The organism is Bradyrhizobium sp. USDA 4341, from assembly GCF_054063755.1.
The window spans coordinates 8,149,459-8,264,801 of sequence record NZ_JBSSGO010000002.1 but is presented as its reverse complement, the minus strand read 5'-3'; the positions used below and the strand labels follow the sequence as shown (position 1 = coordinate 8,264,801).

The 115,343-nt window shown below is 59.1% G+C and carries 100 protein-coding genes and 8 pseudogenes (2 of these 108 only partly in view); 37 read left to right on the top strand and 71 right to left on the bottom strand.

The features are described from left to right. A protein-coding gene (locus tag ACVIGB_RS44730) for a class II aldolase/adducin family protein (protein WP_456724492.1) crosses the window boundary here: on the bottom strand, positions 1-375 show its beginning. Its footprint begins 447 nt before the window's first position; the window shows 375 of its 822 coding nt (coding positions 1-375); it begins with the start codon at positions 373-375; its stop codon lies off the left edge, out of view. A gap of 267 nt (positions 376-642) precedes the next feature. Between ACVIGB_RS44730 and ACVIGB_RS44725 the strand changes: the two genes are divergently transcribed. After that, positions 643-1,572, top strand: coding sequence for a LysR substrate-binding domain-containing protein (locus tag ACVIGB_RS44725; RefSeq protein WP_456724493.1), 930 nt, complete (start codon positions 643-645; stop codon positions 1,570-1,572). Positions 1,573-2,190: 618 nt separating this feature from the next. On the opposite strand, the gene ACVIGB_RS44720 is transcribed toward ACVIGB_RS44725, so the two are convergent. Beyond that, positions 2,191-2,595, bottom strand: coding sequence for a winged helix-turn-helix transcriptional regulator (locus ACVIGB_RS44720; protein WP_456724494.1), 405 nt, complete (start codon positions 2,593-2,595; stop codon positions 2,191-2,193). 592 nt (positions 2,596-3,187) lie between these two features. Between ACVIGB_RS44720 and acuI the strand changes: the two genes are divergently transcribed. After that, positions 3,188-4,171, top strand: a complete 984-nt coding sequence (gene acuI, locus ACVIGB_RS44715) for an acrylyl-CoA reductase (NADPH) (RefSeq protein ID WP_456724495.1) — start codon at positions 3,188-3,190, stop codon at positions 4,169-4,171. 201 nt (positions 4,172-4,372) lie between these two features. Here acuI and ACVIGB_RS44710 read toward each other — a convergent pair whose 3' ends face one another. The 7 genes from ACVIGB_RS44710 to ACVIGB_RS44680 all read right to left on the bottom strand — a co-directional run bounded on the left by ACVIGB_RS44710 (position 4,373) and on the right by ACVIGB_RS44680 (position 11,641). Beyond that, positions 4,373-4,981: a glutathione S-transferase family protein gene (locus ACVIGB_RS44710; RefSeq protein WP_456724496.1), complete on the bottom strand. Its 609-nt coding sequence runs from the start codon at positions 4,979-4,981 to the stop codon at positions 4,373-4,375. Positions 4,982-5,286: 305 nt separating this feature from the next. Next, positions 5,287-6,933: a long-chain-fatty-acid--CoA ligase gene (locus tag ACVIGB_RS44705; protein ID WP_456724497.1), complete on the bottom strand. Its 1,647-nt coding sequence runs from the start codon at positions 6,931-6,933 to the stop codon at positions 5,287-5,289. A gap of 439 nt (positions 6,934-7,372) precedes the next feature. After that, complete coding sequence (merB, locus tag ACVIGB_RS44700) at positions 7,373-8,062, bottom strand: organomercurial lyase (RefSeq protein ID WP_456724498.1); 690 nt, start codon at positions 8,060-8,062, stop codon at positions 7,373-7,375. A gap of 223 nt (positions 8,063-8,285) precedes the next feature. Then, positions 8,286-9,068 carry an SDR family oxidoreductase gene (locus ACVIGB_RS44695; RefSeq protein ID WP_456724499.1) on the bottom strand — a complete coding sequence of 261 codons (783 nt, stop codon included), beginning with the start codon at positions 9,066-9,068 and terminating at the stop codon, positions 8,286-8,288. A gap of 134 nt (positions 9,069-9,202) precedes the next feature. Further along, positions 9,203-9,952, bottom strand: coding sequence for an SDR family oxidoreductase (locus ACVIGB_RS44690; RefSeq protein WP_456724500.1), 750 nt, complete (start codon positions 9,950-9,952; stop codon positions 9,203-9,205). A gap of 156 nt (positions 9,953-10,108) precedes the next feature. Next, on the bottom strand, positions 10,109-10,543 hold the full coding sequence (locus tag ACVIGB_RS44685) for a hypothetical protein (RefSeq protein WP_456724501.1): 435 nt from the start codon (positions 10,541-10,543) through the stop codon (positions 10,109-10,111). A 309-nt stretch (positions 10,544-10,852) separates the two neighbouring features. Then, a complete protein-coding gene (locus ACVIGB_RS44680; protein WP_456724502.1) occupies positions 10,853-11,641 on the bottom strand; it encodes an enoyl-CoA hydratase/isomerase family protein in 789 nt (262 codons plus the stop codon). A gap of 341 nt (positions 11,642-11,982) precedes the next feature. Here ACVIGB_RS44680 and ACVIGB_RS44675 point away from each other — a divergent pair, with 341 nt between their 5' ends. After that, complete coding sequence (locus ACVIGB_RS44675; protein ID WP_456724503.1) at positions 11,983-12,321, top strand: DUF1330 domain-containing protein; 339 nt, start codon at positions 11,983-11,985, stop codon at positions 12,319-12,321. A gap of 215 nt (positions 12,322-12,536) precedes the next feature. Here ACVIGB_RS44675 and ACVIGB_RS44670 read toward each other — a convergent pair whose 3' ends face one another. Beyond that, on the bottom strand, positions 12,537-13,178 hold the full coding sequence (locus ACVIGB_RS44670; protein WP_456724504.1) for a glutathione S-transferase family protein: 642 nt from the start codon (positions 13,176-13,178) through the stop codon (positions 12,537-12,539). Positions 13,179-13,725: 547 nt separating this feature from the next. Between ACVIGB_RS44670 and ACVIGB_RS44665 the strand changes: the two genes are divergently transcribed. After that, a complete protein-coding gene (locus ACVIGB_RS44665) occupies positions 13,726-14,181 on the top strand; it encodes a MarR family winged helix-turn-helix transcriptional regulator (RefSeq protein WP_456724505.1) in 456 nt (151 codons plus the stop codon). A gap of 44 nt (positions 14,182-14,225) precedes the next feature. Here ACVIGB_RS44665 and ACVIGB_RS44660 read toward each other — a convergent pair whose 3' ends face one another. Further along, positions 14,226-15,107, bottom strand: coding sequence for a haloalkane dehalogenase (locus tag ACVIGB_RS44660; RefSeq protein WP_456749335.1), 882 nt, complete (start codon positions 15,105-15,107; stop codon positions 14,226-14,228). Positions 15,108-15,924: 817 nt separating this feature from the next. Here ACVIGB_RS44660 and ACVIGB_RS44655 point away from each other — a divergent pair. Both ACVIGB_RS44655 and ACVIGB_RS44650 read left to right on the top strand, forming a co-directional pair. Beyond that, positions 15,925-16,449: a DUF1993 domain-containing protein gene (locus ACVIGB_RS44655; protein WP_456724507.1), complete on the top strand. Its 525-nt coding sequence runs from the start codon at positions 15,925-15,927 to the stop codon at positions 16,447-16,449. A 109-nt stretch (positions 16,450-16,558) separates the two neighbouring features. Then, the gene (locus tag ACVIGB_RS44650; protein WP_456724508.1) at positions 16,559-17,539 is read left to right on the top strand and encodes a quinone oxidoreductase family protein; all 981 of its coding nucleotides are present in this window, start codon (positions 16,559-16,561) and stop codon (positions 17,537-17,539) included. Positions 17,540-18,325: 786 nt separating this feature from the next. Here ACVIGB_RS44650 and ACVIGB_RS44645 read toward each other — a convergent pair. Further along, positions 18,326-19,348, bottom strand: coding sequence for an MBL fold metallo-hydrolase (locus tag ACVIGB_RS44645; RefSeq protein ID WP_456724509.1), 1,023 nt, complete (start codon positions 19,346-19,348; stop codon positions 18,326-18,328). Between the two features lie 483 nt (positions 19,349-19,831). Here ACVIGB_RS44645 and ACVIGB_RS44640 point away from each other — a divergent pair, with 483 nt between their 5' ends. Then, the gene (locus ACVIGB_RS44640) at positions 19,832-20,821 is read left to right on the top strand and encodes an MBL fold metallo-hydrolase (RefSeq protein WP_456724510.1); all 990 of its coding nucleotides are present in this window, start codon (positions 19,832-19,834) and stop codon (positions 20,819-20,821) included. A 65-nt stretch (positions 20,822-20,886) separates the two neighbouring features. Next, positions 20,887-21,665 (top strand): annotated as a pseudogene (locus ACVIGB_RS44635) (transposase); the annotation flags it as partial. 322 nt (positions 21,666-21,987) lie between these two features. Here the strand turns inward: ACVIGB_RS44635 and ACVIGB_RS44630 are convergent. Further along, positions 21,988-22,923 carry a TetR/AcrR family transcriptional regulator gene (locus ACVIGB_RS44630; RefSeq protein WP_456724511.1) on the bottom strand — a complete coding sequence of 312 codons (936 nt, stop codon included), beginning with the start codon at positions 22,921-22,923 and terminating at the stop codon, positions 21,988-21,990. A 162-nt stretch (positions 22,924-23,085) separates the two neighbouring features. On the opposite strand from ACVIGB_RS44630, the gene ACVIGB_RS44625 reads away from it, so the two are divergent. Together ACVIGB_RS44625 and ACVIGB_RS44620 are read left to right on the top strand one after the other, a co-directional pair. Beyond that, positions 23,086-23,715: an isochorismatase family cysteine hydrolase gene (locus ACVIGB_RS44625; RefSeq protein WP_456724512.1), complete on the top strand. Its 630-nt coding sequence runs from the start codon at positions 23,086-23,088 to the stop codon at positions 23,713-23,715. Between the two features lie 265 nt (positions 23,716-23,980). Beyond that, positions 23,981-24,400, top strand: a pseudogene (locus tag ACVIGB_RS44620) (acetyl-CoA C-acetyltransferase); the annotation flags it as partial. A gap of 162 nt (positions 24,401-24,562) precedes the next feature. Here the strand turns inward: ACVIGB_RS44620 and ACVIGB_RS44615 are convergent. Next, positions 24,563-25,213, bottom strand: coding sequence for a TetR/AcrR family transcriptional regulator (locus ACVIGB_RS44615; RefSeq protein WP_456724513.1), 651 nt, complete (start codon positions 25,211-25,213; stop codon positions 24,563-24,565). A 638-nt stretch (positions 25,214-25,851) separates the two neighbouring features. Here ACVIGB_RS44615 and ACVIGB_RS44610 point away from each other — a divergent pair. Then, the gene (locus ACVIGB_RS44610; RefSeq protein WP_456724514.1) at positions 25,852-26,640 is read left to right on the top strand and encodes an enoyl-CoA hydratase/isomerase family protein; all 789 of its coding nucleotides are present in this window, start codon (positions 25,852-25,854) and stop codon (positions 26,638-26,640) included. Positions 26,641-26,761: 121 nt separating this feature from the next. Here ACVIGB_RS44610 and ACVIGB_RS44605 read toward each other — a convergent pair whose 3' ends face one another. From ACVIGB_RS44605 to ACVIGB_RS44565, 9 genes are all read right to left on the bottom strand, one after another. Next, positions 26,762-27,871: an alkene reductase gene (locus ACVIGB_RS44605; protein ID WP_456725272.1), complete on the bottom strand. Its 1,110-nt coding sequence runs from the start codon at positions 27,869-27,871 to the stop codon at positions 26,762-26,764. Between the two features lie 190 nt (positions 27,872-28,061). Further along, positions 28,062-28,853, bottom strand: coding sequence for an enoyl-CoA hydratase/isomerase family protein (locus ACVIGB_RS44600; protein ID WP_456724515.1), 792 nt, complete (start codon positions 28,851-28,853; stop codon positions 28,062-28,064). Continuing rightward, the gene (locus ACVIGB_RS44595; protein ID WP_456724516.1) at positions 28,850-29,767 is read right to left on the bottom strand and encodes an alpha/beta fold hydrolase; all 918 of its coding nucleotides are present in this window, start codon (positions 29,765-29,767) and stop codon (positions 28,850-28,852) included. The genes ACVIGB_RS44600 and ACVIGB_RS44595 overlap by 4 nt, the downstream gene beginning before the upstream one ends. Positions 29,768-30,095: 328 nt before the next feature. Next, positions 30,096-30,884: an SDR family oxidoreductase gene (locus ACVIGB_RS44590; RefSeq protein ID WP_456724517.1), complete on the bottom strand. Its 789-nt coding sequence runs from the start codon at positions 30,882-30,884 to the stop codon at positions 30,096-30,098. Positions 30,885-30,933: 49 nt separating this feature from the next. Next, positions 30,934-31,725, bottom strand: coding sequence for a crotonase/enoyl-CoA hydratase family protein (locus ACVIGB_RS44585; protein WP_456724518.1), 792 nt, complete (start codon positions 31,723-31,725; stop codon positions 30,934-30,936). 176 nt (positions 31,726-31,901) lie between these two features. Continuing rightward, complete coding sequence (locus ACVIGB_RS44580) at positions 31,902-33,137, bottom strand: acyl-CoA dehydrogenase family protein (protein WP_456724519.1); 1,236 nt, start codon at positions 33,135-33,137, stop codon at positions 31,902-31,904. Positions 33,138-33,266: 129 nt separating this feature from the next. After that, entirely contained in the window at positions 33,267-34,286 is a 1,020-nt protein-coding gene (locus ACVIGB_RS44575; protein WP_456724520.1) for an NADP-dependent oxidoreductase, read from the bottom strand. A 275-nt stretch (positions 34,287-34,561) separates the two neighbouring features. Next, positions 34,562-36,268 carry a long-chain-fatty-acid--CoA ligase gene (locus tag ACVIGB_RS44570; protein WP_456724521.1) on the bottom strand — a complete coding sequence of 569 codons (1,707 nt, stop codon included), beginning with the start codon at positions 36,266-36,268 and terminating at the stop codon, positions 34,562-34,564. Between the two features lie 335 nt (positions 36,269-36,603). Then, positions 36,604-37,002: a nuclear transport factor 2 family protein gene (locus ACVIGB_RS44565; protein ID WP_456724522.1), complete on the bottom strand. Its 399-nt coding sequence runs from the start codon at positions 37,000-37,002 to the stop codon at positions 36,604-36,606. 298 nt (positions 37,003-37,300) lie between these two features. On the opposite strand from ACVIGB_RS44565, the gene ACVIGB_RS44560 reads away from it, so the two are divergent. Further along, positions 37,301-37,432, top strand: a complete 132-nt coding sequence (locus ACVIGB_RS44560) for a helix-turn-helix domain-containing protein (RefSeq protein WP_456749409.1) — start codon at positions 37,301-37,303, stop codon at positions 37,430-37,432. 13 nt (positions 37,433-37,445) lie between these two features. Here ACVIGB_RS44560 and ACVIGB_RS44555 read toward each other — a convergent pair whose 3' ends face one another. From ACVIGB_RS44555 to ACVIGB_RS44505, 11 genes and pseudogenes are all read right to left on the bottom strand, one after another. Further along, complete coding sequence (locus tag ACVIGB_RS44555) at positions 37,446-38,234, bottom strand: cyclase family protein (protein WP_456725274.1); 789 nt, start codon at positions 38,232-38,234, stop codon at positions 37,446-37,448. 13 nt (positions 38,235-38,247) lie between these two features. Beyond that, positions 38,248-39,561, bottom strand: coding sequence for a fumarylacetoacetase (gene fahA, locus ACVIGB_RS44550; RefSeq protein WP_456724523.1), 1,314 nt, complete (start codon positions 39,559-39,561; stop codon positions 38,248-38,250). Between the two features lie 16 nt (positions 39,562-39,577). Next, a complete protein-coding gene (locus tag ACVIGB_RS44545; protein ID WP_456724524.1) occupies positions 39,578-40,909 on the bottom strand; it encodes an MFS transporter in 1,332 nt (443 codons plus the stop codon). A 5-nt stretch (positions 40,910-40,914) separates the two neighbouring features. Then, positions 40,915-41,421, bottom strand: coding sequence for a (2Fe-2S)-binding protein (locus ACVIGB_RS44540; RefSeq protein WP_456724525.1), 507 nt, complete (start codon positions 41,419-41,421; stop codon positions 40,915-40,917). After that, the gene (locus ACVIGB_RS44535) at positions 41,418-42,257 is read right to left on the bottom strand and encodes an FAD binding domain-containing protein (RefSeq protein WP_456724526.1); all 840 of its coding nucleotides are present in this window, start codon (positions 42,255-42,257) and stop codon (positions 41,418-41,420) included. Before ACVIGB_RS44535 ends, ACVIGB_RS44540 begins: the two co-directional genes overlap by 4 nt. Continuing rightward, positions 42,254-44,587 carry a xanthine dehydrogenase family protein molybdopterin-binding subunit gene (locus tag ACVIGB_RS44530; RefSeq protein WP_456749334.1) on the bottom strand — a complete coding sequence of 778 codons (2,334 nt, stop codon included), beginning with the start codon at positions 44,585-44,587 and terminating at the stop codon, positions 42,254-42,256. Before ACVIGB_RS44530 ends, ACVIGB_RS44535 begins: the two co-directional genes overlap by 4 nt. 200 nt (positions 44,588-44,787) lie before the next feature. Then, entirely contained in the window at positions 44,788-45,525 is a 738-nt protein-coding gene (locus ACVIGB_RS44525; protein ID WP_456724529.1) for a TetR/AcrR family transcriptional regulator, read from the bottom strand. Between the two features lie 105 nt (positions 45,526-45,630). Next, on the bottom strand, positions 45,631-46,395 hold the full coding sequence (locus tag ACVIGB_RS44520) for an SDR family NAD(P)-dependent oxidoreductase (RefSeq protein WP_456724530.1): 765 nt from the start codon (positions 46,393-46,395) through the stop codon (positions 45,631-45,633). A 79-nt stretch (positions 46,396-46,474) separates the two neighbouring features. Then, the gene (locus tag ACVIGB_RS44515; protein ID WP_456724531.1) at positions 46,475-47,230 is read right to left on the bottom strand and encodes an SDR family NAD(P)-dependent oxidoreductase; all 756 of its coding nucleotides are present in this window, start codon (positions 47,228-47,230) and stop codon (positions 46,475-46,477) included. A gap of 124 nt (positions 47,231-47,354) precedes the next feature. Continuing rightward, positions 47,355-48,358: pseudogene (locus ACVIGB_RS44510) on the bottom strand (zinc-dependent alcohol dehydrogenase family protein). 670 nt (positions 48,359-49,028) lie between these two features. Further along, a pseudogene (locus ACVIGB_RS44505) lies at positions 49,029-49,970 on the bottom strand (GlxA family transcriptional regulator); the annotation flags it as partial. A 617-nt stretch (positions 49,971-50,587) separates the two neighbouring features. Here ACVIGB_RS44505 and ACVIGB_RS44500 point away from each other — a divergent pair. From ACVIGB_RS44500 to ACVIGB_RS44485, 4 genes are all read left to right on the top strand, one after another. Further along, on the top strand, positions 50,588-51,991 hold the full coding sequence (locus ACVIGB_RS44500) for a hypothetical protein (protein WP_456724533.1): 1,404 nt from the start codon (positions 50,588-50,590) through the stop codon (positions 51,989-51,991). Positions 51,992-52,050: 59 nt separating this feature from the next. Continuing rightward, positions 52,051-52,650, top strand: coding sequence for a TetR/AcrR family transcriptional regulator (locus ACVIGB_RS44495; RefSeq protein ID WP_456724534.1), 600 nt, complete (start codon positions 52,051-52,053; stop codon positions 52,648-52,650). Positions 52,651-52,733: 83 nt separating this feature from the next. Next, positions 52,734-54,962: a molybdopterin-containing oxidoreductase family protein gene (locus ACVIGB_RS44490; protein WP_456749333.1), complete on the top strand. Its 2,229-nt coding sequence runs from the start codon at positions 52,734-52,736 to the stop codon at positions 54,960-54,962. Positions 54,963-55,447: 485 nt separating this feature from the next. Further along, complete coding sequence (locus ACVIGB_RS44485) at positions 55,448-57,037, top strand: MFS transporter (protein ID WP_456725276.1); 1,590 nt, start codon at positions 55,448-55,450, stop codon at positions 57,035-57,037. Between the two features lie 582 nt (positions 57,038-57,619). On the opposite strand, the gene ACVIGB_RS44480 is transcribed toward ACVIGB_RS44485, so the two are convergent. From ACVIGB_RS44480 to ACVIGB_RS44465, 4 genes are all read right to left on the bottom strand, one after another. Next, entirely contained in the window at positions 57,620-57,802 is a 183-nt protein-coding gene (locus ACVIGB_RS44480) for a hypothetical protein (protein ID WP_456724535.1), read from the bottom strand. A gap of 305 nt (positions 57,803-58,107) precedes the next feature. Beyond that, a complete protein-coding gene (locus tag ACVIGB_RS44475) occupies positions 58,108-58,614 on the bottom strand; it encodes a PaaI family thioesterase (RefSeq protein WP_456724536.1) in 507 nt (168 codons plus the stop codon). Then, positions 58,601-59,503 carry an alpha/beta fold hydrolase gene (locus tag ACVIGB_RS44470; protein WP_456724537.1) on the bottom strand — a complete coding sequence of 301 codons (903 nt, stop codon included), beginning with the start codon at positions 59,501-59,503 and terminating at the stop codon, positions 58,601-58,603. Before ACVIGB_RS44470 ends, ACVIGB_RS44475 begins: the two co-directional genes overlap by 14 nt. Before the next feature lie 690 nt (positions 59,504-60,193). Continuing rightward, positions 60,194-60,748 (bottom strand): gamma-glutamylcyclotransferase family protein, encoded by a 555-nt coding sequence (locus ACVIGB_RS44465; protein WP_456749332.1) that lies wholly within the window; start codon positions 60,746-60,748, stop codon positions 60,194-60,196. A 459-nt stretch (positions 60,749-61,207) separates the two neighbouring features. Between ACVIGB_RS44465 and ACVIGB_RS44460 the strand changes: the two genes are divergently transcribed. Then, positions 61,208-62,104 (top strand): LysR family transcriptional regulator, encoded by an 897-nt coding sequence (locus ACVIGB_RS44460; protein ID WP_456724539.1) that lies wholly within the window; start codon positions 61,208-61,210, stop codon positions 62,102-62,104. 108 nt (positions 62,105-62,212) lie between these two features. Here the strand turns inward: ACVIGB_RS44460 and ACVIGB_RS44455 are convergent, their stop codons facing one another. From ACVIGB_RS44455 to ACVIGB_RS44440, 4 genes are read right to left on the bottom strand one after another with little or no spacing between them, the layout of a single operon-like run. Beyond that, a complete protein-coding gene (locus ACVIGB_RS44455; RefSeq protein ID WP_456749408.1) occupies positions 62,213-63,643 on the bottom strand; it encodes an efflux transporter outer membrane subunit in 1,431 nt (476 codons plus the stop codon). Positions 63,644-63,687: 44 nt separating this feature from the next. Continuing rightward, positions 63,688-64,686, bottom strand: coding sequence for an efflux RND transporter periplasmic adaptor subunit (locus tag ACVIGB_RS44450; RefSeq protein ID WP_456724541.1), 999 nt, complete (start codon positions 64,684-64,686; stop codon positions 63,688-63,690). Next, positions 64,686-64,910, bottom strand: a complete 225-nt coding sequence (locus ACVIGB_RS44445; RefSeq protein WP_456724542.1) for a DUF1656 domain-containing protein — start codon at positions 64,908-64,910, stop codon at positions 64,686-64,688. Before ACVIGB_RS44445 ends, ACVIGB_RS44450 begins: the two co-directional genes overlap by 1 nt. Then, a complete protein-coding gene (locus tag ACVIGB_RS44440) occupies positions 64,907-66,937 on the bottom strand; it encodes an FUSC family protein (protein ID WP_456724543.1) in 2,031 nt (676 codons plus the stop codon). The genes ACVIGB_RS44445 and ACVIGB_RS44440 overlap by 4 nt, the downstream gene beginning before the upstream one ends. A gap of 512 nt (positions 66,938-67,449) precedes the next feature. On the opposite strand from ACVIGB_RS44440, the gene ACVIGB_RS44435 reads away from it, so the two are divergent. Next, on the top strand, positions 67,450-67,920 hold the full coding sequence (locus ACVIGB_RS44435) for a MarR family winged helix-turn-helix transcriptional regulator (RefSeq protein WP_456724544.1): 471 nt from the start codon (positions 67,450-67,452) through the stop codon (positions 67,918-67,920). A gap of 265 nt (positions 67,921-68,185) precedes the next feature. Here ACVIGB_RS44435 and ACVIGB_RS44430 read toward each other — a convergent pair whose 3' ends face one another. The 3 genes from ACVIGB_RS44430 to ACVIGB_RS44420 form a co-directional block, all read right to left on the bottom strand. After that, a complete protein-coding gene (locus ACVIGB_RS44430; protein WP_456725277.1) occupies positions 68,186-68,824 on the bottom strand; it encodes a flavin reductase family protein in 639 nt (212 codons plus the stop codon). Positions 68,825-68,969: 145 nt separating this feature from the next. Further along, on the bottom strand, positions 68,970-70,148 hold the full coding sequence (locus ACVIGB_RS44425) for an ABC transporter substrate-binding protein (RefSeq protein WP_456725278.1): 1,179 nt from the start codon (positions 70,146-70,148) through the stop codon (positions 68,970-68,972). A 554-nt stretch (positions 70,149-70,702) separates the two neighbouring features. Continuing rightward, positions 70,703-71,530, bottom strand: a complete 828-nt coding sequence (locus ACVIGB_RS44420; RefSeq protein ID WP_456749407.1) for an enoyl-CoA hydratase/isomerase family protein — start codon at positions 71,528-71,530, stop codon at positions 70,703-70,705. Between the two features lie 889 nt (positions 71,531-72,419). Here ACVIGB_RS44420 and ACVIGB_RS44415 point away from each other — a divergent pair. After that, complete coding sequence (locus ACVIGB_RS44415) at positions 72,420-73,298, top strand: alpha/beta fold hydrolase (protein WP_456724546.1); 879 nt, start codon at positions 72,420-72,422, stop codon at positions 73,296-73,298. 1 nt (position 73,299) lies between these two features. Here the strand turns inward: ACVIGB_RS44415 and ACVIGB_RS44410 are convergent, their stop codons facing one another. The 4 genes from ACVIGB_RS44410 to ACVIGB_RS44395 form a co-directional block, all read right to left on the bottom strand. Further along, positions 73,300-74,274 (bottom strand): alpha/beta hydrolase, encoded by a 975-nt coding sequence (locus ACVIGB_RS44410; protein ID WP_456724547.1) that lies wholly within the window; start codon positions 74,272-74,274, stop codon positions 73,300-73,302. 452 nt (positions 74,275-74,726) lie between these two features. After that, a complete protein-coding gene (locus tag ACVIGB_RS44405; RefSeq protein WP_456724548.1) occupies positions 74,727-75,683 on the bottom strand; it encodes a LysR family transcriptional regulator in 957 nt (318 codons plus the stop codon). A gap of 167 nt (positions 75,684-75,850) precedes the next feature. Next, positions 75,851-76,714, bottom strand: a complete 864-nt coding sequence (locus ACVIGB_RS44400) for an MBL fold metallo-hydrolase (RefSeq protein ID WP_456724549.1) — start codon at positions 76,712-76,714, stop codon at positions 75,851-75,853. A gap of 139 nt (positions 76,715-76,853) precedes the next feature. Beyond that, complete coding sequence (locus ACVIGB_RS44395; RefSeq protein WP_456724550.1) at positions 76,854-77,786, bottom strand: D-2-hydroxyacid dehydrogenase family protein; 933 nt, start codon at positions 77,784-77,786, stop codon at positions 76,854-76,856. A gap of 745 nt (positions 77,787-78,531) precedes the next feature. Between ACVIGB_RS44395 and ACVIGB_RS44390 the strand changes: the two genes are divergently transcribed. Beyond that, positions 78,532-79,527 (top strand): NADP-dependent oxidoreductase, encoded by a 996-nt coding sequence (locus tag ACVIGB_RS44390; protein WP_456724551.1) that lies wholly within the window; start codon positions 78,532-78,534, stop codon positions 79,525-79,527. Positions 79,528-79,974: 447 nt separating this feature from the next. Continuing rightward, entirely contained in the window at positions 79,975-80,826 is an 852-nt protein-coding gene (locus ACVIGB_RS44385) for an MBL fold metallo-hydrolase (protein ID WP_456724552.1), read from the top strand. Positions 80,827-81,153: 327 nt separating this feature from the next. Here ACVIGB_RS44385 and ACVIGB_RS44380 read toward each other — a convergent pair. Then, a pseudogene (locus ACVIGB_RS44380) lies at positions 81,154-82,113 on the bottom strand (IS481 family transposase); the annotation flags it as partial. Between the two features lie 325 nt (positions 82,114-82,438). On the opposite strand from ACVIGB_RS44380, the gene ACVIGB_RS44375 reads away from it, so the two are divergent. After that, positions 82,439-82,699: a hypothetical protein gene (locus tag ACVIGB_RS44375; protein ID WP_456724553.1), complete on the top strand. Its 261-nt coding sequence runs from the start codon at positions 82,439-82,441 to the stop codon at positions 82,697-82,699. 589 nt (positions 82,700-83,288) lie between these two features. On the opposite strand, the gene ACVIGB_RS44370 is transcribed toward ACVIGB_RS44375, so the two are convergent. Beyond that, positions 83,289-83,690 (bottom strand): hypothetical protein, encoded by a 402-nt coding sequence (locus tag ACVIGB_RS44370; protein WP_456749331.1) that lies wholly within the window; start codon positions 83,688-83,690, stop codon positions 83,289-83,291. A 161-nt stretch (positions 83,691-83,851) separates the two neighbouring features. Continuing rightward, on the bottom strand, positions 83,852-84,838 hold the full coding sequence (locus tag ACVIGB_RS44365) for an aldo/keto reductase (RefSeq protein WP_456724555.1): 987 nt from the start codon (positions 84,836-84,838) through the stop codon (positions 83,852-83,854). Between the two features lie 14 nt (positions 84,839-84,852). Here ACVIGB_RS44365 and ACVIGB_RS44360 point away from each other — a divergent pair, with 14 nt between their 5' ends. Both ACVIGB_RS44360 and ACVIGB_RS44355 read left to right on the top strand, forming a co-directional pair. Next, complete coding sequence (locus tag ACVIGB_RS44360; RefSeq protein WP_456724556.1) at positions 84,853-85,503, top strand: TetR/AcrR family transcriptional regulator; 651 nt, start codon at positions 84,853-84,855, stop codon at positions 85,501-85,503. A gap of 70 nt (positions 85,504-85,573) precedes the next feature. Further along, positions 85,574-85,801 (top strand): hypothetical protein, encoded by a 228-nt coding sequence (locus ACVIGB_RS44355; protein ID WP_456724557.1) that lies wholly within the window; start codon positions 85,574-85,576, stop codon positions 85,799-85,801. Between the two features lie 42 nt (positions 85,802-85,843). Here the strand turns inward: ACVIGB_RS44355 and ACVIGB_RS44350 are convergent, their stop codons facing one another. Continuing rightward, complete coding sequence (locus tag ACVIGB_RS44350) at positions 85,844-86,122, bottom strand: hypothetical protein (protein ID WP_456725322.1); 279 nt, start codon at positions 86,120-86,122, stop codon at positions 85,844-85,846. Between ACVIGB_RS44350 and ACVIGB_RS44345 the strand changes: the two are divergent. Further along, positions 86,040-86,302: pseudogene (locus ACVIGB_RS44345) on the top strand (hypothetical protein). The gene ACVIGB_RS44350 and the pseudogene ACVIGB_RS44345 sit on opposite strands and share 83 nt — an antisense overlap. A gap of 27 nt (positions 86,303-86,329) precedes the next feature. Here ACVIGB_RS44345 and ACVIGB_RS44340 read toward each other — a convergent pair. Continuing rightward, positions 86,330-86,527 (bottom strand): hypothetical protein, encoded by a 198-nt coding sequence (locus tag ACVIGB_RS44340; RefSeq protein ID WP_456724558.1) that lies wholly within the window; start codon positions 86,525-86,527, stop codon positions 86,330-86,332. A 546-nt stretch (positions 86,528-87,073) separates the two neighbouring features. On the opposite strand from ACVIGB_RS44340, the pseudogene ACVIGB_RS44335 reads away from it, so the two are divergent. Together ACVIGB_RS44335 and ACVIGB_RS44330 are read left to right on the top strand one after the other, a co-directional pair. After that, positions 87,074-87,667: pseudogene (locus tag ACVIGB_RS44335) on the top strand (GAF domain-containing protein); the annotation flags it as partial. Between the two features lie 531 nt (positions 87,668-88,198). Then, a pseudogene (locus ACVIGB_RS44330) lies at positions 88,199-89,056 on the top strand (sigma 54-interacting transcriptional regulator); the annotation flags it as partial. Positions 89,057-89,152: 96 nt separating this feature from the next. Here the strand turns inward: ACVIGB_RS44330 and groEL are convergent. From groEL to ACVIGB_RS44295, 7 genes are all read right to left on the bottom strand, one after another. Beyond that, a complete protein-coding gene (gene groEL / locus ACVIGB_RS44325) occupies positions 89,153-90,781 on the bottom strand; it encodes a molecular chaperone GroEL (RefSeq protein ID WP_092124754.1) in 1,629 nt (542 codons plus the stop codon). Positions 90,782-90,847: 66 nt separating this feature from the next. After that, positions 90,848-91,648 carry a metal-sulfur cluster assembly factor gene (locus ACVIGB_RS44320; protein ID WP_456749330.1) on the bottom strand — a complete coding sequence of 267 codons (801 nt, stop codon included), beginning with the start codon at positions 91,646-91,648 and terminating at the stop codon, positions 90,848-90,850. Positions 91,649-91,653: 5 nt separating this feature from the next. Further along, positions 91,654-92,697: an amidohydrolase family protein gene (locus ACVIGB_RS44315; protein WP_092124752.1), complete on the bottom strand. Its 1,044-nt coding sequence runs from the start codon at positions 92,695-92,697 to the stop codon at positions 91,654-91,656. A 111-nt stretch (positions 92,698-92,808) separates the two neighbouring features. After that, positions 92,809-93,165, bottom strand: a complete 357-nt coding sequence (locus ACVIGB_RS44310; RefSeq protein WP_029085595.1) for an MmoB/DmpM family protein — start codon at positions 93,163-93,165, stop codon at positions 92,809-92,811. A 45-nt stretch (positions 93,166-93,210) separates the two neighbouring features. Beyond that, entirely contained in the window at positions 93,211-94,314 is a 1,104-nt protein-coding gene (locus tag ACVIGB_RS44305) for an aromatic/alkene monooxygenase hydroxylase subunit beta (RefSeq protein WP_456724560.1), read from the bottom strand. A 49-nt stretch (positions 94,315-94,363) separates the two neighbouring features. Then, entirely contained in the window at positions 94,364-95,407 is a 1,044-nt protein-coding gene (locus tag ACVIGB_RS44300) for a 2Fe-2S iron-sulfur cluster-binding protein (protein WP_456725280.1), read from the bottom strand. A gap of 95 nt (positions 95,408-95,502) precedes the next feature. Continuing rightward, on the bottom strand, positions 95,503-97,173 hold the full coding sequence (locus tag ACVIGB_RS44295) for an aromatic/alkene/methane monooxygenase hydroxylase/oxygenase subunit alpha (protein ID WP_092126941.1): 1,671 nt from the start codon (positions 97,171-97,173) through the stop codon (positions 95,503-95,505). A gap of 23 nt (positions 97,174-97,196) precedes the next feature. Here ACVIGB_RS44295 and ACVIGB_RS44290 point away from each other — a divergent pair, with 23 nt between their 5' ends. Then, complete coding sequence (locus ACVIGB_RS44290) at positions 97,197-97,562, top strand: hypothetical protein (RefSeq protein WP_456724561.1); 366 nt, start codon at positions 97,197-97,199, stop codon at positions 97,560-97,562. Positions 97,563-97,591: 29 nt separating this feature from the next. Here ACVIGB_RS44290 and ACVIGB_RS44285 read toward each other — a convergent pair whose 3' ends face one another. Both ACVIGB_RS44285 and ACVIGB_RS44280 read right to left on the bottom strand, forming a co-directional pair. After that, positions 97,592-97,963 carry a hypothetical protein gene (locus ACVIGB_RS44285; protein ID WP_092124750.1) on the bottom strand — a complete coding sequence of 124 codons (372 nt, stop codon included), beginning with the start codon at positions 97,961-97,963 and terminating at the stop codon, positions 97,592-97,594. A gap of 57 nt (positions 97,964-98,020) precedes the next feature. After that, the gene (locus ACVIGB_RS44280; RefSeq protein ID WP_456749329.1) at positions 98,021-99,070 is read right to left on the bottom strand and encodes an NAD(P)-dependent alcohol dehydrogenase; all 1,050 of its coding nucleotides are present in this window, start codon (positions 99,068-99,070) and stop codon (positions 98,021-98,023) included. On the opposite strand from ACVIGB_RS44280, the gene ACVIGB_RS44275 reads away from it, so the two are divergent. The 3 genes from ACVIGB_RS44275 to ACVIGB_RS44265 all read left to right on the top strand — a co-directional run bounded on the left by ACVIGB_RS44275 (position 99,070) and on the right by ACVIGB_RS44265 (position 101,803). Next, positions 99,070-99,411: a hypothetical protein gene (locus ACVIGB_RS44275; protein WP_456724563.1), complete on the top strand. Its 342-nt coding sequence runs from the start codon at positions 99,070-99,072 to the stop codon at positions 99,409-99,411. The genes ACVIGB_RS44280 and ACVIGB_RS44275 overlap by 1 nt on opposite strands. Further along, positions 99,411-101,285 (top strand): sigma-54-dependent Fis family transcriptional regulator, encoded by a 1,875-nt coding sequence (locus ACVIGB_RS44270; protein ID WP_456724564.1) that lies wholly within the window; start codon positions 99,411-99,413, stop codon positions 101,283-101,285. The genes ACVIGB_RS44275 and ACVIGB_RS44270 overlap by 1 nt, the downstream gene beginning before the upstream one ends. 95 nt (positions 101,286-101,380) lie before the next feature. Further along, a complete protein-coding gene (locus tag ACVIGB_RS44265; protein WP_092124747.1) occupies positions 101,381-101,803 on the top strand; it encodes an SseB family protein in 423 nt (140 codons plus the stop codon). Between the two features lie 937 nt (positions 101,804-102,740). Here the strand turns inward: ACVIGB_RS44265 and ACVIGB_RS44260 are convergent. The 6 genes from ACVIGB_RS44260 to ACVIGB_RS44235 all read right to left on the bottom strand — a co-directional run bounded on the left by ACVIGB_RS44260 (position 102,741) and on the right by ACVIGB_RS44235 (position 108,852). After that, positions 102,741-104,618, bottom strand: a complete 1,878-nt coding sequence (locus ACVIGB_RS44260; RefSeq protein ID WP_456724565.1) for a TIR domain-containing protein — start codon at positions 104,616-104,618, stop codon at positions 102,741-102,743. A gap of 340 nt (positions 104,619-104,958) precedes the next feature. Continuing rightward, a complete protein-coding gene (locus ACVIGB_RS44255; RefSeq protein WP_456724566.1) occupies positions 104,959-105,321 on the bottom strand; it encodes a hypothetical protein in 363 nt (120 codons plus the stop codon). 217 nt (positions 105,322-105,538) lie between these two features. After that, positions 105,539-106,093 (bottom strand): winged helix-turn-helix transcriptional regulator, encoded by a 555-nt coding sequence (locus tag ACVIGB_RS44250; protein ID WP_456724567.1) that lies wholly within the window; start codon positions 106,091-106,093, stop codon positions 105,539-105,541. An 83-nt stretch (positions 106,094-106,176) separates the two neighbouring features. After that, complete coding sequence (locus tag ACVIGB_RS44245; RefSeq protein ID WP_456724568.1) at positions 106,177-107,442, bottom strand: CaiB/BaiF CoA transferase family protein; 1,266 nt, start codon at positions 107,440-107,442, stop codon at positions 106,177-106,179. A gap of 2 nt (positions 107,443-107,444) precedes the next feature. After that, positions 107,445-108,242: an enoyl-CoA hydratase/isomerase family protein gene (locus ACVIGB_RS44240; protein WP_456724569.1), complete on the bottom strand. Its 798-nt coding sequence runs from the start codon at positions 108,240-108,242 to the stop codon at positions 107,445-107,447. A gap of 166 nt (positions 108,243-108,408) precedes the next feature. After that, positions 108,409-108,852 (bottom strand): winged helix-turn-helix transcriptional regulator, encoded by a 444-nt coding sequence (locus ACVIGB_RS44235; protein WP_456724570.1) that lies wholly within the window; start codon positions 108,850-108,852, stop codon positions 108,409-108,411. Between the two features lie 162 nt (positions 108,853-109,014). Here ACVIGB_RS44235 and ACVIGB_RS44230 point away from each other — a divergent pair, with 162 nt between their 5' ends. From ACVIGB_RS44230 to ACVIGB_RS44215, 4 genes are read left to right on the top strand one after another with little or no spacing between them, the layout of a single operon-like run. After that, the gene (locus ACVIGB_RS44230; RefSeq protein ID WP_456724571.1) at positions 109,015-109,740 is read left to right on the top strand and encodes a hypothetical protein; all 726 of its coding nucleotides are present in this window, start codon (positions 109,015-109,017) and stop codon (positions 109,738-109,740) included. A gap of 20 nt (positions 109,741-109,760) precedes the next feature. After that, positions 109,761-110,258 (top strand): (2Fe-2S)-binding protein, encoded by a 498-nt coding sequence (locus ACVIGB_RS44225; protein ID WP_456724572.1) that lies wholly within the window; start codon positions 109,761-109,763, stop codon positions 110,256-110,258. Further along, positions 110,251-112,623 carry a xanthine dehydrogenase family protein molybdopterin-binding subunit gene (locus ACVIGB_RS44220; protein WP_456724573.1) on the top strand — a complete coding sequence of 791 codons (2,373 nt, stop codon included), beginning with the start codon at positions 110,251-110,253 and terminating at the stop codon, positions 112,621-112,623. Before ACVIGB_RS44225 ends, ACVIGB_RS44220 begins: the two co-directional genes overlap by 8 nt. Beyond that, a complete protein-coding gene (locus tag ACVIGB_RS44215; RefSeq protein ID WP_456724574.1) occupies positions 112,620-113,474 on the top strand; it encodes an FAD binding domain-containing protein in 855 nt (284 codons plus the stop codon). The genes ACVIGB_RS44220 and ACVIGB_RS44215 overlap by 4 nt, the downstream gene beginning before the upstream one ends. 127 nt (positions 113,475-113,601) lie before the next feature. Here ACVIGB_RS44215 and ACVIGB_RS44210 read toward each other — a convergent pair whose 3' ends face one another. Continuing rightward, on the bottom strand, positions 113,602-113,697 hold the full coding sequence (locus tag ACVIGB_RS44210) for a DUF6966 domain-containing protein (protein WP_456725281.1): 96 nt from the start codon (positions 113,695-113,697) through the stop codon (positions 113,602-113,604). A gap of 436 nt (positions 113,698-114,133) precedes the next feature. On the opposite strand from ACVIGB_RS44210, the gene ACVIGB_RS44205 reads away from it, so the two are divergent. Together ACVIGB_RS44205 and ACVIGB_RS44200 are read left to right on the top strand one after the other, a co-directional pair. Next, the gene (locus tag ACVIGB_RS44205; protein WP_456724575.1) at positions 114,134-114,259 is read left to right on the top strand and encodes a hypothetical protein; all 126 of its coding nucleotides are present in this window, start codon (positions 114,134-114,136) and stop codon (positions 114,257-114,259) included. A 32-nt stretch (positions 114,260-114,291) separates the two neighbouring features. Then, on the top strand, positions 114,292-114,690 hold the full coding sequence (locus ACVIGB_RS44200; protein WP_456724576.1) for a DNA resolvase: 399 nt from the start codon (positions 114,292-114,294) through the stop codon (positions 114,688-114,690). 19 nt (positions 114,691-114,709) lie between these two features. On the opposite strand, the gene tenA is transcribed toward ACVIGB_RS44200, so the two are convergent. Then, positions 114,710-115,343: the 3' portion of a thiaminase II gene (tenA, locus tag ACVIGB_RS44195; protein ID WP_456724577.1), read on the bottom strand. The gene runs 35 nt beyond the window's last position; 634 of the gene's 669 nt are visible here — the last part of the coding sequence; its start codon lies off the right edge, out of view; it ends in the stop codon at positions 114,710-114,712.

Genomic DNA, 115,343 nt, shown 5'->3' with positions numbered 1-115,343 from the left:
ACCGACGGAGTCCGGCCTCGCGGCATGGATTCTCGAGTGGATCGCAAAAGCCGCAGCATTGATGGCACGGCCGCCCTCCACGACCTTGCCGATATGATCGACCCTCACCAGATCGGATACCCTGATCAGGCTGAAATGCAGGCCGAACGGATTGACCCAGAACGTATCGGTGAACTCCGGATCGCGCGCCGTAATGTGCCCGACCACGCCCTCGTCGAAGCCAAATTTCGAGAACAGGCGGAACGCCGCGGCGAGCCGCTGTTTCCGATGCACGCGCTCTTCCTTGACGTTGGCGAAGACCGGAGGCTGCGGCAAGCCCGTATACATCCGCTTCGCTTCTGCAGTCAGGGTCTCGACGTTCTGGACGACGTTCATCGATGGCTCCTCGGTTGTGGCGTGACAGCGGCTGGCCCGACCAGCCGCTGAATATGCTGTGGTTACGGCAATGGTGCGGAAAATGATTTGCCGGTGCGAAGACCGTGCACGGCATGGCTCTGCGACAGGCCCGTCAAATCCTCCCGACGCCGACTTTTTGCTGCTGGCAGATCGCCGCGTTGCTTGTATCGATCGTTAGTGCCAGCATGGTGAGCCGCCCTCGGCACCGCAAATGAATTCCCTTGCGACCATATGAGCCCGATTCACATGCAGCGTTCCAGATCTTCCCTCCCCCCACTTGCCACGCTTCGCGCCTTCGAAGCTGCAGTGAGGCTTGGCAGCTTCAAAGCGGCCGCTGAGGATCTGAGGCTGTCGCAATCAGCGATCAGCCATCAGGTTCATTCGCTCGAAACACATTTCCGCAGAAAGCTTTTCGTGCGCGTCGGTAACAAGCTGGCCTTGACCAAGCAGGGCGAATCTTACGGCGTGTCAATCCTGAAAGCGTTCGCCGAGATGAGCCGGGCCGGCGAGAGCCTGATGGGACCGACTAGCGGCCAGATCGTGCGGGTAAGCGCTTCGCCGAGCTTTGCTGCCTTCGCCGCGCTTCCTCATATCGAAAGACTGAAGGCGATTAATACATCTCTTGAAGTGCGGATCGAGGCGCGCAACACCAGTGTCGATTTCGATACCGAAAGTATCGACGCTGCAATTCAAGTGGGAGTTCCGGCCGAAGGCGGCCTGAACGCGCATCGCATCTTCCGCTCTAGACTAGCTCCGCTGGCGCGCCAGGACCTTTGCGCGAGATACGCGCCCATCCGAACGGAGCGCGACGTCGCGAAGCTCCCGCTGATCGAGCTCAACAATATCCCGGGTCTTTGGGAGCACTGGTTCGCGCAGGCCGACCCAGCGATCAAACTGCCCGATCTGCAGCTGTCGAGCGACAGTCTGCTGGCGGCACTGCAAATGGCTGAGGCTGGGGTCGGCGCCGTCCTCGGTCCATTGCCGTTGGTGGCACCGCTGGTATCGTCGAACCGACTAACCGTGTTGCTGCCGCCTCGTATACTTCCGGAAGCGCCCGATTTTCATCTCGTCTACCGGAAGGAAGACGCGAGCACGTCGCGTATCAGATCGATCCGGCGGTGGCTCAAGGAAATTGTCGCGGCACTGGAGGATCAAGCAGCCGCATGCAAGGTCTGACACGAACTCGCGTTGCATTAGTACGACTAGCTCGGTCGGGACTGCGCGGGCCGCCCGTTTGGCACATTTCGGATCGATCGCCATGCACTCAACTGTCTTTGTCAGCAGCGCGGCGTCCGCACAATGGCAGATGCGCGTGGACAAGAGGGCTGCCATCGCCGTAACTCCGTACCTCAATTGCAGTTTTTCTTCTCAATCGCGGTGCCGATTATGCGGTCAGCGACTAAAACTTAGGTCGGAATTCAAATTGCTTTTTGAATTAGGCGCGCCGTCAATACGCCCGCACTTCAAGCAGAAGGTGGCGACACCATTTTGCCTTTCTAGGTGTGCGCGGCAGCACATCGCCTCAATCGATATAGCGTGCGAGGCGGGGCGCTGGCGACGCGAACCCGCGGGCGCCGAGACCGGTTAAAGAGCCCCCGCGGAAGAGGCCGTACGACGCCGGCATACCCATGTCGGCGCGACCCGGGACCGCGTGCTCCGGGCGAGGCCTTCCTTGGTTTCTTGCGCGAAGGATCGTCACCCGATGGGCCGAGACCGGCTTCCGGCGTAGGGATTGTAGGGGGACCCAGGGACGTACTTTGCCGTCGCTGCAACGCCCGTGAGCACCATTCGATCTCAACTTATCAGGCACGGATTTGACTGCGAGCCTTCAGACGCGTAGTGCGGCTCAAGGACGCCTTCAATTGACCCCCCATATTGCTTGCCCCAACTCCGAAGCGAAAGCAGCACAGGCCCGAGACTCTGACCGAAGGGAGAGATTTCGTATTCCACCTTTGGAGGAATCTGCGGATAGGCATGGCGCAGGATCACGCCGTCGGCCTCTAGTTCGCGCAGCTGACGGGTCAGGATCCTCTGCGTGGCGTTAGGGATAGCTCGGGACAGTTCCATGAACCGCTTCTTGCCAGCGAAGAGATGAAACAGGATCAGCGGCTTCCACAATCCGCCGATGACGGACAAAGTCACTCCGACCGCACATCCGCTTTTCGCGTCAAACCTTTTAGGACGCATGAACGCCTCCATTACTGATCGCTTCTTCCAGACTTATGCGTTCTGGTGAGACGACGGCATGCCTCTGCGTTGGTGGAGGAGCAAGAAGCTCCATCGCGCCGAAATCTCAGCTTCTCCGCGCCTTTGGCCTCTTTGGATGCGGCCACCATTGCCGTCGAACGGCTGTTTAGGTTCATCCATTCTTATCACATGACGCTGATAATACAATAGAATCATGCGATCTGCGGCAACTACGCTGGCGATAGCGCGGGGCTTGAGCAAATAATAGGTTGGTCCGCGCCGGAAGGGCTCGTGTCCTGGTGTTGCAGGAAGCCATTCGAAAGAGCATGAAGCCGATACTCTTGCGGGCGGCCGGGATCTCGGCAGAGAGCAGCCCATAGCAGACCGAGCACACGAACAAGCCTCGGCACAGCCAGGCAACTCGGTGCGCTCGAAGACTGCGTGATCAGGTCGAACTGCTGTATCGGCCGCCGCCCGGCTTCACGTCCTGGAATCCGGCGAGACATCCATAAATGATAGTACCCGCTTTAAATGTGCCTTCTTGCGGTAATGACGGCGCCGCCCTAGGTCGTTGCACAGCGAAACGCCAATCTAGGACGCGACGATGTTCAAAGCACTGCTGGCACAAAAGACAGGTGAGAAGATCTCGGCCAACGTGGTCGAAATGGATGAGCAACAGCTCATGCCTGGCGACGTTTCCGTCGCGGTGGATTATTCAACCGTGAACTACAAGGACGCCTTGGCGATTAGCGGGCGCGCCGAAATCATTCGTCAGTTTCCCTTGATCCCAGGTATCGATTTCGCCGGCACGGTCGAGGCATCCTCCCATGCAGGCATCGCGGTGGGAGATCGCGTGGTCGCCAACAGCTGGGGATTGAGTCAGACCCACCATGGTGGTTACGCTCAGAAAGCGCGAGTGAGCGGCGATTGGCTCGTGAAAATCCCGGCGCCGCTTTCGACCAAGGACGCCATGGCAATCGGCACGGCGGGCTACACGGCAATGCTGAGCGTCCTCGCCCTCGAACATGGCGGCCTCACACCGCAGCGTGGCGACGTCTTGGTCACCGGCGCCAATGGCGGCGTCGGTTCGATCGCGATCGCGATCCTTTCCAATCTAGGTTATCGCGTCGTTGCGTCGACGGGACGTCCTGATGAAGCCGACTATTTGCGGAGCCTCGGAGCCGCCGAGGTCATCGATCGCCGAACCCTTTCGGAGCCGGGAGCTCCGATCGCGCGCGAACGTTGGGCCGGCGCCGTCGACTCCGTCGGCAGCCGTACGTTGGTAAACGTGCTATCGCAGATGCAATATCGCGGGGTGGTGACGGCCTGCGGCATGGCTCAGGGCGTCGATCTACCCGGAACGGTTCTACCGTTCATCCTGCGCAACGTCACCCTTGCCGGCATCGACTCGGTCAATGCCCCACGCCAGGCTCGAACCGAGGCGTGGTCGCGTCTGGCTCGCGATCTCAACCTGAACAAGCTCGCCCGAACGGTGCGGGTGGTCGGGCTCGCGGAGGTTCCCGATGTAGTAGGCCAATTGTTCGCAGGAAAGGTGCAGGGCCGAACGGTCGTCGACGTGAATGCGTAACTATATTCTGTTCGACGGCCCGCTATCTGGGATCATCCGTCTTGAGATCGCCTGACAACAGCCATCGGGACATTTCCGTTGGCAGGCGACAAAGTTCACATCTTCACCACACACCAATACCACGCCGCTCGCGATCGCCGTAGCGATGCGTTATGACCCCGGTGGACGCTCGACTGTTTTCGAGGGATCACACTTACGTCGTCAAGCGCGGGCGGTTGGTCGCTTCGATACCTCACTGAACCATCGCGCAAGATGTGGTGAATCAGCGGGAATTGGCGTTCCGGTATTCTTGCCCAGGACAAGAGCGCACTGGGCCGTGATGTCGGCAATCGTGTATCGATCTCCTGCGATAAAGGGCCGCTCGGCCAATTCGCCGTCGAGCCAGTGCATCCGGTCTTGTGCGCGCATGTGCCCGCGGCGCGCAACGTCCGCCATCTGCGTGAGGCGCTCTTTATAGAACGCCGAGGAATGCACGAAGTGATCCATTATCGGGATCAACAGTTCCAACTCCATTCGCCGATTCCACATCTCGACCAGAGCCCGCTCGACCGGGGTTGTCCCGAACAGCGGCGGCTCCGGGTGAAGCTCTTCGACATACCGGCAGATCGCCACAGACTCGGCGAGTTGCGTTCCATCGTCGAGCTCAAGGAGCGGCATCGTTCCCATGGGATTTTTAGCCAGATAATCTGGATCCTTGTTCTCGCCCTTCAGCATGTCCACCTCGACGGTCGGCAGCTTTACCCCCTTCTCGGCCAAGAAAATCCGTACACGCCTCGTGCTGGTGCCGGTCTTTAGGTCGTAGAGTTTCATTTTTCTTCCTCCGAACGTGAATGGTTGAGAAATCGTGCCGGTCCGCTGCCCGCGGCGCGAAACCCCGCGAGCGGGAACGGTTCAAATTTCCTGCAAAGTCACGGGCTCGGACATGACCAGATATTCCGGCGGCGCACCCGCTATGTGCTCGAGAAGATTCCAAGAGATCTGACGGCTTCGAACCGCTTTTGCGCGGATAGCCGTTTGAGCGACCGCAGATCGTGCAAACAGCGCACCGACCGACGGGAAGCGCCGTCTGAATCCTAGACTTGCCGCGGGACCTGATCAGATCGACAGCGCGCATCTCAGGTCTCGGCAGTCGCAGGTTCTGCGAACCGCTTTCGAAGTTCGGCCTTCATCACCTTGCCTGTCCCGGTCTTGGGAAGCTCCGGCACGAAAATGATGCGATCGGGCAGCCACCATTTTGAAACTCGCTCGCTCAAGAACGCCATGAGGTGTTTCGTGTCGATATCGGCATTGTCTGCGCGCACGACGAGCAACACCGGACGCTCGCCCCAGCGCTCATGAGGTACGGCAATCACCGCCGCCTCTTTCACGCCCGGACATGAGCCCGCGGCGTTCTCAACCTCGATCGAGGAGATCCATTCGCCGCCCGACTTCACGAGATCTTTTTCGCGATCGACAATCTTGAGGTAGCCGTCGGCATCAATCGAGGCGATATCGCCCGTGTCGAGCCATCCATCGGCATCCACGGCGCCCTTGCCTTCTTGTTTAAAATAGCCCGAAATGATGTAGGGACCGCGGACTTGAAGGGCGCCAACATGCTCTTCGCCCCACGGGCAATGAGAGTGATCCTTGTTGCTGATCCGCATTTGGACGCCGAAAAGCCCGTGTCCCTGTTTGAGCTTCTTCTGCATGGGAGTTGAAGCAAAACGCGGAAGCACCGCGGCGGACGTGGCGCAAGGACCGGTTTCGGTCATCCCCCAAATGTGACCGACCTCGACACCGTGGTCTTCCTCAAGGGCCTGCACCAAAGCCGACGAGGGAGCCGAGCCAGCAACCATGATCCGCTTCAGGGTCGGAACGGCCTGCTTGGCAGATGCGAGATGCCTTACCAGATCGTTCCAGATTGTGGGGACGCCATTTGCGAAGGTGACGCGATGTAAGTTGATGGTCTCTGCCAAGGAAACGGCGTCCAAGCGCAGGCCTGGCAGAACAAGACCCGCTCCCGCCATCGCGGCGGCGAACGGCAACCCCCATGACGCGTGCACATGATAGATCGGCACGATCGCACAGGCGATTGAGGTGGGCCTGAGGTCGAACACATCGGACGTTCGCGCCGTCATCGCGTGCAGCATCATCGCTCGATGATTGGTCAGCACGCCCTTCGGATTACCGGTCGTTCCCGAGGTGTAGCAGAGAGAGGCTGCCGTACGCTCGTCAAAGGCGGCATAGACCGTGGGATCTTCGTGACCGGAATCGATAAATGGCTCGTAGGCAACGACGCCATCGGGAAGATCGGATCGAAGTTCGTCTGGCGTGCACATCGCGATGTTGAACCGAAGCGCATGTTGCCCTGCAATGATACGGGAGAGCGGCTCATATTCGAGGTCGTAGAACAGCCCAACATCTTCGGCGTGTTTAGCAATATAGACGACTTGTTCGGGGAAAAGCCGCGGGTTGATGGGATGACAGACCGCTCCGATGGCGGTGATGGCGAAGTACGCCTCGAGATGGCGATGGTTATTCCAGGCAAGGGTCGCCACACGATCGCCGCGCTCGACGCCGGCAGCCAACAACGCGCTCGCAAGTCGCCGCACGCGGCGTTCCAGTCCGGCCCAGTTGCTATGAAAGAACGATCCGTCGCGGCGCCGCGAAATCACCGGCGCGTCGGCGTGATAAATCGAGGCGTGGATGAGGGCATCCGAAACAAGGAGCGGCCGCTCCTGGATCAGCCCCATCAAGGGAGCATTTTCGACAATTCCATACATGGCTAACCGCGATCTCCTGGGGAACGGAACGCCGCTCGATGAGCGAACTCGGCTTTTGCGAGCGACCCAAACGTCTACGCGTCGGTGGGGACAAAGCCCGAGCCCGTCATGCTTCCTCCCGTGAATAGTTCGGCTGCGGGGAGCGCATACTAGGTGGTCAGCACCTAGTGCCAAACGTCGTTTTACCCACGTTTTGGGACATCGCATGCCCTGGCAAAGCGGTGATCGATCGTCGATCCTTACAGCCGCACAACGTCCCTTCCCTGCCCCTGAGGCAGCTGGCAGGCGGGTTGGAGCCGGATCCCACACCCCCGAAAACGTCTCGCGGCGCTCAAACGCACCGGCGTCGTGTTCGTCGATGGCGAGCCGACCGGCGCGCGCGTCCGAGCCAAGCCGGACACGGCACCGCAGTTGTCACCAACTCCCGAGCATGCGCCGCTTAAAAGCTACCGTCGCGGCTTTCCAAGCTCCAAAACGCTCCGACCAGGCCAACCCTTTCGAATATCTCGATTGCCTCGCCTACCGACCACTTGCGCCAGTTTCGATCGCAATGATGGGCATACCATTCCCTCCCAAGATCCTGAACCTGGGTGATCGGGACCGCGGATCCGACCGGAATTCCATGTCGTTCGCTCCACAGCTGTACGTCGGACTCGTGCCGGAAAGGCAGAACGGTGGCGCAGAAATGGTGAACGTTGTCCCATGCCGCTCGTGGAGGCAGGGCAAAATGCACCCAGAGATCTTTCTCCTGGACTTCGCCCTTTACGATGTGGATATCGATATCTTCCATCTCGCCGCCAAGTCTGGCGTGGATCACCGCGTCCCCGCCGACCAAGGTGGCAATTCCGCAACCACACCAGATACAGGGAGCCCACCAACCCCGATCGCCTTTCTGGACCCATGTCGCCGTCGGGGAGAAGGAGAACGGGTGGATCACCCAGGGCTCGCAAACATGCGGGTGCAATACGACGCCGTGGCATTCGGCCAGCCGCGACAGGGCCTTTTCGATTTCCTCGACTGGCTTTGCCAGGGCGGCCGAGACCTCATGTCGGCTGGGGGCTCGGCCTGTTTGGCGCAGTCGGTCGATGAAAGCATGATGGACTTCCGCATCCAAGGACGCAGTGTGCATCGGACAGTCTCCTAAGTCTTGAATTTCCAAAACCGCCCCCGTCAATTCTCCGCGTCGCCCGGCGCCGCTCACTCGTCTGCGGCGATTTATGTCCTCGAGTGGGTGGCTGTTCGCAGCCCAGCCGAACGGCGACATCGCGCGGCTACCCCTGCGACCTGCCCGGCCTCTTCGAGCGACCGCTTCAGCTGGGCCCTGTTATCGTCTCAACCTGGCCTACCCCGCATCAGCCGAAAGTCCCGGCATAGGAACCGCCGTCGAGTAGCAAGTTCTGGCCGGTGATATAGCCAGACGATGCCGCGCAAAGGAACGCGCAGGTCAATCCGAATTCCTCGGAGGATCCAAACCGACCTGCCGGAATTTGTTCAAGCATCACGCGCGTCGCGGCTTCAACATCGCCTCCGTATTGGCGGGCTAGGTAATTTTGGGCGGCCGGAAGACGGTCGGTCGCATGAGGGCCAGGCAGTAGACTATTGATCGTCACATTATGACGGACGACTTGCCGCGCGAGACCCGCGACGAACCCGGTAAGCCCGGTGCGGGCGCCATTCGACAGCCCCAAGAAAGGGATCGGCGCCTTGACCGCGCTTGACGTGATATTGACGATGCGCCCGAAGTTCCGCTCGATCATCCCGTCGATGACGCGGCGTATCAGCTCGATCGGGGCCAGCATGTTGGCGTTCAACCCGGCGATCCAATCCTCGCGCGACCAATCTCGGAAGTCGCCCGGCGGCGGGCCGCCTGCATTGGTCACGAGAATGTCGACTGCCGGGAGGTTCGCCAGGACGGCATCCTGTCCCTCGGGAGAAGTGATATCGCAAGCAACCGTGTTCACCGGAATGCCAGCCGCCTGTTGGATCTCGGCCGCGGCGGCCTCGAGCGCCTTCTGGTTTCTCGCGTTAATTGTGACATTGACGCCTTCGAGCGCTAGCGCCATCGCACAGGCTTTGCCCAATCCCTTGCTCGCCGCACACACAAGAGCATGCCGACCCGATATCTTCAGGTTCATTTTGCGATAGCCTCCTTTGCGCGAAAACTCGTCTTCTTGTGGTCCGGATTTATTGAAGACGGTCGCGACCCTAACCGTTGCGGTTAGCCATGGAACTGCCACCTCACACGCATCATGGTGCCGAGGACCTCACATTACGTCATGCCCAAGAACAAGCGGTTCCAAGTCGGGCTGATCAGGATTTCGTTGACGCAAACATGAGGCGGCATGTTCGCCACGAACGCTATCGTTCTTCCGATATCCTCCGGCCGCAACATCTTAGCCGTGACTTCCTCACTCGGGGGAACGGGCCGCTTCTTCATGATGGGCGTCGCGACCTCGGCTGGACAAAGGCAGCATGCGCGAAGGCCATTTTGGCATTCGTCCATGTTGAAGGAGTGCGTGAGCGCAAGAACTGCGTGTTTAGTCGCGTTGTAGGCAGGCCCGGTCGCTTTTGAGACGATGCGGCCGGCCCATGAGGCTACATTGATGATGCAGCCGTCCTTCTGCGCGCGCATGACAGGGAGGACAGCATGCATGCAGTACAAAAGCCCATTCAGATTGACGTCGACGATCTCGTCCCATCCTTGCAGTTCCATATCCTCCCAGCTGCGTTTGGGGACGTTCAAGCCGGCGCTGTTAACGAGAAGATCGATTCGTCCATACTTTGCGAGAATAGCGTTCGTGACAGTGGCGATCTCGTCGGCATTGGTCACATCGAGCGGAAACACATCAATCGTCCCCCCGCTCGCGCGAATCTTCTCTGCGGTGTTGGCCAAAGCGTCCAGACGCCGGCCCGAGATGACCACTGTCCATCCATCAGCAGCCAGGCTGTCGGCTCCGGCTTGGCCGATTCCGCTGGCACCTCCTGTCACCCATGCAATTCGCTTCGTTCCGCCACTCATGCTTTCCGCATCCTTTGACTAACACCTAGAAGGTCAAATCGCCCGCGCTCTTCCGGCGGGAGAGATTTTCAGAACAGACGAACGCGGGACGCATCTAAATTTGGCTGAACGAACCTGAAATCGAAATCTCGATGGTCAATGCCGGCGAAGCCGGATCTATATTGCCGCGGCACCACGAAGGGATGGATCGAGCCTGCCGCTCAGGCGGCTTTCGATCTCTGCAGAGAAACGCGTGAGGACATCCCGGGGAGAATGGTATAGCTGGATATTTTCAATCAATCCCGCAGGGTTGCGCGTCAAGATCGTGGCACCTCGAACATCGAGCCCGAAGACTCTTCCTTCCCATTCGAGATAAGTCTTGCCTTGATCGACGGTCTCGTTCGTAAACGTGATCGTCTCGTACATCTCGCTCGCCACACCAAAGAAGGCGCCGATTGCCTGAGCTCCAACACAAGGATGGCGCAAAACCGATGCCTTGAGCACCGGCCGCTCCACAAAGGCGGCAGCGAATTCGGGCGATGCGTGCTTGCGAACGATCGCAATCCAATCCGCACCCGGCAAACGGTGGAGCGTCTTCAATCCGTCCGCCATGCGGTTCTCCAAAAGCAACGGCGCAATCACAGGAACTTCGTCGGCACGATCAATTTAACTTCGCCGCCTTGCGGATCCAACGTCACAATTGCAACCATTTCGGCCATGAGGCCAGCCCAGTACCGTCAACCTCGAGACCCAGAAAGATGGCTTCCCCGGGGCAATGATGAAACCCCCATCTCTGCAAGCCTTGGCGCTTCGACAATGGCATACGCCTCCGCGGTCTCGATCGAATGCTTGATCTGCGGCGAGAGAGGGGCGCGCCAGGCACAAATCCAATCCAGCCACGCTACGCCGATAAACTCCGGCCTATCGGCCTTCGAACTTAAAGCGTGGGCGCGGCCGACCTGCCTTGAATGCCTCTACCGCGGCTGGCAGCGCCAACCTCACATCTTCGGTCTCGAACAGTGGCAAAGCGAGGTCCAGCATCGCCGCATCAGCCGCTGCCAGGCCTCCCGCGGTCCATATGCGCAGAAGAGCCTTGTGAGCAAGATGAGCCCGCGTCGGGCCGTCCGCCAGGTTGCGCGCAAAGGCGCCCGCTTCTTCGAGCAAGGATTCGTCCGGAACGACTCGATTCACGACGCCGCGTTCGAGCATCGTTTTCGCTGGCACTTGCTCCGAGGTGAGCGCCCACTCTAGGGCGAACGCTCTGCCGACGCGCGCGGCAACGCGCTGTATGCCACCGAGCATCGTCACAATTCCGAGTGATTGCTCGGGATGTCCGAAGCGGGCGCTCGTGCCAGCGAAGATGATGTCCGATCTGACCGCCAGCTCGAAACCACCCCCGAAGCAAAGACCCCGCACTGCCGCGACTGTCGGAACTGGAAGCTGCTCCCACTGATTCACTGTAGCGAGACGCCTTTCGAACGCTGCGCGCAGTTGCTTCGCGGTCAAGGTGGGCCAAGGAACGATATCTCCTCCATAGCTGAAGTCCGGTCCTTCCGCTGACAGAAGCGCGGCCCGCGCTCCGCTACCGGCGATCTGAGATATGGCATCGCTCAGTTCATCGAAAAACTCCTGCGTCAGCCGGTTTTGCGGAGGATTGCTCAGCACGAGCCTTGCCAAGCTATTCTCTATGGTGACGTTGATGTGCGACATCTACCCTCCTCGGCCGGAACAGCGCTCAAATGTCTTGAGGCGACTGCTCACTTGGCAACCATCTGGGACTCGCAAGAGCGGTTCGGCCAAAGCTCCGTCTGCCGCACGCCTTCGCGATCAAGCCCATCGACGGCCCTCTCGTGCCGAGCCGACAGTCGCAAAAGTAACGCGGCTCCGCCAAACTAAAAAGGTCGTAGATCGCACCCTTTGAGACTCGCCGGCGTGCGGCCGACCATAACTTACAAGCCCATCGGGGCGATGGCGGGAGAGAGACGCCCCGGTCGAAAGCGCCTGGAACGGAGCTTGAACAGCTAGCGACCGCCGAGCACGCAGGTCAGAACATGGAAAGTCCGATCGCTTCCCTCACACCATCCTGGCGTGTCTTGACCAGGGTTGGAGCGCGCATCAATCTCCTCAGAGATGCGGCACCGTGGATGCAAAGGCATCGAGTTTCATTGCGCGCTCGCTTAATGCCGCCAGGCGCGAAAGCTTTTCGCGTTGACGTGATCGGGAAGAACGAATCCCGCAGACGCCTGATAGCAGACCACGGCGATGATATCGGCTTGGCCGAGGGTAAAGACAAGGATAGCGCCCTCGCCTGGTACAATTCGCCTGCCTATCAGGCTCTTCTGGATTTCCGCGACGCCGCCCTTGACTGCCGCTTCCGGCTGATCGGCTAGCAAAGACCAACGGAGACTACCGTCTGGTAACCGATCGATAGGCTGGAATTGGGCTTGTCGGGAGGATAGGCTGCGAAGGAAGGCGGCGCGACCATAGCGAGCGGGCAGATTAGCGAACGTGGAAGTTGGGGCCGTCAGGCCGAACGAATTGATGACGCCTGCCTCCTCGATCAACTTGGTGCGCGGAATAAAGGGAGCCGCGAGCCACAAACTGGCTACGGTTGCCTGGAGACGTCCCCACCGTTTGGCTTTCCCGTTGCATCCGCTTTTTTGAATGCCGGGCGCTCGCGGAGACGATCAAGGTAAGCAACCAGGTCGGGCATGCTCGAAAAATCCGCACCAACCTTGGCGGCAGCCATACATGCCTGACCCAGCATGATATCGGCCGCACTGAACTGTCCCGCCAGGAATTCCTTCCCGCGGACTCCGGCGTCAATGGAGGCCAACATTCTTGAGAGAAGTTTCGTAGCACGATCCACATTGACCTGGTTCCGACGCTCGGGCGAAAGGAGGACCGTTTCCACGACAATCGTATTTATCGGGGGCATGATCATTCCTTCAGCGTAGTGGAACCATTGTAGGTAGATCGGAAACGCTGGAGAACCGACGTCGGGGGTCAGCCGGCCGTTGCCGTACTTCGCTAACACGTATTGTACGATTGCTCCCGACTCGAAGATCGTGACCTTGTCGTCGACGAGAGTTGGTACGCGACCCAGCGGATGAATCTCAAGGTAGGCAGGCGACCGCATGCTTGCATCCCCGAGTTTGAAGAACTCCAGTTCATAGGGCAGCCCCAGTTCTTCGAACAGCCACACGATGCGAACGGCTCGCGTGTTAGGAGCAAAGTAAATCTTCATGCATCCCCCCGTCGCATTTACACACAATCTGCATATGCCTGCTTCTAAGATGCCGCGCGGAGCATTGTCAATCAAGCCTAACACCGGGAAGCGAATTGGCAGGCGCCTCGGTTCAAATGCTTATCAATGCATTGTCGGCACCGCGCGGCCGCACAGACACATCAAATCGCAGCCCGGATATGCGCACTCCCCCGCTGGAAATTCAGCGACATAGGGTGAAGAGCCGCTGCCTTCACCGCCTGAGTGCAAAATCCGGTTGCAAGTAGCATCGCCCTACACGAGCCGTGTGGTCCCCTGCCGGCTTACCTTGCTCGAGCGAGGGACGCCGAAGCGGAGACTGCTGCTGTGATGCGTTGGCACCCTCCGGAACGCAGCAGCGAGGCGAGGATATTGCCTCCAGGTGCAGATCGAGGCTATACGGCGTACTCCGGCGTCACAACGGCCGGTGCGTCATACGGGTATGGTATTCACGGATAAACGAGCTCGTTTGGGCTCGCTTTCTTTTGGTATCGGCGTAAGCCCATTTTTTAAGAGGAGCTTTTCCTGAATGCAGGTCGGAAGACACAGCGCTGAACCTGCATGCACCGCGGCGGCGCTTCGCAAGGCATCACGTCGTATAACTCAGTTATACGACAGAGCTCTTGCACCGGCGGGACTGACGGTCACGCAGTATTGCATACTCTCTGAATTAGCGAGACGCGGAAAGCATGTGCCAACCGTGACTGAACTTGCCGGCGCCATGGTAATGGATCGGTCCGGTCTAGGTCACACACTCGTTCCTCTCGAAAGGGACGGCCTCATCACGCTTGCCGTTCACAGCGAGGACGCACGAGCCCGAAACGTGGTCTTGACCGCGAAGGGTAAAGCGCGGCAAAGGCTAGCCACCATCTTCTGGGCGCGCGCGCAAAAGCAGTTCTCCGACATCTTTGGAACGCGCCAAGCTGCCCGGCTTCATTCAGCGTTACTTGCGATCGCCCACGATGAGCGACTGAGTTCGCCCTAAGTAAGTTAGCTTGCCTCGGACGGCGACGGTTCCTGCTCTGCCATCTACCCCAGCGCGGCACTCATCCACTTAGCAATGGCGGATCCGATCTTCTCTCCGGAGTCCTCCTGGATGAAGTGCGTGCCAGCGACCGTGACTTCCGTTTGATTCCTCCAGCTGCGACAAAATTCCCGCGTCACCCCGGTTAGAATTGCCCCAGGCTCCGCATTCACGAACAACTTCGGGATCTCGTTCTCCGCCATCCATTTAGCGTAAGTTTCGACAATAGCGACAACGTCGGCGGGATTTCCATCGATGGGGATCTGGCGGGGCCAAGTAAGCATCGGCCACCGATCTTCGCGTTTCAGGAACGGCCGGCGATATTCTGTCATTTCTGCATTTGAAAGCTTCCGGATCACCGAACCCGGCAAGACCTTCTCGATAAAAAGATTGCGATCGAGAATGAGCTCTTCGCCCTTTTCCGAGCGGAAGCCCTGAAAGATTGGAACAGCGGCCCTATTCCAGTCGCTCCAATCTTTGATCGGACGCACGATCGCTTCCATATAAGCGATTCCCCGGACGCGATCGGGATGATGGCGGGCCCAGTCAAAGCCGAGCGCGGATCCCCAATCATGAATAACGAGGACCACCTTTTCCTCGGGTGGAATGATCTTGTTGATCAGGGCCCAAAGATACTTTCGATGCGTCAAAAAACTGTAGGTCGACGGCCCAGCGTCGGGCAGTTTATCCGAGTCTCCCATTCCGATCAGATCCGGCGCGACGACCCGACCGGATGATCGAAGACTTGGTACGACGTCTCTCCACAAATAAGAAGAGGTTGGATTGCCGTGGAGAAGGAGAATCGGTTGACCCTGGCCCGATTGGTGGCACGCCATTCTGAGCCCAAATGCATCGACGCTTGTCTTCGTTAGCGCTGTCTCACTCATATCGCATACCTCAAAACTTAACCGCTGCCTTCGGCCTTCGCGACCCCGGGCATATGATGTGATCAACCGAGCTGCCCCGTACATCGACAGGTGCCGGCCTTGGTCGCGATCCGACCCGTCAATCAATGCAGGGCGAACGATACGTCTCCGCAAAACATACGAGGATCGAGCCTCTTAAGGAAATCGCGAGCCTATCTTTGCCGCTTGGTCGCAAGCTTAGTGAGTCCAATCCGCGTTGGACCAATCGCGACGGCGATCCGAAACCAATTTCCGACGCCTCGCCCTACGGAACGAACCTCGCGCAAGAGGCATCCCAACATATGCGTATATACCGATATCTGTCGAGTCGGCGATACACGAGATCACGTTCAAGCTCAGCCTGACTCGACGATGATCGCTTGAGCGATTCGTCTTTCGGGCCGAGGGCTTACGAGAACTCTCCGCGCTCCGACACGCGCCCGCTCGCCTGACGTGTCCTAAAACGTTGCAAAAAAGACGTATCCTGTGGTCAAGGCAGGATCTAATTGAAGCGGGTAGAAAGATAGCGAACTGTTGGCGCGAAGGCGATCTTCCAATCGTCGAAGTGCGGCATCCGTCATCAAGAACGTTTTCGCGGACGACGGGTAGCGTGAGCGCGGTTTCACTGCGCACAGCCCATCGGCAGCGAGACAAGCGAGGCGTAACCGAGCCCATGCTTGCTACGGCATTCGTCCTGACGCTCCATAATGGGCAAGACTACGGCAGCCTACCTTGCCATCTTCCTGCGACCAGCTGGCGGATGTAGTCGCCGGCTTCGCAAGTGATATGAGATTGCAAAATGAGAAATGCCGTCTTCGAATTCTCGGTCCCTGTATTCGAGCGGCATCTGAAGCTTCTTTCCAAGTTGCTGGAAACCGCGGAGACCTACGCTAACGAGCGGGAAATCGAGCCGACGCTCTTGGTCTTTTCTCGGCTCTATTCCGATATGTTTACGTTAGCCGAGCAAGTACGGGCGGCTTGCAATACCGCGAAGCGCTCGACGGCACGTCTGGCCGGCTTGCGATTGCCTGAATCTCAGAATACGGGCCAGTCATTCGCCGACCTGCAACGGCGAATAGACGATGCCTTGGCGTACCTCAAAACGCTTCCAGAAAGCAGCTTTGCGAAATCGGAGGGAAGAAAGATCGAGTTTCCGTTCGGTTCCGGCGTTGTGACGGTCACGCCCCAGCAATATCTCGTCCGATTCGCGCTGCCAAACTTCTATTTCCACGTCACGACGGCATACGACATTCTTCGGCATATAGGCGTGCCAATCGGCAAGCGCGATTTCCTTGGACCGATGGCGGACGGTGCCGATCTGTAAGCACAACGACGGTTTCGGTTGTTGCTTTGCTTCCGCGCAGTTTGGTCATTGACAAAGTTACAGACCTGTCAGTACACATGTATGCAGCTTGTTACGCAAGGAGGATCCGGTGCGCGCAATAGTGGCGGAGAGCTTTTCGGACTATGGCGGACTGCGGCAGGTCGAACTGCCCAAGCCGGCACCGGAGAAGGGCAAGGTGTTGATCCGGCTTAAAGCGGCTGGCGTCACCCCTCTCGACCACACGATCCTGTCGGGTGGACACCCTCGTGCAAAGGCACCGCTAGTGCTCGGCAATGAAGGGATGGGCATCGTCGAGGAGTCCGGCGACACCGGTACGGCAGTGGGCAGCCGCGTCATGTTCACGGGACCCTACGGCGTTCGCGAGAGTGGCACTTGGCAGGAGTGGCTGCTGGTTAGGCCCGAGCATCTGGCCGTGGTACCCGAGACCATCAGCGATGTGCTCGCAGCCAGCCTTCCGGTGGCCTATCTGACCGCGCAAATTACACTGGAGCTCGCCGGGTTCGCGGCTGGAAAAACGGTGCTGGCTCCCGGCATCGGAGGGTCGGTCGGCAATGCAACCTTTCAGCTCGCGCGGGCACAAGGCGCGGGCAAAGTCATTTCAACAGCTGGCAGCACCGCCAAGGCCGAGCAGGCCCGCGCGCTTGGCTTTCTGGATGTCATCGATCTCACGAAAGAAGGCCTCGCCGACGGTGTTCGCCGGATCACGGGCGGTGCCGGCGCCGACGTTGTGATCGAGAGTATCGGTGGCTCCGTGACTGGCGAGGCCTTGAGCGCCATCGGTCTGGGCGGTGCCTTGATCACTTTGGGCTATTCCGCCGGACGCAAAACCGCGATCGACGTGACGGACTTGATCTGGAAAGGCTCGCGGATGGCCGGCTTCTCTTTGTTCGCGCAGTCGCCGTCAGCCGTTGCCGCCGCTTGGCAGAAGATCATTCCGCTGATCGCGAACGGATCGGTCAAGCCTCTCGTCGAGCGGGTTTATCCTCTCGGCGAGGCCAGCGAAGCTCTTCGCCATTTGATTGAGCAACGTCCGTTTGGAAAAATCGTTTTGACAGCGTCATCTGCTTGATGCCGCAGATTTCACGGAAGCGCATCATTCCGTGTCTTCTCGGTTCCCCTCTGCGGGACCAAGACCGGTGAGTAGTGGGAATGGAATCGATGCCATACCTCGAGGCGAAAGTTCCGCTTCCACCGGCATGGCCTTCGGACGCAGTGAAGGCCAAGTCGGGACACCCCTGCAGTAGCCAATCCAAACAGTTCGGGGCCTGCTGATTTTTCGGTTAAGGCATGATCCGGAAAAGTAGCGATCGGCTTTCCGAAGAGACCGTGCTCAAACAGCGAGGTCGAACGGGATCAGGATTCAAAGACGATTCGTCGCGCGCCAAGCGATGTGGCTTCCGGCTCAGCCGGGGTCAAGCTAGTAGGACATTCTCGCGAAACGCGACCATGCCCTCGGAGGGGCCTCCAGACCATCGAGCTTCGTGCCGTTCGCGGCCGCAACGAAACGTTGCTCCAATGACGCCAACCGGATTTAGTCGTCCCTAGCCCCGCAGACCGCGGCGTGTCACGGATTGTGAACGCCATCCGCGGCGGGCTCCGCTCTGCTCGAGCCAGCCGCGCCAAGCCTAACTTGCAGCGTCTCGCCGAAGCGCCACTCCTCCGCGCGAACCAAACTCGTGCCTGGGCGACGATATTATTCCAATCCGTCGTTCGAGTTCTCCTGCACCGCATCGAACGCGAACCACCTTCCGGACAGCCGATTGCTGCCCGGCCCAACAGTTTGTGCTAAGTCAGTGCGGTCGGCAAAAGGGCCGGCAGCCGATCGCTTCGGATTCGAAGCGATCCATTCCCGTGGTCACCAGACCCACTGGGTAGCTTCCCAACGGTAGGCCTTGTCTTGTCGAACAACATGCCCGAGCCCCGGGAACGGAAAATGATAGCCCATCACCATCGTCCGCTCGGTCGCGACGCGATCCAAGATGGCCTTGCGCGACTTGATCGCCTGCGCGGGATCGTAGTCGAAGATCGGTGACCAGTTCGGTTGTTGCAAGCTCGTCACCGGATGATGGGCAATATCGCCCATATGCATGAATTGCTCATTGCCGGAGACGAATAGAATGGTGGCGTGCGAAGGCGAATGTCCCGGTGCCGCGATATAATGTACGCCGGTAGCGATTTCGCCACCTTGTTTGACGAATCGCGAGTGGCTCGCCAACGGCGGCAGGTTTTCTCGAGCTGCCGAAATCGTGCCCTTCTTGAATCCGTCGGGCATCGGAGAACTATTGACCTCACTTTCGAAACGACTGCCGGTCCAGTAGTTCCATTCGGTATCAACGAACACAAACTGAGCCTTGGGAAACGCGAGGGCACCCGCCTTCGTCACCAAACCTCCGATATGGTCAAGGTGACCGTGCGACATCACGACCAGATCGATGCTTTCTGGGGTGATTCCGGCCCGGACAAGGTTGGCCTCAAGGCCGGGAAAGCTTCCGAAGGCCGGACCGAGCTTCTCACCGAAGCCAGAATCGACAAGGATGCGCTCCCGTCCCGTGTCGACCACCAAGACGTTGTTCGTGACCTGGACCACCGGCTGCAGGAAGTTCGCCTTCAGCACGGGAGCAATTTCTGCATCAGACGCGTTCATTACGAAGACCGGCTTGATGGGTATCTGCCCGTAGCCATCGGAAATCACGGTCGCTTTGAGATCGCCTATTTTGAATCGATAGAAGCCACTGCCGTTTAGGGATTCCGGGCCGGATTGAGCCTCTGCTCGGGCCGGCTTTGGGGTGAAAAATGGGGTTGCCGTTCCAGCAACGGCCAGACCGGCGCCGGCACGAAAAACACTGCGACGGGTTAGAGTTGTCGGGGACTTGATCATTTCCATCTCTCCTGTTTGCGAGAACGCGCCGCGTTATTGGCGCCAAAATACAATGTCGATCACAATTGACATTGTGCGCGGTCTTTCAATTTTCTGTCAAGGCTGAATGTGATGCCAGCTAGCAAGCTTGACCAAAATCCGTAGCGATACAGCTCATTTCCTTGAATATACTCGGCAGAGTCACACTTTCTTGATCGAAAATGGAAGGTACCGCAATCAATTGTCAATTGTAATCAACATTGTAACTGGCTAGGTTAAGCTGAGGAAAGGACCGAGCGCCGCGTGATGATCAGCTCGGACAAAGTGAGGGTTCGGACCATCGACGCGGTTCGCATCAGCTGGTGATGGCGGCCAGGGGACGCACGACTGACGTGGTGGCTGGGTCCGTTATCTGACGGTAGCGGCGCGCTCGCCTTCCGTGACGCACGGAAGCGCCATGCCGATCCGTCCCTTCTATAAATCTTGGCAAAGGATGAAGAGAAAATGCTGTCAGGTAACTCTGGCTTTAAGCGCCTCTCGCGAGCTCCCCTGTCCCGATCTCAGTTTCTCAAACTAGCTGCGGGCACGCTGCTCCCGTTGGCTGGCTTGCGACCGTCCGCCGCCGCGGCGAATGGCGATACGGCAGAAAGGAAGGAAGCAGCGGCGCCGGCACGCATGGGGTCGATACTCGTCAACCAATTCGGTCCCGTCAAAATTCATTCCTACCTCAGTCCCACCGATGGCTTTCACGTCAACACGCAGATGATCGAGGGGAAAGAGGCTGTTGTCATATTCGATGGTCAGCTCTTGCTGCCATATGCCGACGAAGTCGCGTCATATGTGCAAACGCTCGGCAAGCCTGTTGACCGAATTGTTCTTTCGCATGGGCACACCGACCACTGGGCCGGCCTTCAAGTTCTGACCGAGCGCTTCCCGGCCGCCCGCGTATTCGCCCTGGACGGAGTTGCTGCCCCGATGCGGGCCAGAGGCAAGATGAGACTCGATAGCTTCCGCACGATTCACGGTGACAAGATCGCGACGAAGGTCACCGTGCCGACAGAGACGATCACCGAAGGTGTCCAGGTGATCGACGGCGTCACCTATGACTTCAAGAGATTCACCGATGCCGAAGCAGACTTGCAGCTCGCTGCGCTCCTGCCCGATCAGAAAGTACTGATGGCGTTCGACCTGGTGTTTTCACCGAATGAGCACGCTTTTACCGTCGTTGACCATTTCGATCACTGGATGGTCGTGCTCGAGTCGCTCAAGGCGTTGGAAGGTTACGACCTGATGACCATTGGGCATGACACGCCCGTCCTCCGTTCCGCGATCGACAGCACAATTACCTACGTTAAGCGCGCCAAGGAGATCCACGCGGCTTCCCCCGACGCGAAAACCTACAGTATCGGCCTGAAGGCCGCCTTCCCCGAACGGCAGCAGGCCGCTTGGGTTGCCGACTTCTCCGCCAGCATCCTCTACCCGCCACCCAACTGAAAAGGGCGTTGGGGAAGTAGAGGCGTTCACATATCGGGTGTCGTGGGCCTGGGGGCCGTGCTTTCGACGATGCCGCCTTCGGCGCAGCGACCGAGGTCACGCCGAAGTTCGTGTCACCCTCCGACCCGTCGACGCGCTGGACAGGGGCGCACGGCGGTCAAGCCTTCTTCGCCTACTCGACAAACTACCTGGTCGACGTCGAGAACGCGGTCATCGTCGATCTCGAGGCGACCACGGCCATCCGGCAGGCGGAAATGCTGGCGGCCAAGCGCATGATTGAGCGCTCGCTGGAACGGTTCGATCTCTATCCGAGCCGTCTTCTCGGCGACAGCGGCTATGGCTCGGCCGAGATGCTCGGCTGGTTAGTCACGAGCATTCGATTGAGCCGCACATTGCACTGTTCGATAGGTCGGCCCGCACGGTTGGGACCTTCCCGCGCCACGACTTCACCTATGACCACTCAGGTGACGTCTACCGCTGTCCCGACGGCAAGGTTCTCACCACGACTGGAGCGCTGGTAAAGGATGGCGCCACGATGCTTTGCGTCGCCAGCCAGCGCGATTGCGACCGGTGCGCCCTCAAGTCCCGATGCTGCCCCAAGCAGACGTCGCGGAAAGTGCCGCACTGGATCTATGAGGGCGCTCGTGACATGGCGCGCCAGATCGCAAGCTCGTGGGAGGGCCGCACTTCGCGTCGGCTCCGCAAGATCGAGATGCTGTTCGCGCACCTCAAGCGCATTCTCAAACTCGGCCGTTTGCGGTTACGAGGCCCAAACGGTACGCGCGACGAGTTCACTCTAGCCACCACAGCCCAGAAACTTCGCAAGATGGCCAAGCTGATCCCGATGCAAACCCTCAAGCTCGCACAAAAAGGCCGATACAGCCGTTCGGCGGCATCGGCGCTGGCGCCAATACATCGGATTACTGCCACCTTTTCAACGGAACCGGCCAATAGCGGACGTTACTGTCGCAAGAGAGGCTAAGGCAGAACGCCTGGTCTTTCGCTCCGTCGAAACACGCGCACTTCGAGAGCTCGGCCTCCGAGCGCGGGTGTTCGCTGCTACCTGCCAAGCTTTCGTAATCACGGGCCACAAGCTCGCGATCAAGCCCGCTGTATGACTTTGGCCTATCGCGCTCCATCGAGTTTTGGTTGTGTCTCGGCCGATGTTAGATCGCGCGAATTCCTTTGTTGCGAAAACTCGGTCTGGCCTTAGGCGACTTACCATCGCCAATCTCCGACAACTTCACGGCGGCGTCGATAAGGTCGACCTTCGCATCGGCCGGCTCATCGATCAGCGCAGATACGTACGCTCCGTTGATGAGTAACGCGATCTGCGTCGCCTTACGCTGCGGATCACTCACACCGAGTTTATTGAGTATCGTTGCCAGCCGAGCCCGCATCTCCTCCTTGTTGCTCCGCGCAACCTTGCGGCCAGGATGGTTGCCGTCGGCCGGAAATTCCGTCGCGAGGTTGAGAAACGGACAACCGCGATAGGTAGGCTGCCGGATCCGTTTTGCGATCCCGGATAAAAGCCCCTCCAGCAAAGCGCGAGGATCAGCGGCGTACCGCTCCTCGATGCGATCCCACCACACCCAAAACGCTCGGTTCTGTCGGTCAGCTACGGCGGTAATCAAAGCGTCCTTGGAATCGAACACACGATAGAGGCTCGTCTTGGACACGCCCGATTGCTCAACTATCGTATCGACGCCGACGACGCGGATGCCATCGCGGTAGAACAATTGGACCGCCGTATCGAGGATGCGCTCGCGCGCGCTCGCTTCGCCCTTAGGCGGAGCCCCCCGGCGAGGTCGCGTCCCTTTCTGCATTTCCCTTATCTCCCGCTGATTTCTCATTTGACAAAGTAACAGACCTTTCTCTACGATGAAAGTAACGTACGGGTCGGTAACTTTCCAGAGGCGGCCCGTCCCAGAGCGGCTGGTTGTCGAAGCGATATGGTACTCGCGGGCGCGGTGGAAATCGAAAACGCGGCAGCGAATACCACCGGGATGCCGCATGCGTCGCTCGGCAACATCACTTAGTGCGGTGAAACTTGAGCATGGTACGTCGCCTTCTCCGGCGGGCCGACCCTCGTATCGCTTCAACAGCCCCTCCAAACGGCGGTCAATAGCCCCGGAGACACTCTACGCCGGCCGAACCACGGCGAGCTTGCTTGGGGAAGGTCGCAACGGAGGTTCGGGCGATTTTATTCCAGGCAGACCAATCGCCTCGAACTCATTTCGCCTTGGCCAATCCGGAGACCACTGATGACCGTCCCTTCTTACCGCGCTCAATCCACCGCAGTTCTTTTGGTGGATCCCTATAACGACTTCTTGAGTAAGGGTGGAAAGCTATGGGAGCGCACCAAAGATATCGCGGAAAAAGTGAACTTGCTGGACAATTTGCGTAACATCATCGCGGACGCTCGAAAAGCGAACGTGAGGATCTATTTCGTGCCGCATCACCGATGGTCGGCGGGTGACTACGTACACTGGAAGCATGCGACTCCGTATCAGATGGCATCGAATGGACGAAAGACCTTCGAGAAGCACACCTGGGGTGGCACCTTTCACGACGATTTCCAAGTGCAGAAAAACGACATTCTTATCGCCGAGCATTGGGGTTCAAGCGGATTTGCGAACACTGACCTGGACCATCAGCTCAAACAATATGGCATCGAGCGAATCATCTGCATCGGCTTGCTGGCCAACACTTGCATTGAGGCCACGGCCCGTTTCGGGATGGAGCTTGGCTATCATGTAACGCTGGTAAAGGACGCGACCGCGGCTTTCAGCGAGGAAGCAATGCACGCAGCGCACTACATCGACGGACCCACCTATGCCCATGAAATCCTGACTACAGCTGAATTGCGTGCGGCGCTTGCATGTGCGACATAAGATCCGAATTGCGATTTCTCGGCGCCGGGGCCTTGACGCAGGTACGACCGAGGACCTAGCGGCGCATCGATCAAGGCCATGTCCCACTTTGGCCGCCCGACGACATCAGTGGCCTCACGCGCCCCCGCCCACCGATCGCCACGGCCATCGAATTCGGTCACTTTTTTGGCTCTCCTTTCAGCATGCCCGAGGCAATCGTGGACGACGGGAGCCGAATTGGGCGTGGCGACGTCAGCGGCTATTGCTGTCACGCGCCATTCCGCGTGCGTCGGCGCTGATCCTGGCGCGCCGCTCGCTGACCGAGCGCGATGGCCTGCCGGCGCTCGCCGAGATCAGGGGTCACGCCACCTATAGCCAAGAACCACAATGGTTCACGACCGCGCCGATCCCAGCGATCCGCAAGCCGCTCGACCAGGTCGGCTGGCGCGTCGGCGACATCGATCTGTTCGAGATCAATGAGGCCTTCGCGGTGGTACCGATGGCGGCGGCGCGCGATCTCGGCATCCCGCGCGAAAACCAACATAAATGGCGGCGCCTATGCCCTCGGCCGCCCCATCGGCGCTACCGGCGCGCGCCTCATCGTGACCTTACTGCACGCCCTCGAGGCGCAAGGGTCTGAAACGGGGTGTCGCCTCGCTTTTGCATCGGCGGCGGTGAAGCCACCGCCATCGCGATCGAGCGCGTCGTTCGAATGGACAAGCCGACGGCGCCGGAGTGCATCGGCCAATTAGCGGGCGAGCCATACGGCACTCCCGCAGCGGCATCAATAAGTTCGCCGGTGCGCGATATGTTTTGTGTATTCCGGCGTAGCCGGTCTGCCGATGCAGCGAAGAGCACCGCGGTGCAGTTAACTGCGCCTTCGTGAAGCGGGAGCTTGGCTGGAAAACTCATCGAGAGATTGGATTATGTCTCGCTGAGCGTTCTCCAGAATCTCATTCGAAAACGCCGGCGCGGTGGCCGCAACCGATCGCGAAAGGACCAACGCCCCCACCATTTTACAATGCAGGCTGATTGCCCAATCGCGCAATGTCCTGCGATGGCCGACTGTAGCTAGTGATCCACTTTCGGCGATCAGGCCGGCGAGGATGGTGATCTGATTGTCCAAGCCGCTGGCGAAATGTGATTGCGCTTCGGCCCCAAGGCGGGGAGCATCGCCGGCGAATCCAGCTACCGGGCAGCCGTTGTCGATATCATCGCGGTGAGATTGCGACAGATACCAGCCAATATAGCGATGAAGAGCCGTGGTCGACTGGTCGACCGGCGCTCTCGCGTTTTTTACAAGTTCGGCGGTGCCCTCTGTCATGGATTGAGCAAGCACCTCGGCAACCAAAGCAGCCTTCGATTCAAAGTGGTTATAGAAACCCCCTTGGGTGAAGCCGGCATGCTTCATCAATTCGCTTAGCCCGACGGCGTCCGTTCCACGTTCCCGGAATAGCTGCGTGGCCGCCGAAACGATCGCGCGACGATTTTCCGCAGCCTGTTCTCTCGAGACTCCCACGTGATAACTCCCAAATTTATTCGTCGCACGAATACCACATTACAATTATATTCACAATCGACCTTGGCGCACCGTTCCGGCCGTCATAGCGGGACAAACCTGCAGCGATATTTTGCGGCTGTTCACAAGCGCGCGCATGATACTGCCGAAATATAGAGATTTTAGCCCTAGATCGCGCCAAAACTGATCGAATGAGCCAAATTGATACCCGACAAAGCCTTGACATTGCCATTCGCGCACGACAGAATACGATTGTGATCGAAATCGTCTTTCACGAAATTGTTGATTGGTTCCATCATCCAAGCCGAGCGGCCTTTTTGGTCGTTGCGTAACCGGATCTGTCGCCGCCGGCTCGGAGCGACGTTCGGGTCACCGGCTTTTCTGATTGGCCGGAGCAATCAAATGCAACGGCCCACAACCTCGCGATACCCCTCGAGAGCCATCCGCGAATGCTGCCGTTCGTCGCCCAGAAAGCATCTGCCAGCACCTCGAACACTCATATGTCGCATCGGCCGAGTTTCAGAACGACCTCGACGTGAGACCGCAGACGCAACATGGTGCGAAGGTGCGACAAGTCGCGCCATCGACACGCACTATCCACGAAACGCTCTTCGCAAAAGATTAGCTCGGAGAACAAAATGGCCAGCGTGAAACTTGAGATCCAGGATGCCCTCGCCGTCGTCACTATTTCAAACTCGCCCCTTAATCTATTCACATGGGAAATGCTGGACCAGCTAAGCGACATAATCGACCAAGTCGCGGCGGCTCCGATCCGCGCGCTATTGTTGAAGGCAAACGGACAACACTTCAGCGCCGGCGCCGACGTTCCGGCGATGTTTGACGGGCTGTCCGCGCACGCGGCCGAGGCTCACCTCGTCAGGCACATTCCCCTGATGGCACGCCTGCAGGAGCTTCCAATTCCGACGATCGCGGCCGTCCGAGGATTGTGCCTGACTGCCGGCCTCGAAATCGTACTCCGCTGTGACGTTCTGTGGGCCAGCGAAACGGCCCAGTTTGCCCAATTGGAAGCCATGATAGGCGCGACGACGTTGCTCGGAGGCGCACAGATCCTATGCGAGCGTGCCGGTCCCGCCCGGGCGCTGGAGATTTGCTATTCGACATCCATTTATGGCGTTGCTGATTTCGAAAAATGGGGCATCGTGACGAGAATTCTTCCGGACGCGGAACTAGACGCCGATGCCGCGAAATTTGCCAAGCAGCTCTCCAAAGGGCCTACGCGAGCGTTTCAAGCGACCAAACGCCTGATCAGGGCGGCCGCGCAAGACGGGGCCTGCGCCGCCGACCGCCTTGTTGGCGCTGTCGGCGCTTCCCTTCTGGAAACGCACGACATGCGGGCTGGCGTGAAAGCTGTCGCAGAACACGGCGCACGCAACTTCAAAGGCAAGTTCGCGTTTCAGGGAAGCTAAGCGGCGGACGTCGAACTGCGCACGCGTTCATGATGGCGCCGACGACATTGCGCGGGGCGAGCTGCACAGAGCGAGCAACTCCATCGCTTCCGAGATGTTTTGGGGTCGAGCGTAAGAGCAGTCAGGTATCATAACGAGAATAGTCCGTATATCCGGCAGCGCCGCCGCCGTAGAAAGTCGCGCGATTGTACGGATTGAGCGGAATGTTAAGTTTCAGGCGCTTCGGAAGATCGGGGTTTGCAATGAATGCTCGGCCGAACGCGATCGCGTCCGCCCTGCCCGACGCGATAGCAGCCTCCGCGGAGGCTCCGGCGAAACCACCTGCGCCGATCAGCACGCCCGACCAATCGGATCTGAATAGTTCAAGTGCCGAGGGAACATTCTGGTGATTTACGTCGGCGCGCCCCGCCCCGCTGCTTCTTGGCTCTATGAAATGCAGATAACTTAAGCCTAACGGACTAAGCTGTCTCAGCACATGACGATACAGTGATACCGGATCGTCCTCTCCACTCTCATTCGCTACGCCGTAGGGTGATAACCGCACCGCAACTCGATCGCTGCCCCATACATCGATTAGAGCATCGACCGCTTCCTTGAGAAATCGGCAGCGGTTCTCCATGGACCCCCCGTAGCGATCGCTACGCTGGTTCGTACGAGACTGCAGAAACTGCTCCACGAGATAGCCATTGGCTCCATGAAGCTCGACGCCGTCGAAGCCCGCCAACTTTGCGTTTTTCGCTCCTTGTCGAAAGCTTTCGACGACCTCCGTGATCTCTTCGGTTTCAAGAGCCCGGGGCGTCTCGAAGGGAGCCGACTTCCAAGACGCCGTCAAAGTTTCGCCGTTGATCCGGATCGCTGACGGAGCTACCGGCAACGCACCGTTGGGTTGGAGTGAAGAATGTGAGACGCGCCCAACATGCCAAAGCTGTAGGAATATTCGGCCGCCTTTCAAATGAACAGCGTCCGTAACATCGCGCCATCCTTCAATTTGCCGCTCGGAATGAATTCCCGGCGTTGCCGGGTATCCTTGCCCCGCCAGTGAAACCTGGGATGCTTCTGCGATGATCAGTCCGCCTTCCGACGCCCGTTGCTTATAATGCTGGACGTTCAGCGCGTGCGCCGCGACCGTCCCTTCCTGGGCGCGCATGCGCGTGAGAGGAGCCATAATCACTCGATGGCTCAGTCGATATTGCCCCACGGTCAGTGGCGAAAACAGCCTTGAAAAATTCATGAGTTCTCCGTGAATGGACTTCTGGTGTACGCGGTCAACTCGCATCTGCACCGATGCGTGTTTATCGTCAGCAACACGCATATGCCTCCATCTCCATAGCGATCGAGATTGCGCACAACGATCCGAGCTGTCCGGATGTAAACGATACTGGCGTCCTCGCATGGCGATGCGAGAACCGTATTCGGGGTACCTATCTCCCGACGAAGCTCGGTTCCACTTTGTCCTTAAAAGCCTTCACGCCCGCGAGGCCGTCTCGTGACCGGGACATTTGGACGATGGAGGCTGATTCATGCTTCATCTGCTGCTCGAGGCTTTCACCGCCGGCTAGCAGCAGAAGCCGCTTGATGGACGCAAAGGCTTGCGTTGGACCGGCGGCGAGCTGTTCGGCAACTTGAGCAACGGTAGCCGACAGGTCCGCGGCAGCCACCACGCGATTGACCAATCCCCAAGCCATTGCCTCTTCCGCAGACAACGACCGGTTCAGAAGAAACAGCTCCTTCGCGCGGCGGAGGCCGATGAGGCGTGGTAGAAACCACGTCGTGCTCCCGTCGGGAGTCAACCCGATCTTGGTGTAGGCACTGGTGAATCTTGCTTTTTCGGACGCGATCGCAAAATCAGCCGATGCCACCAAGCCGAGACCGGCGCCGGCTACCGCGCCGTTTACTTCAGCGATGACGGGTGCCCGCATGCGTGCGAATACTGAGATCGCCTCCTCGAGATATTCTGTCATTTCCTCGATCAGAGTATCGACCTGTGTCGGATCCGAAGCAAAGCCGGCCACATCACCACCCGAACAGAACGCGCGATCGCCGGCACCGGTCAGCACAACACATCGTACCGCCGGATCAGCGCTGCACTGCCTCGCCGCAATCGAGAGCTCCCTTGCCGTCAGCACGTTGATCGCGTTCAAATGCGCCGGCCGATTGATCGTGATGCGGACGACGTCTTTCGCCGCGCCGTAGATGAGAGTTTCGTAGGTCACCGCATTTCTCCTACGTGTAACGTGCTCTGGATGAAGAGCTGAATCAAAGCGACGATCGTGTCCGGAGCGTCTTCCTGGCTGAAATGACCCGCTCCGGGGAGCTCGATAACTGGACGACCGGGCCAAATGCCCCGGAAATCTGCGATCTGAGCATCGGGCGCAATACCCTTATCCTTCATGCCCACCACGAGCATGGCGGGCTTTGCTTTCAAACCGTCGATGAAGGGAAACCCTTCGCGAACATAGGGCACCATGCGGCCAAGAAGCGCGTCCAATGGAAATTCGATAGCACCCAGACAATCGGCTTTGCTCGGGAACGGCGCGCTATAGGCCGCAACCCAATTGGCGTCAACGGCGGCCATATTCTCGAAGCCTATGGCTTTCATGATGCCAAGAACGTTCACATTGAGATGCCCGAGCACTTCATGCAAGGTTCCTGCTTCGTGATGCTCCTTGACGAACTGAAACCACGGCGTGAGCCCGCTGGATTTTGCTCGCCCGTAACCCGTCAAAGTGTTGAGCAAAAATAGCCGTTTGACCCGGTCCGGATGACGCAACGCGTAAGCGGCTCCGATCGGGCCGCCCCAGTCCTGGATCACGAAAGTAATATCCTTGAGGTCAAGCTCGTCGACCAAATGCGCTAGGTTCTCGACATGGGTCTTGAGTGAGTACTCGCGATCGCGAGGTGTCTCGCTCTTCCCGAAACCCATGTGGTCCGGTACGATCACGCGGTTCGTCTTGGCAAGAGGGGGAATGAAGCGTCGATAAAGATAGCCCCATGTTGGCTCTCCGTGGAGGCAGACGATGGGTTCACCTTCCCCTTCGTCGACGTAATGCATCCGAAAGCCGTTGCCTTCAAAATAACGTGGCGCGAACGGCCAGGTCCCACCAAACGTCTCGTGTTCCGCAATCATGGTAAGTCTTCGCTCCTATCAGTTCGGCGCTCGACGCGAAGTAGTCGTCGCACGAGGGTGGTCATATTCGAGCTACGGCCCCTCTCGTCCGCACGAGCACCTTCTTGGCCGCCAGCCTTGATCATTCGCGCCTCCCGATTCGATCGCAAGGCATCTGATGCCGGTACTCCAACCCCTCTGCACGAAACGATCTTGGGAGACTACGGCTGTTGCCCGGCCGCACGAACCCATATGCGTCGCGCGAGTGAATCGGGCTCATCGCTCTCCGATTCAGCCCTGTCGCCGCGGCGCACTGAAAGCCCGGGGAGTCCATGGCCTCGGCGAATGGCTAGGCCGGCAAAACGGCCGTCAAACCGCCGTCGACGGCAAGTATCTGTCCGGTGATGTGTTTGCCAGCATCGCTTGCGAACAAGATCGCGGCGCCTTTGAGGTCATCTTGGTCACCGATGCGGCGCAAGGGGGCGCCCGCGGCAAGCTTATCCACGCCGACGGCTTCGAGCGTGCCCTTTGTCATCTTCGACGGGAAGAATCCCGGTGCGAGCGCGTTGACGGTAATCCCGTGGCGGCCCCAATCGCCAGCCAACGCCCGAGTGAAATTGACCACCGCACCCTTGCTCGTATGGTAGCCGATCATTTGCATGTCGCCTATGCCACCTCGAAGGCCGGCAACGGAAGCGATATTAATGATCCGGCCGTACTTGTTCGGAATCATCGACAATTTGCCAATCCGCTGGCTGAGCAGAAACACGGACCGGATGTTGAGATTCATCAGTTTGTCCCAGGCCTCGATCGGATGATCTTCCGTCGATGCGCCCCATGTCGCGCCGGCGTTATTGACCAGAATATCCACTTTACCCAACTTGGCGACGGCTTCGTCGGCAAGCCGCTTGATTTCCTCGTCCTTACCGTTGTCAGCCGCGATCCAATGACATTTGATGCCGAGACTCGCGAGGTGTTCCTGTGCTTGCGTCAGATCGGCAGCCTTGCGCGACGACAGGACGATCTTGGCTCCCTGCTCGCCGAGCGCCTCGGCGATCTGCAATCCAAGTCCACGCGATCCACCGGTGACAAGTGCGGTCTTTCCCTCGAGGTCAAACGCCTTTTTCACGCTGCCCATGTTTGGTTCTCCTCAGTTCTTGAACAATTCAGCTCTGCCACATTAGGCCCTACCGGCCGCGGAACACCGCGGCACGCCGCTCGACAAATGACTGGATTCCCTCTTTGAAGTCTTCACTGTTGAATACGCGGTCCTTGATCTTCGGAATATAGTCGACGGCAGCGCGCTCGCCGTCCTCGATAAACTTCAACGCCGCCTCCTTCGTCACCTGAATTCCGATCGGCGCATTCTTCGCAATTGTTGCCGCGACCTGCATGGCCCGCTCGATCTGCTGGCCCGCCGGAACCACCTCCTGCACGAGGCCGATTTTGTAGGCCCGCTCGGAGGTAAACTCGTCGCATAGAAAGAGATGGTACATGGCGTCGCCCCACCCCGCCCTTGTCAGGAAACGAAAGTGCGCTCCTCCGAACGGCGCAATGCCCCGCTTGGATTCCATTTGGCAAAATCTGCAGTCATCGGCGGCAATGACGATATCGCCCGCCAGCATCATCTCGATGCCAATTGTATAGACGATGCCCTGTACGGCGGTAACGATCGGCTTGCGACATCTATTGGCGAGAGCGAAGACGTCGATCGTTCCGTCCCTCAAGTCCCAATTCTCGGCTTTGGGACCGAAAAACTTTGGCATGTCCAACCCAGCCGTGAAGTCGTTCCCGTCTGCACAAACGACACCAACCCAATATTCGGGGGTCTTGTCGAGAAGCGTGAGGGCGTCTGACATCTGAAACATCATCTGCGGGCTGAAGGAGTTCTTCTTAGCCGGGTTGTCGATAATGATTTTCAGCACGTGTCCGTGCACCTCAGTTCGCACTTGCCCCACTGAACTCGTTGCCGTGCTCATGTCGCTCTTTTCTCCGTGACGAATTGGAAATAAGTCATGGCGGCGTTTGTAACATCCCAGTCGCCGCCCAACGGCTCCGCAACCGTTCGACGCTCCCAGAGCGTTCATCCTAGATTGCGCCAGCCTTTTGGGCGTAGCTCCACGACACGCCCTTTGCCCCGCTGCCGTCCGTTCGACTATGCGATCGGCGCGTTGGCGTATCTGCGCAATTCCTGGCGCGCGATCGCACGATTGTGGACTTCATCGGGGCCATCCGCGATGCGCAACGCGCGGATATGAGAGTACGTCTTGGCTAGGCCCGCATCGTCTGATACACCGGCCCCTCCGAACGCCTGGATCGCATCGTCGATGATCTTGAGCGCGGTTTTTGGGGCCGCCACCTTGATCATCGCGATTTCAAGCTGCGCGGCCCTATTGCCGAGCTTATCCATCATATCAGCAGCCTTCAGGCAAAGTAGCCGTGTCATCTCCAGTTCGGTGCGCGCCGTAGCGATTCGCTCTTCCCAGATCGAAAATTCGACGATCCTTTGGCCAAACGCCGTGCGCGACGATAGTCGCTTCACCATCTTCTCCAACGCTGCTTCCGCCGCACCTATGGTCCGCATGCAATGGTGAATACGGCCCGGACCGAGCCGGCCTTGAGCGATCTCGAAACCCCTGCCTTCCCCGAGCACTATGTTGCTTGCGGGCACGCGGACGTTTTCGAGCAAGATCTGCGCGTGACCGTGCGGCGCATCGTCGAATCCGAATACCGGAAGCATCTTCTCGATCTTGAGGCCGGGAGTGTCGAGTGGCACGATGATCTGGGACTGCTGCTGATGCCTCGGCGCGCTGACGTCGGTCTTTCCCATGACAATAGCAACCTTGCAATGTGGGTCGCCCGCACCCGACGACCACCATTTCCGGCCATTTATGACGTACTGATCCCCGTCGCGCCTGATGCTCGTCTCGATATTGGTGGCATCGGACGATGCGACGTCGGGCTCGGTCATCAGAAATGCGGAGCGGATCTCGCCGTCCATCAAGGGACGTAGCCAGGTTCGTTTCTGCTCCAGGCTGCCATAGCGTATCAGCACTTCCATATTGCCGGTGTCCGGCGCGGAGCAATTGAAGACCTCCGAGGCCCAGGAAACACGTCCCATCTCCTCGGCAAGTAGGGCGTATTCGAGATTTGAAAGACCGGCACCTCGAAACTCATCGTCCTCGTGTGCGGACGGCGGCATGAACAGATTCCAGAGACCCTCGGCCCGAGCCTTCCTTTTTATGTCCTCGACGACTTGGATGACCTTCCAGCGCCCGCCGGCAGCGTCCTGCGCCCTATAGGTCTCTTCGGCAGGATACACATGTTTGTGCATAAAGGACGAGAGACGGTTCAACCAGTCACGCTGGCTATCGGACATTGAAAAGTTCATGAGACACTCATCACTTCTGGCCGTTGCCCACGCGTTGCTAACTTTCGGCCCCCACGGGTACGGTCAACGACGCCCCTTCGACGATCGACGTGCTAGGACCGCCGCTCGCTGTGAGACCGCTTGATCGAATTAATCCGCCACACGGATAAGAAGTTTGCCAAAGTTGCGTCCCTCAAGCATGCCCATGAACGCAACCGGCGCGTTCTCAAGACCATCAACGATGTCCTCGCGCTGAAGAATGGTCCCGTCCTTCAAGCCGGCGCCGATTTCCCGCTCAAAATCCGGGAACAGCTCAGGGTAGTTATCAACGATGAACCCGCGAATGGTAAGGCTCTTGGAGAGAACCTGACGGATCGTTGCCGGCACTCGATCCGGCCCCGGCGGAACAGGCGCTCCGAACTGCGAGACAAGTCCACACACCGGGACGCGCGCAAATTGATTTAGCAGCGGAAACACCGCTGTCCACACCGCGCCGCCAACATTTTCGAAGTAGACATCGACGCCGTTCGGACATGCCGCCGCGAGCCGCTGCTCGAAGTCAGCGCCACGATGGTCGACGGCCTCATCGAAACCGAGTTTCTCCTTGACGAACGCACATTTTTCCGCGCCTCCTACGATCCCCACGGCGCGAGCCCCTGCTCTGCGCGCCAGTTGCCCGACAAGCGAGCCAACCGGCCCACTCGCCGCAGCTACGACGACCGTCTCGCCGGGCTTGGGCTGACCAATCACTCTCATTCCAATATAAGCGGCAGAGCCGGGTATCCCCAGCGCTCCCACAAATGCGGTGGGAGGAGCAATCTTAGGATCCAGCTTCCGAAGGTCTTCACCGTCTGAAAGGCTCAGTGTTTGCCACCCGGCCTTAGCGAGCACGATGTCGCCGGCACGATAATCCGGATGGTTGGAGGCCACGACTTCTGAGATGGTTCGGCCGAACATGACTTCGCCGATCGCCGTAGAGCGTGCGTAGGACTTTGCCTCGTCCATGCGCGCACGTATGTAAGGTTCAAGCGAGAGAAACTTTGTCCGCAACAGCAGCTCTTTGTCACCGGGTTCGGCGACAGAACCGGTCTCAGATCTGAAATCACTCGCCTTGGGCTTACCGACAGGGCGCGCCGCCAAGACCCATTTGCGTGTACTCCACTTGCTCACTTGATTACTCCTCCCGCCGCGAACCGACCCATGAAAATCGACGTCAAATCGTTTGGCGCCAAGTGCACGTGCTATGACGGCGGCTCTCGCATTTCGCGCAAAGCATACGGTCGCTCAACTTCGACGGAAACGTCATATTCGCCACCTTTTAGGACGTCGCCGGGTGACCTTCACGATTCGAAATGAACGCCGGCGACACCCCTGCATTCCCAGTCCCACACATCAAACGCTCAGTGGGCCTCTGCATTTCATTTCAACGCTTTCGCGCGAGATCTCTACCTGTCCGCTGGTGACGAAGCGGATCGCGATAGCTCGGCTTCCTGAAGTTGGCGCCACATGACCTTGCCGGACGCATTTTTTGGTAGCGCTTCCACAAATTCAACAATACGGGGCGCCTTGTACGCGCTGACCTGCGTTCGCGTCCAATCGATGATGCTTTGTTCGGTCAACTCGTCGAATGCGCTCTTACGCACGACCACGGCCTTGACAGTTTCGCCGCGATACGAATCGCTGACACCGATGACACAAACCTCCTGTATTCCAGGATGATGGAACATCACGGCCTCGAGCTCGGCAGGCCAGACCTTGTAACCGGAAGCGTTAATCATCCGCTTCAACCGATCCATGATGAAGAAATATCCGTCCTCATCTCGATATCCCAAATCGCCGGTTCGCAGGAACCGTTTGCCGTCGATCGTCACGAATGCTTTTTCGGTTGCGTCCTCATGCCCCCAATATCCGACAAATAGTTGCGGACCATGAATGACGATTTCCCCTGTCTCCCCGGCCGCCAGCACAGCGCTGGACTCGACGTCGATCACGCGCGCGTCGACACTGATGAACGGCACGCCGAGACATTGCAGCTTCGGGGAATCGCAAGGATTGAAGATCGTGACTGCCGCAGATTCCGTGAGGCCATAACCCTCGACGAAGCGGATCCTGAACCGTTCGAACAATTGTTCGGCGACAGCTTGAGGCATGGCTGATCCTCCGCCGCCGAGATAGACTAGGCTGGAGAAATCGTACTGGTCGAGTTTCGGACTGCCCATCAGATCTACGATCATCGTTGGTATACAGGTCCAATGGCTCACATTGTGCTGCGCAACGAGTTGGCTCGCCGACTCGCGATCCCAACGGGGCATGATCACGATCGTGCTCCCGGCGTAGATGCTCGCATGCAAGACGCACACGAGACCTGTGATGTGAAACAGCGGCAGAACTGCTAATGCAACGCATTCTGATGTCATGTCGAGCCAGAGGCTTGTCGCGATCGCGTTATGCATCAGGTTCGCGTGCGTCAGCATGCAACCTTTAGGCGATCCCGTCGTACCGCTTGTGTAAGGCAACAAAGCCAGATCATCCCGGCCAGCGAGCAAGGAAGGCGGCTCGCTTTTCGATCGCATGACGTCTTGCCAATCATGCAGATCGCCCTCCAGCAAGCCGGGCAGTGGATGGCGTTCATTCAACCACTTACGCCATTGCGAGGGTATGACGGACCTGTCCGTTCCTTCCAACACATCATCAAACTGGCTCACGATGAGATGACGAAGCCGGTCGCGGCCCAGCCCATTACTCGCCAGGGCTACCTCGTCCGCAAGGTCACCGGTCGTGATGGCGACATAGGCCCTCGCGTCGGTGACATAGTGGCGCAACTCTTGCGCGCGGTTCATCGGGTTGACCGGTACGACTACGGCATTGGCGCGCGCTATCGCATAGTGCGCAACAATGAGTTGCGGGCAATTTTGCATAACGACGAGTACACGATCCCCGCTTCCAACGCCGAGCGAAGTGAGGTGTGCGGCGAGACGTTCGGCGGAGAATAGGAGCTCGGCATAGCTGATCTGGCGGCCAAAGAAGATCAGCGCAGATCTGTCGGGGTACCGCCTGGCGCTAACGGCCAAGCAATCCCACACCGATCCCTCAGGCGGCTCCATCACTAGCGGTAACCGCGCGGGCCACGCATTCAATCGATGTTGCCCCATCTTCACTTTTCCCCAGGTTTGTGAAAGCGTTCCGCATGCTCTCACGGCAGGTCTTCAATCCGTGCTCTACGAGTTCGACCTCCGCTGCGTCGATGCCCGGCGGCCGCCTCGAAGCGCCGTCGCGGTTGCCTTAGAACGTCGTGATAGCGATCGCATCATCCAGCGCGAGATCTCCTCCGCAGTGTGACCTTCGGCACGATGGCGCAGGCCGTGTCGTTCGCGCTAGCACGGAACGCACGGCTCTTCCGCGGTGTTTCGACGCCTTAAGATGAATATTGCGGGCTGCATTGACACTTCATCGAGTTTTGCAAGCGCCGGACATGACGCTCTGATTTCTATGACGGTGGCGTACTCTTGAGCAATTCCTGCATCATGAGTTGATGCACAAGCTGAATGGCTTTGAGGGGACGTATCATGACCTTGAAGTTCGTTATTTTATCGTCGTCGTTCCAGGAAATGATATCCACCGCGTTTATCGAAACGCCATCGATCTTGGTTTGGAGTTCCAACACGCACGAATTGGAGTCGACCCATTCACGCAAGTACACGAAGCTCGCGTTGTAGAAGACTCGTTGTGCTGAGCATAAGTACTTCGCGGTTACCGCCTTGCCGATTTGTGGCGTATGCACGACCGGTGACTCGAAAATCACTTCTTCGGCGAGACACGCTTGCAAAGCGGGAAGTTTTCCTGTGGAAAAGAAGCTCTTCCAATTCGAGACGGCGATCGGTTGCATGCGCTTTCCTATTCTGGTTGCAGGAGACCAGCGCTAAAGCATACGGCGCGGAACATAGGGCCGCGACCAACTGAACGAAACGTCATATCCGCCACGTTTTAGGACATAACCAAGATCATATCCGAGATCCTAAAGCTCGACGCGACACTGGTTTATGGTGTGCGCCTGCTATTGGCGGCGCCCGTCTGAGCGCGAGCCCTTGACAACCGCGTCTGCGAGGCATCGAGAACCGCCAGGACGTCGGGCAGCCCAAACAGTTCACTCAATGGCGCTCGCCAAGGAAATGATCGGGTAAGGCATCTCCATTTCGGAGATAGCCTTCGCACGCGGATATCCATCAGTCAGCGGCTTCAGTGTCGCGTTCGTCCGACACGTCGGCTGCTCGCCCTCGCATCTTCGCCCTACCGAGCACTGCCGAAGACGAGGATAACGCCGCATCGGCCTCATTCATCTACGATCGCAACGGCCCTGGTCCAGCCGGCTGACGCTCCGTGGATCTTCACGGGAAAGCAAACGACCTGGAATTCATCGGCCGGCAGCACTTCGAGATTGTGAAGCTTCTCGAGATGCGAATAACCGATCTCGCGACCGGCGCGATGGCCCTCCCAAATCAGTTCGGCTCCGCCACCTTGCTCCAGCTTGCGCTTGGTATGCGAGAATGGAGCATCCCAGCTCCATGCGTCGGTGCCGACGAGGCGCACACCCTGCTCCAAAAGCCAGATCGTCGCCGACTTGCCCATTCCGCATCCTGCGTCAACGTAATCGGCCTCGCCATAACGCGTTCCCGCGCGCGTGTTCACGACGACGATTTCCAGCGGACGGAGCTTATGACCGATCCGCTTCAACTCGGCCTGGACGTCTCCCGGCGTAGCAACATAGCCGTCATCGAAGCGCCGGAAATCGAGCTTGACGGCAGGCTGGAAGCACCATTCGAGCGGAACCTCGTCGATGCGCATACTGGGCTCGCCGCCTTCCTTCAAGGCATGATTCATCGACGAAAAGAAGTGATATGGAGCATCCAGATGAGTGCCGTTATGGGTGCTGATGTCGCACCTTTCCACCGCTGCATATTCGCCTTGCGGAAGTTGATCTAAGCCCACGCCAAAGTATTCGGCGATCCCGGGAGCGGTCGCATGATGGTCGAGATAGGTGATCTTCGGCAGGGCTCGCGGTGGATCGCTTGCGATGCCGGCCTGCAGAGCGACGGAAATATCGATTAGCTTACGTGCCATCTTCTTTTTCACTCTATCGAGACAATGCCGGGAGAATTTGACCGGTGCATTCGCCGAAGCCGATCGAAACGTAACCTGCCCGTTGCGCCTTCGCGCGAAACACGACAGTGTCAGCATCTTCGAGCCATTTCCGCTGCTCGCCGTTTGGAAGGTAGATGGTGTCACCAGACGCGGCGATTTCGGCAAGACAGGCGCGACTTTCGTCGGTCGGCCCAGAGACTGTTCCGCTCCCGATCAGATCGCCAACGCGCAGATTGCATCCGTTGACCGTGTGATGGGTCACCATCTGTGCCACGGTCCAGTACATGTCCCGAAAGTTGGCGCTCGTTACGCGGTACGGATCGAGGCCTTGGGCCCGCATCCCTTCGGTCTGGATCAGGGCCTCCATCGTCAAGTCGATGCCACCACGCCGCTGATCCGCGTCGGAATGCAAATATTCCAGCGGCGGTGGATCTCCCTCCGGTCGCTTGGTGGCTGGTGCACGAAATGGCCGAAGGGCATCGGACGTGACCACGAAAGGCGAGATCGACGTCGACAGCGTCTTGGCTAGGAACGGCCCGAGCGGAAAACTCTCCCAGCGCTGGATGTCGCGCGCGGACCAGTCGTTCAGAAGACAGTAGCCGAACACCCGGTCACCCGCCGCGGCGACATCTACCGGCTCGCCCAGTTCATTCCCCTTCCCGATGAAAGCACCAAGCTCAAGCTCGAAATCGAGGCTTTCACAGGGCCCGAAGTGCACCGCACCATCCCGGCGCTGCCTCTGACCGAGGGGACGCCGGATAGGCTCGCCGCTGATCCTCACCGAGCTCGCCCGACTATTATAGGCGATCGGCATATAGCGGAAATTGAGGGGAACGGGATTGTCCGGGCGAGAAGCCCGTCCACCCCGTTCGGTGTGATATAGCGAGGTGAAGAAGTCGGTGAACCCACCTATCGTGGCGGGCAGATGAAACTGTACCTCACGCCGTGGGATCAAGAGCTGGGACGCATGTGTCATCCGATCGGAGCCGATGACGAGTACCTCAGACAATCGATGGCGCAGCGCCGTCGCCGATGGCCCGACCATCGCCATGATCGGGTTGAGGCTCTCACCCTTGCAAGCGCGTATCGCCGCGGCAGCTTCACCGTTGAACAGTTGCAACTCAACTGCGGCGTCGAGATCGAGAATGTCGGCACCGACTGCCACTCCGGCGCGCCTCGATTCGCCGGCACGACCGAACATGCAGAACGGGAGGTTCTGAATGGGAAAATCGGTCGATGCCTCGTTGGCGCTCACGACCCAGCTCTTCCGATTCGGATCGTGGGTAAAATCGAGATCAATCGTCATGCTTGCGTAATGTCCTTCAGTTTCGCGAAGCCTGGCCTGGCACTACAGTATTATCCAACGTGGCGTCCCGCGCGGGCACCTCGTTTCCGAATGCGGGACTGACGAGCACCGCAATCATGCTGATCATACTGATCACGACGAGATAGAGCGCGATCGGCCACGGTGACTTAGCCCACAGGAACAGACTACTCGCCAATAGCGGCGTGAGCCCACCAATCAATCCTGCGGCGATGCCGTAGGAAAGCGAAATGCCGGTGAACCGGACCCGCGTATCGAAGAGGCGGGACGTATAGGCCGGAAGCACGGCGAACAAGGCGCTAATACCGACCATGGCCAGCGTGATGCCGAGTCCGATGCTGAATGGTGTTCCGGCGTCGATGAATTTGAAGAAAGGGAAGCTGAAGGCGGCGGTCCACAGCGCACCGAAGAACGCAACGGGCTTCAGCCCGACGCGATCGGCGAGCAACGCAAAAGCAGGCAGCATCAACAGCTCGAAGAAGGAACCGACGAGCACCGCGTTCAGAACGTCCTGGCGGGATGCCCCGACCGTCTGCGTTGCGTAGGAGACGACGAAGATCGCCTGCACGTAGAAGGCTACGGTCGTACAAAGCACGACGCCACCTCCGATCAGGATACTCTTGAGATCGTTCTTCAGCACCGTCTTGATCGGCGCAGCGACGATCTCCCCGCGCGCAGCCGCTTCAACGAATGAAGGGCTTTCCAGCAGCTTCAGGCGGAAGATCAATCCGATGACGATCAGCACTGCGCTCGCGACGAACGGTATGCGCCATCCCCATGACATGAATTCATCCTTGGGCATGAACGCAAGCAACGCAAAGGTGCCCGTGGACAGGAACAGCGCTATCGGCGAACCCATTTGCGGAAAGCAACCAAAGATGCCTTCCCGTTTCTCGGGAGCGTGTTCAACCGCGATGAGGGCTGCCCCGGCCCATTCTCCTCCGAACGCGAGACCCTGCACGCATCTTAGCACCATGAGCAGGGTCGGCGCGAGAATGCCAATCTGGGCGTAGCTTGGAATGAGCCCGATCAGCACGGTAGCTCCCCCCATCAAGATGAGCGTCCAAACGAGCATCGACTTGCGACCAACCTTATCGCCAAAGTGACCGCATATGATGCCGCCGAGGGGCCGCATGATGGCTCCAGCGCTGAAGGTGCCGAATGCCAGAAGGGTGCCGACCATGGGATCAAAGCTGGGAAAAAAGATCGTGTTGAAGACCAGCGCCGTCGCGGTGCCGTAGATATAGAAATCGTACCACTCGATGCAGCTTCCGAGCAGGCTAGAAAACGCCGCCGTCACCGGCGTGCGCTGAGCTTTGACCGTTCTCATTCCCTTCACTCCCCGTTTGCGGCTTTTTTCTCGACTTGTGCCGCAGCGCGTCCCGCGGCTCGGACGACGGCGCTCACGATGTTCTCGTAGCCCGTGCAACGGCAGAGATTGCCGCTAATGGCGCTGCGTATCTCCGCCTCCGTCGGCGACGGGTTCGATCGCAGGAGATCGACCGCGACCATGATCATGCCCGACGTGCAAAAGCCGCATTGGAAACCGTTGCAGGCGACGAAAGCGTGCTGCAATTCGCGGGTGATCACGTCCCGACTCCCTTCGATCGTCACGATGTCGCTGTCTTCCGCCGACACCGCCAGCACCAGACATGACTTGACTAGGCGCCCGTCCAGTTCGAGGCTGCACGCTCCGCAATCGCCCGTGAGGCATCCTACGCGAGCGCCTTTGGCTCCGAGCTCCCGGACCGCCTCGATCAGCAAAGCGCGCGGATCGAGCTCCGCTTCGACCGACCGACCATTTAGGCGCATACATAGCCGCTTAGTTCGCGTCGACGTCATTGCGGCAATCCACACTGTTTGAGCGCACGCAGCACGATCGCATTAGCGACACGCCGTCGATAACCCGGCCCTGCCAACTCGTCCGACAATTCGGCTTCCGGAGACACGGAAGCACACGACGTCGCTAAGGCTCTCAGTTCGTCGTCGCCGGCATTCGCAGGCAATATGGCTTCGGACAGAACTGGGACCGATGTCGCAGCGCCGAGCACGACCCGGGCGCGTTCGCCCTCCACCACGGCCGCGGCCGTCACGATCGGCCAAGAGCCCGTGCTGAACTTGAGCTTTTGATAGCCCCAACGCGCCGACGAGGGCCGCTTCGGGAAGATGATTCCCTCAAGCATTTCGTCCGGGCGCCTCGCAGTAGCGAACGCGCCTTTGAAAAAGTTGGCGGCATCAACCTCGCGCGTTTCCCTCGCTGATCGCAACCGAAGCCGTCCGCGAAGGGCGACCAGGCAGGCAGGGAAGTCGGATGATGGATTGGCATAGCAGGCGGAGCCGCCCATCGTCCCCTGCCCGACTATCGAGATGCCGCCGGTAATTCCTGTCGCCATTGCGGCTAGCAATGGCAGATGGGCGGATACGACCGAGGATCTCAAAGCATCGGAATAGGTGACGCGTGCACCGACGAGGACCTCGTCGTCGCGCTCGTGGATCGACGCAAAGTCAAGGTGCCTTGGATCGAGCACAACTTTCGGCTGATGGACCGCGAAAGTCATGTTGGGGATCAGCCACGTGCCGCCCCCGAGTACGGCGCAGGCGCCGTCGGCCCGTTCCAGTATATCCAGCGCTTCGTCGATCTCACGCGGCGCGCGGTATTCGAACTGTTGACTGATCACGACCGAGCCCTCGGCAGGAGATCGATGATCACATCGGGCTTGCAAGGCATGCGGTCGAGCTCGCGCCCACGTTCGCCGAGCGCGTCGGCAACGGCATTCACGATAACCGCCATTGCCCCGCCAAATCCGGACTCCCCGGCCCCCTTGACTCCGAGTGGATTGAAGGGACTGGGCGTGCAGCGATGCCCGAGGCGGATATTGGGGAGATCCGTTGACCGCGGAAGCACGTAGGACTTGAACCGGTTAGTCCGGGTACCTCCGTCGGCGTCGTGGAGAAGTTCCTCCCAAAGCGCCGCGCCGATACCCATCGCGACCGCGCCCTTGAATTGCCCCTCGACGAGGCCCGGATTGACGACGAGACCGCAGTCATGGATTGCGGCGTATTCCAGCACGGTGACGCAACCGGTCGCTTCATCCACTTCGACCACGGCGGCGTGGACTCCGTAAGGAAACGAGGGATAGGAGCTGATCCTTCCCCATTCGTCCGGCGTATGTCGAACGTTTTCCGACCGATACGTGCGAGTCACTTGCAACGGCAGCTCGACGTCGATCGCAGTCGAGTAAGCCTGTGTGTAGATCGTTGACACGGCTTTCTCGAACGGCAATGCCCGATCGGGATCTCCGATCACGACGATCTTTCCGTCAGCGAAGTCGATCTGACCCCGCTCCGCCTGCAACAGCATCGCGGCGCAGGTCGCAACGCGGTCACGCAGGTCGCGGGCGGCGAGAACCGAGGCGGCCCCTCCGAACATCAGGCTGCGGCTGCTGGTGTTACCGCCACCGAACGGTGTGATATCGGTGTCGCCCTGCGTGACCGCGACGCCATCGGGGTGGATTCCGAACACGTCGGCGACCAACTGCGCAATTCCCGTCTCGTTACCGCTGCCCGGAGACGTGACGCTGGTCGCGACCCTGACCGTGCCGGTCGGGTCGATCGTCACCATCGAGGTCTCGAAGCCCGACGGCATCGCCCCTGGGAACGAGGCACCTTCAGGCGTCAGTTCGAAGGCGTAACCGATGCCGATCCTGCGTCCGGATCCCTCGTCGCACGCTTTTTTGGCCAGCCAACGCTCGCGCTCGAAGAGGACGCCAAGCTGGTCGAGCGCTCCCTCGTAGTCGCCGCTGTCCAGATTGAGACCTGACGGCAAGCGGTGCGGAAAGCTGGTCTTCGGAATAAGATTCTGCCGGCGGACCTCGAGCGAATCCATCCCGAGCTCGGCCGAAATCAGTTCGATGGCGCGCTCCATGACGACGTTCGCGGTTTCCTTCCCGTAGCCGCGCACGCCCTGCCAAGGCGGCTTATTGGTAGTGACGATCTGCGAGTCGATGGCGACGTTCGGTATGTCGTAGACAGTCGGAAACACCGTCGGCGTGACGAACGCCATCAACCAACCACCGCCCGCACCGATCGCCCCGACATCGGCGCGCACGAAGTCGCGGAACGCGACGATCTTGCCATTAGCACGCGCTCCGATCTCGAATTCATGGGTTTGTTCGCGCGCGTTGGCGAGGAAACATTCCTCGCGGCTTTCAAGATACGCAACGGGCCGCCCGAGCTGCCGGCTGAGGACGGAAACGATGACCTCCTCGGGATGACCGACCATCTTGAGACCGAACGTGCCACCCATTGCAGGTGCGACGACGCGGATCTTCGTCTCCGGTAGATCCAGAGCTTGCGACAGCAGCCAGCGCGTCGGATGCGGCTGCTGCATGGTGCCCTGAAGCGTCAGTCGCCCGGCCTTCGCGCTCCAGTCCGCGATGTAGCAGCGGCACTCCATCGGAGCGGTGGTCGCCGATCCGAAGCTCATTGTGCCTCTGATGACACGGTCGGCGCCCCTCATCGCGGCATCGACGTCGCCTTGATTGATCTTGTCCCGGAACACGATGTTGGTCGGCCATACGTTACGGGCCTTTGGCGCGGTTGGCTCGGCACCAATCTTCGCGTCCAAAACCGCGACCAGCGGCTCGTAGTCGACCTTAATCAAGCTTCTGGCGACCTCGGCCTCGCTCTGCCTTTCGGCTACAACCGCCACGACAGGCTGGCCAACATAAAGCGTTTCGTCGACGGCGAGACACCAGACATCGATAGGGCCGGGAAAGCGCTCGCGCGGGATTCGCGTTGGCATCGGCTTCGTGAGCTCCCGGATTTCCTTGCCCGTCAGAACCGCGACGACACCCGGCGCGCGTTTCGCCTCCTCAGCGTCGATACCGCGTATCGCGGCATGGGCATGCGTGCTCCTGAGCACGGACAAATAAAGCGTCCCGGGCCGGATCAGATCGGCCGCGTAGTCGATCGCACCGGTCACGAACCGATCCGCATCCTTCTTCACGACGTTCGCGCCAACCCAACGGCCAATCCTTCCCTCGGGATCAGGGGTGGCCGTGGCACTAGCGCCCTTTGTCGGTGGATGCTCCAAGCTTTGGTTTCCTCGCCTCGGTCAAATTCAATGTTAAACACAAATTTAAAACACGAATTTAGATTAGGTCAAGCCAAATCGCATGGCGTTTTGTCGCCTCGTCGGATGCAAGATCAGGGCTCGCGGCGTTTCTTGGTCCGGCCCCTGCCCTCTTTTTGAAGGGGCTGCGCGTTAGGCTGGGGGTCAGCGGCTACGCCCGCGATGCAGAATTCGAGCATCGCGTCAGCGAGATCGGCGGCGCTGTTGGCCCGAACCATGCCACCCGAGAGATAGGCGGTCCGGTCGAGCACGCCGAGATCGGCGACGGTGTAAACTACCGAGCCGATCATGAAGACGTAGCGCCAAAAGAATACAGTGGAATCGAGATGCGGGCACGCGTCGGCGATCGCTTGAATGAACCGCTTCGCCATGGGATCGAAGTGACCCGATATTATCGCCTTTGTGACTTCGGAAGGTGCCAAGCGGTGCTGCAGAACTAGCCGCGCGAAAAGTCTACCGCTCTTGCCATCAAGGTAGGGCCTAATAAAAACTTCTAGAATCGATCGGAGATCCGGCGGCCTTCCAGCCTGTTTCGCCAATGCTAAACATTCGTCGAGATCTTGAATGCGCCGCTCGTTCAACCTGGTAGACAACTGGTCAAAGACAGAATGGACCAAGTCCGATTTCGAGCCAAAATAGTAGCTCACTGCTGCCACGTTGACTGCAGCACGGGTCGTAATGTCTCTCAACGTCGCCTTTTCAGTTCCCATCTCCGCGAAGACATGTTCAGCAGCGGCGACGATGCGCTCCTTTATTTCACGATCACGCTGCGGACTGGCAGGCCGAAGTCTTTTTCGCTCAATCTTTTTCATCTCATCGTTTTAAACGATGATTTAGAAAATGCGAGGCTTGGCCGTACAGTATTATGATACCTTATCGACCCCTGCGCGCGAACACCGCCGCCTGCGAACCGACTTTCACGTGACCGAGCGGGCTCCGTCGATGAACAGCACCTGGCCCGAGATGTATGCCCCTGCGGGCGAGGCGAGTAGGATGGCCGCGCCAACGACCTCCTCCGGCTCCGCTATGCGACCTGCCGGAGTTCTGGCCATTCGCGTTTTCTCCCGCTCCGGATCACCCCAAAAGTCCTTGGAGAAGGCGGTTCGAACCATCGATGGCGCAATTGCATTCGCACGGACGTTCGACGCTCCCCATTCAACCGCAATGCTCCGGACAATGCCATTTAGGGCCGCCTTGCCAGCGCCGTACGCACCGAGGTTCGGGCTCGCCCGTTCCGAAGCTATGCTCGACATCATCACGATGCTGCCATAGCGGCGCTCCGCCATCTCCGGCAAGAATTGCTGGGCAAGCGCGAGGTTATTGCTCACTGTCGAGATCAGAAGGCGGTCCAGTGTCTCCAGATCCGCATCATTTACGGGCCCCATGGGAGGCGGCCCGAGTGCAACGCAGAACAGGATGTCCACTTTGCCAAAGGCTCGTTTTGCCTCCGCGCCGAACGGTCCGATACCCGTTCTGTCGGTGATGTCGCATCGTACGCCCGCGACTTGGAAGCCTTCCTTGCACAACGCATGCGCAGCTTGATCGGTGTCTTCCTTATCGTTGCTGGAGACCACGATCTTCGCGCCACATTGGGCGAGGCCCCGTGCGATCGCCAATCCCATCCCGGCCGTCGAACCAGTGATAGCCGCAACCTTGTCTGATAGATCGAACCCCTTGTACATATTCCTTCTTCCCCCGGTTGTGATTGGAATTGGCCGCACTCGCCTTGAGATGCAAGCCAACACTCTGTTGGTTGCCGTACTATTGCGCGAGCATTCCCCCGTCGACAGGAAGGATGTGACCTGTGACCATTGCCGACGCCGAGCTCGCCAAGAATAGCACCGGGCCGGTGATGTCTTCGACTTCCGCGAGCCTGCGCAGTGGCGTGAGCTGCTCGAGCTGCGCCACGAGATCCGGTTGATCGGTCAGCGCGGCGATGAAAGGCGTCCGGACAGGACCGGGAGCCACGGCATTGACCCGGATCTTACGCGGAGCCCACTCGACCGCCCAGGACCGGGTCATGTTCACCACCGCACCCTTGGTCGCCTGATAGGCAATGTTGGGGTACCAACCTCCGGACAATCCCAGCATGGAAGCCGTGTTGACGATGCGGCCGCCCGGGACCATATGCCTCGCGGCCGCGCGGGCACAGATGAACATACCGGTCATGTTGACGGCTATGACGGCATTCCAGTCGTCTAAGGCCATTTCGAGCGACGGTTGTCGGCGATTTATACCTGCGTTGTTAAAGAGAACGTCGATGCGACCGAAACGGCGCGCGATGTCGGCGAAAGACCGTTCGATTGCGTCCCCATCCGTCACGTCGACGGCGAGCGCATGCCCAGAGATCCCGATTTCCTCGGCGACCTCAGAGGCCGCTGCCGCGCGCGCATCGAGTACGACGACCTGCGCACCCGACGCGGCGAATGCAAGCGCGACCGCCCGTCCAATACCACTGCCGCCACCCGTCACGACGGCAATTTCACCATCGAGCCAGAAATTCGGAAGATTAAGCACGTTTGTTTCCTTTTTCTTTGGTCTCGAATTTCATCGATTTGCTATTGCGCGAAAGGCCTTGATGCCACGACGTTATGGGCTCCAGTTCAAGCGCCAGAAGCACGGTAGACGTGTTTGGTTTACATCACACGGTCACGACCACTTTTCCGAACTGCGATCCGGATTCGAGGTACCGATGGGCGGCCACGATCTCATCGAAGGGAAACGTTCTTGCGATGATCGGTCGCAGCGTGCCGGATGCGAGCCCTTCACCGACGAATTGTTTCAGTGCCGCCAGCTTCTCGTCATGCACCACCGCGTTCGGATGAACGAATCCTCGGATGGTCAGGTCCTTCCACAAGACTTGCGCTAGCGGCAGCGGGGTGACTTCAGGACTGAAGCGACCGTACGCGAGCAGTAAGCCGCCTGTCGCGGTCGCCTCAGCAAGCCTCTCAAAGGCTGGTCCGCCCACGGCGTCGAACACCACCTCGGCACCCTTGCCTCCGGTCGCCCGGGCTACTTCCGTAACGATGTCCTGCTCCTCGGTAGCGATGACATGGGTTGCTCCTGCTTCGAGCAACGCCGCGGCTTTCACATGGGTCCGCGTCAACGCGATTGGACTGGCGCCGACTTTGCGTGCTGTCTGGATGGCAGCCAGACCCGCACTGCTGGATGCGGCCGTTATGAGTACCGTTTGGCCTCTGGAGAGGCGCGCGATGTCGACCAACCCTGTCCATGCGGTGCCGAATGCCATCCAGGTCGCCGCTGCGTCCTGCCAGCTCTGGGTGGGTGAAACCTTGACCAGTGTCCTGGCAGGCGCAAGGGCGACCTCGCCGTAGTAGCCGCGTCCGAGGTCTCCGGGAACGACTGCCACGCGATCTCCGACCTCAAAGTTCCTTACATCCGATCCCGATCCCTTACATCCGATCCCACGACCTCGATTATCCCGGCCGCTTCTACACCAAGCTGCGCGGGTAACTTCGCCCTCGTTGCGGCCCTTCCGGATCGCATCAGGATTTCGCCTCGGTTCAAGCCAATAGCCATTATCCGCAAGCGGACCTCATCGGGACCGGGTTCCGGTACGCTCACGTTCTCTATCTGCAAAACTTCGGGACCGCCGAACGTGTGGAATCGAACGCCGCGAACCATTGGCTTCTCCCTCGACCAACAAACAAGTAGATCGGTCGCCGCTGACGGAGAACGCCTTTTTTGCCACTTTCTAGGTCACACGGTTATCGTCCGCGTGAATTGCATCCACCATCTGATCCCTGGCTCAGGAACACCGTCATATCGGCCGTTGCGATCGATTGCGAGCAACCGCCTAACGCCGATCTTACCCATCACTTAATGTTTGGCGGGGCCTCGCGTGCTCACGGCCTTGAAAGACGCCTGCCGATTAGCTCGAGTCCGCGGTCAAAGAACCTCCGCCAGAGATCCTTCGACAAGTCCGTGATGCGGCGCAAGCTAAAAAGCTGCAAGGCCGATTTAATCAACGTCCCGGAAACAACGGCGTCAAAAGCCGTCCTCGCGACAACGCGCGACGAAGATTCGGCCGTTATCGGTCTTTCTAGCTCCGGACTTAACCAAATGCCGGGTTGCGCCTGACCTCGTGAGTGTCGCCAATGGATTCGTCGCCAAACACGGGAATGTGCTGCAGGACGAAGTGACCAGGACCGAATCGCAATGCGGACCGCTTATGTTCGGCGAGAAAGTCGCGGAATGACGGCGCGTCGCCTTGCAGCGTGGCTGGCTGTTTGGTTGCCATCAGATCGGCCTCACGAAGCGCGGGCAATGAGCCTGTCGGAATATCGTTGGCTCCTTGCATCCCCTTTCGCGCTTGGCGGCGCATCGCCTGCGGCGGTACACCGAACGCACGCACGAAGGCTCGCCGCATTCTTTCGCGATCCGCAAAGCCCGTCTGGTTCGCGATATGCTCAATCGGATGCCGGCTGTCCTCCAACAATAACCGCGCGGCTTCGAGACGCAGCTTTTCGATCGCCTTTGCCGGCGATTCGCCGGTGGCGGCCGCGAAGGCTCGCGTGAATTGTCGTGGACTCAAATGAGCCGCGTCTGCAAGGCTTTCGACCGTAAGTTCCGTATGCAGGTTCTTTCTTGCGAATTCGAGCGCATTTTGAATTCGATCGGACTTGGGTTCAAGCTCAAGAAGGGCCGAAATTTGCGACTGACCGCCGGAGCGCCGGTGGTGGACCACCATCTGCTTGGCGATCGTCCTCGCGAGTTCAGGCCCGACGTCCCGTTCGACCATCGCCAGTACCAGATCCATCGTCGCGGTCATGCCCGCCGATGTCCATATCGATCCGTCGATGACGAAGATTCGGTCCTCCTGTACCTTAGCTTTCGGGTATCGCATCTGAAGTTCACGAACGTGGTCCCAATGCGTCGTCACCCGCTTGCCGTCGAGAAGTCCCGCTTCGGCCAGCGTAAACGTACCGACACAAGTCGCGGCCATCCTGCGCGATACGTCGAAAGCCCTTCGAAGGTAGGCCAGCATACCCTCGGAAGGTCTAAAGGATGGCTCCGTGCTTCCGCCGACGATGACCGTGTCGAACAGGGGATTCCCGAACGGCTCGGTCTCGACCACGAACCCGGCCGATGACCTCACTCGTCCACCGTTCTCTGACAAGAAGTGAACGTCGTAGCGATGCTCGCCAAGCTCCGAGTTCGCGGACTCGAAGACGGACATCGCCGCCAGAGTCATCACGTGAAAGCCCGGAAACGTAACCACTCCTATCCGCTGCATGGAGACCTCCCATCGTCGTTTATTGAAAATGCTTGATTCCGTGCCGCGGTTGGCTTTGCCGTCTCATCCGCTCGTTTTGGTTGGAAATCGGGTCCGGCCATTCGGAGCTTGTCGGCGTCTCGAACCATCTGCGCATTTGGCTGCGTCCTGTTGCCAACTAAGAGCAGGGCGTTGCCGCCTGCGCTGGCGTTCGAGAGGGTCCGCGATCAGCAAGTCGGCGTAGTCCAAGACGATTGAGCACCGCACGTCGCGCTTCATCGGCAAAGCGCCGACAAGGCGACAATTTCGGCCTCATCACCCTATACCGCCTCTCTCGAGCCGAATTAGGCAGTCATTCGCCACGGTTCGCAGATAGTTACTGACCGGTCACGTCCTGTCAAGACACAAGTCCGGCAACATTAGGGAACATCAGCCCCCACCGCGCGCATTCAAGTCATCCGATTCCGTGGGCGGATCATGCTTGATGGCCCAACTTTTCAGCCGAAACAGGACGTATCTCGCGGTGTGAGGTCATAACGGAAGCGATAGTCAGTCGCTCCGGCGATGGCGGCCGAACACGGTCCCGCAATATTTTACACGCGGCCCCAGACTTGATCACTCGGGGCTTGCGATCGCGGTTGAAGCAACCGATCGAGATGCCGCGATTCTCAGTGCTCGTTCGACGTCCTAAAACGTCGGCAAAACGTCGTTTGGCGGAGCGGTTTGATCGCCTATTTTCCGCACTCGACCGAAATGCATGCCAACATGATTTCGGATTCGACGAAAGCGCCAACGAAATGCTAGCGGTAAATCCCGATTACCACAATTTGGTTGAGCTACTAGGGGCCGCGCGCAACGATATGGTCGTGCGACTGGCTGAAGCAATGGCTATCACGCGAGACGCTTCGCTTCGCGAACGACTGGCCGAAATTGCTGCAATCCACCCGGACAGGGAATTTCTGATTGGTCAGTCAAAGAACCAGAGCTGGCTCAAGGTGGGGGGATGCGGCCACTCGATCTCTCGCGGGCGACAGGCCGGGTTGCCAACCATCGATCTCGATGAAGCAATTCGAACACGGCCGGAATTTGAACAATCACTGCAAGTCTCGATGCAGCGAACAGGCGCCGTGAAGGATGCCTACAACGTTCTTGAGCCTCTTTTTGAGCCGACACTCGTACAATCACGCGCTAGCTTTCATGAGATATTTGAGTGGGCCCCCCTGCTCGAGCAACTGTCCTACAAAGCCGCGATGCGGGTCGTGAACGTTCTCGATACGCTTCGCTCGGTTGTACGCCGCGAATTGAGCGGAACGCCAGGAACCGGCGCCATGAGCCTGCGCGTCTACTGGCAGCTCGTTCATGCACTGGGGCAACTTATCCTGTTGGCCTCGAGCCGCGACTCTCGGCCCTGGCTTGCGGATATGGCCAATAGCTTCGTCTGGGAGACCTGGACGCCAAGCTTCGTGCTCCTGAGGGAGCGTACCTTTTGGCTGGCTGCGATCGCGGCCAAGTCAGCCTCCGCCTTCGGCGAAAGCGTCGTGGAAAGCTATCTACGAAGGTTGGCGCAAGCCGAGCATCCCATGATGGTCTTCGACGCGTTGTTCGGCTTAACGGCGATAGCCTTGGCCAATCCGTCGTCGAAGGCCCCGATCTTGGCCGAACTAAAACAACTGCGAGGCGCCAATATAGCACTCGACCGAGACCAGACTCTCTATCTCATCTCAAAGCAAAGCGCTATCCGCGTTCTTTCGGCTCCAGAAGTCGAACAACGGGAATTCCGCGAGCTTCATTGGCAGACGGGAAGCTCCAAGGGCATGGCCACGCGCACCGCCCTCGTCGGCGACCCCGCCGCGCTTTCCGCATCCGGAGAATATCTTGGATTTTTAATGCTGCCATTCGTCACCGACAGTTTCCATGACGAGCATTTTCCGAAATTCCCGGCCGTCGCCGAAAAGGAGATATCCCGCGCCAAGATCGCTGGCGTCTTCCGTCGGGCATGGGTCGCCGAGCCGGCGCGTCCCACTCGGCACCTGCTGAACTGATTGCCGCTATGGGAAGGTTCATCGGCAGACGAGCTATGCGAGAGCGGATCCTAGAAACGGTGGACAGTTTGTTCTATCGCGAAGGCATCCGAGCGGTCGGCATGGACAAAATCACGGAGGAAACCGGGATCAGCAAGCGGACCCTGTACAACTATTTCCCCTCCAAAGACCACCTCATCACTGCTTATCTCGCTCGTCGTCTGATTCCCATTTCGATCTCCGAGAAGCCTGCGGAAGAGCAAATATTGGAGAGTTTCGTTCAACTCGAGCGAAGTCTTGCCGACGAGGAGTCTCAAGGTTGTCCGTTCGTGAACGCCGTCGTCGAGCTGAAAGATCCAGATCACGCTGCGAACGAGCTCGCTCTCGCCTTTAAGAACCAACGTCGTAACTGGCTTCTCGAACTGCTAGGGCGGCTGCAAATAGCTCATCCGGAGCGCCTGGCCACGCAACTGATGCTGCTGATTGACGGCGCGATAGCGGCCACCGTCATACGCAGAGATCCCACGGTGGCCCGCGCGGCTTGGGACGCGGCGCGCGTTCTGCTTGCGGCCGCCGCCGTCGATTCTCCTGATGTCTTGGCAACGTCGGAGCAATCGCTGAAACGAACAACCGATCGTCGGTCAGCCAGGCGAAATGCCACCCTGCGAATGTTCGAGTGATCGTTCGCAGACCGCCCCAGCGGATTATCTATGCGCGGCAACCTCTGGCGGCCGTGACTTGAAAAGCGACCACTCATTGGAGAATGTTCATGACGGACCAAAAGCGCGTCTTATGCTCGAGCTGCGACATTTACTGTCAGGTGGTTGCTGAGGTTTCCGCTAGTGGCACCGCTCGCATCAAGGCCATCGACAATGCTCCGTTTCGCGCCAACATATGTATGAAGGGCGTTCACGCGCCTGAGGGGTTTGTGCACCCGGACCGGGTCAGGTTCCCGCTCCGTCGGGTGGGCGAGCGGGGCTCCGGACGGTGGGAGCGAGCGACTTGGGACGAGGCCTTGGACGATATCGCTACCCGCCTCTCTGCGGTGACTGAGAAATACGGGCCAGAAGGCTTTGCCGTGTCAGCCAGCCCGTGGAATGTGCAGTCCGACAGCGGCGTCGGCCGCCGCTTCATGAATCTGCTGGGCAATCCGAACTGGATGAGCGGAGTCGCCCTCTGCGCCGGCAATACCGCCGCGATCAACCGGATGGTCTACGGTTGGTTTCCCTACCCCGACTATCCGAAAACCAAATGTATCGTCCTGTTCGGTCATAACCCGCGAAAGCATAGCTGGACGCCGGTTTACAATTCCATTCGTGCCGCCCAACAACGCGGCGCAAAGTTGATCGTGTTGGACCCGCGACGCAGCGAGAATGCCGAGCTTGCGGATATATGGCTCCCACTGCGGGCCGGAACCGATGCCGCGATGTGCATGGGCTGGCTTAAAGTCATCATCGACGAAGGTCTCTACGATAGGGATTTTGTCGCGCAGTGGACCACGGGATTTGAAGAGCTTCGCGCGCGTGTCAACGAGTTTCCGCTCGAGCGCGTCGCCGAGATCACGGGAGTTTCCGCCGACAGAATTGTCGCCGCCGCGCGCCTGTATGCGACCACAACTCCAGGCGTCATTCCCTGGACGCCGATCACGGATCAACAGCGAAACAGCACGTCTGCAATTCGGCTGCACTGCACTCTTCGTGCACTGACGGGAAATCTTGACGTTCCTGGCGGGGAAGTCTTGCATGGATTTCATCCAGATATCGTATCCGAGAGCGAAATCGAGCTCCACGATGAACTCTCTGAGGCTCAAAAAGGCAAACAACTTGGCTCTGAAAAGCATCCGGCGTTCACCTACCGGGGCATGCAGGCACTGCGAGAGCCGACGAAGCGCGTTTGGGGCAAGGAGTACGCCAATCTAATATCAGGCAGCTATATGGCCAATCCTTCCGCGGTCTTTAAGGCCATGGCGGACGGCATACCGTATCCGGTGAAAGCCTTCTTTACGCTCGGCAACAATACTCTTTTGAGTTTTGCAAATCTGCAATTGATCTACCGCGCCTTGATGAACCAAGAGCTGATCGTCTCGTTCGAACATATGATGACGCCCACCTCACAGTTGGCGGACTATGTTCTACCGAGCGACAGTTGGCTGGAGCGTGCGAGCCTGTCCGATGGATTTGGATGGACCTCGATCTTCCGTCCTTCACAGAAGACGATGGACCCGCCCGGCGAGTGCCGGAGCGTCTACGACTTTTGGCGTGGTTTGGCCGCCAGACTAGGGATTGGCGATAGATTTCCGTGGAAGAACTCAGAGGAACTTCTCGATTTCCGGGTGGCCGCGCTCGGACTGAAATTCTCTCAATTCGCCGAGAAGCATCCTTATCACATGAGAAAGCTTGGCTTCAAAAAGTACGAAACGACGGGCTTTGCTACGCCGTCTGGCAAGGTCGAACTCAAATCAGCTGTCTTGGAGTCATTGGGCTTCGATCCGCTGCCCTACTATCGCGGGGAACCGCCGCAAGATCCCGCGTTTCCGTTCATGGCGTTCACCGGGGTGCGCGAGGACGAATTTTTCCAGACCGGCCACCGCCACATTGCCTCGTTGCGTTCGCGCCGTCCCGAGCCTGAGATATTTCTGCATCCCAACGACGCCGCCACGATCGGTGTGGTAGGAGGTGAATGGATTGAGGTTTCGACGATCCAAGGGTGCTGCAAGGGACGGACAGCCATACGTGCCGACATGCCCGCGGGCCTGATCCGCGTTCCTCACGGATGGTGGAAGCCGGAAATGCCGGAAGGAAAGAAGGAGCTTTCCGGCGCCTGGGAGTTCGCTGACGCACAGATTTGTCCCGACACTGACGACTATTTGGATATCGAGCAAGGAATTCCGCATCTGAAGGGCTTGCCTTGCGCAGTGCGTAAGTTGGCAATCGGGCCAGAGCCTGATCGCGTAACCCGGTGGGCGCTACCCGGGACCGTCAACGCCGAATGACTGCTTTCGCTGCGGGCGGTCCGACAAGCCCAGTTCATTGTGCAAACCTCATATGTATGTAGCCGGCAAATCGGCCCAACGGCCGTTCGAAGCGACAGCCGCGCTTGAACATACAACACAACGGTCGATTCCGATGCGGTCTTTGCAACGACCGGGCCTTCCTTGGCGTCTCGAAAGGTGGCGTATATGACCTTCTGCGCGCGCAGCGCCGCCGTTAAATTATCTAGATGGTGCACTTCCGATCAATGAGGAAGTGGGGTCTGGCGTAGCGGCTTGATCCGCGCTCGTCTCATCTCGGTCATCGTTGATTCCGGCTGATTCGTATTGCTGTAGCGGGAACGTCTTCGAGCTGCTCGCAGCAGTAATGATCAGTACGGCTGCCTCGCAGCGGACGATTTGGCACGAATGGAAGAACAATTTTAAAGGGGGGGGAGCAAGCAGTGACAATATCTGACGTAGCGGACAGCGGTGTGCGCGCCGAGGGCATGACTGCCGAGGAACGGAAGGTTATCTTCGCCGCCTCGCTTGGCACGGCCTTTGAGTGGTACGATTTTTTCATTTACGGAACGCTCAGCTCGTTTCTCGCCAAATACTTCTTCTCCAATGTGCCGCCGAATGTCGGCTTCATCTTTGCGCTGCTGGCGTTCGCGGCTGGCTTCGTGGTGCGCCCATTCGGCGCGTTGGTTTTTGGTCACTTTGGCGACCTGATCGGACGGAAGTATACGTTCCTGACCACGATGACCCTGATGGGTATCGGCACCTTTTTCATCGGACTGCTGCCGGGCTACGATACCTGGGGCATCGCCGCGCCGACCGTTCTGATCGGATTACGCATGGTGCAGGGCCTTGCGCTTGGAGGCGAGTATGGCGGCGCGGCGACCTATGTCGCTGAGCACGCGCCCATGAACAGGCGCGGCTACTATACTTCCTGGATCCAAACCACCGCGACGCTTGGCCTTTTCTTAGCGTTGCTGCTGATCCTCGGCATCCGATCGTGGTTGGGCGAAGCATCGTTCGGCGATTGGGGCTGGCGTATTCCGTTCCTGCTGTCCGCGATCCTTTTTATGATTTCGATCTGGATCCGATTAAGCTTGAACGAGTCGCCGGTTTTCCAGAAAATGAAGAACGAGGGAAAAACATCAAAGCGGCCGCTCATCGACGCCTTTGCCAATTGGTCCAGTGCCAAGACCGCTATTTTCGCTCTTTTGGGCGAGACCGCGGGCGCAACCGTCGTGTGGTACAGTGGACAGTTCTATGCGCTGTTTTTTCTGACCCAGACTCTCAAGGTGCCTACTGTCATTGCACAGATCATGCTTTTGGTCGCGCTGGCGCTTGGTACGCCTGCCTTCGTCCTGTTTGGCTGGCTATCGGATAGGATCGGCCGCAAGCCGATCGTTCTGGCCGGGCTTCTGCTAGCGGCTGTGACGTACTTTCCGATCTTCAAAGGCATTACACACTTCGCCAACCCTAAACTCGAGGCAGCGCTCAACTCAGCACCCGTGACCGTTATCGCCGATCCGGGCGAGTGCTCGTTCCAGCTAAAAGCGACGGGCACCGAGACGTTCACCACGAGCTGCGATATCGCAAAGTCAGCGCTAGTCAGTCTGTCGGTGAACTACACCAACCAGGACGCAGAGAAAGGGACCCCTACGCAAGTTAAGGTCGGCGACCAGATACTGACCGCGACATCGCCGGATTTTGCCACGGCTTTGCCCGCCGCGATCAAGGCCCATGGCTATCCGACTTCGGCCGATCCGACCGAAATCGACACCTTGATGACGACGGTGTTGCTGTGGATCCTGGTGATCTACGTGACGCTTGTTTACGCCCCAACGGCCGCATGGCTGGTCGAATTGTTCCCAAGCCGTATCCGGTACAGTGGCATGTCGCTGCCTTACCACATCGGTAGCGGCTGGATCGGCGGTTTCCTGCCAGCGACTGTATTCGCCATCGTTGCCGCGACTGGGAATATCTATTCCGGTCTATGGTACCCGGTGGGCGTCGCGACCTTGAGCTTTGTAATCGGCTTCGTTTTTCTGCCGGAAACCAAGGACGTCGATATCACCGAGGCTTGACGCAAATCGGGTTGCGCTGGCGGATGCGATTGCCGGCAACGGCCACTCCATGCGATTGCTTAGTCCAGCCCGACGACATGCTGTCCCGAATGGTGATCGCGAGACGACGCGCTCATCGGCCAACAAATCGATCTTATTTGGCGGGAGGACGAATCAGGCGACTTCGCGGGATGATGGTATCAACCGCGCAAGTTCGTTTACGCCTCATTGGCGCGGTGCAATTTATTTCGGTGCGCCGATCGACAATTTAATGGCGAGCGGTTGCAAAGAGCAGGATTGGAGGGGGTCTGGCAGGTTGTGCGTGGGACGGCCCGACCGAAGTGCAACGACCAATCAAAAGCCAGCAATCACGCTGGGTCACCTCTCAACATCACACAACCTAACCCCGGTTTGGCCACTAGGTCGCAAGCGATGGGTCCGCCTCCTCCAACACGACTGGCCTCCACCAGAAGATACCGATTGGGCCGGTCGGAGCAATGATGAAGAGAACAATGCCCGCGCCGGCACCGTCTGAGCTCAAACGGCACGGCGCGGAAGTCGCAGTGCGCCTCCGCATCTCCGCCTGCTGGGTGTCTTCGGCCCTTACCAGCCAAACAGCAGCATCGCCGATAGTCTGGCGATCAAGACAAGTGATAATCCCGCTGTTAACACAAGTAACTGACCGAAAACGAAGTCGTCCCGATCGATGTCGGGCATCGATAACAGCGCCAGCGTCGTCATAGCACTACAGTCCATCGCCTGTTCTCCTCGCTCCCAGCGCGTCATGATCCGTCATTCGGCATCGCTCCTGCGGCGGTGCGTAACGGTTGGCTGCGAAGTTAGGGGATTTAGGCTGTACGCCAAACGACGTTTAGCCCACGTTTCGAGACATCGAGGGCGTCGATCGATCCGCCGGCCGCGTCCGTGACTTCGACGAATGCTCCCGGCCGGCCTCGGCTAAAATTGCCAACCGATTCAGTTTCGAGCAATTGAGCCAAACCGGCATCGTCCAGGGCAGTGTCAACTCACGCCCTAACACTATTGGGACGGTCGACATCGACCTTGGTAGGGTTACGTGTCCTTCAGCGGTGCTACGAAAGCTCATCTCTGCGCAGAACGTGGCAGGTGGTCGTTCCGTGCGCGAGAATTCTGCCGGCTGCGTCGAGCAGTCTGCCTTCCGCGATGGCCATCTGCCGGCCAATGTATAGCGACTTGCCCTCTCCCCGCACTGCTCCCGTATCGGCGGACATCGGCCTTACGAAGTTTATTTTGTATTCGAGCGTCACAGCGGCAAGATTCGGCTCAAGCGAACTTATGATAGCTGCTGCCATGCAAGTATCGAGCAGAACGGCGGCATAACCTCCATGCACGAATTCCAGGGGACTGTAGTATTTCGTGGTCGGCGTTGCCGATATCACGACGGCGCCAGGCTCGGCTGAATCGAAATTGATGTCGAATAGCTCGAGCATCGGCGCACGCAGGGCGGTACCCTTTATGAGCGCTTTGAAGTACTCAAGCCCGGCTCCGGACGAAACGCGTTTGTTTGGATCCACGTCTTTGCCTGCTTTTATTGGTGATTGATCGTTACGCTTGTCCACCAGCGACCGCGCCCCACTGGGCTGGGGCGGCCGCCGCGGGTCCGTCCAGGAAGATCGTCGCATGGGTCACAAAGAGTTCTGGAAACTGAAAGAGCGACCCGTGCCCGGAATCTGGATAGACAATGAGTTGAGCGTTCGGAATTTTCTGGGAGAGCGTGAACGAATTGATGGTCGGAACCATGATGTCGCTATGGCCGTTCACGACGAGCGTCGGTTGCGTAATGGTCTTAAGTTCCTCGAAGCGTTCCCCGCGAGGTTGACGCCATTCGGTGATAGCCGCCCGCTGCGCCGCCATCGTCTGCGCCGACGTGGACACATCCACATCTTCCTTCCGGGCGTGCCGGCGCGCCCAGAACATCTTTCCCGCCGCTTGACTCATCTGGGACGGGCGAAAAAACAAATAGAGGTACGTCTCGATGGGGCTTTGCCCGGTTTGGGGATCTGTCATAGCGCCGTATTGGGCATATCCGGGATCCTGAGGTGGCTCGCCGGCCCGAGGACCGGTGCCGACGAGAATGAGACGGCGGATAAGTTCGCGATGGCGCATCGCGAGGGTCTGCGCGACATATCCGCCAATGGAGAACCCCAGCAGATCGATCTGTGAAAGTCCGAGTGCCTCGACAAAATCCGCAGCGTGCTCTGCCATGGCGTCAATCGTGTCTGGCGTCTCACCGCTCGATGCGGCTACGCCGGCATTGTCGAACAAAATAACCGGGCGAGTCTTCGCAAAGCCATCTGTGACGGTTGGATCCCAATGATCCATCCCGCCTCGGAAGTGTTGCATGAAAAGAAGTGGCGTACCACTTTCAGACCCGAAACGACGATAAGCGAAGCTCATTCCGTTGACTTCAACGAACTGGGTGGGTGCCGTGGTGTGCCGATAGGTCATGCTTGGTTGGTCCCGTTATTGCGGCGTCTGCGTCAGATCTGGGCTACGCGACAGCCCCGCCGCGCCCCGGAAGCGAGCCTGGCCTGTCGGAGCAACAAAGAGTGGTCACGTCTATCTCCAGCGGGAACGTGAGAGCCCTTGATGGGCTTGGCGTCTCCAATTTCACCCCGGACACAGCGCCAAGGCTACACCGGGGCCACTGCGTTATTAGTTCTCGGTCGGACGCGCAGAAAGGTCTTAAATGCCACCAAATAGGACAACCGGCTGAGGAACGTCTCGACGTCGTTCAATTTGGCCGTCCGCAGTGGGGTGGCGATGGTTGCCTATCTGCGGACGTTGGCCGTGATGAGTGCGGTTTTGCGCTTGATTGTTTGAGGCCGATCACCCGCTCGATGTTGGAATCGATCTCAATACGGCCGCCGATGAGCACGAATTGGAGAACGTTTGCGCCTCGATATGGCCTAACGCCTACCTCCGGGCGAGCTTCCTCGTGCAGCGTTTGCCGGCCTAGCTTGCCGGTTGTCTGAGGTTGAAGGTCGAGCTCCTCATCAGCGATCGGTTCGGCGACATGATCGAGGATCGGCTCGACCTCGCCATGCGGATCGGCGAGATCACAGCTGAAGCGCTTGCATGGCGGACTAGTCTGCGGCGGCGCCGGGCGGGAACTCCGCGGTGCCACGCGGAGGAAGATCATTTGGCGTGGACCACGTTCTCCAACACCTGGAGCCACGAGCTGGGAAGGCCGTGTGCTCGCGCGCCGTCACGGATCATCGTGATGTACCGAAGCGAGGGGCAGCCGTCCGTTTCTTTGCCTTCTGCGACGTACGTCATGGCTCTGACGGTCTGCCCATCCACGTCATGCATCTCAAGCCATGTGGGGCGGTATGCCCTGCCCGGCACTCCTTCGGTAAGGTCTAGTCGAAGCATCTGTCGGTGCGTGATTTTGTAGAGCACACCCCAAACCTCTGAATCCGGGTCCGGACGAATGTTGGCCGGCGCGGATTTGCCCTTGGGTATTCCGTCCAGATTGAATCGCAGACGATATCCCTTCAATCGTCCGGCTCGCCATTCGGTCGGTCTCATACGACGACGCTCGAGGAAGGCCTCGTCATGCATGTTTGATCCGTACGCGAAATACCAGACCGCATCATTACTTCGGCCAGTGAGCCGCAGTCCATGCAAGCGATAGTACCATTTCGATAGTATCCAAGACCGAGCTATCGCCCGCCGCCAGTAAACTCTCATTCTCATGACTGAACCGATAACCGTTCCGCCAACGTAGCGTCATGGGTCGAAGCGCGTAATATCCACAATAACGGTATATGCACGTAGTCGCGCAATATCCAAGACAGGGACACGCATCTAAGCCACCGTCCCGGCGGCGTGCAGCAGCGAAGTGTCCCGCACGCACCTCTTGTCATTGACACACCAGAGCACCCGGCCTACGATACGGGTATCTACCCTTTTTTTGACAGGAACTCAAATTGCGGTACACCAGCGTCCAGGCAAAATCCGTTGCAGTCGCGCCTCGCGGGGTGATTCAAAGAGGCCCCATGGGTCCTTTCGGATCTCCTGCGGGTTCGGATTGGCCGGTGCGGTCCTTTGCGCTGCATTTGGCGGCCAGAACTTGCTAACGGACGCAGATTCCTAAGCTGGACTTTCGGCTGATACGCCGCGGCGCTTACGCGCCCGCCGGGGGACGCGATGGAACTCAGGCAGCTTCGATATTTTCTTGCCTTAGCCCGTAGCCTGAATTTCACCTATGCGGCTGCCGAGGCGCACATAGCACAACCGCCATTCAGCCGGCAGATAAGGAAGCTCGAGGAAGAGCTTGGAACGTCGCTCGTCAATCGCCGATCCCGACAACTGACATTGACTCCCGCCGGTGAATTGGTTCAACGATACGCTTCCGAGATTCTCGCTCGCGTGGACCGTTTGGCGCCGGATGCGCGGCTCCTTGCTCAGACGAGCCAACGGGCGTTCCGAATTGGCTTGGAAACCACAATCCTCTATGGCCGGCTTCCGGAGCTATTGAGAAAGCTTCGGGAAACGAATCCGCACGTGCGGTTCGAATTGCTCGAAATGGCGGCGGAACAGCAAGCGGCTGCCCTCACCGAGGGCCGAATTGAGATAGGGTTTGGCCGCGAGCGTATTTCCGATCCTGCTTTGGCGCAGGTCCTTCTCAGGGAGGAATCGTTCTTCGCCGCGCTTCCGGTCCATCATCCGTTAGCGCATGACGCGCCGGCCCCGCTCTCGCTTCGAGATCTGGCGGACGAGACTTTCATCCTTTGCCCCGCGGGCGCAGCAAGCCACCATTCGAGCACGCCGCGTGGGCTGCTGGCCGACGGCGGTTTTCGCCCAAAGGAGGTCATAGAGGTAGGCGACGTGCAGGTGGCCCTTGGACTCGTCGCCGCCGACTATGGCATCTGTATCGTACCGGCGGTCGTTCAGCGAATGCGCGGCAGCGACGTCTGTTATCGACAGTTGGACGAGCCAGGTTGGACGTCCCCCATTCTCATGACGTGGCTGCAGGGGTACCAACCGACCCTGGTGAGCTCAATCAATGAACTACTTGGCACGATGGTCACGGCGATGCCATGAAGGCGGCCTTCTTCAAGAGCGCCGCGGGGCCCAAGCCGGACCGGCCAAAATGATGCCGGTATGCTTGGCTTCGGCAGCAATTTTGGATTGCTCGCGGCCTCGCGACTTTCAGCTCCGCTGCGACGCTACGACAGGCGGGCTGTGCAATTGTGGAGCCGGCGTCTCCCAGCCGCCGCCCAGCGCCAAGAAAAGGGTTACCTGATCCTGAGCGATCTGCGCCCGAATGGCAGCAAGTGCCGCCTCGGCACTTGCTAGAGTACGCTCGGCGTCTAACGAAGCTAAGGCGCCGAGTCGACCGTCTGTCTGCAGACGATTGGCGTCAGCGACCGCCTTGGCGGCCTCGTCGCGAGCCGCGGCTAGACTCTTCCGCCGCCGCAAATCGTGGCTATAGATATTGAGCGCCACTTCGACGTCGCGCAACGCTCTAAGCACGACACCATCGAAACGGGCGAGCTGGGCCTTCTGCATTGCCGTGGCCGCAGCGATCTTGGCGCGGGGGCCGCTTTGGTTGAGCTGCCACGAGATTCCTGACCCAGCCGCCCAATCGTTGGTCTGGCGGTCCAAGAAGTCACTCGTGAGACCCGCCGAACCAATTGATGCATTGAGAACCACGCGCGGATAAAGCTCAGCAGTCGCAACGCCAATTTCCGCGGTTGAGGCGGCCAACGTACGTTCGGCGGCCCTCACGTCCGGACGGCGCCTTAAGAGCGCGGCACCGTCCCCGACGGGGATCAGTTGGCGTATGGGAGGCGCCGACGCACACTTGCTAAGGCTTTTTTCGAAATTGGCCGGCGGCTTGCCGCTGAGTACCGCCAATCGGTAGAGGGCATTGCGCCGACGCGCCTCGAAGGCGGGAATGCTTGACTCCAGCTGATTCACCAGCGCCTTCGAGCGCGTTATGTCCAGGCTTGAAGCTCGTCCCGCCTCCTGCAGGCGGCGGGAAATTGCGAGACTCTGCTGCTGCAAATCGACGCTTCTGCGCGCGACGGCGAGTTCATCGCCAGCTGTGCAGGCCTCAAGGTAGGCGCGGGTGACGTCGGCCACGACGCTCACACGTATCCAGTCGCGCGCAGCTTCGACGGCTTCGTCGTCAGCTTGAGCCGCTTCAATACCGCGCCTGATGCGTCCGAAGAGGTCTACCTCATAGGATGCCGCCAGACCGATCGTGTAGAGGTTCATATCAGGCAGGATGGCAGTCGAGAGGTATGACTCCGCCGAAGGCAACGCCCGCTCATACCCTCCTTCGAGGCCGAGCTTCGGTTGACCGGCGGCTTTCGCCAGATCAACCATGGCATGACTGCGCTCGAGATTGGCGTCCGCAACCCGCAAGTCCGTGTTTTCCGCAATAGCGTCGGCGATGAGGCGATCGAGATCCGGACTACGGTAGATATGCCACCAGTTCGGCGGCAACTCTCCCTTTTGGACGGCTGGGTTGCCGTGCGCGCCGACGAAAGGCACTTGCGCTCCTGGTGCATCGAATAACGCTCCTGTTGGAAGGTGGTAATCAGGCCCAACCGCGCAACCCGCGGCAGTCGCCATCATGGAGATGGCTGTCGCCTTGGCGAGGCAAGACAGGATGCCTTTCACCACAGCCACGACACCCGGCTCGAATCCGACGCAGCAACGCCAGGGTGAACAACGACGGTGGCCGTACGACCCGCGATCAACGGGAGATCGATGGGTGCCTGATCGATGTGGATGCGAACCGGTATGCGCTGCGCCAGTCGGACCCAATTGAAAGTGGGATTAACATTCGCAAGCAAACCGCTGCTCGGTGTACGCTCACGATCCTCGATCCCAGGCGAGATGCTTTCAACGTGACCCAAGAGGCGGCGGTTGTCGCCCATGAGTTCGATGGTAACGCTGTCGTCAACGTGAATGTTTGCGAGCTTGGTTTCCTCGAAATAGCCGTCAATGTGCAAAGAGGCGGCAGCAACGACGCCGAACGCCGGACGGCCCGCTGTGAGATAGTCACCCGGTCTCAGCATGACATTTGCCGCGACACCATCCACCGGCGCCAGCACGATGGTCCGTTCCAGATTCAACTGCGCGATCTCGCGCGCGGCGGTCGCCTGAGCAAGCGCGGCTCGCGCCTGGCTTACGGTGGCTTCTGCCTGAGCAACGGCACCCTCAAGCTGCGCAATGCGTGAACCTCCCTGCTCGACTGTTTCTGTTGGCACAAGACTGCCGAGCTTCCGATTGCGGGCATCCTCACGGCGGGCTTGCGCCAGCAGGGTCGTTTGGACCTGGACCCCTGCTTCGGCTTGCTGGAGCCCGGCCGTCGCCTGCTGGAGAGCTGCCAAGGTCTGCTGAAGGGCGAGTTCAAAGCGTGGGCGGTCGATGGCAAACAACCGCTGCCCTTTGTGAACCGGCATGTTGTCGACGACATCAACCTCGAACACCAGGCCGGAAACGTCGGGCGCGACGTCCGCCACGTCGACGCGAACGCGGGCATCCCGCGTCCACGGATCAATCTGGTAATAGATCCACAGCCATTTGGAGGCCACCACCCCGATCACGACGAGGACCAACGTCAAGAGTGGACGGGCAAACCGACCACGTAGAGCAGCCGAGCGCATCATCAAATCCTCTCGATCATCTCAGCGAGCGCCGGCGTGATCATTGTCATGACCGCCCACAGAATCATGAACAAGGCGAGATCAACCAGGTGGGGATGCCACACGAGTTGATAGAATCCCACCTTGATAAAGAGGCGCCGGACGATAAGCAGCCCAATGACAGCGAGACAGGCCGTCGCAAGCACCCCGCTGAAAAACACCCCGAAAATGCTGATTTCCGCGATCATTCTGTTACTCGGCTCCCATCATATGCAGGGGCTTGTGGAAACAAGGTTCGCCGGAAGCTCATAACCGCGCTGACCCCGGCGCGACGATCTGCGGAATCCGATAACCGGAGAATTCCCGTCATTGCGGCATCGAGCCGAACGACGATGCCTGTTGGAATAGGCGCGGCGTCGCCACGGGAAAGCTCGTCAAAATGCTTGGCCAGTTCGGCGAGCGCTGCGTCGACGTTCCGGCGTGTCTCGGAGTCAACCGAACCGCTTAGCCGCTGCAACTCGACGACGCTCATACCGAGCCGCAGGTCCCGCAGCGCCTCGGCCAACTCGCCCTCCTCGCTCACTCCGATGCGCGAAAGACGCGGCAGAAGGAGGCCGACGCGATCCAGCATTCGACTGGTCCAAATCACCGGGGTCGGCGACGGCCCCGCGCTCGCCAGAGCCGCGAGCTCTTGCCGGCCAGCACGCAAGATCCGCCGAACCACGTGCTGAACCGGAAGGGCCCGCGCCAAGCCCAACCCTGTCAGAGCAAAGATCGGCCCCAGAACCAAAGGCAAGTAGATGTTCATAAAGTTTGGCAAGGTCGCAACGAAACTTGGTTGCAACCCAAGGCCGCCGGAAAATGCAACCGTCGCCCCGAGTGCCTTTACGTAATGCTTGGGATAGGTGAGCAGGAGACCCAGAACAGTGAGAATCGGAAACAATACTACTGCCAGCATGACGAACCCGTCGATCCTGGGAAGGACCACGAACGAAAAGAACAACGGCAACGGCATCGCAATCAGAAAACCGATCACCATGTCTTTCACAAGCGGCGTCGGATCGTCGGCGGCCGCAAAGAGCGAGCAACATAGCGCAGCCGTCCCTACCGCAAAGGCCGCGCTTTCCCATTGTATCGCGATGCTGAAGGCCGCGACCCAAACCACGGTCAAGGCGGAAACAGCTGCCGACAGAAAGGCGATACCTCTATCGACATGAAGCGCGCGAGGTTTAGCACCCGCAATCAGATGACTCGCCGCGCGGCGCACGCGCGCGTTGGACGCGCGAATGGCCGCATTGAGCACCATACATTCCTGCCAGATCGTCACAAGCTCGGTCAGGTGACCCATCAGACTTGCGGCTACCGTTTCCCTCCAGTTGGACGCTGGCCCAAGCTGCGGCGCAATTGCCTTGATCTCTCGAGCAACCAGTCCTTGCGCTTCGACGCCCGCTTCATCGGCCGTCGTCACCCAGGCGGCAATTCGGGTTGTCAGAGCAGCCAAGTCCGGAGTTCCCGCGCCGCGAACGACAGCCAATCGGTCCTCGACCGCGGTGACCAGCGGCAACAGGGCGACCAGCCGTTCCTCAAGCGCCCAAAGCGCGCGCTGCCGAAACCGTGAGAAAGCTCCTTCGAAGCGCCAATCGGACGCCAACAAGTTGACCTCGGTCAGTTGGACCGCGATATCCCATGGTGGCGCAACAGGTACTGGCGAGCGAAGCCCCTCGCTAATCCGCGATCGCGCTCGCCCGATGACGTCGTCCAGCTTCTGGGTCATCACGGACGCAACGCTCTGGGGAAAAAGAAGGCTCTGGACCAGCGCGGGAGCAAGGACACCGATCATGATCTCCTGCGCACGCGTTGCGGCAACATCGAAGATCCCTTCCGGATGCGCCGCCGCCGGCAAGCCGATCAGCGCAACAGTATAGCCGGCGAGCATGAAGGTGTATGATCGCGGTGTCCGGTCGAGGACTCCGGCGAACACGCAGAGCCCAATCCAGCCCGCCAAGGCGAGAATCATCAATTCCGGCGAATTCGCGAGATTGGGAATCAACACGATCGACGCGACCATGCCGACGAGCGTCCCCGCGACGCGGTAGAACGCCTTCGCCCAGATTGCGCCGACGAGCGCTCTGGGAGGCTGAGCGAGATAGACCGTGGCCATTGCCCACCAGGGATTTGGCAGATCCAGTGCGAACGCGACAAAGAGAGCCAGAATAACGGCAAGGTATCCGCTGAGAGCGGAGAGCAACGCCCGATGGGTCGGCCAGGTCAGCATGCCGTACCGCCCCTGCTCCGCATTCGAGCGGCAGAGACAGCCTCGGGTCGACAAGCGGTCCGGCGACGTACTTCCTTCCTCAAGCCCCGATCGGCGACGCAACCCGCGACACGATTTTGTCCGGAGTAGCAACTCGTCCACGCTGACCGAGCACTTGGCTTTGACCGAGGCAATCGTTCAGCGAATGGCATCATCACGAATAGTCGTTCAGCGGTGGGCAATACGAAGGCAGCCCCGCTCCCGTTCAGCATCTTTGCGGGAAGAGGTGAACTATTTGCAGGCTCACATTTTGACGCCACGAAATGCTGTGTCCCGCTTTTTGGCTTCGAAACTGCGATGAAAACTCCGGCAAGTAGCGTCCATTCATTGTGGCGGTCGCACCGAGTGTGCATCGCCGTCGCGCGGATTGCTGCTTGCAGACGTACTGCTACTGTCGAAACCGCGCGACGGTCCAAGACCGTTTGGGTGGGGTACTCAACCTTTGAGGTATCAAATGCCGCGAAAACCCCCGCTTGCGCATCGCACTTTTCGAGCTGGGGACGACGAAATTGCGCGTCGTCCATTACGGGTGTATACATGTAATCATGAAATTCCCCTGCTATTGCACTACCGCCCGCAGCGCTGCGCGCAGGATCACGGCGCTATATGATGAGACGCTCGCCCCGACGGGAGTTAACGTCGCTCAGTTCGCCCTCCTGAAGGTCCTGGAACAGCAGGGTCAAATTGCCCTGACACAGCTCGGCGACCTCCTTGAACTTGATCGCTCTACGATCGGCCGCAATGTTCGCGTGATGGAGAAGATGAGTTTGCTTGTGCTCAAGAAGGGCGTAGATCAGCGCGTGACCACGGCTGACCTTACGAAGAAGGGCCGGCGAATTTGCAACGTTGGCACCCTGCTCTGGGATAATGCGCAGTCGCGAGTAAACCAGAAGCTCGGCCAGGAAAAAGCTTTCGAACTGCGCGCTTTGCTCAGCGCGCTTTAGAGACAGTTGAATCAAGCCCACCTCTCGACCATAGCACTGAAGTCGTGGATCCCTTTTATCCATCCAGCGTCGTAATGTTGCGCGATAGTGGCCGGACGCCTTTAGCAAGCCCACCTGCGCGGAGCATGCGGTCGGCGGGCGTCCGGCTACTCGTAACCTCACCCACTCTCCGATCAGCGTTCGTCGCGCCGCATGCCGGTAGCGTAACTCCTTTGGTCGCAAGGATTTGCAAGATGTCGTGCATTTTCTCGCTCCGACAGAGTGGTTAAGAACCATGGAACGCGGGCTTGCTGGTTCCTGGGAGACGCTCCATCTCGAACATTCGATCCTGCGTGACCTCTAGATAATCGCCGCCGCGACCGGCGCGCAGAATCGGGTTCGCTAGCGCCGTCTGATAGACACCATCCTTGATCAACGACATATCAATGTAGACGGCGACAACTTCACCGAGGACTAGCCATCCCTCTACTTTCTCGCCCTTCCAGTTCTTGAATTGAACGATTTCCGTTACCTTGCATTCCATGGCCGCGCGACTTTCGAGCACCCGCGGGACGTCAACATGTTTACTGGGCGCGGCCGTCAAGCCGGCCAGCTGAAACTCGTCCACGTCGTGCTCAACGGGCAACGAGGTACGGTTCATCTGCTCAGCCAACTCTTTGGTCGCCAGGTTCCAGACAAACTCCCCGGTCTCGGAGACGTTTTTGACACTGTCCTTCCAAGAGATCGAAGCAAAGCCCAAGATAGGCGGGTCATAATTGAAGGCGTTGAAAAAGCTGTATGGAGCTAGGTTGAGCTGACCCTTTGCATCACGCGAAGAAATCCAACCAATCGGGCGCGGTGCAATAATCGCGTTGAACGGATTGTACTTTAATCCGTGCCCTTGCGAAGGCTCGTGATAATGCATGTTGCGATGGTTCAACTTCGAATGCCCCTGGTTTCGTCTGCGATGACGTCTTCACAGCGCTGGCGCACGCGCTGCCTTCGTTCAACAATCGACTTATGGTGTTGCAACCCGCACCAAGCGATTCATCAGCCTGCTCGTTGCGAGTTTAGCCTCCGACTTCGCCATCGATAACGGGACCGAACAACTCCCAACTTTCGCCCTTGAAACGCATCATCTGGAGCTGTTCGATCGGATAAAAATCGGTGGCGCTGGTGTTGATCTTGATGCCGGGCAGCAAGCCTGCAGGCTCGAAGTCCTTCAAGTTCGCCGCTTGTTTCATTACGTTGGCGCGGGTGAGATCGTCGCCGCACTGCCGCAGCACACGGACCATGGTTTCCGCAAGCGCATATCCAGACAACACCAAGGAGTCGGCCTTGTTGCCCTCAGGGAACCACTTGTCCATGAACGCGACAAACTCCTTTACGTCGGGATCGTCTTTCCAGAGTGGATCAGCTCCATCTTTGGTGTATTGCGCTGAGATGATCCCCTGCGCGTTTTCGAAACCCGCCGGCTTAATGACGCTGGCTACGGACGCGCTGACGTTGACAACAATCTGCTGCGGCTTCCAGCCGAGCTCCGCAATCTTCTTGATCGCCTGTGCCGCGAATTTCGGTGTCGAAAAATTAACAAAAACATCGGCACCGGAGGCCTTCAGCTTGACAATATGACCGTCGATCGTGGGCTCGGATATTTCATAGGCATCCTCGACGACAATCATTGAGGCCGCCTTCGTGCCGAGACCGTCCTTGAGACCCTTCAAAATATCCTTGCCAAAGTCGTCGTTCTGATAAAGCACGGCAATCCTAGCGTCGGGCCTCTCCTTCATAAGGAATTTGGCGTAGATTCGTCCCTCGCTCTGATAACTTGGCTGCCAGCCCATCGTCCAAGGGAATTCCTTCGGGTCGCCCCACTTTGTCGCGCCAGTGGCGACGAACAGCTGCGGCACCTTCTTGACGTTCAGGTATTTGTGAACCGCTGAATTGCTAGGCGTCCCCAGCGAACTGAAGACCAAAAGAACTTCATCGCTTTCGACGAGCCTGCGAACTTGCTCCACCGTCTTTGGAGGACTGTACGCGTCGTCATAGGAAATGAAGTTGATCTTGCGACCGTTGATGCCACCCTCGGCGTTGATTTTCTTGAAGTACGCCTCTTCAGTCTTGCCTACCACGCCGTACGCCGATGCCGGACCGCTGTACGGCATCGTGTTGCCGATTTTGATCTCTGCGTCTGTTGCACCGGTATCGAATTTTTTCTGGGCAGCGGCGCCGCCGTTGACCAAGGGCATCGCGACGATTGCAATCGTTATTCCGCGCTTAAGGATTGTTAACGGCATTTCGCTTCCCCTACATCTTCTGCGCCTTGTCGTGGATGGACACCAGACAGCTCCTTGCCAGCACGATCACCTACCAAGACGGCGAGGAACGGCAGCGCGACGAATGCCGCGCCCCCTAAGAGACCGTTTGCAATGCCCTCGACGATATTGGCACAAATGATCGAGCCCGCCCCCACGATCGATCCCAACAACCACCCATGCCGCCGTCGACCACCATGCCAAGGAGCGGAGAGATCGCCGGCAAATTAGTGCAGCCAACCCCGATTGTTTATTTGCTTATCGTTCGCGTCGATCGCCGCAGAGGCTAAACTATCGGCGTCACGGCTAGAACGTCATTTGTGCCACCTTTTCGGACGTCAAATAATCTGGGTGGCGGTACCAATCGCACACAATGGTATCCGGGATCGAGACCGATCTCTCATTGGCGTAGCAACGAGAAGATCCGGCAGCGCCATGAGCGGTCGCAATCCTCGCCGTCCTTAAGACGAGATACGCATCCACCGTTGTCAGCTCTCCCCTCCACCGATATAGGCGCCGAGGTTGAGCTCGATTTCGACGGTCCCCTTTCCGCCGAGCCGCCGGCCGAGGGCTAGCGTGCGCGCCTTGAAGCTCGGCCAGGCGAGCGAACCCAGATATTCGCCATAGGCCGCTAGAAGATCGGCATCGGGTGGCAGCGATGCCCGATTGATCTGGGCTTTGGCTGCGGCCAGCGCCTGTCGGTCGAACGAAGCCAAGCGGGTAGCGAGCCTCTCGACAAACCCGTCAAGCTCGGCGTCGGGCAGCGCGCGCGTCACCCATCCCCATTTCTCCGCGAAATCGGCATCATAATCGTCGCTGCTCAGGATTGCCTCCAGGGCGCGGTCCCGCCCGACGAAGCGGGGCAATCGTTCGCTGCCGCCGCCGCCGGGAAGAATACCAGTGCCGACCTCGGGCTGACCGAAGATCGCCTTCTCGCGGCTGGCGTAACGAAGATCGAGCGCAAGCGTCAGCTCGTTGCCGCCGCCCCGGGTCCTGCCCCGGATGGAAGCGATGCTAATGAACGGGGCCTCGGTTAGGCGCAAGACAAGATCGGTCCAAACCGGTTTGGCATTGGCGCCGGGCAAAACCGGGAATTCCGCGGCTTGACTGAGATCAAAGTGGTTGATGAAGAACTCTGGCAGGCTGCTCGTAAACAGCGTGACCTTGATGTCCGGGTCGTTGCTCAGCGCGACAACGAGGTCGTGCAGCCGCGAGACGGCATCGGGCACCAGTAGGTTCGCGGGAGGGTTGGAGAATACGACCCTCGCGATATGTGGGCTCAACCGTTCCAGGACGACGGTGCTAGATTGCGTCATCTTCTGCTCCTGTTGAACTTCTCGGGGCAGCCGCGCAGGTCGTCGTCGCCTCGGCTTCGCGTCGAGCGGTAAGTGGCCGCCCATGCGTCGGTCAAACGGCGGGTTCTGGTCCCGCCGCAAATCGCGAGGACTTCGCACCTTCGCTAAAGCTAACTTCGGCGCTCCACATCGCCAACGCCATAATTGCAACCATTTGAGACAACCATCGCGGTCAACGCAAGTAGTGCCGCGCCGCCTCCCTCGGATGTTTCCCAAAGACTCCGGCCGCAAACCCGTGCGCCACCACGTGGCGGGGACAGGTGATCCGCGCAAGCATCCGTCGGGCCGGTTGGAGGCCGCGTTACTCGAGCGCCTCTACAGGGGTCCGCAGTCGCCGCGCACGACGCGCGACTGAACTGGCGCGAAGCCGCTCGGCTTTGCTCGCGTCTCCCCGATGGCCGCCCGACGGTTGCCGCCTTATCCTGAGTTTGCCTCGCGGCTAACGGATTGTGGTCATCATCTATTAATGCGAGCATGCGAGCTCTGCTGGATTACCGCAAATGAGCTTTCTTGCATCCACATGAAAGGGATTCACATGCAGCGGTCGTGATCGCGCCTGCCGCCATTGTCCACGTGTCGTCTCTTCGACCATCACGAGGCTCGGCAGTTTGGGGCCCACTGCGGAGACACTTCATCTCTCGCGGCCGGCGATCAGGTGCCAGATTTATTTTCTGATGAGATACTTCTGCGACACGCTCTTTGTGAGAACAACAAGCCGCGGCGCCGAGCTAGCAATCGCGAAGTCTGCTACGATCTTCATTCGACCGCGAAACTATTGCCCAGCCGCTAGTGACGTTGGCTGAGCAGTACGTTCGACCTCTACAACACGCCGACCTCACTGGAACCGACTATGAATCAGCACAACGATCTTTTCCCCGGCTTTGACTCCCGCTCCATCGAAACGAAGGCGGGACGCATCTTCGCACGCACCGGCGGCAACGGTCCGCCGCTCCTGCTGCTACACGGCTATCCGCAGACCCATGTCATGTGGCATCGGATCGCCGCCACACTTGCTGAACGCTTCACATTGGTTATTCCTGATCTTCCGGGCTACGGCTCTTCCGATATACCGGCGACTGATGCGGAACATACGCCATACACAAAGCGCGCAATGGCCGGAGTCATGGTCGAGGTCATGGAGAAGCAGGGTCACAACCGTTTCGCGCTACTAGGCCATGATCGCGGGGCGCGCGTCGGATATCGTCTCGCGCTGGACCAACCAGAACGACTCTCACGTCTGGCGGTACTCGACATACTTCCGACCTATGACTATTGGGCGCAACTAAGCCGGCAATCAGCGCTGCGCATATTTCACTGGACATTTCTCGCTCAGCCCTACCCTGTCCCAGAGACTTTGATTTCCAAGAGCACGGACGATTTCTTTGGGCCTGCCTTCGCGAAAGGCTTCGATTCTCGGGCGGTACACCATTATCTCGACACACTACGAGATCCTGCCCGTGTTCACGCGATCTGCGAGGACTATCGCGCGGGCGCCTACGCCGACTTCGAACACGACAAGGCCGATCGCGAGACCGGAAGGACAATTGCTTGCCCGCTTTTCGTCGCGTGGGGAGCTCTAGGCATCGCTTCGGCTGCGGCAAGTCCACTTGAAACCTGGAAGGCCTGGGCTACGGACGTAAGTGGCTCGGCCGTGGAAGCCGGTCACTTTCTATGCGAGGAAAATCCGGAACAGACCCTTTCTGTTCTCATGCCTTTTCTCACCCAATAACTTAGCCAAGCGCTCGCGCTCCGCGCACTACAAGATGGCGGAGGAACCACTCCGTGGCGTCCGCGCTGACATGCGGGAAGTGCTCGGAATACGGAGCGAAATGATCACCGGGAATCATCAACAACTTCTTCGGTTCCCTCGCCCGGCTAAACGCGTCGAGCGAAAGCTCCGGCGGCACCAATTCGTCGCCCAACGAGACAATCATCAGCAGCGGAGTCGGCGATATCCAAGGAGTATAGCTGGCGTTGTCAATGCCCCACCATAGGTCCACTGACCGTAGAGTCACCTCGTTGCGCCAGCGTGGAGCAATACGTCCCTGTTCTATGAAGTAGTTATATGCAGCGTCGCCCGGCATTATGCACAGCTCCGACGCGACATTCGAAACCGCCTTTATCGTGGCCGGCTCTCCTCCATGAAAGCGTCGTTCCCGATCCTGATCGAGCATCTTGAGAAACTCTGGTCGCTGATCGGGCCGTACCGCACGCCGGAACGCTTCAAATCCACTAATAGCAGGTATTTGTGAGACGACACATTTTATCCGCCTATCATGCGCGGCCACCTCAAGGACGTGACCGCCGGAGTAGCTGGTGCCGAAAACACCGATCCGAGACGGGTCGATGTCGTTACGGAGAGACAGGTATGTAATTGCGTCCCGATAGCCCCGACGTTGGAGCATGGGATCCGCTTCCTGACGCGGTTCGCCATCGGACTCGCCAAAATTGATGTTATCGTACGCCAGAACGGCTATCCCGGCTGACGCGAAATGATCGGCAAACTTCATGATCGAGCCTTCTTTCACACCCGTCATCCCGGGCGCAATCGCAATAGCAGCGGTCGGCTCCGGCGCTCTGGGACGAAGAAACACTCCGCGCAGCGTTACGCCGCATGATGGGAAAGCAACTCTTTCCAGGTCATACGAATATCCATTGGGTCCTCGCGATGGATTATCCTCACTGAGAACGCTCGTGCTACTCATGTTCAATCTCCATGTTGATAGCGCTGCCTACCAAAACGCTTCGTGAGAGCCGACGAAACGCCTCCCTCGTCATGATTGACGAAACTGTCCAGTAAGCGGATGCCCTAGGCATGACCCCGATGACGCGCTGAACCGGGCTCGCTGGAATATCTGCCACGGTGGCCATCGCGAGGGTGCATTGCGCCCGCAACGCTTGATAACCAATCCATAGCAGAGTTGTCCGATGCTAACCCGCAGCGCGCTTGCTAATATCTGTAGAACCCCGCAACATTTTTGCGGCATACGGAAGACCACTCTATGAAACATAAAGCGGCGGCCTTAGCGGCAGCTTCGCCAATACCTTCGTCCACCAAGATCAACGTATGCTTAGTGACGAGGCGGATGCCTTGGAAGCTGCCGGCATGGATTCAGGCACGCTAGAGCAGTGCTAACGGTAGGCACCTTGATGCTGCCTACCGAGGCGCCGCGTCCTGGTCCAGCCTGCCGTTGAGCCAGTATTTGGAAGCCCTAAGCTCTCGCTCGAGAAACTGCCGGACCTGCCTAGTCTGCTTTCGCAGATCACTCTCCTTTCGTCGCAAGAGCCAAACGTCGAGTGCGGCCACTTCGCTCGGCAAAACGCGCAACAGTCCTTCTGCTTCGGCAAATGGAATGGCCAGCAGTGCCAACCCGAGTCCCAAGGAAGTTGCCGCAAACTGTCCAGCAACCTGGGAAACCTTGACTCCATGACCTAAAGCTTCGGCGGCAAGAAACCGAGATATCAAGCCCGGACCCACTTCTGCTTCGCGGCGCGGGCTTGGGATCTCGGGTGTCTGTCCGATCAGGCAGTGATTGGCTAGATCACTTAGTGATTGCGGTGCCGATCGTGACTTTAGATAGTCCCGGGACGCATAAATCCCGAACGCGATCTGTCCTACTCTCTTCCCCACCAACTCATCGTCGCCCGTCCGTCCAATTCTGATCACAAAATCAAGGTCACCGGAGGCCAGGCTGTGCTGATGAGCCGTAGAATATATCTCGAACTGAACGCCATCTCCTATTTCTCGAAGCGGCTTCAGGCGGGGCAGCAACCAATGCTTGGTCATACCCTCGGACGCGGAGATCCTTACGATCGACGATCTCGTCCCAATCTGTTGCCGCACTTCTTTCTGGAACGCCTCAAACGCACCTATCATGTTGACGGTTGACTGCCGAAGCGCCTCCCCCTCTTGAGTCAGCGCCACGCCAGCCGGAGTACGAAACAAGAGCGGCGCACCAACGTCACGTTCGAGCTCAGTGAGACGACGGCTGAGCGTGGGCTGGCTGATACCGAGCTGGTGCGCTGCCCGGTTCATGCTCCCCAGCCGCGCGACAACGAAAAAGAGACGAAAGAGGTCCCAGTTTGTGCACTCCGCAAGGCTCATTGCTGCCATATCAGAACGCTTCCCCCTGTGCACAATCTCGCCAAGGGCCCTCCTAGCCAGCCTCGCGTTGGTCAGACGTCTTATCGACTGCACGGACGCGAACAACGTCACAAGCTTGCCCGCTTTTCATCGCCCCCACTAATCGTGACCCGACTCACCGATCGATCCGCCTGCTCTCACACGGCGCTCTTCGCTTTGCGAGCGCTGGACCAAAGTGATCCGGGATTGATCCTATCGGGATACAACTCGAGCATGCGCTGGTAGAGCTCAAGCGCCGAACCTGTTGCTCGGGTCAGGGAAACGAAGGTCTTAATGTAGTTTCGGGTCTTCTCAATATGTGAAGGGTTGCTGTCCGGGTCGAGCGGACCGTGTCCGACGACGACCGCCCTGGGATTGAGCGCTTCGATCTTGTCCAACGCGGCGAGCCATTCCTGGTACCCCGTCGCATCTGTTTCGGCGAGGTATGGGTGAGTTTCATTGTAGACGGCGTCGCCTGAAATCACGAGATCGATCGATGGTATATGGAGTGCGGTTGTATCGTCAGTATCGGTATGCCCCGTGTCGACTACGCGACAATCGTGGCCCTCCAGAGTAAAGTTGTCCGCATCGAGCTCATCGGCCACGATCAGACGCTCCGGAATCTGATTTGGCCATCGCTGGCGCCAATTTGCCACGATTTCGGGCTCGATCGTACGACGCATTGCTCTTACGACGTTCGGGCGAGCCACCATTCGCACTTCCGGAAATCTCTTCTTTAGAATCATCAAACCAAAGAAATGGTCCGGGTGCCCGTGCGTAATATAAATTTGCGTTAAGCGCTTGCCCTTGGCCGAAATCCAGTCGGCAAGCTCCTCGTTGTGCGCCCGGCTGAGGAATGTGTCCACCAACAGCGACTCGCTCTTGCCGGTGATCAGCGTAACAGCGTTTGTCACCCACGCGAGCGCCTCCTTACCGGGGGGCACGCCTTGCGTGGCGCTACCGCGCTTCTTGATAAGCAGCCCCCATTGGAGCCGCGCGTCTCCCTGCTCGCCAACTGACATTTAACGGCTCCCAGGCCACTTGATCATCAGAGACTCTTAGCGTCTATTCTAAGGGAGGCCACTGAACCGCAAGGTTAGCGGAAGCACCCAGGCTAGCGAGCTCGGTACGGCAAGATTGCGGGCTTTCAACAGCCCCCGCTCATCTATCGGCGTCCAACCAATCACCGATGTTCTTAACCGTATCTCCGTAGAACGTTCGATACAGATCCTTGGCCACGTAGGCCACGTGCGGCGTTGCCAACACATTGTCCAAATTTCTGAGTGGATGATCTGCTGGCAGGGGCTCCTGTTCGAAGACATCGAGCACCGCTCCACCGATCTTGCGCCGCTTGAGGACGTCGACTAGCGCACTCTCGTCGACGATTGGCCCGCGAGACGTGTTAATCAATCTCGCCGTTGGTTTCATCAGGCCCAACTCGCGAGTACCTACAAGGCCCCTGGTTCGATCGCTGAGCACAAGATGAATGGTAAGCAGATCGGATTGTTCGAATAGCGCGTCCTTTGAGACGAGCTTCGCGCCGGCGGCTTCCGCGGCCTGAGCCGTCATGTTTTGACTCCAAGCGATCAGCTTCATTCCAAAGGCCGCCCCGATCCGAGCCACGGCGCCTCCCACGCGCCCGAGACCCATGACCCCCAACGTCTTTCCTTCGAGTTCCTCTCCGACTCCGACTTGCCAGCCTCCACTTCGCACTGAATTGCTCTCGGAGACGACATTCCTGACACTCGCTAGGATGAGCGCCCACGTCATCTCAATCGTGGGAGTCGATCGGTAGCCCGTCCCTACAACCTTGATGCCTCGTTCTTCGGCGGCATTAACGTCTATCGCGGCATTTCCAGGAGCGGTTGAAGCGACGAGCTTTAGCCTTGGTAACCGTGCGATCAGTTCGCGCCGAATTGGAGTTCTTTCGCGCATGACGCAGATGACGTCGAACGGCTCCATCCTGCGCACCAGCGCCTCGAAGTCGGACATATGATCGTTGAACACCGTGATCTCCGCTCGCCCCTTGAGATCCGTCCAGTCGGCCATTTCGAGAGCAACGTTTTGATAGTCATCCAGAATGGCAATCTTCATGATGAACCTCAGGGGGCCAGCTGTTGAGCACGTGCGATTTGTCCAACACCATACGGACGAGACTAGATGACGGGTCTGGCGGTAACGCCATGACGACCACCAACCCGATCACCATGACCTTCCAGCGTTGATCGGATCAATTGCGATTTTCAAACCCATTAGTGAGGCTTCGCACGGCGCGAAGCAGCCTGTCGATTGATCGCTGTCATCTGCTGTGTCGCGTTCAACGGTCATGCGAGGCGCACCTCGCAGGTACGACGATACGAGGCTCGACCGTGTATCGGAATGCCGTTTTTGCCACCTTTCCAGACATCGCCCAACGCAGGATAACGTCTCGGTTCACGGGCCGGGACACGGTTGCTGAGCCACACATTGGTCGCCAGCAGGGCCCTTCCTCGATACCGAACGCTTTCTCGTCGTTCATGCGCTGATCGTACCAATGACTTGGAACGGCACCGACATCACGAAGGACGCTGCCACTTCTCAAAGCGCGCAGCCTTTCGCCAGGAGCCAAGCAGTTCGGCCGCGCCCGCATTCGCTTACTGAAGAACCGTTCTTCACATTTGTTGAACCGGATCACAGCGCAATGGGTTTAATAACTCCGCGCCGCGGCGATGGATGCGCGCACTCGACAGCCGTCCCGTACCATAGGGAACGCGGACCAGGCCGGACGGGATAGGCACTACGCGCGATGACGACCGCCGTTACGCAATTCAATTGGTACTCGCAACGCTACGGAGTTCACATGAAAGCGGCATTCCTGACTGGATTCGGCGGCAATGAAGTGGTGAAGTGCGGCGATTTACCGGAACCGGTGCGCGGAGACGACGCGGCTTTGGTGGAGGTTCACGCGGCAGGCGTGAATCCTGTCGAGGTGGTTATCCGGCAAGGATTGTTCGCGGCCCTTCCTGCGAATTATCCGATTATTATGGGATTCGACATATCCGGGGTCGTGCTCGAAGCCCCCGGCGGGTCGGAGTTCAAATCCGGCGACGAAGTGTTTGCGCGGCTTCCTTCCGTCTATGGTGCGTACGCAGAACGGATTGCGATACCACCGAGGCTGCTAGCTCGCAAGCCAAAGACGGTTAGCCATCAGGAGGCCGCGAGTCTCCCGACCGTTGCGCTGACCACCTGGCAGAGTTTCAATGAGCGGGCTCGCTTGAAAACGGGCGAGAGCCTGCTGATTCAGGCCGGCGCCGGAGGAATCGGCTCCTTCGCCATCCAACTTGCCAAACATATCGGCACTAAAGTAACCGCAACGGCTAGCGCGGCAAATCTCGATTTTCTTAGATCCCTCGGTGTCGACACCGCGGTAGACTATGCAGCTCAACGATTTGAAGACAGCGGCCCGTTCGATGTCGTATATGATGGGGTCTGCGGTGACCTTATCGTTCCGTCGATTAAGAGCATTCGACCAGGTGGTCGCTACGTTGGACTAAGGCGCGTTTCGGATGAGCGAGCATGGCTCGAGTTCGGCGAACCAGCGGACGTTGCCGCAAAGATCGCCCAGCACAACCTTCCCTTCCGCACGCTAGCGACCGAGCGCGGCGTCGAATTCCACGGTCCACTCACCCGCTCCGACGGCGGCCAACTTGCTGAGATCGCCGCTTTGGTGGACGCTGGAACGATCAAGCCCATCGTCACACAAGTATTCAACCTCTCCGATCTACCAAGCGCTTATGATATTTTGGCCCGCGGCCGAACAAGGGGCAAGTTAGTTATCGCCGTGAAACAGCAGTAGCGGGCGAGCCTCGGATCGAGCGATGTCAAAGAGTCCACCGGGAGCGGACGGTCGCGATTGTTCCTGACGACACGAACGCGCTTGCCGGGCAGCCTGCCGGACGGCCCTTAAACGCCGAACGCATCGATCTTCTCTGATCAGTTCGCTCGGTACATCAACACGCCGCGCTCTGTCAAAATAATCGCAGCCGATTTGTTCGGGAGCACTCCAAGCACCGAGCGTCAGAGCGACGACGCCCGGACGCATGACCCAGTCAAGCTCATCAGCCGAACCGAGCGGCCCGGCTCCCACGATTGCAGACACATCAACGACAAGTCGTATTTGCCACGTTTTAAGACATCACACCTAAACACGCTTGCCCCTCAACAATTAGGTGAGATACGTACGGTTACACGAACGGCATCATATCAAAGAAATGCTGCGCGTGGTTCGACTGGGAGGTCGGTCATGTCGAGTTGGCAGGTAGGTGCGGTGAAGATCAGCCGCGTCGTCGAAATCGTGGTCCCGTTCCCGGAAGGTACGATCTTTCCGGAGGCCACGTTGAAAACACTAAAACCGACCCCTTGGCTGATTCCACAATTCGTCACAGAAGACGGCGCGATTCCGTTGTCCGTGCATGCGTTGCTTGTCGAGACGTCAAGACAGAAGATTATCGTCGACACCGGCATTGGCAACGACAAGCCGCGACATCTGTTAACCACGCTAGGCATGCAACCACTATCAACCCCGTTCCTGCAGCACTTGGCAAACGCAGGCGCAAGTCGAGAGACTGTTGATCTGGTCATCAACACCCATTTGCACATTGATCATGTAGGCTGGAACACCATGCTGGTGGACGGACAGTTCGTCCCAACCTTTCCGAAGGCACGGCACCTCATTGGCAGCTACGAGCTCGATCACTGGCGCCGCGAGGGTGACGAAGAGCAGCAAGTGATTATGGCGGACAGCGTGCAGCCGCTCCTCGACGCCGGGCTGGCTGACCTAGTGGGTCCAAACGACCGCATCTCTCCGGAACTCTGTCTAATGCCCTCCCCAGGACACACGCCGGGACATTTTAGCCTATTGATTGAATCGGAAGGGCAACGAGCGGTACTTGCAGGAGACATCGCACACCACCCCGTCCAAATGGCGCATCCTGAGTGGCATACCGGCTTCGATAGCGACGTGCAGCTTGCGATAGACACACGCAAGAGGTTGTTTAGCGAATGGGCCGATCAACCGATCTTGGTTTTTGGTGGCCATTACGGACCAGGATACATAAAGCGTAACGGGGCAGTGTACCGGTTCGAAGCGGTCTAAATCTCCGCCGGCCGCTGCACTTGGGCACGGACGGCAGCGTGTTGAACAAAAACATGCGCAACAGGAAGGCCGTTGACGCGCCGTGACAGCGTAGCTGTCGTGCACGGGCTGAGACGGGAGCCAGCGAACTCTTTGCAAGTCTACGTCATCTCCCGACGGGACAACTGATCATCAAAACAGTACCGAACCCAGCTATCACGAATAAGGCCAACTCGAGCCCACGTTGGCGGCTAGCCATGAGGCAAGATGAGCGTTGACCTCGATCGGTTTTTCTTGGGCCATCCAATGGCCTGATGAGATCCGCCTCACAGTGAGCTCGCGGCAATTGTTCAGTCCCGAGGTCAAGTGGATGGGATCGAGCCGGAAGCGGTCTGGCTCGTTTGCCCAAGCTGTACATGTGGCTTCGTAGGGTGTGAGGCCGCGTAGCGTCTTCAGCCGCTTGGCGAAGTTGTAGCCATCCAGGAAGGCGCCGAGGTGATCTTCGAGTTGGCGCTTGGTCTCATAGTGGTATCGCCGGACGGTTGCCTCCTTCAGTGTTCGGTTCATCCTCTCGACCTGACCGTTGGTCCAGGGATGGTTGGGCTTGGTGAGACGATGCTCGATGCCATGCCCCCTGCATGTCCGGTCGAAAGGATGGCCGCGCCACGTGGCGGTTGGACCTGATCGGTTCTTGGGCAGGTCGGCGAATTGGATGCCGTTGTCGGTGAGCGCGGTGTGGATTTTGTAGGGGACGGCCTTGACCAGGTCGTTGAGGAAAGCCTTGGCGGTGGCAACCGTCGCCTTCTGCATCAGCCGAGCGAAGGCGTACTTCGAGGTGCGGTCCACAGCCACAAAGAGGTAGAGCTTGCCCTCCTCGGTGCGGACCTCGGCGATGTCGATGTGGAAGTAGCCGATCGGATAGGCCTTGAAAGGCTGCTTGGCAGGCTTGTCACCGACGACCTCGGGCAGGCGGCTAATCCCGTGGCGTTGCAGGCAACGGTGCAAGGATGACCGCGTCAGATGGGGGATAGTCGCCTGCAGAGCGTAGAGGCAGTCATCGAGAGGCAGCAGCGTGTGCTTGCGGAACGCAACGACCGTCGCCTCCTCCTCTGCCGTTAGAACCGTCGAACGCACGATCTTCGGACCCATCGGCGCATCGTGAACAAAGGTCCGCTTGCGCCACTTGGAGACCGTCTTCTGATTAAGACCGTGCTGCGCGGCCAGATCTTTGAGCGGAGCCTTCGATCGCTGTATCGCTGCTCGGATGGCGTGCGTGGTCGTGGCGCTGCCGTGAAGTATCTGTCCCATAACCCCTCCCGGAATGAGGGATCAGCTTGGCTGATTCCCCCACACTCCGGGACCAGACACCTAGTTCGATCGCGTGTCGCCAACGCGGTGCGTGATCTGATAACCCCTTAATCACTCAAAACGGGGGTCGCGGAAGTGTAAGCGCTGTTTCGTCCCCCGGCTCCGGTGCTTGTCGCGGGCGAGGGGACGATCTCTTTGAATAAACTGGCGTATGTCAGCACCGATACGCTTAGGGTATCCCCTCGGCACATGGATACTTCGGGTCTCGCAATCGCAGGCTGTTCTGGTATCTTCAACAAGCCACTGATTGTAAGGAAAGCCGATTATGGAAGTACCCAAGAATGAGATTCTGGTCGCCATTTCGCGAGTATCATTGCTTATCCAATTGATGCGCTTGCTCCTGCGGGAGCGCGCGCTCGAGTGCGATCAGACGCCAGAAGACATTTTAGCATGGAGCGAAGATATCAAAAGATTTTACGAGCAACACGCGCCCCCAGGCCCGGCCGAATCTTATCTCACCGCAGCGGCGGACGAGTTCTTTAATCAGCTGGCTCTTGAAGTGAAGCAAGATCGGGAAGACCGATAAGCGATCGCAGATCGGTGCAGTCAAGGATCTGCGTCGTTCTCACGCCACGGCTTTGAGGTCTTAAGGTCGATAGGCCCACGGAAGCCACTGATCGATGCCGCTATGGGACCAGCATAATGCAAGCTGAACGTCGCCACGCTCGGCCAGCTTGCCATAGCCTGCGTAGCCGCAGGGGGCTCTCATGAGAGACTACACCAAGCTTTACACTAACGGCGCTTGGGTTGCCCCGCTGGTTGGGCATACCGTTGATGTTATCAATCCCGCAATCGAAACCCCCGCCGGCACGATTACATATGCGACGGCGGAAACAGTCTGGGCAATCGGTCCCTACGTATGAGCAATCGATTTGATCGGTCAGCTGTCGAGATTGCGGAAGTCGATCCGCATGGCTCGCGCGCCGACCGACTTTGGTGCTCGACGTATCAGGCCGCGCGCATTGCTCATCCCCTGCACCCTGATCCACTCGACCAATTTACCTGGCGCAGGCTCCACTCGCCCCGAGCATGGATGATCGGGGCGGAAAGATGTACAGCATTAGCTTCGCTCCGCACCTGGAACGAACCTGGAAGCGCCGGGTCGTAGCGTGCGTTCATCCATGTTTCGCTTGCGGCGTAATCCGAATGGATCTGTAAAGCAGATACACCACGAAGAATTGGATAACGCCGATGAAGAGCGGTCCAGCAAACTTCCCAGGATCATGTTGAAACAGGCCGATTCCGGCATCCAACACTTGTATGCCGCCCGCGAGCGTGCCCAGGATCAGCAACGCAGACATCGCTCGTTTATAGATTGCCACGAATGTAAACAAGGCGAGCGGAATTATGCGCGCCGCCCCGTACATCGCCAATAGGAGGGCTGCCTGCGTTGGAGTCGAGCCGGGAGGCACCACGACCTCCGGATGGAAGACCGCCGCAATGGTAAAGCCAGTCGCGACCAGGACATTGATTGCGGTGAACAACGAAGCCAGCCGCGTCGCATTTGTGGTTGTCATTGGTTCTTCTCTCCGCGTGCACTCGTCATTGACATGAACTTCCTCTCTTTCGTTGTGCTCTCCAGAGCGCCATCCGGCGCGCCCCCAAAATCATTGGACTTGCGTTTCGTGGAATAGCGGCAGAAGCGAGTAGAGGCTCATTTCCGCGCATCACCTCTTCCTTACCTCCCTGCGTCGCCCCTGCGGAATTCGATGCTGACTTCGTCCAGTCTCGTCCTCAACGCGCCGTCTAGCTTGTAATCCACTGCGGCCAGGGTGTCGGTCAGCTGCTCGACACGGCTTGCGCCAAGAATGACGGAAGTAACGGTAGGATTTGCCAGCAACCAAGCGACCGACAAGATAGTGATTGGCGCTCCATGCTGCTTGGCAATGTCCTGAACTCTAGCGACTGCTTCGAACTCACGCTCGTGCCAATACCGGGCATGATAGGCCTGTCCGAATCCGCCGAGCTCGGTCGAAAAGCGCCCTTTCTCAGGCGTATCGCCGTGCTTGTATTTGCCGCTCAGAAGCCCCCCGGCGAGAGGATTGAAGGGAATCACTGCGAGACCTTCTTCCTGCGCCAATGGGAACAGTTCTCGCTCAACTTCACGGAACAGCAGATTGTAACGTGGTTGCACCGAAACGAAGCGAGTTAGCCTCAGCGTGTCCTGCCGTCCCAGTGCTTTTGCCAGACGGTAGGCGAGAAAGTTTGATACGCCGATATAACGTGCCTTCCCTGAGCGGACGATCGTATCCATAGCCCCAACCATCTCGTCGATCGGGGTAGTGGGGTCGTCCATATGCAGTTGGTAAAGATCAACGTAATCCGTATTCAGGCGGCGCAGGGATGCGTCGACGGCGTCGAGCAGGTGCTTTCGCGAACTTCCTGCATCCCAGGCGGCCGGTCCCATTTTTCCGCCGCCCTTCGTGGCGAGGATAAATCGTGCCCGTTTATTACTGAGCCAACGGCCTGCGAAGATTTCAGCACCACCGGCCTCCGCGCCAGGGGGATATAGGTCAGCCGTATCGATGAAGTTGATCCCCGCCTCGGCTGCCCTATCGAGCATTCGGTGGGCCTCTTTCTCATCCGTTTGCTTTCCGAAGGTTCCTGTTCCGAGGATCAAACGAGAGACCGTCAAGCCCGTTTGACCGAATTTCGTGAACTGCATAAGCACACCAAATAATGATGATGGTCATCATTATTAATGATACACTGTCATCGTGTCAAGCGATCTACAAGGAGCGTCACCGGATGCGTTTAACTAGAGAGCAAGCCAAGGAAAATCGGCATCGCATCGTTGATACTGCGTCGCGGATGTTCCGTTTGCACGGCATGGCGAATGTTGCTGTCGCCGACATTATGAAGGAATCCGGCTTTACGCACGGCGGATTCTACAACCACTTTGAATCCAAAGACGAGTTGGCAGCGGAAGCTATTGCTTCTGCATTCGATGTTGTCACGCGTGGAATATCTGAAAAGCTTGCGTCCGGAGAAACTCGACAAGACTCGCTTTCATCGTTCGTCGAGCAGTATCTTAACCGTTCGCATCGCGACACTAAATCTGGAGGATGCCCAGCATCAGCCTTGTGCGTCGACGCCGCACGAAATGGGAAAGCGGTTCAAAATGCCTTCGCCAAAGGCATTGAAAGCTATCTCGATATGATCGCCGCGCAAATGGATGGAGACGAACAGGAAGCAAGGCGACAAGCTATAGCTTTGTTTGGTGGCTTAGTAGGCGCAATGATGCTGTCTCGTGCCGTGAGAAAAGGTGATCCGACACTTTCCGACGAACTACTCAATTCGGCGCGGGACATTTTCAAGCCAAACAATTGAAGTGTCCCGAGATGTGATGTTTCGGCGCGGCCGGATGGTTATTGCTGTTCGGAGACAGAAGCCGCGACCCATGCAACCGGACGACGCCGCCGTGTACGATCTCTGCATGGACCTAGCAAAGGATCACGTGGTAAGCGACGCTACATTCAAAAAGGCGCGCGCACTTTTCAGCGACCAGCAAATCGTCGATCTGATCACGGTCGACGGCGTCTACACGACACTAGCCATGTTGAGCAATACGGCTGAGGACATCCCAGGGGGCAAGATGCAGCCCCTCCAACCACTGCCAGCGCGCTGACTTTCTGCGGGCCTCACCAGCTCGGAAGGTCAGTGACCGGCTTCACTCAGCCGAAGACAGAAGACAGTCGGGACGCGATGCTTCTTTAGCCATCCACTGCAAGCGCGCCTGAAGCGGATAATTCACAGCCGCGTGCTGGACTTCAAGCCTTGAGCTTCCGCCGTTGAAATCCCAGCCTTGTGTCAGCAGCCGGAACGAATGACGGACAAAACGATTCGCCGTATCAGGAGCTATTCCTATGCTGATGACAAGTGAACGAAGACCGGCGATACGGACGATGCGCGGATGGGCGATTGACGTGCTCCAGGAAGCTGGCGCCATCCGCGAGTGCGAGGAGCACGGTTGGATGCAGGACCGCGCCGATCCGCATGCAAGGGAGCGAGCGAGCGATATCGCCCGTGAAGACCCGCCAGCAGGGTCTCCACTGATGCACCGGTGGCCGGGGTTCGCGACGTGCTGAACTCGATCGGTGACATCTGCCCAGAATGTCCTCCTGATTAGAAGGACCGGTGCCGAGCATAACAGAAACTAACCCCGCGCGCGCCGCAGTGTAGCTTCCAGTCGCTCCTTCTCCTTATCCCAGCGGGCGTTTTCGGCCTGCGATCTCTTCTCGAGAGCCTCGACCTCGGCCTGGATGGCGGCGGCCCGCTTCGCGTGCTCTTGCTCGGCCTTGTCCAGCGCAGCCTGCGCCTTGTCGACCGGCTGCGTGCAGCCACCGATACCCACATTCGGTCGAGGTAGCGATTTGACTGACGTCACCACTTTCGACTGACGTAACCCTGATCCTGAACGTAAGTCCCTTTCGACGGCATTCTGACCGCCGCCGTTGTCTCCCGGTTGGATACCCGGAATCGCCTCCGCGCTTGATCGGATGCGGCCCGGATGTCCATAGCTGCGGCCGGTGTGGATGGCCGAACATACTATCGAGCGCCGCCCAATTCTCTGATGCTGCGCCGCACTACAGCGCGCCTAGCCCCAATTTTCGAACAGATCGAGCCGCGGCCCGGCGGAACTTCGATCGCTACCTTTGCTAGAACCATTCAAAAAGGATAGGCTGATCTGGTCAACGGGTACGAGAGAAAAGCCTGGGACGTTGGGGACGTGAGACGCTGAAGGGGTTGCTTGATCGGAAGGCGGGGTCGTCTTCACGGCGGTGCGGCGGATCTGGAATTCGATTCAGACGGCCGTCACGGCGGCCTGGACGGGTCTTGCCGTCGGACTTTGCGCGAGCGAACCGGCAGTTGCGGCAGGTAGTCCCCCGCATTCAGGTGAATGATCGCAGGGCCCGTCATGAGCGGGTGCAGCACCTTTCACGTCGGAGGAGCCGGGATGGACCAACGAGAAGTGCTGGCGGCATGGGAGAAGTTCGTCGAGCGCGGAGCGTTGTCATCCGACTTAAGATCATCGGTCGCAGCGTCGTGGCAGCGATCCAGGAACCATCGCGTCACCGTCGACCGTGCGCGAGCGCCGCTCGTCGCGGACGCCGAGCTGTTTCGTCGTCGCTCCAAATACGCGCCGCTCCGTCATGCCGCCCGCTGCGCTCTCGAAAATTCAAAAACATTTCTACGCGATGCAAACTCAATCATGATCCTCACCGATCCGAGTGGGCTGATCATCGATACGCAGGGCGACGACAGGGTCATTGACGCCGGCCGCGCAGTCCATCTCGAACACGGAGGTCGCTGGAGCGAGGCCGACATTGGCACCAACGCGATTGGCGCCGCGATAGCCGAATCGAAACCTGTCCAGATTCACGGTACAGAGCATTTCTGCTCGGAGGTGCAGCGGTGGACTTGCGCTGCCGTCCCGGTTCATGACCCGACCGATGGCGAACTGCTTGGCGTGGTCGACATCTCGGGTCCTGCGAGCACCTTCAATCCGCAGAGCCTGGCTTTGGCCGTCGCGGTCGGCCATCACGTGGAAAGCGTCCTGGCCCAATCGGTCCGACAGGAACACGAGGAGTTGCTGTGCCGCTTTCTCGGCAAGAGATCGCAATGGGCGAACGATGAATGCATCGTGCTCGATCGTCGTGGCATGATCCTCCACGCCACCGAGCGTGCCCTGAACGCACTCCAGCATGATCGCCACGGCATTCACAACGACGCGCCAACCCGCTTTTTGAAGGCGGTTCCCTTCGATGAGTGGCCGAGCAGGCTGAAGAAGCTGCTTCCCAACGCGAGCTTCAACTTCGTCGAGAACGAACGCTCCGGCATCGGCGCAATCGTGGTGCTGCATACGCGTCGACGCCAGTTGATCACGCATCCCGACGCCCCGAAATCGAGATCCGAATCCGAAGGCCGCGAGACCGCGAGTTCATCATCCGCCCGAAAGGATTCAAAGCCGGAACCATGGTCTCTTCAGACCATGGCCGCCAGCTTCGTTGCGCACGACCCGGCGGTCCGAGCCATCGTCCGTCAAGTCGAGACCGCGGCAGCACGCAAGATGCCCATCCTCATCCGCGGCGAGACCGGAACCGGCAAGGAACAGCTTGCCCGCCACGCCCATATCGCGAGTGGGCGAACCGGCGCGTTCGTTCCTGTGAATTGCGCCGCCCTGCCGGAAAGCCTGATCGAGAGCGAGCTGTTTGGCTATGCCGAAGGAGCATTCACCGGGGCGCGGCGCGGCGGCTCGATCGGACTGGTCAAGGAGGCCGACGGCGGCACGCTGTTCCTTGACGAAATCGGCGACATGCCTGTCGCGCTGCAGGCGGTGCTTCTGCGCCTGCTCGACGACTGGACCGTGCGCCCCGTCGGCGGCGTCAGATCAAAGGTCGATGTCTTTCTCATCTCCGCCACCAACGCCAGGTTGGACAAGGCCATCGCCGAAGGCCGGTTCCGATCCGACCTGCTCTATCGTCTCAATACGCTCGAGATCACTCTGCCGCGACTTCGGGATAGAAACGACTTTGATGCCATCGTTCGCCATCTGCTCAATACGATCGACCCGAATTGCGAAATCACTCCGACCGACATTGCGCATCTCGCCGCACGTCCCTGGCCCGGCAACGTCCGCGAACTCCGCAACGTACTGGCGCGATTCAGCCTTTCCGCTGCGGACGGAACTATCAACGGAGCCAGCGCGGAGAACATCGTTCACCCCGCCGGAACGGAGTCCGGATCACTTCACGACATCCATCGCGCGCGAATCCTGGTGGTTTATGCCGAGACCGCCGGAAACGTCAGCGAAACCGCGCGCCGTCTCGGCGTCTCAAGAAACACCATCTATCGCGCTCTCGGGCAGAAGCGGCCCGAGTGATGCCATAGCGCCTCGAATCGCTGGATGTTGCGAGTATCGCAGCCTGCCCGGCTATCGACGGAGCGCCGGTCGCTTCGAACCGATGATCCGCTCCGTTCAGAGCAGCTCAGCACCACCACCTCGGGCCGGGCCGGCGGTCGGATCGTAATCATCCGGCTTCTTGGCGATCAAGGTCTGCGTCGTCAGGATCAGTCCGGCCACCGATGCCGCATTGCGAACCGCGCTGTAGCAAACCTTGACCGGGTCGATGATGCCAGCTTCGACAAGATCGACCGCCGAGCCATTGCGCACGTCGAGCCCGTGGCCATTCCTGGCCTTGGCAATCTTCGCAACCTCCGCCTCTCCGTTCAGGCCGGCATTGGCGGCGATGTAGAAAAGCGGCCGACTGAGTGCGCGTTGCAGCAGTTCGGCGCCCTGCCTGGCGCCTCCATCCAGGCGATTGATCAATTCGTCGAGCCTTGCAGCGATCCTCAGCAAGGCCACTCCGCCACCCGGCACAATACCTTCTTCGAGCGCAGCACGGGTCGCGTTGATGGCATCCTCGATCAACTGGGTCCGGCGTTTTTGCTCGACCGGCGTCGCGCCGCCGGCGAGAATCATCGCCGTGCCGCCGGACAGTTTCGCGATGCGCTCCTGGAACTTGTCCCGTTCGATATTTTCGGGAGCGGCATCGTATTGGCGCAACACCTGTTCGCGTCGCGCCGCGATGGTCTTCTGATCGCCACCTCCCGCCGTGATCAGGGTCTTCGAGGCGGAAATGCGCACCTGGCGCGCGGACCCGAGGTCGTGTAGTTCCGCCTTCTCGAGCCTTCCGCCCAGATCAGCCGAGATGACGCGCCCTCCGGTCGTGATCGCAATATCCTCGAGCATCGCCTTGCGCCAATGGCCGAACTCCGGCGGGTGAATCGCGGCGACCTTGAAATTGGATTTCTCCCGACGCGCCAGCAATTGCATGATGACCGATGGCGCTACTTCCTCGGCGATGATCAGCAAAGGTCGCGCGCTCTTCTCGATGAGCGAGATCACACCGGCGAGTTGCTCCCCGGCCTGGATCTTGAGATCGGTCATGATGATGAAGGGATTGTCGAAAACCACCTGCATTTTCTCGACATCGGTGACCATGTGATGTGAAAGATAGCCGCGATCGAAGGCCATGCCTTCGACGATTTCCAGCGTCGTCTCGACCGTGTTGCCGAATTCCACCGCGACGATTCCGTGATTGCCGGCGCGCTCGAAGGCTTCGCCTACCATGTCGCCGAGCGCCGTGTCGTTGGCGGCAATGCTCGCAACAGCCCGCAGGCCGGCAGGCCCCTGCAGCGGTTTCGCCGACCGTCGTAACGCCGTGATGGTTTCAGAAACCGCCAGCTCCAGCCCTTCAACCAGCTCGACCGGATTGGCGCCGGCCGCCAGACACTTCAAGCCTTCCTGCACAAGAACATCGGCGAGCACGGTGGCCGTGGTGGTGCCGTCCCCCGCCACCTCATTGGTTCGTGCTGAAACCTCGCGCAACACCTGCGCGCCCATATTCTCAAACGGGCATTCAAGTTCGATTTCGCTGGCAATGCTGACGCCATCGCGCGACACGATCGGCGTGCCGATCGGTCGGTCCATGATCGCGTTCATGCCCTTCGGACCCAGCGTCCCGCGTACCGCCTTGGCGAGCTTGGCGACGCCCCGGCCGAGCGCGGCCCGCGCAGCTTCATCGTGCAACATGATCTTCGGCATTCTAAATCCCCAACTTTGCCTTGAGGTCGTCTGGTCTGGACTGGTTATCGATGCTGCGCACCGGAATCACGGTCCCTGTTGCGTACCCGGCGACGCCGGCATCGTCCGCGATTTCGGTACGAACGGTGTCTCGAGGTCGAACCGCGCAGCAAGCAGGCCACGGCACAGCGCGCCGTTGAATTCGGCATTGACGCCGACGCGCCGTAGATTCGATACGTATCCGGCAAGGCTGTCGGCGCTTAGCCGTGCTCCGTTCGCATCGACAAAGGCAGGCCCATCGCCGCTTGCCGAGCCCACGACGGGACGCCGCTCAAGATAGCGCTGAATCAGCTTCTCACCTGCATCGTCGAGCGGCAGGCAACCCAGCTCCCTCAACGTCAGGCTCACGATCTCTGTCGGCGACTGCCCCAGCCCAGCGAGGTGGCCGAGCAGCGCAACCTGGCGGCGCTGGAACGCTTTGACGAGGAATGTCTGACGCAGATCATCGAGGCTGCCATCGGCCTCGGCGCCAAACGTTTCCTGGAACGAGCGCCCTTGGGCGAGGCCCGCATTGATCTTGTCGGCATACATGTGCTCGCCCAAGACTACGCTGACGCCCTTGACCCAGTCCAACGCGCTGACGGCCCGGCGCATGTCGTCTGCCATCAGGAATGAGAAATTGGCGGCGCACCAATAGGTCGGCAAGCGAAACTCGATGTGGACGTGGTCCTTCGGGTCGACGTCGGCCTTGGTCACGAAATTCAACTCGGTGACGGACTCGTCGAGTTCCGGATCCATCACGCCTTGCAAGCAGGCCCATATCTGGGACTGCTTGTTATCTGACGAGCGGCTTCTCGGCCGCTCCCTCCCCTCAGCGCCACGCTTCATGACCATCACCTCGGCGCGTGAACGGCTTCTGGCAAGTGGGCATAACCGCCGCCGGCTCGGATCTTCTTTTTCTGCGCCTCGACATCGATGCCGTAGATGCGGGCGGCGTTGAGGCCGAGAATCTTGGTCTTGGCCTCCATCGACAACACCGAACCGGTCTCCTTGGTGACGTCGGCCGGAATCTCAAATGCCATGAACTTGTCGATCAGCCATTTCGGCGTCCAGATACCGTAATCGCTGCCGTAGAGGATCTTGTCCGGTCCAACCCAGAACAACAGTTCGGAAATCACATGGGCGAAATAACCCGGCCGCGAATGGATGAAGGGCAGCGCCACCGCAAGACCCGCATAGACGTTGGTCTCCTGGGTCGCGATCCAGCAGAAATCGTCGAGCCGCGGCAAGCCGCAATGCTCAACGATGAAATTCAGGTCCTGGAACGAGGTCGCGACATCATCGATGTCGGCCACATCGAACGCATCGCGGTTGAGCGGTATGATAGTCGGCCCCTTGTGGACGTGGATGTTCTTGATGCCGAGCTTTTGCGCGGCCTCGAGATACTGGTAGGACGCCTTGTCCGTCAGCTTGTAGCCCTTCGATTCGCCGCGCCATTCCGCGGTGTAGAGCTTGACGCCCTTGAGTTTGTGCCTCTCGGACAGCGCATGAAGAGCTTCCAGGCCCTTGGTGCCGTCACGCGGATCGAACGCGCCATTCAGGATGAAGCGATCCGGATGGCTCTTCTTCATCGCCGAATTTCGTTCAGTGGTGTTGAAACCACTCTTGTAGAAATCGGTGAGATAGGTCGGTTGCAGGATCGCCATGTCGTCATAGCCGGTGACGAATAGGTCGTCGAACATCGTCTTGGCATCATACTTCTCGAACTTCTCCTTCTCCCATTTCTCCGAGGGCGGGCTCAGGTTCGAGTGGTAGGCGTAGAAGCAGTCGATGAACTGCTTGCCGTGGATGTTCTTCTGGTTTGCCGGACTTCCATCCCAGAAATGCGTATGCCCATCGATGACAAAAATCTCTTCACCCTTGGCTGTCCTGTACATAGCGTTTCTCCCGATCCTGCTGGATGGCGTGTTGTTACGAGGTGCGCGATTAATGTCGTCGAATGAGCCGGGCCGGCGTAGCGCCGGCCAGGGTTTGTTCGCGGGCGGCCATCAGACGATGTATTTCATCATCTCGTTCATGTCGCCGAACAGCATGACGGTGTTGTCATCCGTCATCACCATGCGACCGTAATGCGTCGAGGTCGAGATCTCGAAGAGATGCGGGGTCATGACCCGGCCGAGCTCTTCCGAGATCTCGTCCATCTTGAATTCCATCTTTCCGTCGCCATCGATGCGAATCATCGCCGGCATGTATGTCACCTTGATGTGGTCGTGACGGCTCATGACTTCGGCAATGGCACGCGCCTCGACACTATCGTTCATGGTGACCCCGCATTGATGCGACACCGTGTCCTCGAACGTGATGTCTTTCATCGATTTGAAGATGTTGTCATTCTCGTGCAGCATGTCGATGCTCCTGAAGAATTGAGTGAGGATGTGAAGCGGTGTTGGTTACGACGCGAGATTTGCCGGAACCGTCAGGCCAAGCTCGGCAGCGATGCCCCTGATGCGATTCTTCGCGTGCGCCAGCGCGTCGGCGAAAGCCGCGACCTTGACACGCGGCTGCGACCAGATCGGCTGCAGATGATTGGCGGCATCGAGCGCGAGATCGGCATGCCTGGCCAACCATTTGTTGAACAACGCAAGGTTCTGCGCCGCGCAGGTCGGATCGGTGCCGAGGATGTGGAACAGCTCGACGGTGTTGGCGAGATTGCGCTCATAGTCGGCTTCGGCGGCGGAGACGACAGCCGGAGTGATGAAGTCGTTCTGCGCAGATGCCGCCTGCATCAGGAAGCCTGAACGGAACAGTTCTCCGATAAGCGGCTCGAACACCACATTGGTCGCAAAATATTGCTCCAGATAGTCGTTTGAACCCATTACCGACTCAACCGACTTGCGCACGCCTTGCCAGATCGGATCTTCCAGCCAGTGCTTCTTGCCGGCGGCAATGTCGAAGCCTGGAAGGTCGAGGCCGATTTCGCTCAGATAGAGAGTGATGTCCTGCGCGAAGCGAAGCTTGTAGGACGAGTTGGTCAGAATCGCATTGTTGACCATCTGCGTGTAACCGTAACGCTGCGCCTGCATCGTGGAGGTGCCGAGACCGAACTCGGCATGCTTGTAGGCGCCGAGATGGTTCTGCAAAATCTTCACCCAGGCCGGATCGAAGCGGGTTGGCGCGCCCGATTTCCGGCCATTCTCGATGGTGTTCTGCACCATGCCGCAAATCGTCGACTGGCGTTGATAGTGCGTGCGCTCCCATTCCTGGTCGACGGCGCGGAACTTGTGCCAGTTCGAACTTTTCGCAGCCGTCCAATCCTTGGAATAGGTCGGCGTCCCGTCCGGGAAGGAGATGATCCAGTCCTGCAGCAGATAACGCTCCGGATCCGGTTGAACGTCGACCGTCATGTCCTCGTAGTGGGTCGCCTTGCGGCCCTTGGGTTCGAAGTAGTTGTACTTGCGACTGTCGGAGCCCGGGAACACTGCGGCCCCCGCCGCCCCGGATTTGACGATTGCTGCCGGCTTGGTTGCTGCTGCTCTGCTTGCTTGCGCGCTCATTGCTCACTCCCTCTTGCCATTCTGCTCTGCGACGAACTTTTGAACGCCGTCATCGCACCGCCGGCGTAAACTTGTCGAAGTAGATGTGTTCGGGCTCGACGCCGTTCATTTGCAGGACGGGCAACACTGCGTCGATCATCGGAGTCGGCCCGCACGCGTACGCGTCGATGGCGCCGCTGAATTTCTCCTCGCGCAGATGGCGCAGCACGACCTCGTGGATCAACCCGGTCTCGCCGTCCCAGCCGTCATCCGTCTCCGCGTGCGACAGCGCCGGCACGAATTTGAAGTCGTCGAGCCGTGCCGCGATAGCAGACAGTTCCTCGAGGTAGAACAGATCGGCGCGCGTGCGGGCTCCATAGAAAAACCGCACCGGCCTCTGCTCCCCGCTCCCGATGTGATCGGCCAGGATCGACCACAGCGGCGACATCCCCGAGCCGCCGCCGATCAGCAGCATCGGACCCGGGCGCTCTTCACGCCGGAAGCAGGTGCCATACGGCCCCTTGGCCGTCACGGCGTCATCGACGCCCAATTTCCCGTCAAGCTGGGACGAAAACGCTCCGTTCGGATATTTCTTGATAATGAAGCTGAGATGGGTGCTCTCGCTGGGCGGGTTCGCCATCGAAAAGGCGCGGGTAATAGTGCCATCCTGAAGCGTCAGATCTACATACTGGCCGGCCCAGAACTTCATTGGCCGCTCGATCTCGATCTCCAGCAATCTGATGTCCGACGTCAGCGCTCGGATCGCAGCCACGCGCCCGGCAAATGCCTTCACCGCGATCGAACGGCTCAGCAGGTCTTCGTCATAGTTAAGCAGTTCGACACTGATATCGCTGTAGACGTGCGTACGACACAACAGCACATGTCCGGTCTCGCTCTCGTAGTCCGGTAAGGCGAAGGTCGAGTACTTCAGCAGTTCGATGTCGCCGTCGACGAGTTTCGATTTGCAGCTGCCGCACTGACCTTCCTTGCAGCCGTGCATCAGCGAGATGCCTTGACGAAACGCGGCGTCAAGGACGGTCTCGCCCTCCTCCACCTCCATCTCGATACCCACTGGCTCGAAACGAACCTTGTGACTCCGCACGTCCGTCATCATCTGGGCCTTGTCGTGGCAGTTGAACAGACCGATCGGCAAAGCGATTGCCGATCCCGGCAAGAGGGGCCGCAGGGAGCGGCCCCTCCCGTCGTCATTTAGTTGCAGGGATTGATCTTGAAGCCCTTGCGATATTCGGCCGTCGCGACCTCGCGTTCGGCGGGCGAAAGTGCCCTGAAGCCACGCAGCGGACTGCCAAGCGTGTGTCCGCGCACGTGATCGAGTGTCCACATGTCCTTGGCGTCGAAGCGCAGATGCGGTTGCGCGATCATGGTCTTGCCGTCAGGCCGGACAAAACCGAGATCCTTGATCGCATCGGCGACATCCCAGCCGTGATAGCAATCTTCCCATTCACGGCGACCGCTGAAGCGGCCCATGGCCGGCGTCGCCCGCCCCTCGTATTCGGCGGCGAACGCTACCTTGTGGGTCCAACGGCAGCCCTCCGAGCAATAGGTGTAGATCTTGCCGTCGACCTCGTCGCAGACGAAGTCTTCACGGATCAGGCACGGAACCATGCAGCTCCAGCATCGATGCGGGTACGTGTAGCCCACTTCGCTGTTGAAGAGGATGTTGGTTTCGCCGGGCACACTGAGCTTTGCGTGCCACTTCCAGAAGTCGCCGAATTCGGCGTACCAGCCCGGATATTTGTGCTCGAACCACTCGAAGTCCCGCTCGGTCTGGGCCTCGATGCGCCAAAAGTTTACCGACCAGCCGACCGTGAAGAACTGCGCGGTCTTGTGGACATAGTTCTTCTTGACGATCCGATCCCAGGCGGCGGCGACGTCATCGTGATGGATCTTGATGCCGTACTTCTCGAGCGGCAACATGTACGTCCGGTAGTAGTCTTCGTAGATCCAGCGATGCCAGAGCTCAGCGTAGGACTCCTTGTTGTTGTCGCGGTTGGTCGTGCCGTACTCGATGAACGTCCCGATCGCGGCATCGACAATCGCGTGATTCTGCCAGAAGGCGTATTTCAGGTCACGCTCCAGCAACTGGTGGTTCGACGGATCGTTGATCATCGCCATCAGCATCGAGTGACCGTTACCGATATGGCGGGATTCGTCCGACTGAACCGACAGGAACACCGTCGGCAGCGCGTAGTCGCCGTTGCGGGCGGCTTCTGACGGCATCGCCACGAACAGAGTATTGGTGAAGGCGGTTTCCGCGACGACCGTCAGATAGACATTGGCCGCGGTGATTGCGTCACCGGTCAAGAAACCTTCGGCGAACTGGCGGCCGATCGTGGTCGCATAGCATTTGCCGAACGCGGCTTCCGTGATGTCGAACCCTGCCGGGTCGATGTAGTTCTCCATGTACCACTTCTTGAGGTTCATCTGGATCGTCGAGTGGCGGAACTCATCGACCATCTGCATGGTGAAGCCGGTGCGCAATTCCTCGCCGGGAGCCAGCCGCCCGACCATCGCCATCGAACGCGCCGCCGAGATCTCCGGGAACGGGATGATCGCCAGGAACAGCTTCATCCACTCGACCCATCGCGGCTCGACATTGCGGAACATGTCGCCGCGCAACGCCGCGTCCAGCGCACCATAGACGCGGTTGTCCTTTTCTTCCTGCATCGGGAAATACGATCGCAGGACCTGCTTCATCGGGTCGCGCGGCGTCTTCGATATCTTGTAGTCGGTCGGGAAGGTCATCGCCTCCTGCACGTAGCTTGGCGTCCAGCCGAGGTCCGCGACACGGTTGGCCGCTTCAGCGATGCTGATCCCTTTCTGCGCGGTTATCTTGTTCAGTGTCAGACTTGCAGTCATTTCCAGCTCCTTTGAACGTTGCGTTGCTTCCTGCATTCTCGTTTTTGATCCCAGGTCAAAACCCCTGGTTCGCACTGTTGAAATTCTCGGCTGCAAAACTCACTTTGAGTCCGTTAAATGGATTGATCGATCTGCTGATTTCGTCGTCCCACCAGCCCGGCTTCCCGGCGCTGGCAGTCTCGTCAACCTCCGCTGGCTCGTTTGATGAGAGGCTTTCCTTCGGCGACGAATTTCGCCGAGAGAACCAGTGCACCGGTGGCGAAATCCTTGCCGTGCGCGGCGATCATGGCCTCCGTGATCTCGGCGAGCTGAATGAAGAAAGCGTCTTTCGACCTGGCTTCCTCGCTCATGTCCGGCTGCGGAGACGGCGTTTGTGGCTGTTCCTTTGATGCAATCATGGTTGCGTTGTTCCTGCTCATCATGCGTGCCCCGAACGTTGGTGTTCGCCGGACGAAGGGCCGTTGTCGATCTCACGCAGGGACGTGTTGAGCCATTCACGCTCGGCCACGAGGCGTCGATGCTCCTCCCGAAGCATCTCCAGACGCGAGATCGCGCGCTCCAGTTCGGCATGCGCGTCGCTTCCCGACTCGGCGCGCGCCGCGCCGCGCACGGCGCAGGCCAGTTCGATTTCGGCTCCGCCCCGCGCATGCTCATTCTTGATTTGCATCTCGTTGTTATCGACCATCTCGTCGATCAACCTGTCCCGAGCAATCATCCGATCGCGGGCGCGCCGCAATTCAGCGGCTTCCTCGACGGTGATCGGCGGCGGGCGTCGGCTGTCCTTTGTCACTCGCGCCACTCTCGTTCGATGATCTGGACCGAAGCTTTGCATCTCGCGGTACATGCCCTACGGGATCAGGACCGCACGGCCATGAATGCGCCCATGATGCAGATCATGAAGCGCGTCATTGGCCTCGTTGAGCCTGTATTCCTTGGTGTGGAGTTCGACGAGGCCGCGATCGGCGCTATCGAGCGCCATCAGCTCAACCAGCTCGGCATATGTTCCGACCAGGTTGCCGACGATGGTCTTTTCCGACGTGATCATGTCGATGGTCGGGATATCGATCTTCCCGCCATACCCGACGATGTAGTAGTAGCCGGCGTTCGCCGTCATCGAGAGGCCCTTGGCGATAGCGTCACCCTCGCCGACAAAATCGATCACAGCCTCCGCGCCGCGCCCGCCGGTCAGCGCCAGCACGGCTTCAACGTCATTGCCGTCTGCCTTCACGACATGATGCGCACCGCACTTCTTGGCGAGTTCGAGAGACTTTTCGGCGCGATCGACCACGATGATTTCTGCGGCGCAGAGCGCTGCGAGAACCTGGATGCCGATATGACCCAGCCCACCGGCGCCGATCACCGCGACATGTTCGCCGGGCAGCAGATGGCGGGATGCCTTCTTCGCGGCGCGATAAGCCGTCAGCCCGGCATCGGTGTAGGGGGCAACATCCTTCGGTGCGAGCGACTTCGGCAGCTTGATCAGAGAGCGCTGCCCCGTCAGCAGATACTGCGCATAGCCGCCATTGGCATTGATGCCAGGAAACGAGCTGTCCAGCGCATGCATGTCGTCGCCGCGCCGGCATGCGAGACAATGCCCGCTGGTCACCAGCGGATGGCAAATCACGCTGTCGCCAACCTTGACCCCTTCGACACCCGGGCCGATCGCTTCGACCCAGCCAGCGTTCTCGTGGCCCATGATGTATGGAAGCTTGACGTCGACCTTGCTGCGCCAGATTCCTTCAACAATGTGCAGATCGGTGCGACAGACGCCGGCACCCCCGATGCGCACGATCACGTCCATCGGACGCGAGATCTTCGGGTCAGTCACGTCCTCGAATTTGACGAACTCCTTCGCCGTGAGCTTCTCGTCGAACTCATGAAGCACCGCCGCTTTCATTGAACAGCCTCCCCGGCAAATTTTTTTTATTCTGTCGATCTGACGCGACCGCCATCCTGCTGGATAGTTCAGCAAGGGCTGTGCCAAGCGCACAACGGCCTGATCTTTCTATTGTTCTTGCCGTCTCGGGAATGCTCGCGCCGATCCGTCTCGGAGCAGACTTTGCGCGCGACTGTTCCGAGACGGAACAGTTTGACGGCTGCAACAGCGCGCGAGCAGAAATTTGGATTTTTGATTGTTTGATCTATGATCGCGAGAACCGCGCCAAGCGCGAGAGCGACCCGAAACCGGGCTACGACCAAGAGGAATTCGCCAAGCAGCGACTCCGGGAGGAGCTATGATGCTGACCGCCAGCCGACGCATGGACAATGCTTGGATGACGCTGGATGACCGCGGCGCGCCGCCGGCAGAGCTTCTGTCAGCCGATATCTACGACAGCTGGATGCGCTGCATTTCGCTTGGTCTCGATACATTGCGCCCTCCATCGCCCGAGTTCGTGAGCACCGCAATTCTGCGCCAGGAGCAGCAGCGCTGTTCACTGATTCGCGGCCTCGCGCTCGCGGAGATGCACACGCTTCATCAGCAGATTGCCGGCTCCAATTTCATGATTGCCTTCGCGAATGCCGACGGCCTGCTGCTCGACATCATCTCCGACTCGAGCTTCAGTGATGCCTCGAACGCAGCGAGCATTCGGCCCGGTACCATCTGGACCGAAGCTTTTTGCGGCACCAACGGCCTCGGCACCGCCGCGTATCTCAAGCGGGCCATCGTCGTTCACGGGAGCGAGCACTTCTTCTCGCGCTACAACAATCTTACTTGCATCGCGGCGCCAATCTTCGCACCCGACGGCGAACTGGCCGGAATACTGGACGCGTCATCGGATTGCATGTCGAGGCAGGCGCATACCCAGGCGCTCGTCGCAATGGCCGCAACCCAGATCGAGAATGGTCTATTCCGCGAACATCACCGCGGAAACATCCTGATCGCTTTCCATAACCGCGGCGAGTATCTGCATACGTTGAGCGCTGGCCTGCTGGCCGTCGATAACGAGGGGAGAATCCTTGCAGCCAACAGGGCCGCAAGCGTCCTGCTGCATGGCCTGCCAGCCTCGCCGGGTCGCCGCTTCGCCGACGTCTTTCGTACGAAATTCAGCGCCTTTGTTGATGAAGGCCGGCGCAAGGAACGCCAGCGCCTCGAAGACGAGGTCGGTAGCCAGTTCGTCGCAACAATCGAGAACGCACGCCAGTTCTCGATGATGCAAGCCATGTCGCGGCCTCGACCGCCGACGCCCAAGGATGTCTCCACCCAGTTCGTTTCCGCCGATCCGGCGATCGCTTCCGTTGTCCAACGGGTGGGAGTCGCTGCGGTCCGCAAGATGCCGATCCTGATCCGTGGCGAAACCGGAACCGGCAAAGAGCAACTCGCCCGCCATGCTCATGCCGCCAGTGGACGGCCCGGCGCTTTCGTCCCGGTGAATTGCGCAGCGCTCCCCGACAGCCTGATCGAGGCCGAGTTGTTCGGCTATGCCGAAGGCGCTTTTACCGGAGCAAAAAAGGGCGGGGCTGCGGGACTGTTCAAGGAAGCGGACGGCGGAACGCTCTTCCTCGACGAGATCGGCGACATGCCGGTGACGCTGCAGGCCGTGCTGCTGCGCTTTCTGGACGATTGGACTGTCCGGCCGGTCGGCGGCACCAAACGGCAGGTCGACGTCCTCCTGGTGTCTGCCACCAATGCCAATCTCGACGACTCGATAGCGAAGGGACGATTCCGATCGGATTTGCTGTTCCGCCTCAACACGCTGGAGGTGACGTTGCCGCCTTTGCGCGAGCGTTCCGATTTCGCCGAGATCGCGCGGCATTTGATCCACAAGATCGATCCCTTGATGGATTTGACCGAAGGGGCGATCGATCGTTTGGCCGAACTCGATTGGGATGGAAACATCCGCGAACTGCGCAACGTGCTTTCCCGATTGTCACTGGCCGAGCCTGGCGATCTGATCTGCGAGACATCGGTCGAGTCCGTACTTGCACATTCTGGCGCCGAGCGCCTGACCGGCAAGGCGGGTGGTGGGCTCAAGGCCAATCTGCACGAGATTCAGCGCTCGCACGTGCTGACCGCGTACACCGAAACCGGCAACAACATCAGCAAGACCGCGCGCCGCCTTGGCGTGTCGCGCAATACGATCTATCGCGCCCTCCGCGGCAAAAAGGACTAGCACGATCGCGGCGAAGGCGCCGCGACGACTCGATCCGGCTGTAACTGGAGGCACTGAAGTCCAGCCCCTCGCCGGGTCCAATTGGGAGTGTCGCCATGTTCGAACCGGAAAACAGTCTCGAGGCCCTGATGCAGGCCGCCGCAAGAGACGCCAGCATCGTTCCCGCATTCTATCGCGCGTTGCTCGAGACGGAGATTTACATTCTGACGCCGGAAGCGCCGATGAAACCTGGACGCCGTCGCTCGCTCAAGTTTCAGGAGGAGATCAGCGTCGCGACGGTCGATTTCCAGAACATGAGATGGCACCCCACCTTCACCTCAAAGAAGCGCATTTACGACTATATAAAGCAGCCCGAGGTATGCCTTGGTGCCGCGGCGCGTAATCTGTTCGAAATGTTGCCTGACTCTAATTTCTGGCTCAATCCGTTGTCCGAATGTCAGAAGCCGCTTCCCGCCACCGAAATCGCTCTCCTTATGAGTGGCAAGATCTTTGGCATGGCGATGAAGTCCGCGCGATAGGCGCGGTACTTGTGCAACAACGTATCGGCACGACCAGCCAGCACGGCAGGCCACGTCGAACTCGACGCTGTCGCGCTCAGCTCGGACCGCAAGGCGCTCGATGGACCCGTTCGCAGGACGCGTTCTAAGCGGCCAAGCACCAGATGGAATCGAATCTGCGTCCGTGGGGCGTATATCGATATTTCTCCAGCTCCAAGTTTCACGGCGAGGATTGTCGTCTTCGGGCAAGTCCGGTCTGTGGGCTCCCGAAAAACGTTCTTTGTTGAGACGATATTGCCGGTGAACCGGCCTTCTTCGCTCCTGGGCCGCCTCGGCGCTACATCACGCGCACCAGATCGCGGAAAGTCGTAGTTTTGCGTATGAAATCGCAGGACTGGTGGGCGGGAGACCGCCACCGCCTTTCCCCACACTCGGCGGACCTACGTTACTTGCTTCAATCTACCGCGTGAAAAGCCGCGCTTCTCCAAGCCGGCCAAGTTGCGCTGATGACGCCGATTGCTGAAGGATCAACAGACACTCGGAGCGAAGCCGCGCCAACAATTCCTATGGTCGAAGACAGGGCGTCCTCAGCAGCCCCAGTCGCTGGCTAGTCGCCAATCGCAAGCCGACCGAATCGCTGATTAAGAGTCAGCTCCTTTGTGGGTTATTGCAGATACTTAGCTGTAAAAACCCCTCTCGGCGCGGCCAAATAGATCAATAGGTTACAGCCGGATTGTAAAATCGCAGGTCCGCCTAGTCCGATTGGGTGATGAACCTCTCGGCCGTCTGTGCTGACTCCTAGTTTGCCAGGGATTTTGCATTTCCTCCTTGGGGCTAGAGCCAGCGCCGACCGCATGAATTATAAGCGGGCGGCGTTGTGCTGTTGGGACGCGTTGAGTCTCACAAAGTATCCTAAGTTAGCCTTGTAGCGTTTGCGCTATGATGCCGTAGAAAAGCGCTACTGTCCCCAAGCCGCGAATGCCTCGGTGAAGGCCCGTTCGCCGGTGTCGCCTTTTTCGATCGCGATGATGGCGCGGCGCTGGTTGGTGTAGACCAGCGGCACGTCAAACCAGGAGCGCTCCTTCAGGAGTTGCAGGTTACGCGAGCGGTCGTCGTCGACGTTGGAGAGGCCGACCAGGAAGAAGCCTTCGGTTACCTTGACCGCAAGTCCAGCCAACGGTGTGCCGCGGGCCTGCTCTTTGGACTTCATAAGGATGCCTGGTACGTTGCTGATACCGCCACCGGCGAAGTCCTGCGGTAGGATGAAAGTCAATTCCGCGGTATGGCTCGCTGGCAGCGATGAATCGGTGTTGCGGCGGAACGCCATCGTCATCTTGAACTTGCGATCAGGGATATCGATGTCGGCGCGCACGGCGATGTCGGGCTTCTGGTTGCCCGAGGCCTTCACCGGTTCGGTACGCCATATCACCGAGCCGACATATCGCTTGCCGGCTGGATCCGACGGGTCTTCGTCATAGAGCACCACGCGCTGGGCGACGGGCGAGATTTGGTCTGACGGTTGACCGAGGCGATCTGGAATTTTTGGCCGCACCCCGGGTGAAGTGGCGGGCGCCGTCTGCTCGCTCGACGATGGCTTGCTTTCGTCAACTTTACGCCGTTCTGCTTCCTGGGCTGTCGCTTTCGCTGTTCTTTCCAGCTTCGCCTTTAATTCGGTTTCGTGCAGTAAGCCCTGCGTATACTGCATCAAAACGTAGCTGAGCCCGCCAATCAATAGCAGCACTAATACGATTGCCACACCGATTGCTGGCAGACGCCATCGCGGGCCAGGCTGGAATGCCAGCCCTCTAGTTTTTGCTCGTTTCTCCGATTCATCTGCGAGTGGTTTGGCTTTTGCTCGCCATGCCTCGCCTTCCACCCGCCTTTGCTTATCGTCCGCGGGCCGCTTTGTTTCCGCCGTCTGGCGTCTTTGCTCTTCTTGAGAGCGTTCCCAGGCTATGGCCTGCGCTAGCTCGTCGGTAACTCGCTTGGCTTTCTCTTTGCGCTTGCGCTCTTCCTCGGCGCGCTCCCGATCTTTGACTTCTTCGAGTTGGCGTTGCCGCTCCGCCTCCTGCTGCCTTGCCTCCTCATCAGCTTGCTGCCGAGCTTTGGCTTCTTCGAGTTGGCGTTGGCGTTCCGCCTCCGCCTCTTGCCGCCTTGCCTCTTCCTCAGCCTGCCGCCGAGCTTCGGCTTCTTCGAGTTGGCGTTGGTGCTCCGCCTCCGCCTCCTGCTGCCTTGCCTCCTCCTCAGCCTGCCGCCGAGCTTCAGCCTCTTCCATTCGTCGGCGCTCTTCAGGCGACACCCAAGGCTCATTCAGCGCTTCGACGATTTTTTGACAGAGGTGCTCGATCTGCTCTCGAACAAAAGTCGCGTGAGGATCGAGATGGCGCAATGATCGCCAATCTACATACTGACGATTGCCGATGGTTGAGAGGACAACGTCGTTCCGCCACTTGGTTTCGTTCTCGAGCGCGGGAACTGAAATGTAAAGAATTGGAAAAACCAGGTCGTTCCGACCGATAGCCTTCTCGCGCGCGAGAAACGATTGGAATTCAAATTGACAGTGTTTGCTGTTGACCGACCTGGGGGAAATAATGGGAATGAAGAAGAACGAGCCATCGATGGCGGCCTTGAGTTCTGCTTCCCAGTGCTTGCCTGGGGCAATCGCCGCAACATCCTGCCACAGCCGGAGCGTCGTCTTGCTGCGGCCCAGTTGGGCGCTCAGTTCGCGCTGTATCCCCTCTCGCAGGCCAGACAGTCCACCTCTAAACGCTTCGTCATCTTCGCGCGAATAGCTGAAGAAACCGACTAGTTCCGGCAGTTCCGCTAACGAGGACATAACGCTATCCAGCTTTCCGCCGATCCCCAGAAGAGCTCAAATTCAAAACAACATGTCGCCATTGCGTTCCGCGCCGACCAGGACGCAAGTTGCACGTCAGTGTAGCACTCAACCCGTAAAAGTTGGACCTGAGATCAATCACTTGCCAACAAGTGGCGCAGCAGGGGCTAACTTCCGTTTCAAGACGTCAATACACCAGCATACGACCTGCTATATCCTCGCGCGTTGAACGTTCGGTAAGATCTATGCCGCACTTTATGATAAACCTTTGATTGCAAAACAAAATCCCTACGTACAATGCTACGTTGGTGCGCAATGCGCGCCACTTGCTCATGGTCAATCAAGAAGGCCCGCTTGTAGCCAATGGATAACCACTAGAATCATTTTTTTGGTCAGCACCGCTTGGGTCAATGGCAGCGTGCGGACCATCGTGAGCGAGGTTTCCGGCCGCGATCGGCACGCCGTTCGGCGCATATGGTACGACGCCGCCAACGCCCCAGGTCGCGCCCACCGCCGGGGCATTAAGCACAATCTGATCCTGCGCGGATCCGGCACCGCGCGCCAGCACCGTCTCGGTGCCGGCAACGTCCGTGAAGATCACCTCGATAAAAGCGGCATTCACGCCGACGAAGGAGAAATTGAACTTGGCCGTGACGCCGTCGCCGAGCGCAATTGTGCTACTCACCGGTGTATTGGAAGTCACGTGAATGACGCTGTTCCGGAGAAAGCTGCTCGCTGCCAGTTCTAGGCGCGGTGTCTCTGGTCAGAATTCCCCGCGGCTCCGATAGCAGGTTCAAATCCTGTACGCGCAACCAACGATACCGACATCGTTAATGGTGGCCATTTGATCTTCGTGCTTGGTGGGCGCGCCGCGGCTCGAACCTGGGACCTGCTTCACTAAGAGTCTCGCGCTGGTTACGCTATTTGTCTTTATCGGTTGCGGCTTTGCGCAGAACTTGGCTGATACGTCGTGGTTTGACCTTTGCATGCGGTAGTGGCCCACCAAATCGCTTTTGATTGAAAGGCACGGCGCCAGAACCCGCAACGATCTCGACGTCTTCAAGCTGCAACGGCTCGCCGCGCGCTGACAGCAAGGCGGGATATTCGATCTTCTGCCCGCTCGTGCGATCCCTGAAAACCACCTGCGGTCCGGCCGGCTCCGCCAGCCAGTCGTCGCCCCATTTCTTGAGCGCGAGATAAGTCGGGAAAAAATCGCGGCCCTTCTCGGTCAATACATATTCGTATCGTCCGCCATGCTCCGGCAGCGGCCCGCGCGTCATCATGCCGAGATCGACGAATTTTTTCAGCCGCGCGCTAAGAATGTTCGGCGCGACGCCGAGATAATGTTGAAACTCGTCGAACCGCTTGGTGCCATAATAGGCTTCCCGCAGCAGTAGGATCGACCAGCGGTCGCCGACCACCTCCATGGCGCGGGCGATCGAGCATTCCTTGTTGGTGGAACGAGAGCGCTTCACGATGTATCTCGCAGTCTTGCTCCAGTGATTCCCGATCACTTATAGCAGGAGGGAAGTGCGGTCCGCCTCCCCTTCTTCGATCGTCAGGCCGCCTGCCCAGCCGGCTGCGGTGGTTTGGCCGCAACTTCCGGCTCGAGGGCGCGACGGTGCGTCACGAGTACCCCGGTCTCAGAGAGCCTTTGCAGTTCCGCCTCGCCCACGCCGAGTTCGCGGAATACCTCCTTGTTGTGTTCGCCCTGGAAGGCCGGCGTGCCGATCGGCGTCAGTTCGTCCCCAGAGAAGCGCCAGGGCCGGCCGGGCAATCTGTATTCGCCGCCGCTGCGATCCGGAACGAGCTGGACCGCTCCCCAGTAGTCGCTCCAGTCCGATTTCGTCAGCTCCTTGATCGAGCGGATTTCGCCCATCGCGATCTTCGCCTCGTCGAACTGTGCGTCGAGCGTCGCCATATCCGGGAATGTCAGCATCCAGGACTGGATGATCTGATGCAACGCGCCGAAATTCAGCCGCCGGGCCGCGGCGCTCGAAAACCGTGGGTCGTCCATCAGATCGGCGCGCCGCATCGCACGCAGCCAGGACGGAAACGTCCGGCTGCCGATAATGCTGGTGGCGACGGTGAAATGCTCACCCCGCGGACCCGTGAAGAAGGAGCAATCAGTGGCACCGAGCACCGCAGGCTCTGCACCGATGTCCTCATCCGACAGGTCGACATGCGCACGTTCATTGACCGCAAGCAAGGTCGCAGCCATCGCCACGTCAATACACTGGCCCTGCCCGGTTGTCTGCCGACTGTGGAGTGCCGCGAGGATGGCGATCACCGCCTGCAATCCAGCATAGACGTCGGCATGCGACAGACTGTCCGTGCGCGGCTCTGTCAAGGCCTCGCCATAGTGCCGAACGCTATTCTCGGTAAAGCCGGCCTCGGCCTGCACGGTCGGAGCATAAGCCATCCGGCTGCGCCAGGGGCCACCCTGGCCGTAACCAGTGATCGACGCGTAGATCAACCGCGGATTTCGCTTCGACAGGGTCGCGTAGTCAAGGCCGAAGAAGCCGAGCGTTCCCGCACGAAAATTCTCCACCACGATATCGGCGCTATCGCAGAGCTTCAGCGCCAGATCATAGGCGCCGGGTACGTTCAGATTGATGCTGACGTTGCGCTTGCCGGCGTTCTGCTGCGCATAATAGCCCGACATGCCGTCGGTGGATGGAAACGCAAAGCGCGACACGTCCGGGCTTGGCGGCTCGACCTTGACGACCTCGGCGCCGAGGTCCTGCAAGGTCCGCGCGCACAGCGGACCTGCGAGCACGCGGGAAAAGTCGACGACGCGAATTCCGCTGAGAGGACCACCCATGATCAGCGCCCCGCGAATTTGGCGAGGCCGGGACCGTTCTTACGGAACGAGGCAAGGCCGGCTTTCAGATCTTCCGACGCCCAGATCGGCGCCTGCACTCTTGCCATGGCCTCGTCGGCCGCGGCCACCCCGTCGTTGACGGCAATGTGGGCCAGCTCCTTGGTCGCCGCGTGGGCCAGCGTCGGACCTTGCGCGAATTCCTCGGCGACCGCCATGGTCGCCTTCTCCAGCGATTCTTCCGGAACGGTAAGATTGATCAGGCCCCACTTTTCCAGGGTCGGCGCATCATAGCGACGCGCCAGCATCGACATCTCCTTGGCGCGCAGTGCACCGATCCGCTGCACCTGACGCTGGATGCCGCCCAGCAATGGATGCAGTCCAAGCGTAGCCTCCACCGAACCGATCTTCGCCGACGACGCCGCGATGATGTAGTCGCAAGACAGCGCCAGCTCGAGGCCACCGCCGAGACAGACGCCATGGATGCTCGCGATCAACGGGATCGGCAGCAATTCCATGAAGCGGAGAAACTCGACGCCGTTCAGGCGGCGATTCTCGCTGCTTGATTCGCCACTGCCCTGCTCCACGCGCTTGTCGAAAATATCGAGATCGGCGCCGGCGGAAAAATGTCGAAGCCCGCTCCGAAGGACGATCGCCCGGCTACCGGCTTTTTGCGCCTCCTCGACCTGCTCGACGACGGCATTGATGAGCTTCGGTCCAAGCAAATTGTAGGGCCGATAGACCATGGTCAATACGGCAATATTGCCGCGCTGCTCGCGCGTAATCAGTGCATCCTCGGACACCACACACCTCCCTGGTTGAACGCTACGATGCGCGTTGCTCTTTCGTTGCAGCGAGCTTACATCATGACTTGCAATTTGCAAGTCATGATGGCGAATTAAATGATACCAATCATTTCACCACGACTGTGCCGCGCGGTTTGCAGACCAGAGGCAGGTTCGCCGGCTCTTATTTCCGGAAATGGGTAAGGCGCCACCGCACCAGTTCATCGGCGCCAGGGCCTGCTTGCGGCTGCACGTCCTGAAGCCTGACGCCTTGCCCGGTCTCGCTGTCGACCCTCGCAAGCTTCACCGGGTGCCCGGTTTTTCGATCGATGAATTTGAGTGGCGGCCCCGCGTCTCCGGAAACCGCCCATTTGTCTCCCACCTGCAAGAGCGCCTGCAGCACAAGGATGGTGTCCCGGCCCTTCGCGGTCAAACGGTACTCGTATCGCTCGGGATTGGTCTGGTATTGGCGCCGCTCGACCAATTCGTGTCCCTCAAGGTGCTTTAGCCGATCGGACAAGGTCGCGTTGGTTACGCCGGTCGAGCGGCGCAGGTCCTCGTACCGCCTGAGCCCGAGCGACAGGTCGCGCAGAATCAAGACGGCCCAGCGATCCCCGATCGCGTCCATGACGCCGGCGATCGAGCACGCCATCCCATCAAAGCTCTTTGACTTCATAAAGCGCTTGCCTCTTAGTCACTCTTATCATTAGAGTGCGTAATTGTCGACGGCTATCTTCGCTTCCGCAGGCCCCCCGTCTATGGGGGCCACCAATTTCGACGGAATGGGACCATGATCATGCGCGAGCTTCGCGACCTTGTCATCGATGCCCACGGCGGCATCGAACGCTGGAATAACGTGAAAGCCATCGAAGGCGACATGTCCATCAGCGGCGGCCTTTGGACACGAAAGGGGTGGCCGGTGGCGCTGAAGAACGTCCGTGTCACGGCCGCCGCCGGCAAACAATGGATCAGCTACCACCCCTTCCTCGGCGAAGGCATGCGCAGTTCATGGACCCCCGACCATACCGTCATCGAAACGCTCGACGGCAAATCAGTCAAGGATCGCAAAAATCCCCGCGCCGCGTTTGACGGCCATACCGTCGAGACCCGGTGGGACGAATTGCATCTTGCTTATTTCAGCGGCTACGCGATGTGGAATTACCTCAATACGCCCTTCATCTTCGCGCTGCCCGGATTTCGCGCTGAAGAGATCGAGCCCTGGGATGAGAACGGCGAAACACGCAGGCGGCTCAAGGTCACCTTTCCGGATCATATCGCGACGCATTGCGCCGAGCAGGTTTTCCACGTTAATGGTGAAGGCTTGATCTGCCGGATGGACTACAGCGCGGCCGTCGCCGGTGGCGTACCCACGGCGCATTACCTCGACGACCATCGTGATTTTTCCGGAATCAAGGTGGCGACGAAGCGGCGAGCGGTCCGCCGGAATGCAGACGGCACCGCGATTCCCGATCCGGTGTTCGTGGCGATCGATATCGCCGACGTCAGATTCTCATGATTGGACCGTCGGAGAAAACAATGACTGACCTCGGCGAAAAGCTTCACGTTGTGACAGTCGACGTGAATGGTGTACGCCGGACCGCTTCGGTTGAAGCCCGCAAGCTTCTGGTTTACTTGCTCCGCGACGATCTCGGCCTCACGGGAACCCATGTCGGTTGCGACACGTCGCAATGCGGTGCATGCACCGTCGATATCGACGGACAGGCCGTCAAATCCTGCACGGTTCTGGCTGTGATGGCCAACGGCTCGTCGATCACGACAATCGAAGGGCTCGCGCCCGGCGGCGGGGCGTTGCATCCGGTGCAGGCAGCTTTCCATGAGCACCACGCCCTGCAATGCGGTTTTTGCACGCCGGGGATGATCATGAGCGTCCGCCAGATGCTTAGGCAAAATCCGAATCCGACGGAAAGCGAAATCCGTCATGGCCTCGCCGGCAACATCTGCCGCTGTACCGGCTACAACAACATCGTTCGCGCGGTTCAGTCCCTTGCCTCGGAGGCGCCTCGCCATGACTGACACAACCGCGATCAGATATGTCGGCCAGCCCTTGCGACGGCGCGAAGACTTCAAGTTTGTTACCGGCAAGGGACGTTACAGCGACGACATCAAGGCGCCGGGCATGCTGCATATTGCCGTGCTGCGATCGCCGCATGCGCATGCAATCATTAAGCACGTCGATCTAGTGGCGGCAAAAGCGGCGCCGGGCGTCCGCCTCGCTTTGTCGGGCGCCGACCTCGCCGGCAAGATGGGCTCGATCGTTCCCAACTGGATCATACCGGGCACGAAGGTGCCGGACCGGCCCGTCGTCGCCATCGACCGGGTTCGTTTCGTCGGCGAATGCGTCGCACTCGTCGTCGCCGAAACCCAGGCGATGGCGCACGATGCCATCGGGCTGATCGATGTCGACTACGAAACGCTTCCCTCCGTCGTCGACGAGGAAGCGGCGATCCGCGACGGCGCGCCGCAACTCCACGACAACGTGCCCAACAACATCACCACGATCTACAAGATCGGCGGTGGCGACTATGGCAAGGCTGCGCGGGAGGCCGACCAGGTCATCACGCTTCGCGTCGCCAACAACCGCCTGATCCCGACCTGCATGGAGACGCGCTCCATCCTGGCCGAGCCAAATGTCGACGGCAGCCTGACGGTCTACCTCCAGAGCCAGGTGCCGCACATGCATCGCCGCTGGATCGCCGACACCGTTGGCATTTCCGAACATCAATTGCGGATCGTGGCGCCCGACATCGGTGGCGGTTTCGGCGCAAAAATGCACCTCTATCCGGAGGAACTGCTCTGCCCGTATCTGGCGCGGCTCCTCGGCATGCCCGTCAAATGGTGGGAATCGCGCTCCGAAAGCCATCAATCCACCAACCATGGCCGGGCGCATACCGAGGCGCTGGAGATCGCCTTCCGCAACGACGGCAAGATCCTCGGTCTGAAGGTCGAGACACTGGGCAATGTCGGCGCCTATCTGTCGAACATGGCATCAGGCGGCCCCACCGTGAACACAATCAATTTCGGGACCGGCGCCTACAAGATCGAGCACTACGCGGCGCGCTCCAGGGTGGTTGTGACAAACACCGTACCGGTTGATGCCTATCGCGGATATGGCCGGCCCGAGGGGGCCTACATCGCCGAACGCGCGATCGATGCGGTCGCACGCCATCTCAATCTCGATCAAGTGGAGGTGCGCCGGCTTAATTTCATTCAGCCTGCCGACTTTCCGTATCGGCCCTATAACGGACCCGCCACGATCTACGACAGCGGCAATTATGAAGGCTGCCTCGCCAAGGCGATGGAAGCCTTCAACTACGAGGCCCGCAACACCGAACGCGATCAACTGCGCGCCAAGGGCCGTTATCGCGGCATTGGCGTTGCGGCCTATACCCACATGTGCGGTATGGCGCCGTCACGCCGGCTCTCGCTGATGGGCTTCAACCGTGGCGGCTGGGAAAGCGCCCGGGTCAGCGTGGATTCAAGCGGCCGGGTGACGATCTTCTCGGGATCCATGAGTCAGGGCCACGGCCATGTCACGTCACTGGCGCAGATTGCCGCCGACGTCCTGCAGATTCCGATTGAAGACATCGACGTGGTGCAGGGCGACACGCGGCAAGTCCAGGCCGGTCATGGCACTTTCAACTCGCGGTCGATGGCGGTGGGCGGATCCGGCGTTCACGTCTCCTCTATCCGCGTCGTCGCCAAGGCGAAGAAGATTGCCGCGGGCATGCTCGAAGTCGATGAAGCGGATGTTTCCTATCAGGCCGGCAAGTTCAGTGTCCCCGGCACCGACATCGCGTCTTTGAAGTTCGGCACAGTGGCGAGGATGGCGTATGTCGGCCACAAGCTTCCGGATGGAATGGAGCCGGGTCTCGACGAGACCGTGTTTTACGATCCGAAGGGCATGGGCGCGCCTTCGGGCGTCCACATGGCCTATGTCGACGTCGATCCAGAGACCGGAATCGTCGACATTCTCGATTATGTCGCCGTTGATGATGCCGGCACCATCATCAATCCGCTGCTTGCCGCCGGACAGATTCAGGGCGGCGTCGTGCAAGGCATCGCGCAGGCGCTCTATGAAGAAGTCAGCTACGATCCTGATACCGGGCAATTGATGACGGGATCGCTGTTGGACTATGCAGTCCCTCGCGCGGAGCATGTTCCCAGCATACGATCGCTGTTTCAGGAGACGCCCTCGCCGACCAACCCGATCGGCGTCAAGGGCATCGGCGAGAGCGGATCGATCGCCGCACCCCCATGCATGGTTCACGCCGTGCTCGATGCGCTTTCACCGTTCGGGATTAAACATCTGGACATGCCGATGACGCCGCCGCGCGTCTGGTCGACGATCCAGAAGGCACGCGCCGGAGCAGACCTATGATCCCGGCCTCATTCGACTATGTTCGCGCAACGTCGCTCACCCACGCCATCGGCCTGCTGCAAGACGACCCCGGCGGAAACAAGCTCGTGGCCGGCGGCCATACGCTGATCCCGACGATGAAATTGCGGTTGGCATCGCCCGCACTGTTGATCGATATCAGCGGCATCGATGAGTTAAAGGGAATCGAAGTTGCCGACCGCATTAGGATCGGCGCCCTGACCACGCATGCCGAACTGCTAGCTTCAAAACCTCTGCGAGAGGTGCTGCCGATCGTCCATCAAGCCGCCGACATGATCGCCGACCCGCAAGTGCGCAATCGTGGCACCATTGGCGGTTCACTGGCAAACGCCGACCCTGCGGCCGACTGGCCGGCGGTCGTCATCGCGCTGAAGGGCGAACTGGAGCTCGCCGGCCTGACCGGACGCAGGCGTATCGCGGCAAGGGACTTCTTCGTCGACATCATGACCACGGCACTCGAGCCAGGAGAAGTGCTTGTTGCGATCCATATGCCGCGTCCGGACCCCGGCGCGAAATTCCGGTATCGCAAGATACGCCATCCGGCGAGCGGCTATGCCGTGGTCGGTGTCGCCGCCACGCTGTGCTTGCGCGACGACATCGTTTCAGAAGCCATGATCGCCATCACCGGCGCGACTGGCCGGGCCTTTGCGGCCGATTCCGCGAGCACGCACCTGATCGGCAAGTCGCTATCGACTGAAAACATCGCAATGGCCGCATCGCTTACCAGCGAACAGGCTGAGTGCCTGTCGGACCATTACGCCTCGGCGGATTATCGCAAGCATCTGGTTAAGACCGAGGTCGGCAGGGCGTTGGCATCGCTGAATGGTGCCTGAGCGGGCCGGCTGATCTGCGCCGTTGAAGTTGACGCAAGCGCAACTTGTCGGCCGAACGACGGTGTTACGTGCGTGCTCTTCGTGCTGCGTGAGACGCAGTGAGACTAAACACCGTCCGGGGATTAGCCTATCCTTCACGATACAAGATCACGTCATTGAATGATCCCGTGACACCGTAGACCATCAATATGTCGGCGCGCGCCACCTCAGGTGAGGTCTCGATTTCACTTCACAATTTGTCAAAATGCTATCGCCCACTTTTCGTTGTCACCTGCTCGATAGGATATATTGGTGGCTCTGTAGCGGCTCGGCTCATCGCAGAAGGCTCAGATATGCGAGGCCTTCGCTCCGGTTACAAATATCGTCATCGCCCGCCCTCTTTGACCGCTAAGGTGGTTCCGTTGGCTTGTCGTGCCATTAGGGCGCGACATCCGTCGAGAGAGACAAGTCGCGCCAGCGCTCCACTTCGTCGGCTACAAACCGCAATTTGTCAGTTACGACCTTTAACGCGTCGGCACCGGCGATGAAGCGTAGTGGGGGCTCGGCCTCTCCAGCGATCCTGACGAGCGCCTGGCCGAGCTTATCTGGATCGCCAACCTGGTTGTGGTTGCGGGCAGCAAAGACTGCCTGGGCTTTCGCCCGATATGATGGCGCCGGAGATGGCCGCCAAGGCGATGCGCGCTTACGCCGAGGAAACGAACCGGCTCAACCGCGAACGCCGCGCCAGCGGCGAAGGCCACCGCTCAGAGTTGGCTAAGATCCACCGCACCTTGAAGCAATGCTGAGTGCGATTGAAGAAGGCGGACACACCCGCGGCATGACCGAACGCATGCGCGAATTGGAGGCCCGCGAGGACATGCTCAAGGCACTTCTAGCCGAGGAACCAGCGGATATTCCGGACATCCATCCGAACGTGTCCGGCATCTATCGGAAGAAGGTCGAGCGGCTGACGGAAGCGCACAACACCCCCGAGGATCGGAATGAGGCGGCGGAAGCGATCCGGGCACTGGTTGAGAAGATTACGCTGCGCCCCGGTCCGAACCGCGGCGAAATCGACGCCACCTTACACGGCAAATTGGGCACGATCCTCGGATGGATCGCAGCGCAAGCCGTTGAAAAGAATCGGAAACGCGAAACTCCCGCAGCTTTCGCTACGGGAGTGTCGGCATCGGTGGTTGCGCTGGTAGGATTTGAACCAATGACCTTCAGGTCATGAGCCAGACGATTGCCGAATGCTAACGCTGGCCGGCGCGCCAGCCCATCTCCCAGAAGTCTGCCTCGAGTCGGATGGCTTCCTTGAAGATCGCAATCAGCTCTGCCTCGCGGGCCGGCGTGGCGTACAGATCCGCGAGATGCTCCAGTTGCACCTGCGCTTTCGCCGCGACCTCCTGGTATGGCGAGCTGGCGTACTCGTCGATCCAAACGCGATAGGGGTTAGTCGCAGCGTCCGCGTCGGGTCGCGAGGCGAGCCGCGTTGCGATCTCCGCGTACCCAATCACACAGGGGGCAAGTGCCACCTTGAGTGCCAGCAGATCGCCACGCATTCCGGCGTCCAGCACGTAGCGTGTGTAGGCCAGCGTCTCACTTGCCGGAGGGGTTCGTTCAAGGTCGCTCGGAGATAGACCCCAACCGGCACAGAGCTTCACATGAAGGTTCATCTCGACATCAAGGATGGACGAAAGGCCGGCCGCTGCTTCACGCATGTCGGCAAGCTTGGGCGACTTATAGACCGAGAGCGCATAAGCGCGCGCAAACTCGATGAGGAACAGGTAGTCCTGAGCAAGGTAGTGACGAAACGCCGCTTCGGCGAGCGATCCGTCTGCCAATCCGTTCGTAAAGGGATGCTCGGTATAGGCCCGCCACTCAGCG

Excerpts from the sequence above, each read along its gene's own strand:
- ACVIGB_RS44565 (WP_456724522.1), bottom strand. The coding sequence starts at position 37,002 with ATGCAACCGATCGCCGTCTCGAATTGGAAGAGCTTCTTTTCCACAGGA.
- ACVIGB_RS44220 (WP_456724573.1), top strand. The coding sequence starts at position 110,251 with ATGACTGACACAACCGCGATCAGATATGTCGGCCAGCCCTTGCGACGG.
- ACVIGB_RS44315 (WP_092124752.1), bottom strand. The coding sequence starts at position 92,697 with ATGTACAGGACAGCCAAGGGTGAAGAGATTTTTGTCATCGATGGGCAT.
- ACVIGB_RS44320 (WP_456749330.1), bottom strand. The coding sequence starts at position 91,648 with ATGAAGCGTGGCGCTGAGGGGAGGGAGCGGCCGAGAAGCCGCTCGTCA.
- ACVIGB_RS44710 (WP_456724496.1), bottom strand. The coding sequence starts at position 4,981 with ATGAAACTCTACGACCTAAAGACCGGCACCAGCACGAGGCGTGTACGG.
- ACVIGB_RS44705 (WP_456724497.1), bottom strand. The coding sequence starts at position 6,933 with ATGTATGGAATTGTCGAAAATGCTCCCTTGATGGGGCTGATCCAGGAG.
- ACVIGB_RS44235 (WP_456724570.1), bottom strand. The coding sequence starts at position 108,852 with ATGGACGCGATCGGGGATCGCTGGGCCGTCTTGATTCTGCGCGACCTG.
- ACVIGB_RS44215 (WP_456724574.1), top strand. The coding sequence starts at position 112,620 with ATGATCCCGGCCTCATTCGACTATGTTCGCGCAACGTCGCTCACCCAC.
- ACVIGB_RS44245 (WP_456724568.1), bottom strand. The coding sequence starts at position 107,442 with ATGGGTGGTCCTCTCAGCGGAATTCGCGTCGTCGACTTTTCCCGCGTG.
- fahA (WP_456724523.1), bottom strand. The coding sequence starts at position 39,561 with ATGACGATTGATCTCGATTTTACCCACGATCCGAATCGGAAGAGCTGG.
- ACVIGB_RS44590 (WP_456724517.1), bottom strand. The coding sequence starts at position 30,884 with ATGGGCAGCGTGAAAAAGGCGTTTGACCTCGAGGGAAAGACCGCACTT.
- ACVIGB_RS44605 (WP_456725272.1), bottom strand. The coding sequence starts at position 27,871 with ATGAATTTTTCAAGGCTGTTTTCGCCACTGACCGTGGGGCAATATCGA.
- ACVIGB_RS44585 (WP_456724518.1), bottom strand. The coding sequence starts at position 31,725 with ATGAGCACGGCAACGAGTTCAGTGGGGCAAGTGCGAACTGAGGTGCAC.
- ACVIGB_RS44375 (WP_456724553.1), top strand. The coding sequence starts at position 82,439 with ATGGAAGTACCCAAGAATGAGATTCTGGTCGCCATTTCGCGAGTATCA.
- ACVIGB_RS44420 (WP_456749407.1), bottom strand. The coding sequence starts at position 71,530 with ATGACGCAATCTAGCACCGTCGTCCTGGAACGGTTGAGCCCACATATC.
- ACVIGB_RS44230 (WP_456724571.1), top strand. The coding sequence starts at position 109,015 with ATGATCATGCGCGAGCTTCGCGACCTTGTCATCGATGCCCACGGCGGC.
- ACVIGB_RS44720 (WP_456724494.1), bottom strand. The coding sequence starts at position 2,595 with ATGGAGGCGTTCATGCGTCCTAAAAGGTTTGACGCGAAAAGCGGATGT.
- ACVIGB_RS44415 (WP_456724546.1), top strand. The coding sequence starts at position 72,420 with ATGAATCAGCACAACGATCTTTTCCCCGGCTTTGACTCCCGCTCCATC.
- ACVIGB_RS44355 (WP_456724557.1), top strand. The coding sequence starts at position 85,574 with ATGCAACCGGACGACGCCGCCGTGTACGATCTCTGCATGGACCTAGCA.
- ACVIGB_RS44260 (WP_456724565.1), bottom strand. The coding sequence starts at position 104,618 with ATGTCCTCGTTAGCGGAACTGCCGGAACTAGTCGGTTTCTTCAGCTAT.
- ACVIGB_RS44540 (WP_456724525.1), bottom strand. The coding sequence starts at position 41,421 with ATGACGTCGACGCGAACTAAGCGGCTATGTATGCGCCTAAATGGTCGG.
- ACVIGB_RS44665 (WP_456724505.1), top strand. The coding sequence starts at position 13,726 with ATGCAGGTCGGAAGACACAGCGCTGAACCTGCATGCACCGCGGCGGCG.
- ACVIGB_RS44365 (WP_456724555.1), bottom strand. The coding sequence starts at position 84,838 with ATGCAGTTCACGAAATTCGGTCAAACGGGCTTGACGGTCTCTCGTTTG.
- ACVIGB_RS44265 (WP_092124747.1), top strand. The coding sequence starts at position 101,381 with ATGTTCGAACCGGAAAACAGTCTCGAGGCCCTGATGCAGGCCGCCGCA.
- ACVIGB_RS44555 (WP_456725274.1), bottom strand. The coding sequence starts at position 38,234 with ATGGCACGTAAGCTAATCGATATTTCCGTCGCTCTGCAGGCCGGCATC.
- ACVIGB_RS44655 (WP_456724507.1), top strand. The coding sequence starts at position 15,925 with ATGAGAAATGCCGTCTTCGAATTCTCGGTCCCTGTATTCGAGCGGCAT.
- ACVIGB_RS44640 (WP_456724510.1), top strand. The coding sequence starts at position 19,832 with ATGCTGTCAGGTAACTCTGGCTTTAAGCGCCTCTCGCGAGCTCCCCTG.
- ACVIGB_RS44485 (WP_456725276.1), top strand. The coding sequence starts at position 55,448 with ATGACTGCCGAGGAACGGAAGGTTATCTTCGCCGCCTCGCTTGGCACG.
- ACVIGB_RS44610 (WP_456724514.1), top strand. The coding sequence starts at position 25,852 with ATGGCCAGCGTGAAACTTGAGATCCAGGATGCCCTCGCCGTCGTCACT.
- ACVIGB_RS44690 (WP_456724500.1), bottom strand. The coding sequence starts at position 9,952 with ATGAGTGGCGGAACGAAGCGAATTGCATGGGTGACAGGAGGTGCCAGC.
- ACVIGB_RS44625 (WP_456724512.1), top strand. The coding sequence starts at position 23,086 with ATGACCGTCCCTTCTTACCGCGCTCAATCCACCGCAGTTCTTTTGGTG.
- ACVIGB_RS44310 (WP_029085595.1), bottom strand. The coding sequence starts at position 93,165 with ATGCTGCACGAGAATGACAACATCTTCAAATCGATGAAAGACATCACG.
- ACVIGB_RS44520 (WP_456724530.1), bottom strand. The coding sequence starts at position 46,395 with ATGTACAAGGGGTTCGATCTATCAGACAAGGTTGCGGCTATCACTGGT.
- ACVIGB_RS44360 (WP_456724556.1), top strand. The coding sequence starts at position 84,853 with ATGATGATGGTCATCATTATTAATGATACACTGTCATCGTGTCAAGCG.
- ACVIGB_RS44390 (WP_456724551.1), top strand. The coding sequence starts at position 78,532 with ATGAAAGCGGCATTCCTGACTGGATTCGGCGGCAATGAAGTGGTGAAG.
- ACVIGB_RS44725 (WP_456724493.1), top strand. The coding sequence starts at position 643 with ATGCAGCGTTCCAGATCTTCCCTCCCCCCACTTGCCACGCTTCGCGCC.
- ACVIGB_RS44675 (WP_456724503.1), top strand. The coding sequence starts at position 11,983 with ATGGAAAGTCCGATCGCTTCCCTCACACCATCCTGGCGTGTCTTGACC.
- ACVIGB_RS44545 (WP_456724524.1), bottom strand. The coding sequence starts at position 40,909 with ATGAGAACGGTCAAAGCTCAGCGCACGCCGGTGACGGCGGCGTTTTCT.
- ACVIGB_RS44385 (WP_456724552.1), top strand. The coding sequence starts at position 79,975 with ATGTCGAGTTGGCAGGTAGGTGCGGTGAAGATCAGCCGCGTCGTCGAA.
- ACVIGB_RS44395 (WP_456724550.1), bottom strand. The coding sequence starts at position 77,786 with ATGAAGATTGCCATTCTGGATGACTATCAAAACGTTGCTCTCGAAATG.
- ACVIGB_RS44580 (WP_456724519.1), bottom strand. The coding sequence starts at position 33,137 with ATGAACTTTTCAATGTCCGATAGCCAGCGTGACTGGTTGAACCGTCTC.
- ACVIGB_RS44455 (WP_456749408.1), bottom strand. The coding sequence starts at position 63,643 with ATGGCGACTGCCGCGGGTTGCGCGGTTGGGCCTGATTACCACCTTCCA.
- ACVIGB_RS44440 (WP_456724543.1), bottom strand. The coding sequence starts at position 66,937 with ATGCTGACCTGGCCGACCCATCGGGCGTTGCTCTCCGCTCTCAGCGGA.
- groEL (WP_092124754.1), bottom strand. The coding sequence starts at position 90,781 with ATGCCGAAGATCATGTTGCACGATGAAGCTGCGCGGGCCGCGCTCGGC.
- ACVIGB_RS44200 (WP_456724576.1), top strand. The coding sequence starts at position 114,292 with ATGACCGAACGCATGCGCGAATTGGAGGCCCGCGAGGACATGCTCAAG.
- ACVIGB_RS44450 (WP_456724541.1), bottom strand. The coding sequence starts at position 64,686 with ATGATGCGCTCGGCTGCTCTACGTGGTCGGTTTGCCCGTCCACTCTTG.
- ACVIGB_RS44370 (WP_456749331.1), bottom strand. The coding sequence starts at position 83,690 with ATGACAACCACAAATGCGACGCGGCTGGCTTCGTTGTTCACCGCAATC.
- ACVIGB_RS44470 (WP_456724537.1), bottom strand. The coding sequence starts at position 59,503 with ATGACCTATCGGCACACCACGGCACCCACCCAGTTCGTTGAAGTCAAC.
- ACVIGB_RS44595 (WP_456724516.1), bottom strand. The coding sequence starts at position 29,767 with ATGATTGCGGAACACGAGACGTTTGGTGGGACCTGGCCGTTCGCGCCA.
- ACVIGB_RS44270 (WP_456724564.1), top strand. The coding sequence starts at position 99,411 with ATGCTGACCGCCAGCCGACGCATGGACAATGCTTGGATGACGCTGGAT.
- ACVIGB_RS44680 (WP_456724502.1), bottom strand. The coding sequence starts at position 11,641 with ATGTCGCACATCAACGTCACCATAGAGAATAGCTTGGCAAGGCTCGTG.
- ACVIGB_RS44695 (WP_456724499.1), bottom strand. The coding sequence starts at position 9,068 with ATGAACCTGAAGATATCGGGTCGGCATGCTCTTGTGTGTGCGGCGAGC.
- ACVIGB_RS44225 (WP_456724572.1), top strand. The coding sequence starts at position 109,761 with ATGACTGACCTCGGCGAAAAGCTTCACGTTGTGACAGTCGACGTGAAT.
- ACVIGB_RS44490 (WP_456749333.1), top strand. The coding sequence starts at position 52,734 with ATGTTCATGACGGACCAAAAGCGCGTCTTATGCTCGAGCTGCGACATT.
- ACVIGB_RS44480 (WP_456724535.1), bottom strand. The coding sequence starts at position 57,802 with ATGACGCGCTGGGAGCGAGGAGAACAGGCGATGGACTGTAGTGCTATG.
- ACVIGB_RS44410 (WP_456724547.1), bottom strand. The coding sequence starts at position 74,274 with ATGAGTAGCACGAGCGTTCTCAGTGAGGATAATCCATCGCGAGGACCC.
- ACVIGB_RS44295 (WP_092126941.1), bottom strand. The coding sequence starts at position 97,173 with ATGACTGCAAGTCTGACACTGAACAAGATAACCGCGCAGAAAGGGATC.
- merB (WP_456724498.1), bottom strand. The coding sequence starts at position 8,062 with ATGCACACTGCGTCCTTGGATGCGGAAGTCCATCATGCTTTCATCGAC.
- ACVIGB_RS44685 (WP_456724501.1), bottom strand. The coding sequence starts at position 10,543 with ATGGCGGACGGATTGAAGACGCTCCACCGTTTGCCGGGTGCGGATTGG.
- ACVIGB_RS44660 (WP_456749335.1), bottom strand. The coding sequence starts at position 15,107 with ATGAGTGAGACAGCGCTAACGAAGACAAGCGTCGATGCATTTGGGCTC.
- ACVIGB_RS44280 (WP_456749329.1), bottom strand. The coding sequence starts at position 99,070 with ATGAAAGCGGCGGTGCTTCATGAGTTCGACGAGAAGCTCACGGCGAAG.
- ACVIGB_RS44300 (WP_456725280.1), bottom strand. The coding sequence starts at position 95,407 with ATGATGACGGACGTGCGGAGTCACAAGGTTCGTTTCGAGCCAGTGGGT.
- ACVIGB_RS44460 (WP_456724539.1), top strand. The coding sequence starts at position 61,208 with ATGGAACTCAGGCAGCTTCGATATTTTCTTGCCTTAGCCCGTAGCCTG.
- ACVIGB_RS44570 (WP_456724521.1), bottom strand. The coding sequence starts at position 36,268 with ATGGGGCAACATCGATTGAATGCGTGGCCCGCGCGGTTACCGCTAGTG.
- ACVIGB_RS44350 (WP_456725322.1), bottom strand. The coding sequence starts at position 86,122 with ATGGCGCCAGCTTCCTGGAGCACGTCAATCGCCCATCCGCGCATCGTC.
- ACVIGB_RS44405 (WP_456724548.1), bottom strand. The coding sequence starts at position 75,683 with ATGGCAGCAATGAGCCTTGCGGAGTGCACAAACTGGGACCTCTTTCGT.
- ACVIGB_RS44425 (WP_456725278.1), bottom strand. The coding sequence starts at position 70,148 with ATGCCCTTGGTCAACGGCGGCGCCGCTGCCCAGAAAAAATTCGATACC.
- ACVIGB_RS44525 (WP_456724529.1), bottom strand. The coding sequence starts at position 45,525 with ATGAAAAAGATTGAGCGAAAAAGACTTCGGCCTGCCAGTCCGCAGCGT.
- ACVIGB_RS44205 (WP_456724575.1), top strand. The coding sequence starts at position 114,134 with ATGGCCGCCAAGGCGATGCGCGCTTACGCCGAGGAAACGAACCGGCTC.
- ACVIGB_RS44670 (WP_456724504.1), bottom strand. The coding sequence starts at position 13,178 with ATGAAGATTTACTTTGCTCCTAACACGCGAGCCGTTCGCATCGTGTGG.
- ACVIGB_RS44400 (WP_456724549.1), bottom strand. The coding sequence starts at position 76,714 with ATGTCAGTTGGCGAGCAGGGAGACGCGCGGCTCCAATGGGGGCTGCTT.
- ACVIGB_RS44645 (WP_456724509.1), bottom strand. The coding sequence starts at position 19,348 with ATGATCAAGTCCCCGACAACTCTAACCCGTCGCAGTGTTTTTCGTGCC.
- ACVIGB_RS44465 (WP_456749332.1), bottom strand. The coding sequence starts at position 60,748 with ATGAGAGTTTACTGGCGGCGGGCGATAGCTCGGTCTTGGATACTATCG.
- ACVIGB_RS44445 (WP_456724542.1), bottom strand. The coding sequence starts at position 64,910 with ATGATCGCGGAAATCAGCATTTTCGGGGTGTTTTTCAGCGGGGTGCTT.
- acuI (WP_456724495.1), top strand. The coding sequence starts at position 3,188 with ATGTTCAAAGCACTGCTGGCACAAAAGACAGGTGAGAAGATCTCGGCC.
- ACVIGB_RS44305 (WP_456724560.1), bottom strand. The coding sequence starts at position 94,314 with ATGAGCGCGCAAGCAAGCAGAGCAGCAGCAACCAAGCCGGCAGCAATC.
- ACVIGB_RS44430 (WP_456725277.1), bottom strand. The coding sequence starts at position 68,824 with ATGCATTATCACGAGCCTTCGCAAGGGCACGGATTAAAGTACAATCCG.